General features: G+C 50.8%; 103 protein-coding genes (2 of these 103 running past the window's edge). 79 read left to right on the top strand and 24 right to left on the bottom strand.

Annotated elements, in window-relative coordinates; all coding sequences use genetic code 11:
- A protein-coding gene (locus QQK89_RS02640; RefSeq protein WP_284236864.1) for an NAD(P)/FAD-dependent oxidoreductase crosses the window boundary here: on the bottom strand, nucleotides 1-981 show its 5' portion. Its footprint begins 300 nt before the window's first position; only the first 981 of its 1,281 coding nucleotides appear in the window; it begins with the start codon at nucleotides 979-981; its stop codon lies beyond the left edge, outside the window.
- 180 nt (nucleotides 982-1,161) lie between these two features.
- On the opposite strand from QQK89_RS02640, the gene QQK89_RS02635 reads away from it, so the two are divergent.
- The 7 genes from QQK89_RS02635 (at nucleotide 1,162) to acpS (ending at nucleotide 6,100) form a co-directional block, all read left to right on the top strand.
- Nucleotides 1,162-1,998, top strand: a complete 837-nt coding sequence (locus tag QQK89_RS02635) for an alpha/beta hydrolase (RefSeq protein WP_284236863.1) — start codon at nucleotides 1,162-1,164, stop codon at nucleotides 1,996-1,998.
- Nucleotides 1,999-2,084: 86 nt separating this feature from the next.
- Nucleotides 2,085-3,734, top strand: a complete 1,650-nt coding sequence (locus QQK89_RS02630; protein ID WP_284236862.1) for an ATP-binding protein — start codon at nucleotides 2,085-2,087, stop codon at nucleotides 3,732-3,734.
- A 74-nt stretch (nucleotides 3,735-3,808) separates the two neighbouring features.
- Nucleotides 3,809-3,940: a hypothetical protein gene (locus tag QQK89_RS02625; RefSeq protein ID WP_284236861.1), complete on the top strand. Its 132-nt coding sequence runs from the start codon at nucleotides 3,809-3,811 to the stop codon at nucleotides 3,938-3,940.
- An 11-nt stretch (nucleotides 3,941-3,951) separates the two neighbouring features.
- On the top strand, nucleotides 3,952-4,329 hold the full coding sequence (locus QQK89_RS02620) for a DUF3905 domain-containing protein (RefSeq protein WP_284236859.1): 378 nt from the start codon (nucleotides 3,952-3,954) through the stop codon (nucleotides 4,327-4,329).
- An 82-nt stretch (nucleotides 4,330-4,411) separates the two neighbouring features.
- Nucleotides 4,412-4,846, top strand: coding sequence for a BrxA/BrxB family bacilliredoxin (locus QQK89_RS02615; protein WP_284236858.1), 435 nt, complete (start codon nucleotides 4,412-4,414; stop codon nucleotides 4,844-4,846).
- Between the two features lie 40 nt (nucleotides 4,847-4,886).
- Nucleotides 4,887-5,696 (top strand): ammonia-dependent NAD(+) synthetase, encoded by an 810-nt coding sequence (nadE, locus tag QQK89_RS02610; RefSeq protein WP_284236857.1) that lies wholly within the window; start codon nucleotides 4,887-4,889, stop codon nucleotides 5,694-5,696.
- An 8-nt stretch (nucleotides 5,697-5,704) separates the two neighbouring features.
- Nucleotides 5,705-6,100, top strand: coding sequence for a holo-ACP synthase (gene acpS / locus QQK89_RS02605; RefSeq protein ID WP_284236856.1), 396 nt, complete (start codon nucleotides 5,705-5,707; stop codon nucleotides 6,098-6,100).
- A 68-nt stretch (nucleotides 6,101-6,168) separates the two neighbouring features.
- Here the strand turns inward: acpS and QQK89_RS02600 are convergent, their stop codons facing one another.
- Nucleotides 6,169-6,507 carry a c-type cytochrome gene (locus QQK89_RS02600; RefSeq protein ID WP_284236855.1) on the bottom strand — a complete coding sequence of 113 codons (339 nt, stop codon included), beginning with the start codon at nucleotides 6,505-6,507 and terminating at the stop codon, nucleotides 6,169-6,171.
- Between the two features lie 190 nt (nucleotides 6,508-6,697).
- Here QQK89_RS02600 and QQK89_RS02595 point away from each other — a divergent pair, with 190 nt between their 5' ends.
- Genes QQK89_RS02595 through QQK89_RS02585 form a run of 3 tightly spaced genes read left to right on the top strand, consistent with a single transcriptional unit; the run spans nucleotide 6,698 to nucleotide 9,366 of the window.
- Nucleotides 6,698-7,525, top strand: coding sequence for an AraC family transcriptional regulator (locus QQK89_RS02595; protein WP_284236854.1), 828 nt, complete (start codon nucleotides 6,698-6,700; stop codon nucleotides 7,523-7,525).
- On the top strand, nucleotides 7,525-8,718 hold the full coding sequence (gene mutY, locus QQK89_RS02590) for an A/G-specific adenine glycosylase (RefSeq protein WP_284236853.1): 1,194 nt from the start codon (nucleotides 7,525-7,527) through the stop codon (nucleotides 8,716-8,718). The genes QQK89_RS02595 and mutY overlap by 1 nt, the downstream gene beginning before the upstream one ends.
- A 15-nt stretch (nucleotides 8,719-8,733) precedes the next feature.
- Complete coding sequence (locus QQK89_RS02585; RefSeq protein WP_284236852.1) at nucleotides 8,734-9,366, top strand: bifunctional 4-hydroxy-2-oxoglutarate aldolase/2-dehydro-3-deoxy-phosphogluconate aldolase; 633 nt, start codon at nucleotides 8,734-8,736, stop codon at nucleotides 9,364-9,366.
- 9 nt (nucleotides 9,367-9,375) lie between these two features.
- Here QQK89_RS02585 and QQK89_RS02580 read toward each other — a convergent pair whose 3' ends face one another.
- The gene (locus QQK89_RS02580) at nucleotides 9,376-10,104 is read right to left on the bottom strand and encodes an alpha/beta hydrolase family protein (RefSeq protein WP_284236851.1); all 729 of its coding nucleotides are present in this window, start codon (nucleotides 10,102-10,104) and stop codon (nucleotides 9,376-9,378) included.
- A 345-nt stretch (nucleotides 10,105-10,449) separates the two neighbouring features.
- On the opposite strand from QQK89_RS02580, the gene QQK89_RS02575 reads away from it, so the two are divergent.
- The 8 genes from QQK89_RS02575 to QQK89_RS02540 all read left to right on the top strand — a co-directional run bounded on the left by QQK89_RS02575 (nucleotide 10,450) and on the right by QQK89_RS02540 (nucleotide 24,803).
- On the top strand, nucleotides 10,450-12,279 hold the full coding sequence (locus QQK89_RS02575) for a sensor histidine kinase (protein ID WP_284236850.1): 1,830 nt from the start codon (nucleotides 10,450-10,452) through the stop codon (nucleotides 12,277-12,279).
- Nucleotides 12,272-13,810 (top strand): response regulator transcription factor, encoded by a 1,539-nt coding sequence (locus QQK89_RS02570; protein ID WP_284236849.1) that lies wholly within the window; start codon nucleotides 12,272-12,274, stop codon nucleotides 13,808-13,810. Before QQK89_RS02575 ends, QQK89_RS02570 begins: the two co-directional genes overlap by 8 nt.
- 150 nt (nucleotides 13,811-13,960) lie before the next feature.
- A complete protein-coding gene (locus tag QQK89_RS02565) occupies nucleotides 13,961-15,451 on the top strand; it encodes an ABC transporter substrate-binding protein (protein WP_284236848.1) in 1,491 nt (496 codons plus the stop codon).
- Nucleotides 15,452-15,577: 126 nt separating this feature from the next.
- Nucleotides 15,578-16,513, top strand: coding sequence for an ABC transporter permease (locus QQK89_RS02560; RefSeq protein WP_284236847.1), 936 nt, complete (start codon nucleotides 15,578-15,580; stop codon nucleotides 16,511-16,513).
- A gap of 35 nt (nucleotides 16,514-16,548) precedes the next feature.
- Nucleotides 16,549-17,463 (top strand): carbohydrate ABC transporter permease, encoded by a 915-nt coding sequence (locus QQK89_RS02555; RefSeq protein ID WP_284236846.1) that lies wholly within the window; start codon nucleotides 16,549-16,551, stop codon nucleotides 17,461-17,463.
- Nucleotides 17,464-17,586: 123 nt separating this feature from the next.
- Complete coding sequence (locus QQK89_RS02550; RefSeq protein WP_284236845.1) at nucleotides 17,587-18,912, top strand: glycoside hydrolase family 125 protein; 1,326 nt, start codon at nucleotides 17,587-17,589, stop codon at nucleotides 18,910-18,912.
- Entirely contained in the window at nucleotides 18,905-22,015 is a 3,111-nt protein-coding gene (locus tag QQK89_RS02545; RefSeq protein ID WP_284236844.1) for a beta-galactosidase, read from the top strand. Before QQK89_RS02550 ends, QQK89_RS02545 begins: the two co-directional genes overlap by 8 nt.
- A 28-nt stretch (nucleotides 22,016-22,043) precedes the next feature.
- Nucleotides 22,044-24,803 (top strand): alpha-mannosidase, encoded by a 2,760-nt coding sequence (locus QQK89_RS02540; protein WP_284236843.1) that lies wholly within the window; start codon nucleotides 22,044-22,046, stop codon nucleotides 24,801-24,803.
- Between the two features lie 99 nt (nucleotides 24,804-24,902).
- Here the strand turns inward: QQK89_RS02540 and QQK89_RS02535 are convergent, their stop codons facing one another.
- Complete coding sequence (locus tag QQK89_RS02535; protein WP_284236842.1) at nucleotides 24,903-25,502, bottom strand: TetR/AcrR family transcriptional regulator; 600 nt, start codon at nucleotides 25,500-25,502, stop codon at nucleotides 24,903-24,905.
- A 129-nt stretch (nucleotides 25,503-25,631) separates the two neighbouring features.
- Here QQK89_RS02535 and QQK89_RS02530 point away from each other — a divergent pair, with 129 nt between their 5' ends.
- Entirely contained in the window at nucleotides 25,632-26,324 is a 693-nt protein-coding gene (locus tag QQK89_RS02530; RefSeq protein WP_284236841.1) for an SDR family oxidoreductase, read from the top strand.
- 236 nt (nucleotides 26,325-26,560) lie between these two features.
- On the opposite strand, the gene QQK89_RS02525 is transcribed toward QQK89_RS02530, so the two are convergent.
- Complete coding sequence (locus tag QQK89_RS02525) at nucleotides 26,561-27,487, bottom strand: helix-turn-helix transcriptional regulator (protein ID WP_284236840.1); 927 nt, start codon at nucleotides 27,485-27,487, stop codon at nucleotides 26,561-26,563.
- Nucleotides 27,488-27,666: 179 nt separating this feature from the next.
- Between QQK89_RS02525 and QQK89_RS02520 the strand changes: the two genes are divergently transcribed.
- The 5 genes from QQK89_RS02520 to QQK89_RS02500 all read left to right on the top strand — a co-directional run bounded on the left by QQK89_RS02520 (nucleotide 27,667) and on the right by QQK89_RS02500 (nucleotide 33,729).
- On the top strand, nucleotides 27,667-29,787 hold the full coding sequence (locus tag QQK89_RS02520) for an S-layer homology domain-containing protein (protein ID WP_284236839.1): 2,121 nt from the start codon (nucleotides 27,667-27,669) through the stop codon (nucleotides 29,785-29,787).
- 452 nt (nucleotides 29,788-30,239) lie between these two features.
- Nucleotides 30,240-31,469, top strand: a complete 1,230-nt coding sequence (locus tag QQK89_RS02515) for an ABC transporter ATP-binding protein (protein ID WP_284236838.1) — start codon at nucleotides 30,240-30,242, stop codon at nucleotides 31,467-31,469.
- Nucleotides 31,466-32,140 carry an ABC transporter permease gene (locus tag QQK89_RS02510; protein ID WP_284236837.1) on the top strand — a complete coding sequence of 225 codons (675 nt, stop codon included), beginning with the start codon at nucleotides 31,466-31,468 and terminating at the stop codon, nucleotides 32,138-32,140. Before QQK89_RS02515 ends, QQK89_RS02510 begins: the two co-directional genes overlap by 4 nt.
- A 26-nt stretch (nucleotides 32,141-32,166) precedes the next feature.
- Nucleotides 32,167-33,081 carry a glycine betaine ABC transporter substrate-binding protein gene (locus QQK89_RS02505; protein ID WP_284236949.1) on the top strand — a complete coding sequence of 305 codons (915 nt, stop codon included), beginning with the start codon at nucleotides 32,167-32,169 and terminating at the stop codon, nucleotides 33,079-33,081.
- A gap of 15 nt (nucleotides 33,082-33,096) precedes the next feature.
- Entirely contained in the window at nucleotides 33,097-33,729 is a 633-nt protein-coding gene (locus QQK89_RS02500) for an ABC transporter permease (RefSeq protein ID WP_284236836.1), read from the top strand.
- A gap of 72 nt (nucleotides 33,730-33,801) precedes the next feature.
- Here the strand turns inward: QQK89_RS02500 and QQK89_RS02495 are convergent, their stop codons facing one another.
- Both QQK89_RS02495 and QQK89_RS02490 read right to left on the bottom strand, forming a co-directional pair.
- Nucleotides 33,802-34,884 carry a Gfo/Idh/MocA family protein gene (locus QQK89_RS02495; protein WP_284236835.1) on the bottom strand — a complete coding sequence of 361 codons (1,083 nt, stop codon included), beginning with the start codon at nucleotides 34,882-34,884 and terminating at the stop codon, nucleotides 33,802-33,804.
- 17 nt (nucleotides 34,885-34,901) lie between these two features.
- Nucleotides 34,902-36,665 carry a glycoside hydrolase family 2 protein gene (locus tag QQK89_RS02490; protein ID WP_284236834.1) on the bottom strand — a complete coding sequence of 588 codons (1,764 nt, stop codon included), beginning with the start codon at nucleotides 36,663-36,665 and terminating at the stop codon, nucleotides 34,902-34,904.
- A gap of 182 nt (nucleotides 36,666-36,847) precedes the next feature.
- Between QQK89_RS02490 and QQK89_RS02485 the strand changes: the two genes are divergently transcribed.
- From QQK89_RS02485 to QQK89_RS02475, 3 genes are all read left to right on the top strand, one after another.
- Nucleotides 36,848-37,426, top strand: a complete 579-nt coding sequence (locus tag QQK89_RS02485; RefSeq protein ID WP_284236833.1) for an AAA family ATPase — start codon at nucleotides 36,848-36,850, stop codon at nucleotides 37,424-37,426.
- A 109-nt stretch (nucleotides 37,427-37,535) separates the two neighbouring features.
- On the top strand, nucleotides 37,536-38,399 hold the full coding sequence (locus tag QQK89_RS02480) for a sugar phosphate isomerase/epimerase family protein (RefSeq protein WP_349816706.1): 864 nt from the start codon (nucleotides 37,536-37,538) through the stop codon (nucleotides 38,397-38,399).
- Between the two features lie 27 nt (nucleotides 38,400-38,426).
- Entirely contained in the window at nucleotides 38,427-38,711 is a 285-nt protein-coding gene (locus QQK89_RS02475; RefSeq protein ID WP_284236832.1) for a hypothetical protein, read from the top strand.
- A 36-nt stretch (nucleotides 38,712-38,747) separates the two neighbouring features.
- Here the strand turns inward: QQK89_RS02475 and QQK89_RS02470 are convergent, their stop codons facing one another.
- A complete protein-coding gene (locus tag QQK89_RS02470; protein WP_284236831.1) occupies nucleotides 38,748-39,506 on the bottom strand; it encodes a DeoR/GlpR family DNA-binding transcription regulator in 759 nt (252 codons plus the stop codon).
- Nucleotides 39,507-39,698: 192 nt separating this feature from the next.
- Here QQK89_RS02470 and QQK89_RS02465 point away from each other — a divergent pair, with 192 nt between their 5' ends.
- Both QQK89_RS02465 and QQK89_RS02460 read left to right on the top strand, forming a co-directional pair.
- Nucleotides 39,699-40,742, top strand: a complete 1,044-nt coding sequence (locus QQK89_RS02465) for an oxidoreductase (RefSeq protein ID WP_284236830.1) — start codon at nucleotides 39,699-39,701, stop codon at nucleotides 40,740-40,742.
- A gap of 190 nt (nucleotides 40,743-40,932) precedes the next feature.
- Nucleotides 40,933-41,379, top strand: a complete 447-nt coding sequence (locus QQK89_RS02460) for an Lrp/AsnC family transcriptional regulator (RefSeq protein WP_284236829.1) — start codon at nucleotides 40,933-40,935, stop codon at nucleotides 41,377-41,379.
- 73 nt (nucleotides 41,380-41,452) lie between these two features.
- Here QQK89_RS02460 and QQK89_RS02455 read toward each other — a convergent pair whose 3' ends face one another.
- On the bottom strand, nucleotides 41,453-42,988 hold the full coding sequence (locus QQK89_RS02455) for an acetamidase/formamidase family protein (protein WP_284236828.1): 1,536 nt from the start codon (nucleotides 42,986-42,988) through the stop codon (nucleotides 41,453-41,455).
- A gap of 379 nt (nucleotides 42,989-43,367) precedes the next feature.
- Between QQK89_RS02455 and QQK89_RS02450 the strand changes: the two genes are divergently transcribed.
- The 14 genes from QQK89_RS02450 to QQK89_RS02385 all read left to right on the top strand — a co-directional run bounded on the left by QQK89_RS02450 (nucleotide 43,368) and on the right by QQK89_RS02385 (nucleotide 60,085).
- A complete protein-coding gene (locus tag QQK89_RS02450) occupies nucleotides 43,368-44,312 on the top strand; it encodes a glycoside hydrolase family 43 protein (RefSeq protein WP_284236827.1) in 945 nt (314 codons plus the stop codon).
- A gap of 404 nt (nucleotides 44,313-44,716) precedes the next feature.
- Nucleotides 44,717-45,319, top strand: coding sequence for a hypothetical protein (locus QQK89_RS02445; RefSeq protein WP_284236826.1), 603 nt, complete (start codon nucleotides 44,717-44,719; stop codon nucleotides 45,317-45,319).
- A 16-nt stretch (nucleotides 45,320-45,335) separates the two neighbouring features.
- On the top strand, nucleotides 45,336-45,656 hold the full coding sequence (locus QQK89_RS02440) for a hypothetical protein (RefSeq protein ID WP_284236825.1): 321 nt from the start codon (nucleotides 45,336-45,338) through the stop codon (nucleotides 45,654-45,656).
- Nucleotides 45,657-45,683: 27 nt separating this feature from the next.
- The gene (locus QQK89_RS02435; RefSeq protein WP_284236824.1) at nucleotides 45,684-46,394 is read left to right on the top strand and encodes a hypothetical protein; all 711 of its coding nucleotides are present in this window, start codon (nucleotides 45,684-45,686) and stop codon (nucleotides 46,392-46,394) included.
- A 122-nt stretch (nucleotides 46,395-46,516) separates the two neighbouring features.
- Nucleotides 46,517-47,116 carry a TetR/AcrR family transcriptional regulator gene (locus QQK89_RS02430; RefSeq protein ID WP_284236823.1) on the top strand — a complete coding sequence of 200 codons (600 nt, stop codon included), beginning with the start codon at nucleotides 46,517-46,519 and terminating at the stop codon, nucleotides 47,114-47,116.
- Between the two features lie 72 nt (nucleotides 47,117-47,188).
- Nucleotides 47,189-48,394 (top strand): MFS transporter, encoded by a 1,206-nt coding sequence (locus QQK89_RS02425; RefSeq protein WP_284236822.1) that lies wholly within the window; start codon nucleotides 47,189-47,191, stop codon nucleotides 48,392-48,394.
- Nucleotides 48,395-48,595: 201 nt separating this feature from the next.
- Nucleotides 48,596-53,113, top strand: a complete 4,518-nt coding sequence (locus QQK89_RS02420; protein WP_284236821.1) for a glycoside hydrolase family 3 C-terminal domain-containing protein — start codon at nucleotides 48,596-48,598, stop codon at nucleotides 53,111-53,113.
- Nucleotides 53,114-53,178: 65 nt separating this feature from the next.
- Nucleotides 53,179-54,237, top strand: a complete 1,059-nt coding sequence (locus tag QQK89_RS02415) for an S-layer homology domain-containing protein (RefSeq protein WP_284236820.1) — start codon at nucleotides 53,179-53,181, stop codon at nucleotides 54,235-54,237.
- A 169-nt stretch (nucleotides 54,238-54,406) separates the two neighbouring features.
- A complete protein-coding gene (locus QQK89_RS02410) occupies nucleotides 54,407-55,084 on the top strand; it encodes a hypothetical protein (RefSeq protein ID WP_284236819.1) in 678 nt (225 codons plus the stop codon).
- Nucleotides 55,085-55,222: 138 nt separating this feature from the next.
- On the top strand, nucleotides 55,223-56,089 hold the full coding sequence (locus QQK89_RS02405; protein WP_284236818.1) for an aldo/keto reductase: 867 nt from the start codon (nucleotides 55,223-55,225) through the stop codon (nucleotides 56,087-56,089).
- Nucleotides 56,090-56,244: 155 nt separating this feature from the next.
- Entirely contained in the window at nucleotides 56,245-57,243 is a 999-nt protein-coding gene (locus QQK89_RS02400) for a glycerophosphodiester phosphodiesterase family protein (RefSeq protein ID WP_284236817.1), read from the top strand.
- A gap of 89 nt (nucleotides 57,244-57,332) precedes the next feature.
- On the top strand, nucleotides 57,333-57,974 hold the full coding sequence (locus tag QQK89_RS02395) for a class I SAM-dependent DNA methyltransferase (RefSeq protein ID WP_284236816.1): 642 nt from the start codon (nucleotides 57,333-57,335) through the stop codon (nucleotides 57,972-57,974).
- A 43-nt stretch (nucleotides 57,975-58,017) separates the two neighbouring features.
- Entirely contained in the window at nucleotides 58,018-58,935 is a 918-nt protein-coding gene (locus tag QQK89_RS02390; RefSeq protein WP_284236815.1) for a PLP-dependent cysteine synthase family protein, read from the top strand.
- Nucleotides 58,936-58,951: 16 nt separating this feature from the next.
- Nucleotides 58,952-60,085: a bifunctional cystathionine gamma-lyase/homocysteine desulfhydrase gene (locus QQK89_RS02385; protein WP_284236814.1), complete on the top strand. Its 1,134-nt coding sequence runs from the start codon at nucleotides 58,952-58,954 to the stop codon at nucleotides 60,083-60,085.
- Nucleotides 60,086-60,160: 75 nt separating this feature from the next.
- On the opposite strand, the gene QQK89_RS02380 is transcribed toward QQK89_RS02385, so the two are convergent.
- The gene (locus QQK89_RS02380; RefSeq protein WP_284236812.1) at nucleotides 60,161-61,045 is read right to left on the bottom strand and encodes a DMT family transporter; all 885 of its coding nucleotides are present in this window, start codon (nucleotides 61,043-61,045) and stop codon (nucleotides 60,161-60,163) included.
- 100 nt (nucleotides 61,046-61,145) lie between these two features.
- Here QQK89_RS02380 and QQK89_RS02375 point away from each other — a divergent pair, with 100 nt between their 5' ends.
- The 4 genes from QQK89_RS02375 (at nucleotide 61,146) to QQK89_RS02360 (ending at nucleotide 66,994) form a co-directional block, all read left to right on the top strand.
- Nucleotides 61,146-62,027, top strand: coding sequence for a LysR family transcriptional regulator (locus tag QQK89_RS02375; protein WP_284236811.1), 882 nt, complete (start codon nucleotides 61,146-61,148; stop codon nucleotides 62,025-62,027).
- A 365-nt stretch (nucleotides 62,028-62,392) separates the two neighbouring features.
- On the top strand, nucleotides 62,393-64,159 hold the full coding sequence (locus QQK89_RS02370) for a sensor histidine kinase (RefSeq protein WP_284236810.1): 1,767 nt from the start codon (nucleotides 62,393-62,395) through the stop codon (nucleotides 64,157-64,159).
- A gap of 5 nt (nucleotides 64,160-64,164) precedes the next feature.
- Nucleotides 64,165-65,694, top strand: coding sequence for a response regulator transcription factor (locus QQK89_RS02365; RefSeq protein WP_284236809.1), 1,530 nt, complete (start codon nucleotides 64,165-64,167; stop codon nucleotides 65,692-65,694).
- A complete protein-coding gene (locus QQK89_RS02360) occupies nucleotides 65,684-66,994 on the top strand; it encodes an ABC transporter substrate-binding protein (RefSeq protein ID WP_284236808.1) in 1,311 nt (436 codons plus the stop codon). Before QQK89_RS02365 ends, QQK89_RS02360 begins: the two co-directional genes overlap by 11 nt.
- A 66-nt stretch (nucleotides 66,995-67,060) precedes the next feature.
- Here QQK89_RS02360 and QQK89_RS02355 read toward each other — a convergent pair whose 3' ends face one another.
- From QQK89_RS02355 to QQK89_RS02345, 3 genes are all read right to left on the bottom strand, one after another.
- Nucleotides 67,061-67,891: a carbohydrate ABC transporter permease gene (locus QQK89_RS02355; protein WP_284236807.1), complete on the bottom strand. Its 831-nt coding sequence runs from the start codon at nucleotides 67,889-67,891 to the stop codon at nucleotides 67,061-67,063.
- On the bottom strand, nucleotides 67,891-68,772 hold the full coding sequence (locus QQK89_RS02350; protein WP_284236806.1) for a carbohydrate ABC transporter permease: 882 nt from the start codon (nucleotides 68,770-68,772) through the stop codon (nucleotides 67,891-67,893). The genes QQK89_RS02355 and QQK89_RS02350 overlap by 1 nt, the downstream gene beginning before the upstream one ends.
- Nucleotides 68,773-68,878: 106 nt before the next feature.
- Entirely contained in the window at nucleotides 68,879-70,270 is a 1,392-nt protein-coding gene (locus tag QQK89_RS02345) for an ABC transporter substrate-binding protein (protein WP_284236805.1), read from the bottom strand.
- 372 nt (nucleotides 70,271-70,642) lie between these two features.
- On the opposite strand from QQK89_RS02345, the gene QQK89_RS02340 reads away from it, so the two are divergent.
- Both QQK89_RS02340 and QQK89_RS02335 read left to right on the top strand, forming a co-directional pair.
- On the top strand, nucleotides 70,643-72,178 hold the full coding sequence (locus QQK89_RS02340) for a sugar hydrolase (RefSeq protein ID WP_284236946.1): 1,536 nt from the start codon (nucleotides 70,643-70,645) through the stop codon (nucleotides 72,176-72,178).
- 72 nt (nucleotides 72,179-72,250) lie between these two features.
- A complete protein-coding gene (locus QQK89_RS02335) occupies nucleotides 72,251-72,511 on the top strand; it encodes a hypothetical protein (protein WP_284236804.1) in 261 nt (86 codons plus the stop codon).
- A 66-nt stretch (nucleotides 72,512-72,577) separates the two neighbouring features.
- On the opposite strand, the gene QQK89_RS02330 is transcribed toward QQK89_RS02335, so the two are convergent.
- The 6 genes from QQK89_RS02330 to QQK89_RS02305 form a co-directional block, all read right to left on the bottom strand.
- A complete protein-coding gene (locus QQK89_RS02330; RefSeq protein ID WP_284236803.1) occupies nucleotides 72,578-73,357 on the bottom strand; it encodes an ABC transporter permease in 780 nt (259 codons plus the stop codon).
- The gene (locus QQK89_RS02325; protein WP_284236802.1) at nucleotides 73,354-74,166 is read right to left on the bottom strand and encodes an ABC transporter ATP-binding protein; all 813 of its coding nucleotides are present in this window, start codon (nucleotides 74,164-74,166) and stop codon (nucleotides 73,354-73,356) included. The genes QQK89_RS02330 and QQK89_RS02325 overlap by 4 nt, the downstream gene beginning before the upstream one ends.
- 14 nt (nucleotides 74,167-74,180) lie before the next feature.
- Entirely contained in the window at nucleotides 74,181-75,218 is a 1,038-nt protein-coding gene (locus QQK89_RS02320; protein WP_284236801.1) for an ABC transporter substrate-binding protein, read from the bottom strand.
- A gap of 13 nt (nucleotides 75,219-75,231) precedes the next feature.
- On the bottom strand, nucleotides 75,232-76,686 hold the full coding sequence (locus QQK89_RS02315; protein WP_284236800.1) for an aryl-sulfate sulfotransferase: 1,455 nt from the start codon (nucleotides 76,684-76,686) through the stop codon (nucleotides 75,232-75,234).
- A 39-nt stretch (nucleotides 76,687-76,725) separates the two neighbouring features.
- Complete coding sequence (locus QQK89_RS02310) at nucleotides 76,726-77,271, bottom strand: MarR family transcriptional regulator (protein ID WP_284236799.1); 546 nt, start codon at nucleotides 77,269-77,271, stop codon at nucleotides 76,726-76,728.
- A 223-nt stretch (nucleotides 77,272-77,494) separates the two neighbouring features.
- Nucleotides 77,495-78,340 (bottom strand): helix-turn-helix domain-containing protein, encoded by an 846-nt coding sequence (locus tag QQK89_RS02305; protein WP_284236798.1) that lies wholly within the window; start codon nucleotides 78,338-78,340, stop codon nucleotides 77,495-77,497.
- A gap of 180 nt (nucleotides 78,341-78,520) precedes the next feature.
- Here QQK89_RS02305 and QQK89_RS02300 point away from each other — a divergent pair, with 180 nt between their 5' ends.
- From QQK89_RS02300 to QQK89_RS02255, 10 genes are all read left to right on the top strand, one after another.
- The gene (locus QQK89_RS02300) at nucleotides 78,521-80,566 is read left to right on the top strand and encodes a beta-galactosidase (RefSeq protein WP_284236797.1); all 2,046 of its coding nucleotides are present in this window, start codon (nucleotides 78,521-78,523) and stop codon (nucleotides 80,564-80,566) included.
- Nucleotides 80,567-80,831: 265 nt separating this feature from the next.
- Complete coding sequence (locus QQK89_RS02295) at nucleotides 80,832-81,836, top strand: polysaccharide deacetylase family protein (protein WP_284236795.1); 1,005 nt, start codon at nucleotides 80,832-80,834, stop codon at nucleotides 81,834-81,836.
- A gap of 172 nt (nucleotides 81,837-82,008) precedes the next feature.
- A complete protein-coding gene (locus QQK89_RS02290) occupies nucleotides 82,009-83,040 on the top strand; it encodes an NADH:flavin oxidoreductase/NADH oxidase (protein WP_284236794.1) in 1,032 nt (343 codons plus the stop codon).
- 29 nt (nucleotides 83,041-83,069) lie between these two features.
- Nucleotides 83,070-83,279, top strand: coding sequence for a hypothetical protein (locus tag QQK89_RS02285; RefSeq protein WP_284236793.1), 210 nt, complete (start codon nucleotides 83,070-83,072; stop codon nucleotides 83,277-83,279).
- Nucleotides 83,280-83,582: 303 nt separating this feature from the next.
- Nucleotides 83,583-84,494: an ABC transporter permease gene (locus tag QQK89_RS02280; RefSeq protein WP_284236792.1), complete on the top strand. Its 912-nt coding sequence runs from the start codon at nucleotides 83,583-83,585 to the stop codon at nucleotides 84,492-84,494.
- Between the two features lie 12 nt (nucleotides 84,495-84,506).
- On the top strand, nucleotides 84,507-85,379 hold the full coding sequence (locus QQK89_RS02275) for a carbohydrate ABC transporter permease (RefSeq protein ID WP_284236791.1): 873 nt from the start codon (nucleotides 84,507-84,509) through the stop codon (nucleotides 85,377-85,379).
- A gap of 99 nt (nucleotides 85,380-85,478) precedes the next feature.
- Nucleotides 85,479-87,029, top strand: coding sequence for an extracellular solute-binding protein (locus QQK89_RS02270; RefSeq protein WP_284236790.1), 1,551 nt, complete (start codon nucleotides 85,479-85,481; stop codon nucleotides 87,027-87,029).
- 66 nt (nucleotides 87,030-87,095) lie between these two features.
- The gene (locus QQK89_RS02265) at nucleotides 87,096-88,343 is read left to right on the top strand and encodes an FAD-dependent oxidoreductase (protein WP_284236789.1); all 1,248 of its coding nucleotides are present in this window, start codon (nucleotides 87,096-87,098) and stop codon (nucleotides 88,341-88,343) included.
- A gap of 32 nt (nucleotides 88,344-88,375) precedes the next feature.
- Entirely contained in the window at nucleotides 88,376-90,013 is a 1,638-nt protein-coding gene (locus QQK89_RS02260; RefSeq protein ID WP_284236788.1) for a response regulator, read from the top strand.
- Nucleotides 90,006-91,889: a cache domain-containing sensor histidine kinase gene (locus QQK89_RS02255; RefSeq protein ID WP_284236787.1), complete on the top strand. Its 1,884-nt coding sequence runs from the start codon at nucleotides 90,006-90,008 to the stop codon at nucleotides 91,887-91,889. The genes QQK89_RS02260 and QQK89_RS02255 overlap by 8 nt, the downstream gene beginning before the upstream one ends.
- 54 nt (nucleotides 91,890-91,943) lie before the next feature.
- Here QQK89_RS02255 and QQK89_RS02250 read toward each other — a convergent pair whose 3' ends face one another.
- On the bottom strand, nucleotides 91,944-92,261 hold the full coding sequence (locus QQK89_RS02250) for an antibiotic biosynthesis monooxygenase family protein (RefSeq protein WP_284236786.1): 318 nt from the start codon (nucleotides 92,259-92,261) through the stop codon (nucleotides 91,944-91,946).
- 127 nt (nucleotides 92,262-92,388) lie between these two features.
- On the opposite strand from QQK89_RS02250, the gene QQK89_RS02245 reads away from it, so the two are divergent.
- From QQK89_RS02245 to QQK89_RS02215, 7 genes are all read left to right on the top strand, one after another.
- Nucleotides 92,389-93,270 (top strand): LysR family transcriptional regulator, encoded by an 882-nt coding sequence (locus QQK89_RS02245; RefSeq protein WP_284236785.1) that lies wholly within the window; start codon nucleotides 92,389-92,391, stop codon nucleotides 93,268-93,270.
- 114 nt (nucleotides 93,271-93,384) lie between these two features.
- Nucleotides 93,385-93,807 (top strand): hypothetical protein, encoded by a 423-nt coding sequence (locus QQK89_RS02240; RefSeq protein WP_284236784.1) that lies wholly within the window; start codon nucleotides 93,385-93,387, stop codon nucleotides 93,805-93,807.
- Between the two features lie 18 nt (nucleotides 93,808-93,825).
- On the top strand, nucleotides 93,826-94,254 hold the full coding sequence (locus QQK89_RS02235; protein WP_284236783.1) for an ester cyclase: 429 nt from the start codon (nucleotides 93,826-93,828) through the stop codon (nucleotides 94,252-94,254).
- Between the two features lie 163 nt (nucleotides 94,255-94,417).
- Nucleotides 94,418-95,737: a spore germination protein gene (locus tag QQK89_RS02230; protein ID WP_284236945.1), complete on the top strand. Its 1,320-nt coding sequence runs from the start codon at nucleotides 94,418-94,420 to the stop codon at nucleotides 95,735-95,737.
- The gene (locus QQK89_RS02225) at nucleotides 95,734-96,837 is read left to right on the top strand and encodes a GerAB/ArcD/ProY family transporter (RefSeq protein WP_284236782.1); all 1,104 of its coding nucleotides are present in this window, start codon (nucleotides 95,734-95,736) and stop codon (nucleotides 96,835-96,837) included. Before QQK89_RS02230 ends, QQK89_RS02225 begins: the two co-directional genes overlap by 4 nt.
- On the top strand, nucleotides 96,834-97,931 hold the full coding sequence (locus QQK89_RS02220) for a Ger(x)C family spore germination protein (protein ID WP_284236781.1): 1,098 nt from the start codon (nucleotides 96,834-96,836) through the stop codon (nucleotides 97,929-97,931). The genes QQK89_RS02225 and QQK89_RS02220 overlap by 4 nt, the downstream gene beginning before the upstream one ends.
- Before the next feature lie 118 nt (nucleotides 97,932-98,049).
- On the top strand, nucleotides 98,050-98,697 hold the full coding sequence (locus QQK89_RS02215; RefSeq protein WP_284236780.1) for a hypothetical protein: 648 nt from the start codon (nucleotides 98,050-98,052) through the stop codon (nucleotides 98,695-98,697).
- 70 nt (nucleotides 98,698-98,767) lie between these two features.
- Here the strand turns inward: QQK89_RS02215 and QQK89_RS02210 are convergent, their stop codons facing one another.
- On the bottom strand, nucleotides 98,768-99,220 hold the full coding sequence (locus QQK89_RS02210) for a Dps family protein (protein ID WP_284236779.1): 453 nt from the start codon (nucleotides 99,218-99,220) through the stop codon (nucleotides 98,768-98,770).
- Between the two features lie 145 nt (nucleotides 99,221-99,365).
- Between QQK89_RS02210 and QQK89_RS02205 the strand changes: the two genes are divergently transcribed.
- The 5 genes from QQK89_RS02205 to QQK89_RS02185 all read left to right on the top strand — a co-directional run bounded on the left by QQK89_RS02205 (nucleotide 99,366) and on the right by QQK89_RS02185 (nucleotide 103,691).
- Nucleotides 99,366-100,112 carry a YwaF family protein gene (locus tag QQK89_RS02205; protein WP_284236778.1) on the top strand — a complete coding sequence of 249 codons (747 nt, stop codon included), beginning with the start codon at nucleotides 99,366-99,368 and terminating at the stop codon, nucleotides 100,110-100,112.
- Between the two features lie 106 nt (nucleotides 100,113-100,218).
- Nucleotides 100,219-101,880: an ATP-binding protein gene (locus QQK89_RS02200; protein WP_284236777.1), complete on the top strand. Its 1,662-nt coding sequence runs from the start codon at nucleotides 100,219-100,221 to the stop codon at nucleotides 101,878-101,880.
- 38 nt (nucleotides 101,881-101,918) lie between these two features.
- Nucleotides 101,919-102,212: a hypothetical protein gene (locus tag QQK89_RS02195; protein ID WP_284236776.1), complete on the top strand. Its 294-nt coding sequence runs from the start codon at nucleotides 101,919-101,921 to the stop codon at nucleotides 102,210-102,212.
- A 6-nt stretch (nucleotides 102,213-102,218) separates the two neighbouring features.
- Nucleotides 102,219-103,169 carry a LacI family DNA-binding transcriptional regulator gene (locus QQK89_RS02190; RefSeq protein WP_284236775.1) on the top strand — a complete coding sequence of 317 codons (951 nt, stop codon included), beginning with the start codon at nucleotides 102,219-102,221 and terminating at the stop codon, nucleotides 103,167-103,169.
- Between the two features lie 78 nt (nucleotides 103,170-103,247).
- Nucleotides 103,248-103,691 (top strand): HAD family hydrolase, encoded by a 444-nt coding sequence (locus tag QQK89_RS02185; protein WP_284236774.1) that lies wholly within the window; start codon nucleotides 103,248-103,250, stop codon nucleotides 103,689-103,691.
- Nucleotides 103,692-103,706: 15 nt separating this feature from the next.
- Here QQK89_RS02185 and QQK89_RS02180 read toward each other — a convergent pair whose 3' ends face one another.
- Nucleotides 103,707-104,600, bottom strand: coding sequence for a YihY/virulence factor BrkB family protein (locus tag QQK89_RS02180; RefSeq protein ID WP_284236773.1), 894 nt, complete (start codon nucleotides 104,598-104,600; stop codon nucleotides 103,707-103,709).
- A gap of 101 nt (nucleotides 104,601-104,701) precedes the next feature.
- Between QQK89_RS02180 and QQK89_RS02175 the strand changes: the two genes are divergently transcribed.
- The 4 genes from QQK89_RS02175 (at nucleotide 104,702) to QQK89_RS02160 (ending at nucleotide 108,442) form a co-directional block, all read left to right on the top strand.
- Nucleotides 104,702-105,745, top strand: coding sequence for a phosphotransferase (locus tag QQK89_RS02175; RefSeq protein ID WP_284236772.1), 1,044 nt, complete (start codon nucleotides 104,702-104,704; stop codon nucleotides 105,743-105,745).
- Between the two features lie 11 nt (nucleotides 105,746-105,756).
- Nucleotides 105,757-106,533, top strand: coding sequence for an RDD family protein (locus QQK89_RS02170; RefSeq protein ID WP_284236771.1), 777 nt, complete (start codon nucleotides 105,757-105,759; stop codon nucleotides 106,531-106,533).
- A gap of 130 nt (nucleotides 106,534-106,663) precedes the next feature.
- Complete coding sequence (thyX, locus tag QQK89_RS02165) at nucleotides 106,664-107,377, top strand: FAD-dependent thymidylate synthase (RefSeq protein ID WP_284236770.1); 714 nt, start codon at nucleotides 106,664-106,666, stop codon at nucleotides 107,375-107,377.
- 612 nt (nucleotides 107,378-107,989) lie between these two features.
- Nucleotides 107,990-108,442 (top strand): hypothetical protein, encoded by a 453-nt coding sequence (locus tag QQK89_RS02160; RefSeq protein WP_284236769.1) that lies wholly within the window; start codon nucleotides 107,990-107,992, stop codon nucleotides 108,440-108,442.
- 49 nt (nucleotides 108,443-108,491) lie between these two features.
- On the opposite strand, the gene dhaK is transcribed toward QQK89_RS02160, so the two are convergent.
- Both dhaK and QQK89_RS02150 read right to left on the bottom strand, forming a co-directional pair.
- Nucleotides 108,492-110,252 (bottom strand): dihydroxyacetone kinase subunit DhaK, encoded by a 1,761-nt coding sequence (dhaK, locus tag QQK89_RS02155; RefSeq protein ID WP_284236768.1) that lies wholly within the window; start codon nucleotides 110,250-110,252, stop codon nucleotides 108,492-108,494.
- 1 nt (nucleotide 110,253) lies between these two features.
- Entirely contained in the window at nucleotides 110,254-111,390 is a 1,137-nt protein-coding gene (locus tag QQK89_RS02150; protein ID WP_284236767.1) for a glycerol dehydrogenase, read from the bottom strand.
- Nucleotides 111,391-111,655: 265 nt separating this feature from the next.
- On the opposite strand from QQK89_RS02150, the gene QQK89_RS02145 reads away from it, so the two are divergent.
- From QQK89_RS02145 to QQK89_RS02130, 4 genes are all read left to right on the top strand, one after another.
- A complete protein-coding gene (locus tag QQK89_RS02145) occupies nucleotides 111,656-112,642 on the top strand; it encodes a PocR ligand-binding domain-containing protein (protein ID WP_284236766.1) in 987 nt (328 codons plus the stop codon).
- Between the two features lie 131 nt (nucleotides 112,643-112,773).
- Nucleotides 112,774-113,781: a LacI family DNA-binding transcriptional regulator gene (locus tag QQK89_RS02140; RefSeq protein WP_284236765.1), complete on the top strand. Its 1,008-nt coding sequence runs from the start codon at nucleotides 112,774-112,776 to the stop codon at nucleotides 113,779-113,781.
- Between the two features lie 108 nt (nucleotides 113,782-113,889).
- Nucleotides 113,890-114,585 carry an SDR family oxidoreductase gene (locus QQK89_RS02135; RefSeq protein WP_284236764.1) on the top strand — a complete coding sequence of 232 codons (696 nt, stop codon included), beginning with the start codon at nucleotides 113,890-113,892 and terminating at the stop codon, nucleotides 114,583-114,585.
- Between the two features lie 119 nt (nucleotides 114,586-114,704).
- A protein-coding gene (locus tag QQK89_RS02130) for a GntR family transcriptional regulator (protein WP_284236763.1) crosses the window boundary here: on the top strand, nucleotides 114,705-115,343 show its 5' portion. The gene runs 516 nt beyond the window's last position; 639 of the gene's 1,155 nt are visible here — the first part of the coding sequence; it begins with the start codon at nucleotides 114,705-114,707; the stop codon falls past the right edge of the window.

The raw sequence follows: 115,343 nt of genomic DNA, 5'->3' as shown, positions 1-115,343 counted from the left end.
GCCGTTGATCTCGCATTGGCGCAGCAGAAGATCAAGCAATCTTTCCTGCACATAACCGCGCAGTACGTTTTTAACCGCTTTTTTCGGATCCTGTTTGGCAAGCTTTAGCGTCTCGTCGAAGATCTCGGCTTCGGATCGGTCCGGCAGCAGATCAATAGTGACGAGGACGGTTGGTTTATCATTCTCGCCCCCGGCTGTTTTCTTGAGTTCCTTCACGACAAACTGGCTGCAGCGCAAAGCCGCAGGGCCCGATAAGCCAAAATGGGTGAAGATCATATCGCCTTCATGGGAAACGAGCTTTTTGCCCTTCGCATTCCAGACGCTAAGGGTAACGTCGCGCAAGGATAGTCCTTGCAGCTCTTTGCTACGGATCCATGGCTCAGCCGAGGTGAGCGGTACTTCCGTCGGGTATAGATCGGTAATCGTGTGCCCGGCTTTTTTGGCCCAAGGATAACCGTCGCCCGTTGAGCCCGTATGCGGAACGGATTTGCCGCCCGTAGCGACGATTACGGCTTTCGCGGGGATGATTGTGCCCGAAGCAATCCGGATTCCTTGCACGGCTCCGTTCTCGTACATAATTTCCTTCACCGGCATGTTCGTGCGAATCTCGACGCCTTGTTCCTTCACTTTGCGAATCAGCGCCTCTACAACCGTCTTCGCTTTGTCGGATACCGGGAACATCCGTCCGCGGTCTTCTTCCTTCAAGGCAATGCCCATTCCTTCAAAAAAGGCGATGATCTCGCGGTTGCCGAATTGGTTCAAGGCGCTGAATAAAAATCGGCCGTTGCCGGGTATATTGCGGATCAATTCGTCCATTTCATTCGCGTTGGTGACATTGCACCGGCCTCCGCCGGAGATGCCGAGCTTGCGTCCAAGCTTGTCCCCTTTATCTATGAGCAGGGTAGACGCGCCTGCTTCGCTGGCTGCAACGGCAGCCATCAATCCGGATGGTCCGCCGCCGATAATAATAACGTCATACATCTTGTGCGATTCTCCTGACTTGAAGTGTATTTCTGTTTGCTGTACATTGTAACATTTTTTTTCAAATTCTAAGAATTTATTTGCATCGTGCCTCGCCGCCAAAAGACGGCAAAGCGGTTTCAACTTGCTAATATTGAAATATAATGATGACAGATTCGAATTTAGAGGAGCGGAGCGCATATGAAAAGGACGGACTGGCGGTTCAGCGGGGCAGGCGGCATCGAGATTTACGCAAGACAATGGCTGCCTGAAGCGAAAGAGCCAAGAGGCGCTGTATGTATCGTGCATGGGATGGGCGAGCATGGAGAGCGATATTCGGCGGTTGCGGAGAGGCTGACAAGCGAAGGTTATGCGGTTCTAGCCCATGATCAGGAAGGACACGGTAAATCCGGCGGCAAGCGGGGACATCTTACTTCTATTGAAGCGGCGGTTCACAATACGGGGCTGCTGTTGGAGGAGGCTGGAACACGTTATCCGCAGCTCCCTGTTTTTCTATACGGACATAGCATGGGAGGGAATGTAGCTTTGAATAGCGCGCTTCTCCTAAAGCCTCGGATTAACGGTCTGATTCTGAGCAGTCCGTGGCTTCGCCTTGCCAAAGGCCCTAATGCAGCTATGAAAGCATTGGCCCGTCTGCTTGTACGCGTGATGCCCAAGCTGACTTTATCGACCGGTATCAGTCCTGACGACTTGTACCGTCCCGGTTATGACCATGCCGTAACCTTCCTCGGGGATCCGTTATGCCATAGCGCCATCACGATCCGAACCTTTCATATTATGACGGACTCCGGAGAATGGGCGATTGCCCATAGCGGGGAACTTGAAATGCCGGTCTTGCTGGTTCATGGAACGGGGGATCGCGTAACTTCCTATGAGGCTAGCAAGGAGGTAGAGGAACGTCTGCAGGAGCGTTGTAAATTTGTTACGTATGAAGGCGGTTACCATGAGCTGCATAATGACATTTATGCCACTCATTTATTGAATATTGTTACGAACTGGATAGCTAAGCGATTGTAAAATATTGAGAGTTATGTTTTAATCGGACTAGCAAGAGAATGGGTAAAGACAGTACATGACGTGTTTCGTTAGGAGACTGATCGTCCGTGTTGAAAGAATTGCTGTTACAATTCTTTATTACGCTTGTACCTGCCTTTGCCTTTCAGTTATGGCATAATTCGAGCCGCTTATGGCGGAGAATTCCCGTTATTGTGGGTTTGTCCAGCTGCATCGCCATGGCATTGTGCATGTTTTTCACAAAAGAATATTACGGTTATGAAATGAACTTTCGGCTGTTGCCTTTATTAATAGGTTCTTTATATGGCGGGCCTTATTTTCTTCTATTATTAAGCGGCGTCTATTCGGCATTTCGTATTCCTTCACTTGATAGTCCGTCGGAAACGGTTGTTTTTATTACCTTTATCGTCTTGTATGTATTGGTCATGCTTGCTTCAATTGGGCCATTCCAGCGAACTAACCGCCGCAACAAGATGAGAATCGTGATGAAGCTTGTTGCGGGCATAAGCGCGTTTGTTATTATCTCTTTTGCGGTTGCGGTTTTTACGACGGATATGCCGGTGACGCTGGAGTTTGTGCTACTTACTCTTCTCACGATCGCGATGTCGGCATTGTCGGCATGGATATCGGTGTATGCCGTAGAGACCTACAAAGAAAATGCCCAGTTGCATTATGATGTGAAGCGGGTATCGCTTAGCTACCGGCAGGAAGTCGAGAAGCTCGAACAGTTCATTGACCAAACGCAGATTGCGGTTGTACTGGTGAACCAGTATGGGAAAATCACGCATCTAAACGAGATGGGCGTCCGAATGCTCGCCGGCGGACAAAATATAGTCGGCCAATACTTCCATGAGTTTTTTGGCGAAGGAAATCAAGCAACTAGCGTACGGCTCCTGCGCGAAGCTCTGCAAGGGAATAGTCCCGTGCAAGAGATTCCGCAGGCGGAGAATGGCCGGACTTTGCTGAAGACTGCCTTTTGCATACGCAATTTGCAGACGGATACGGTGACGGGCGCTGTTCTAACCGCGCATGACATTACGGAATTGTCCTTGCTGCGCAGCGAGGTCGGACGTATGGAACGCTTAAGCTTAATCGGCCAGATGGCAGCGAGCATTACCCATGAGATTCGTAATCCGATGGCCGTCATCCGGGGTTTCGTACAGCTTATGCGGGAGCGGAGTCCGGATAACCAGCAGGCTTATTACGGGATCGTCATGGACGAGCTGGACCGCGCAAACACAATCATCAGCGATTTCTTGTCTCTCGCCCAGAACCGCGCATTAACGATGGAGGAAACTTCCCTTCACGAGATTATTCGTGAAATGGTACCGCTTCTGAACGCGGATGCTAATCTAAGGGGCCAGACGATCGAAGTTGAGCTTTGTGATTATATCCCAACTCTTCAACTTAATGAGAAAGAGATTAAGCAGTTGCTTCTGAATTTGGCGCGCAACGGCATGGAAGCAATGGATGAGAAGGGCTGTTTGTCCATTCATACGTCTTACATAGTAGACAATGATGAGATTATATTACGCATACAGGATCAGGGTGTTGGCATTTCGGAAGAGCAGAAGCAGCGGATTTTTGATCCGTTTTTCTCCACCAAGACCAAAGGAACCGGATTGGGACTGCCGCTGTGCGTTAGCATTGCGGAACGCCATAACGGCCGGATTGAAGTGGAATCCGAACAAGGAATCGGAACAACGTTTATCGTCTCGTTCATCCGCCAATCCGCGTAAGCCGGAACATAAAGCATGTGCCCGGCGCGCATACTATCGTAGAAAGTTCAGATCTACAGAGGAGGACGTCTACGATGGCAAAGAACAAAAGAGGCAACTCAGTGGAGCAAACGGAGCAGGCAAGCAAAAACAAAGCGGGATCGGCAGCTCCCGGCGAAGCGGGCTACGATAAAAAGCTGGACGGGCCAAACCGCCCTTCCATCTAAGGCTGGCGATAATGGGCAAGGGCAAAGAAGACGATCCGTCGCTTGATCCGTTCGAAATATCTTTTCTTCCCGAGTTCAAGGAAGGAAGAGGCTCGCGCGAACCGTTCGTTAACGAGTATGGCGTTGTAATCGGGGATCATGAATATGATTCACCCGATTCTCCGCTTAATCAATGGAGCGCCGAGACCGATCCGGCTATAATGGCCGGTGACCAGTGGGTTCATCCCTTCAAGGATGTCGGATTCCAAACCGCAGAGAACCGGGACTATTTCGAACGGGGAATAACGCCCCAAGCGGGGATCTTTATGCATCCCGATAAAAACAGCGCTTACCATGCCGGGGATCCGATTCCGGGCTCGGATGAAACGCCGCAAAAGCAACCGGAGTGAGTGCGCTCCGGTTGCTTTATTTTCATGGCGAGCGGTATAATAGTAACTAAATTTAGGTTATTACAAAGGAGTGTGTTTTCAAATGTCGATGTCATTTGAAAGATATATGCTGGATATGGTTCAACCAATGCGTGACGACTTGACCCGGATCGGAATTCAAGAGCTTCGCACGCCAGAAGAAGTAGAAACGTCGCTGCCTGATGCAAAAGGAACAACGCTTGTTGTCGTTAACTCCGTATGCGGTTGTGCCGCAGGCCAATGCCGTCCTGGCGTAGCGGAAGCGCTGCAACACGATATTACGCCGGATCATCTGTTCACGGTGTTTGCCGGACAAGACAAAGAAGCAACGGCTAAAGCGCGCGAATATTTTGCGCCGTACCCGCCTTCTTCCCCGTCAATCGCTCTGATGAAAGACGGCGAACTTGTTCATTTCATTGAACGCCATCAAATCGAGAACCGTTCCGCTGCCGAAATCGCGGAAGATCTGACAAACGCATTTGACCGCTACTGCCGTTAATCGGCAGTTCGATCGTTGGGAGTAGGGGGAGACGGGCACGATGAGTTTACAACAGGAAATAATCGAGCGCTTTGGCGTACAGCCGGAGATTGATCCCGCTGCGGAGATCCGAAAGCGCGTTGACTTCTTGAAGGATTACGTGAAGAAGTCGGGCACTACCGGCCTTCTGATTGCGATTAGCGGCGGTATTGACAGCGCGGTTACTACGGGGCTGTGCAAGATGGCGACCGATGAATTGTCAGCCGAGACCGGGAAGGAATATATCACGCTTGGCGTGTTCCAACCCTATGGGGAACAAGTGGATATCGCGGATAGCTATGCCACGGCGGAAGCGTTCCAGCTGAAGTATAAGACGGAGACCAATATCGGTGAAGCAGTCGATGAGATTGCCATCGAGACGGAACATGCGTTGAAGTCGATCGGAATGCCAAGGCATCTTAGCCGCGGCGGCAAAGGCAACGTGAAGGCTAGAACGAGGATGGTAGTTCAATACGCGCTTGCTTTTGACTTGAATTTGCTTGTCGTAGGTACGGATCATGCGTCCGAGGCCATTACGGGCTTCTTCACCAAATGGGGCGACGGCGCGGTTGACGTTACGCCGCTCAGCTCGCTGAACAAACGGCAAGTTCGGCAGCTCGCTGGCGTGCTTGGCGTACCGCAGAGCATTCTGGACAAAGCGCCAACCGCCGGACTTTGGGAAGGGCAAACCGACGAGTCGGAGCTGGGCATCCTGTATGACGAGAACAGCGCGTACCTCGAAGGCAAAGAGATCGGGGAAGAAGCACAAGCAAAGCTTGAGAAGCAATATTTGCGTACCGAGCATAAACGTTCCCCGATTCCGGGCATCTAACCAAGACGATGATAGCAGGGATCGGACATGATGTAACGGATATGGACCGGGTCGAAGCTTTGCTTGCCGGCAAGGCGGGAGACCGGTTTCTGAGCCGGATATTGACGAGTCGGGAGCGGGAAATTGCCGATGGTTACGAGGGCAAACGCCTGGTGCAATTTACGGCAGGAAGATTTGCGGCGAAGGAAGCCGTCGTGAAGGCTTTGGGTTGCGGAATCGGAGCTCTAGTTGGCTTTGCCGATATCGATATTTTGCGCGGTCCAGAGGGCAAGCCGGAATGCACGTTGTCCGGCCAAGCTTGGGAGCGGCTCGAACGAATGGCTGAGAACCACCGCATCCATATTACCATTACGCATGATCGCTCGATCGCATCCGCGGTGGCGATTGTCGAACAGACGGAATAGCCGGAATAGATAAAGGCTGATCGTTAAGCTGCTGCTGGAGCTGCTTGACGATCAGCCTTTTCGTATATTTATTGCTTGCTGGCGAGCCAAGCTGCCAGGCTTGCGATTTGCTCATCCGTCAACCGGTCTTCGAACGGAGGCATGGAGCTGCCGCCATGCTTGATTTGCTCCGCGATCTCCGGTTCGGTCATACGCGCGCCAACCTTTTGCAGATTGGTCTGATCCCCCATGCGTCCTTGCAGATCAGAGCCATGGCAGCTGACGCAATTGGCCTTGTAGACGGCACCTGTCTTCTCGGGCGCATCCATATGACTGGTGGAGATTTGGGAGCCGGAGCTTCCATTGTTTCCGCAGGCAGCAAGAAGCAAGGCAATCAGCATTGCGGCAAACAAGTTTTTTGCAAACATTTCCATTTCCTTCTTTCTTTAGTGCTAGATTAAAATAAATCTAAAAAGATGATAGAACTTCCATATGAATTTAGCAGTAATACTTATATAATAGAGTAAATTATTTACGAAAACCACAACAGGGGTAGTCATGGACACGAACGAGCGAATTTTACAACGGCAATTTACTCAATTTGATTTTGAGGTCACAATGGCTGCCTATTCGGAGAAAGACGTCGGCTGGAACGCCGGCCAGGAAAGCAGTGAGTTTTACCGATTTATGTATGTATTAGAAGGGAATGCCGTTGTTACGTTGGATGGACAGGTCCATCATATTGAGCCCAACAGACTTTATTTGATACGTCCTAAGACGGCTGTATTATACGAAGCAACCGTGCATCAGAAGCTTAAGGCTTACTGGTGTAATTTTAGTGTGGAGACGGGCAATTTCAAGTTTATTAAGATGTTGAAGCAGCCTGTATCCTTCTCCATTCCGATTGAGGAGACACATCAGGTTATTGCGATGTACCAACAAATGATTGAAGCCAAAGCGAATGAATGCATTACTACGAATTTGAAGTTAAAGGCGGCTATTCTTCAGCTCTTCTGCTTCTATATGGACAGAAGCGTTATTATGCTGTCCAGAGATCCGTATTTCGAGACGCTTGAAGGCGGGGAGAAATGGACGGACGTCATCGATTATATTGAGAACAACCTTCATCATAATATTCAGATTGAGGATTTGGCTAAAGTAGCGTACCTTCATCCCAATTATTTGATTACTTCCTTCAAAACCGTAATGGGATGCTCGCCGATTCAATATGTAACGGAGCGTCGCCTGGAGCGGGCCAAAAAACTGCTGAGGGAAACGAACTTGCCGATCTCGGAGATTGCGGGCAAGGTCGGGATGCTTAGTCATTATTTGCCTAGGCTGCTTAAACGGCAAACAGGCGTTACGCCCAAGGATTACCGCCGCATCATGAAAATATATATTCCGAAAATGCAGGAAGGTATGGCGGATAAAGAGGTGAAATACTAATGGAAGCGATTCACAACGAGGAGGCCAAGTCTTATTTCAGCCGCGAGCTGCTTACTTGGTATCGAAGGATTAAGCGTGATTTGCCATGGCGGATGAATCAGGATCCGTACCGCGTATGGGTATCCGAAATTATGCTGCAGCAAACGCGGGTAGATACGGTGATTCCTTATTACGAGCGGTTTATGAATAAGTTCCCGACGGTGCGGGCGCTTGCCGAAGCTCCGGAGGAAGAAGTGCTGAAGTGCTGGGAAGGACTTGGCTATTATTCGCGCGCCCGGAATTTGCAGGCTGGAGCCCGCGAGGTCGTCCAGCGTTACGGGGGTATTGTGCCGGATGATAAAGCTGCGGTTGCAGGGTTGAAAGGCGTTGGTCCTTACACGACCGGTGCGATTATGAGCATCGCCTTCAACCGCCCGGAGCCGGCCGTTGACGGCAACGTGATGCGCGTATTGTCCCGTTATTTCTGTCTCGAGGATGATATTGCGAAACCCGCAACCCGCGTTGGCATCGAAAAGCTTGCGCAATCGCTTATTCCGAAAGGCGCGGCGGGCGACTTCAACCAAGCTTTGATGGAGCTTGGGGCGCTTGTCTGTACGCCAAAGTCGCCAAGTTGCCTGCCATGCCCGGTGATGGAGCACTGCTCGGCGCGGTGGGCTGGCCGGGAGACGGAGCTGCCGATTAAGACGAAGGCGAAACCTCCGCGTCCGGAGAAACGGGTGGCGGTTATTATTACCGGCACCGGTGCATACGAAGGCAAAATCCTGGTCCGCCAACGTCCGGATACCGGGCTGCTCGCCCAAATGTGGGAGCTGCCGCATCTTCTTGTACCGAAGGATCAAGAACCGTTAATTGACGCCGCAGATCAATCCGAATCAAACGCAAGCACGGCGGAAGCAGGGGAATGGCTGACCCGTTCCATGGAAGCGGAGACGGGGCTTCTTATTCGTCCGGACCGCTGGCTGATGGACGCGGATCATGTATTTAGCCATATTCATTGGAAAATGCGCATTTACCTGGCCGACTTGGGGTTAGATGCAATTGGCGCTACCGGTGCGAGTCTGGCTGCTGAGACGGCAGCCGCTTACGAAACGGGCAGCCTGCGGAGCGAATACCGCTGGATTGGTCCCGAGGATATGGAAACGCTGGCTTTCCCGAATGTATTCATCCGCATCTTGCGAGAATATTGGACTTAAGAGGAGGCTTATCACATGAGTACAATGCTGGAGCTTTTGCTTGAACATAAGATTGTGGCGATTCTAAGAGGAATTGAAGACAGTCAAGCGGACGCAGCCGGACAAGCTTTAATGGACGGCGGCATTCGCCTGATGGAGATTACGATGAATACGCCGGGCGCTGCCGTAATGATCGAGCGCTGGCGTAGTCGCTTTGACGGCCAAGCTGCGGTTGGCGCCGGCACGGTGCTGGACGTAGAGATGGCTAAGACGGCAGTCGCTGCCGGAGCGCAGTTTCTTATCTCGCCTAACCTGGACGAAGAAGTTATCGCTTATGGGAACGAGCAAGGGGTTTCGGTATGGCCGGGAGTGATGACGCCGACGGAAATCGTCAAGGCGTGGAAAGCCGGTGCCGAAGCGGTAAAGCTGTTCCCGATGGGGACGCTTGGCACCAAGTACTTAACGGAAATTCGCGGACCGCTGGACTCCATTCCAATAATGGCGACAGGCGGCGTGGATCTGCATAATATCAAGGATTATTTCGCCGCAGGCGCCAACGCGGTCGGTATGGGCGGCAAGCTGCTGAACCTGGAATGGGTTCGCGAAGGCAAGTTTGATCTCGTTACCGAGCGCGCGCGCCAGTTCGTTGACGCCGTAAGCAAGATCTAGCTTTTTATGCTAATTTAGGTGGCTGTCCAGCCACAATTTGGCCTGCTCCAGCATTTTGAGCGTAATCTGATGGTTGACACCGCTATACTCAACCATTCGGAGATGTTCAGGTGCGGCGTGGGCCATTTTTTCCATAAAATAACGCTGGCTGTGAATCGGTACCGTCGTATCCTCTTTGCCGTGCAGCAGCAATAAACCTCTCTCGTCCTCCAAGGATAATAAAGAGATCGGATCATGCTTCGCAAGAGCGTTCCGTTCTTCCTCGCCAAGTGCCGGCTTTCCGGCGTATCTCAAATAAGATTCATAGAATTCGGTCCAGGCGCAGGACCCGTTGATGACGACGGCTGCAGCAATATTGGCGTTCTTCGCAAAAGCTCCGGCTGCGACAAATCCTCCCGCCGAATGGCCGATAATGGCGATTTTGCCGGTTGGTTCATTAAGCTCTTCGGCCATGCCGACGGCTTCTTTCGAGCCCTGCAGAACAATCTCAAGGAACGTCTGCTCAAGCACGGCAGGATCGGCATAGTCCAACGTGCCGCGATAACCGTGATGGAGAAGCTCCGGTACGATAACCCTATAGCCCCAGCTAGCTACCGTAGTTGCGAAAAATAAATAGCTCTCCTGAGTAGAACCCCAGCCATGATATAAAATGACCGTTCCCGTCTTGTCCCGGGTCGGATCCACCTGCAAACAATTGACGCCTGCCAGGCTAATAATTGTATGATTAGTGCCGCTCATATGGCTGCCCTCCGTCCTTATAAAAAACTCACCTATTTAGACTACCACGCTACCCTGGCAAAAACAAAGAGCCTGCGGCACGGGGCCGCAGGCTGCAAGAGAGAAATATAATAAAGGGGGGTCATGTCCTTTATTATAGATTGCGTAAATGAAAGGAATCTGAGTACAGTGTTACAGCTGTATTACAATGTCGTTTCGGGATGAGCATTTACTCAGATAGAGTCGGATAAATAATAGATTTCTTTCATTTGGAAATGAAGTTTTCTAATGAAAAAAGGCGCGGCTTCGTCCTTAGTGTTATAATGGTCGGCAAATCCCAACATCGAAGAGAGAGGGCACGGGCGTTTGAAATTCCGGAAAATCTACAACAACTATATACAAAACAACCTGTTCGTCAAAGTCATCCTCGTCTTCGCGATTATCGTGCATTTGACCATTATCACGCTTTCGTATCTTCTCTTTGGACTCATGTCGGATTCCATCGTGAACAGCGAGCTGAACAACCAAAAGCAAGCGATGGAGCGGGTGAACCGTTATATGGAGCAGAAGTATGACTGGGTGCAGAACACGGTGCAGGACATCTATCGCAACAGCCTGCTTGCGAGCAACACGTCTTATTTCCTACGGCATTCCTACAGCGATTATGCGCAGTACATGCTTGACCAGAACTACGCGGGCGGCAACGAGAGCGCGGTTGATATTCTGAGCTACCTCGCGGACCGGATGGATGCCGACCCCGATGTTCAGAACATTCTGCTGTACAGCACGGACATGCAGCAGCTGTACGCCTTCAACCGCAACGGGCCGCGACGGCTGTACAAGACTAATCCGACCCGCTCGTACATTCCCGAGATTATGGCATCGGAGGGTGCCGTAGCTGCAACGCCGAATGTTTGGATTCGCGGATTGATCGGCCAGTGGAATTCGCAGCTGTATTCCATGCGTGCCCAAGTGAACGATAAGAATACGCTCAAGAACATCGGACAGCTGCTCGTATACTTCGATTCCGGAATGGTGAACCGGTCGCTTGATGAGCAGCGGACCCCGCTTAAGGGCGAGATTCTGGTGCTGTCGCAGGATGGGCAAGTATTGTCCGATTCCGCGAACCGATACTATGGGAAGATCTTCCCTTACATGCAGCAGGTCGGCTCTCTGAAACAAACCGAGCTGCTCGACGAGCAGTCGTACATCTCCACGCTGACGCAGAACACGGCCGGGTATCTCGTTGTTGGCATTATGCCGAAGAGCGCGATGGCGGAAGCATACGCGGGCCTTAAGCGGACGATCATTCTGATTAGTTCGATCTGCATTATCGTCGCGGTGATTATTCCGTCCATTCTGATCGTTAATATCTCGAGGCGGACAAACCGGATCGTGCACTTCATGCGGAAGGTCGAAGGAGGCAATCTTACCGCCCGCCTGCAGGATGCCCGCGAGGACGAGCTGGGGCAGATCTCCCAAAGCTTCAACGAGATGCTCGACGAGCTGGGCCGGCATATCGACCGGGAATACAAGGCGGAGCTAAGACATAAGCAAACGGAACTGGCCGCCTTGCAAGCTAGGGTAAACCCGCATTTTCTCTACAATACGCTGGAGGTCATCCGAATGCGGGCGATGTCCCAAGGCGCGGTTGACGTAGGCGAGATGATCTACAGCCTCGCTGTGCTGTTCCGCAACTCGGTAAGCGCGAAGACGGAGAACACGCTAGGCGAAGAACTCGAGATGTGCAGGCTGTACCTGGAGCTGTTCCGGATTCGCTACAAGGACAAATTCGCCTACGAGGTCGAATGCGACGAGGAGCTGCTGCGGGTTCCAATCGCGAAGCTGCTCCTGCAGCCCATCGTGGAGAACTATATCGTGCACGGGATGGATTCCCGGCGCAAGAACAACCGCCTGTTTATCGAAGCCGTGCAAGAGCATGGCCTGATTCAGGTCCGGATACGCGACAACGGCAAAGGCATAGAGCCGGAGCAGCTTGCGCTCATTATGCGCCGGCTGAAGATGCCTGAAACCGAGGAGCAACAGTCCTTCGGGCTGCGCAGCGTTCACGAGCGGATCGAACTGGTGCACGGGCCCGGCTACGGGTTAAGCATAGAAAGCATGCCGGGGCAGGGGGCATCGGTGACGGTGACCTGGCCCGCGGAAGTAGAAAGAGAGGAAGCTGGCGATGTATAAAGTATTGCTCGTGGACGACGAGCCGTTTATTACGGAAGGCTTGAGCGACGCCATCGATTGGTCCGCCTTCGGCCTGGAGGTCGTTGGCAGCGCCGAAGACGGAGAGGAAGCGCTCGAGCGGCTGCGCGAGCTCAAGGTCGATCTGCTGATCACGGATATTTCCATGCCGATTATGACGGGACTGGAGCTCATCCGCAAAGCGCGGGAGCTCCAGCCGCAATTAAAGGCGATCATCCTGAGCGGCTACAACGAATTCGATTTTCTGAAGGAAGGCATGCGCCTTGGCATTGAGAATTACCTGTTAAAGCCCATTAACTTCGCGGAGCTGGAGGCGACCCTGGCAGATACGGTGCGGAAGCTGGAGGCGGACAAGCCGGCACAGCCGTTCGGGGAAGACGAGATCGGAATCCTGCGGGACAACGTGATGACCCGCTGGGTAAATGGCCGGATCGCGTTGCCTGAGCTGCAAGAACGGACAGCGCTCCTCGACATCGATCTGTCGATGCCGCTTGCGGCATTGGCGATTATCCGTTTTCGCCCGGAACAGAATACTCCCGGCCTTGATCTAGACGGCTGCATCGCGGATCTCCAGGCCGAGGGGACCGACGGCTTGTCGTTTGTTCCTTTTCGCAACGAGGATGGCGAGCTAGCTGCTCTATGCTGCATAAACGGGGACAAGCGGAATCAAGCTAAGGTAAAGGAAGCTTTGGAAAGAGTGGCGGACAAATGGGACAAGAGGCAGCTCGGCCCGCGGATTGCGCTAGGCGGGATTGTGGAGACGGCTGATGCCGCCGCAAGTTACGTAGAGGCGCGTAAAACGCAGCAGTTCTTCCTGGTGCGGCATGACACGCATTTGCTCGATTATGCGGATATTTCCGCGGAAGCGGAGGCTCTTCCTTCTGGATTATTCGAATGGGAGGCTTATGCCAAGTCTATTCTCGCCAAGGACAAGGCTGAGCTGGAGGGAGTGATCAACCGCGATTTCGCCGCTCTACGGATGGCGGAAAGCCTGCATCCCGTCCGGGCGAGAGGCGCGGCGATCGAGCTGATGATTATGATGAAGATCGAAGTCGACAAGCTCGGGCGCGCGGATGCGGCGGAGGCGTTTCAAGCCGCGCTTGACCAAGCGGTGACTGCGGCAACGCTCGAAGGAGTGGAGCAAGCCGTACGGACCGCGGCATTCTTCGCCGCCGATTCGTTCTCGGGGGAAGACATGAGTCCCGTCATCAAGCAGGCGCTTCGCTACATCCACGAGCATTATGCGGAGGCGCTGACGCTCAAGTCGCTTGGACTGCAATTCCACATTCACCCCAATTATCTCGGACAGCTCTTTCACAAGCAGACGGGGGATACGTTCACGGATTATCTGAACAAACATCGTATTGATAAAGCGAAAGAACTGCTGGCGGACAGCAGGCTCAAGGTAAACGAGATTGCAAGACAGGTCGGGTACTGGGAGACAGGCTACTTCTACAAGCAGTTTAAGAAGCATGTCGGGATGGTGCCGGGCGATTTTAAGGAGCTGCTGTGACGCCGAGGCGTCATTCGCAGTTCCTTTCTTTATTTTGTACACTTATTCTTTGTTTTCTATTATTTTTGAAAATGTTTTCATCTTCTAAGATGAAGTAGCAAGAAGTCGCGACTATTGAATTGCTACACAGACATAAGGGAGGCAACACCAATGGGAATCCGTAAAAAAGCAGCGGTCGGTCTGACGTCCGCGATGGCCGTTATGCTCTTGCTGAGCGCCTGCGGAAGCAACGGCAACACGGCAGCAAACAACAACGCTTCGTCTGGCAGCGGCAACAACGCCAAGCCGGTCGAGTTGAACTGGTACACAATCGGCACGCCGCAGAAAGACGTTGACAAAGTTATGGAAGCGGTTAGCGAATACACGAAAGAAAAAATCGGCGCAACAGTCAAAATGACGATGATCGACTGGGGCGATTACAACCAGAAGATGCAAGTACTGACGGCTTCGGGCGCGGACATGGACATCATGTTCACTGCGGCTTGGGCGTTTGACTACGTGCAAAACGCTCGCAAAGGAGCTTTCGCTCCGATCGACGATCTGCTGGCCCAATACGGCAAAGGCATTACCGACACGCTGAACCCTGCCTTCCTGAGCGGTTCCAAAGTCGACGGCAAAAACTACGGCGTACCGGCGAATAAAGAACTTCCAACGTCTGAAGTTTGGCGCTTCAACAAGAACATACTTGACGAGAACAAACTGAGCATCACCGACGTGCGCTCCTTGGAAAGCCTGGAACCGCTGCTCAAAACCGTTAAAGAAAACAACCCGGACGTGACGCCGCTGCAAGTGGACAAGACCTTCACGCCGTACATTCCATATGACTACCTGATCGAGAAATTCCCGCTGGCGGTAAAGCTTGACGATTCCAGCTACAAAATTGTCAACGTTTTCGAAACGCCTGAAATGAAGCAAGCACTCGCAACGATGCATAAATACTACCTGGCCGGTTACATCCCGACGGAAGCCGCAACGCTGGAATCGTCCTCGGACGTGCAGGCGACGGGCAAATGGTTCGCAGACAAGGCGACAACGCAGCCGTTTGCGGACAATGTATGGTCGACTAGCTACGGCTACCCGATCGTATCGACGCCAATGAGCGACGAGTTGATCTACAACCAATCGGTAATGGGTTCCATGCAAGCGATTTCCGCGAACTCGAAACATAAAGAAAAAGCGATGGAATTCCTGAACTTGCTGAACACCGATCCGGTTCTTCGCAATATGGTTGACTCCGGCATCGAAGGCACGCATTACAAAGTAACCGACGGCGACTACATGGAGAACCTGCCAGAGTCCAAGAACTACGATATGCCAACGTTCGCGCTTGGCAACATCATGATCACGCATCTGAACCCGGGCGATCCTGCCGACAAATGGGAACAGTTCAAGAAATACAACGATGCCGGCAAACCTGCGGCACTACTCGGCTTCAACTTCGATCCGACGAATGTGTCGAGCGAGATCGCAGCCGTGCAAAACGCGAAGGAATCCTTCTGGGCGCCGCTCATGACGGGTACCGTCGATCCGGACAAATACTTGCCGCAAGCAATCAAGAAGCTGAACGACGCGGGTCTTGGCAAGATCTTGGCCGAAGCGCAAAAGCAGCTCGACGCTTGGAAAGCAACGCAAGGCAAGTAAATTTCTTATAGTACCGAAGGGCGAATGTTCGGCATTCGCCCTTTTTTTAAGTCGATTCATCTGTAGAACGAATTGCCGCAGGCCCTTGGCGCTGCAAACCTACTTCGCTTAGAAAGGGTGAACCCCATGAAGGCCTTTGGGCGTTTCTTCAAAGACATTAACCGCAATAAAGCCCTGCTGCTGATGGCGCTTCCGGCTACCGTCTGGTTTATATTGTTCTCGTACCTGCCAATGCTCGGAACGATAATTTCCTTCAAGGAATACCGCGTACATGGCGGATTTCTCTCCAGCATCATCCACAGCCGCTGGGTCGGCTTCGATAACTTCAAGTTCCTGTTTAGCACCAACGACGCGTACATCATCACCCGCAATACTTTGCTCTACAACATCGTGTTCATCATTATTGGTCTAGTTCTTGCAGTGGCCATGGCCATCATTCTTTCCGAAATCGCAAACAAGCGGCTGGCGAAATGGTTCCAAACAGGGATGTTCCTGCCTTACTTCCTGTCCTGGGTTATCGTCGGTTATTTCGTATATAGCTTCCTCAGCTACGACCGCGGCGTGATGAACAAAATCGTTCTCGCCTTTGGCATGGATCCGCAGCAATGGTATTCTGAGCCGAAATATTGGCCCTTCATCATCGTCATCGTGTTCCTATGGAAGTCGCTCGGCTATAACAGCGTCGTCTATCTGGCCGCAATCATGGGCATAGACAGATCGCTGTACGAAGCGGCAATGATTGACGGCGCGAACAAGTGGCAGCAGATCCGCAACGTTACGCTGCCGATGCTGGCACCGCTAATGACTATTTTGACTTTGCTGGCCATCGGCCGCATTTTCTACGCGGACTTCGGCTTGTTCTATCAAGTTACCCGAGATTCCGGGACGCTCTACAATGTCACGAACGTTATCGACACTTACGTCTACCGCGGCTTGAAGACGACAGGGGAGATCGGCATGAGCACCGCAGCCGGCCTGTATCAGTCGTTCGTTGGCTTCGTACTCGTTATTACGTCCAACTGGATCGTTCGCCGCTTCAATAAAGACAACGCCTTATTTTAAGAGGAAAGAGCAATTAGGAAGAAAGGAGCATCATCATGGCATCCCTTACGAAATCCAAAGACTTTCAGCGGCTGACGCCAGTCTGGAACATCATCTTCAACGTCATTGCCGGGCTATTCGCGCTGGCTTGCGTGTTTCCCTTTCTGCTCGTCATGATCATCTCGTTCACCGACGAGAAGACGCTCGCGCAAGACGGTTACTCGTTATTCCCGAACAAATGGAGCACCGACGCCTACAGCTACCTGTTCAAGGCGGGCGACCAGCTATTGCGCTCCTATGGCGTGACCATTCTCGTCACGGTCGTCGGTACGGTGATCAGCTTGATCATGATCTCGCTCTTCGCGTATGCGATCTCTCGCAAAGGGTTCAAATACCGTAAATTTTTCTCGTTCCTTGCTTTCTTCACGATGCTGTTCAACGGCGGACTCGTGCCGTCCTACATCGTGACGACAAAGCTGCTTGGCCTAGGAAATTCCCTGTGGGCACTCATTCTGCCGCTTGCGGTTAATGCCTTCTACATCATGATCATGCGTACGTTCTTCGCAACGATGATCCCGGACGCGATCATCGAATCCGGCAAGATCGACGGCGCCGGCGAGTTCGGGATCTTCTTCCGGCTTATCGTTCCGCTTGCGCTGCCGGGTCTGGCGACAATCGCGCTGTTCAGCGTGCTTGGTTACTGGAACGACTGGTTCAACGCTTTGCTGTACATCGAGAACCCGGACCTGGTTCCGCTGCAATCGATGCTGATGCGGATCGAGAACAGCATGCAGTTCATTCTCGCCAACAGCAACAACGCTTCCTTGGGGACCTCCGTGCTGCAGTCGATGCCGCAGGATACGTCGCGGATGGCGATGGTCGTGCTGGCGACCGGGCCGATCGTGCTCGCGTATCCGTTCTTCCAGCGTTATTTCGTACAAGGCTTGACGGTTGGCGCTGTCAAAGAGTAGTCTTTTAATCGATTCCAATATTTTACTCCGCAAGCGGCCCGCGGGCGGATAACCGTCCACGGGCCGCTTGCGGTAAGCATAAGCAACGAAACTTTTATAGCAACAACAAGGGGGAAAACCACCATGGAACAATTCAGATTGCCTAAAATCGACATGCCGCACCTGCCTCTTCCGCAATCCGTGCAAGCGGTGCTTGCCGAGGCGGAGACGCGCCTCGCGCACCGTCCGAAGCTGCTGCAGCTGTTCAAGAACTGTTTTCCGAATACATTGGAAACGACAACCAAACTTCTGAATGACGGCACGACGTTTGTTATTACCGGGGATATTCCCGCGATGTGGCTGCGCGATTCCGTCGAGCAGGTTATGCATTACGTACCGTTCTCCAAGGACGACGCCGACCTGCAGCGGATTATTGGCGGCTTGATCAAGCTGCACATGCGCAATATCGTCATCGACCCTTACGCAAACGCGTTTAATGAGATGGCTAATGACTGGCACTGGAACACCGACGACAAGACGGACATGTCCCCTTGGGTATGGGAGCGCAAATTCGAACTTGATTCCATCTGCTTCTCGATGCGCCTTGCCTTCGCGTACTGGAAAGAAACCGGCCGCGCCGATATCTTTGACGCGGACTTCAAGGTGGCCATGCGCGCCGCAGTCGACCTGTGGAAACGCGAGCAGCACCATTTCGACCGTTCGCCGTACCGCTTCGAGCGGGACAACGGGATCATGACCGATTCGCTCATGAACGACGGTCTCGGCATGCCGGTCAACTATACGGGTATGGTCTGGTCCGGCTTCCGTCCGAGCGACGACGCCTGCGATTTCCATTACAACATTCCAGACAATATGTTCGCGGTTGTCACGCTGCGCCAGATGCGCGAGATTGCCGAATTCGTCTTCCGCGACCTGTCGTTTGAGAAGGAAATGGCGAAGCTCGAGCGCGAGATCAACCATGGTATCCAGTTATACGGTATCTACCGGCATCCGGAGTTCGGACCGATCTATGCTTACGAGACAGACGGCTTTGGCAACTACTGCCTGATGGACGACGCGGGCACGCCGGGCTTGATTTCGATTCCATACCTTGGATACGTGGACGGGGACGATCCGATCTACCAGAATACGCGCCGCTTCGCACTGAGCAAGGAAAACCCGTTCTATTACGAAGGCACGGCCGCAAAAGGCATCGGCAGTCCGCATACGCCGCCGGGGTATATCTGGCATATGGCCTTGTCCATGCAAGGACTCACGGCCAAGACGGATGAGGAGATTCTCGAAATGATCGCGGTATTGGAAGCGACGGACGCCGACACCGGCTACATGCACGAAGGTTTCCATTCGGACGATCCTTCCGTATTCACGCGCAAATGGTTCGCTTGGTCCAACAGCTTGTTCTCGCAGCTGGTCCATAAAGCGATGAAAGCGGGACTCCTCGATGCCTAATTCGACGATTATTTTCTATGATGGCGCCTTTCCGGGCGCCTCTGCCATTGGCGGAGCGGAATTGGAACAGCTGCGGGGCGTGGGCGAAGTATACGGCGCCGATGCGTTAGCGGCAAGACTTGAAAATGCGGACGGCGGCGTATTCGTGTCGCTGCATGCGCCTTATTTCCCCGTCGCCGCATGGGAAGCGTTGCTCGGGTTCTTGAAACGCGGCGGCGGCTTGATCAGCTTGGGCGGCGCGCCATTCCGCGTGCCGGTTCGCCAAGAAGCCGGCGAATGGCTCGCGGAGCCGGAACAGACAGCGTACCACCGTCAGCTGCGTATTCACGAGATGCTGCCGGTGAAGGCGGAGCCGATCCTGAAGCTTTCCGCTAACGAGGAAATCCCTCTATTCAAGGGCATAGAGGCTCTGCTTGACGTTGCGGATACCTGGAACCTCGTGCCGCATGTGACCAAATCAAGCGACCTGCCGCTGCAGATGGGCTCGGCCGGTCCAATGGATGCGCATATTTATCCTGTGCTGAAGGGCATCTCCGCCGAAGGGCGGGAAGTTGCCGCGCCGGCCGTATTATGGGAGAACACAAAAGGTGATTTTGCAGGCGGACGTTGGCTGTTCATCAACTTGCCGCTTGGCGCGGAATTTTTCGCGCGCGGCGGAGCAGAAGCGCTGCTAGCTTGGACGACGTTCTGCGCGGCAGGCGTGACCGAGCTGTGGCTGAAGCCGAGCTATGCTTCTTACGAGCTGCATGAGCGGCCGATGCTGACGCTTCAGGCGCAAAAGCTGGGACGCGGCGCGGAGGGCAAGTCCAGCTGGACGTTTGATATTGCTGTCCGCCATGGCGAAGGTTCGGACGTGTTCACTTACCGCCACGAGGCGGAAATTGGTCCTGAGCTTGAGCTGAAGCGGATTCCGCTGCCCGGCGACATCCAAGCGGGTTATTATCATGTGGATTGCATCGCCAAGTCCTCGGACGGCGAGACCCGCCTGCTTCGCCAAGGTTTCTGGGGCTTGGATGCAGGCTTGCTGAACGCTGGCGGCCTGCTGTCGCGAGGACGGGATTATTTCGAGAAAGACGGCCGGCCGATGCCGGTTGTCGGCATGACGTACATGACCTCGGACGTCGCGCGCAAGTTCCTGTTCCTGCCGAACGTATCGGTATGGGATCGCGATATGGCGCAAATGCGCAAGGCGGGCATTAACTGGATCCGCACGGGCATTTGGACGGCGTACCGCAACATCATGCAGGTGGACGGACATGCTTCCGAAGAAGTACTGCGCTCAATCGACGCATTCTTCATGACCGCGAAGCGGCATGGTCTGCAGGTGACGTTTACGTTCTTTTCCTTTACGCCGGAGACTTGGGAGGGAACAAACCCTTATCTCGATCCTCGCAGCGTGGAAGCGCAGAAGCGATTCATCCGCTCCATCGTCAGCCGTCACCGCGAGACGACTAACGTCGATTGGGATCTGATCAATGAGCCGTCGATGTTTGATCCGCCGCGGATCTTCTCCGACGGTCCTCGCTCGAGCCGCGACCGGTTCGAGAAGGCGGCTTACGCGGAATGGCTGGCGGAGCGTCACGGCGCGATCGAGAAGCTGCGCGAACGCTGGGGCATGACCCCGGGCGAGTTGCCGGATTTCGCATCCGCTGTTATACCGGAGCCGGAAGACATCAACTTTGACGTGCAGGACATGCACCAAGGCAAACGGGGTACGCGTTGGCTGGATTACGCGCTGTTCTCGATGGACATGCACAACCGCTGGGCGAAGCAGCTTGTCGATGCGATCAAAGAAAGCAATCCGTCGCAGCTCGTGACGGTCGGCCAGGACGAAGCGCTAGGCGCGCAGCGGCCTTCGCCGTTCTTCTACGGGGAAGAAGTCGACTACACGACTGTGCATTCCTGGTGGTTGAACGACCATTTGCTGTGGGACGGTATCTTTGCGAAGACGGCTGACAAGCCAAACGTCGTGCAGGAGACGGGGATCATGTACGTGGAAACGCCGGCCGGATTCGCAAAGCGTTCCGAAGAAGAGCTGCGGGCGATGCTGGAGCGCAAATACGCGTATGCCTTCGCGGCAGGCGGCGCCGGCGCCGTGCAGTGGATCTGGAACACCAACTTCTATATGGACAACGCGAACGAATCCCATATCGGCGCGCTGCGGGCAGACGGAACGGAGAAGCCGGAGGCGGACGTTTCCTACCGGTTCGGGAGCTTTATGGAGCAGATCCGCGATCTGTTCCGTGAGCGGGAATTGGAAGATGTCGCCGCCGTATTCCCGTACTCCAACGATTTCTCCAACCGCAAGCTGGCGTTCGACGCCACGACGCGCCTGACGCGCGTGCTTGGCTACGAGCTGAAGACGCCGTTCCGCGGCGTGTCGGAATACCATCTGGACGCGCTGGAGGCGGCGCCGGCCAAGCTGATTATCGTGCCGTCCGCGCATAACTTCGAGGACGAAGCGTTTGCGCGGCTGCTGGACATTGTGGACCGGACGGAAGCGACGCTCTTGTTCACGGGCCCGCTTGGGCTCGACGCCTACTGGCGGGAAGCGGACCGGCTCTCGGATACGTTTGGTCAGCGAAAGCCGGCCAACGTCGTTCGGGAAGAAAGGCTCGCGATCGGGGACAAGGCGTATCCGGTATCGTACGGCCACCGGAGAATCGCCGAAGTGTTCAAAGAAGCCGGTTACGGCGCCCCTGCGGGAGCGGACCAAGTCATGGAGGCTGCTTACGGTCAAGGACGCATCATCTGGTGCCCGCTGCCCGTGGAGCTGAACGAACGCGCCGAACCGGTTGCGGCGCTGTATGCGCACGCGCTGGAGGTTTCGGGCGCGCGCGGCGAATTGGAATGGCTAAGAGGCGGCGACCTGGCGGGCGTATACGGCCGGAGTCTTCGCTTCAAGGACGGCGAGCTCTTCGTGTTCGTATCCGAATATGCGCATGACGCGCAGATCGAAGTGAAGTCCGCCGCGACGGGAACGGCGTATTCGTTCGTGCTGGAGCGGGAGCGCGCGGTATTGTTTGCCGTCGACCGGGCCGGCAATGTGACGTCGGTCTATCGCCCGGATGAAGTAGAAGTGCTGGCTCTGCCGGCCGAATAAAGCTTGAAATCGAAAGGAGACGATCGCCATGGCGAACGCTGATCATAGACAAACGGCGCATATCATCTCGCACACGCATTGGGACCGCGAATGGTATTTGCCTTACGAGAAACATCACGTGCGGTTAATCGCGCTTATGGATACGTTGCTGGACACGCTGGAGAACGACGAGGAATACCGCAGCTTCTATCTTGACGGACAGACGATTATCATCGAGGACTATTTGCAAGTACGCCCGGACCAGCGGGAACGCCTGGAGAAATGGATTCGCGAGGGACGTATTCATATCGGCCCATGGTACGTGCTGCAGGATGCGTTCCTGACGAGCAGCGAAGCGAACGTCCGCAATCTGCAGATCGGGCATCAAGATGCCGCGCATTACGGCACGATCGCGAAGGTCGGGTACTTCCCCGATACCTTCGGCAACATCGGCCAAGCGCCGCAGCTCATGAAGCAGGCGGGCATCGACAACGCGGTGTTCGGCCGCGGCGTCAAGCCTACCGGCTTCAATAACATGGTCTCGGACTCCGCGTACGAGTCATCCTTCTCGGAGCTCGTATGGGAAGGACCCGACGGCTCGCAGGTGCTTGGCATTCTGTTCGCCAACTGGTACAGCAACGGCAACGAGGTGCCCGTGGACGAGGCGGAAGCCAAGGAATATTGGGACCGCAAGCTGGCAGATGCCGGCAAATACGCATCTACGGGTCAGTTGCTGTTCATGAACGGCTGCGATCACCAACCGATCCAGACGGATCTGGCCGAAGCGATCCGCGTCGCACGCAAGCTGTACCCGGATACGGATTTCGTCCATTCGAATTTCCCGGATTACCTGGCGTCGTTGAAGTCGTCGCTTGAAGACAAGCAGTTGTCGGTCGTACGCGGCGAACTGCGCAGCCAGCGGACGGACGGCTGGTCGACGCTAGTGAACACGGCGTCAGCCCGCGTCTACCTGAAGCAGATGAATCAAACCGGTCAGATGATTCTGGAGAAGGTCGCCGAGCCGCTCGCCGCGTTCGCGCATGTGACGGGCCAAGCCAAGTACCCGCATCATCTGCTGAAATACGCTTGGAAGACGCTCATGCAGAACCATCCGCATGACAGCATCTGCGGTTGCAGCGTTGACGAGGTGCACCGCGAAATGGTCACCCGGTTCGATAAGAGCCGCCATGTGGCGGAGACGATTGTCGACGACAGTAAACAAGCGGTCGCGGGCGCCGTCGATACGAGCGTGTTCGCGAGCTATGGTCAGGATGCGCTGCCGCTTGTTGCGTTTAATACGACGGGATGGACGCGTAGCGGCGTCTTGGAAGTCGAGCTGGACGTTGCGCGCGTGTATTTCCGCGAAGGCATCGCTCCAAATGACATGATCCGCATGATGAAGGAAATTTCTCTCGAGGGCCGCACGCTTGTGGATGCGGATGGAAACGCCATCCAGCATACGTTCGAGGACCTGGGCTTGCAGTTCGGCTACGATCTTCCGGATGACAAGTTCCGTCAGCCGTATTGGACGCGCCGCGTGAAGCTGACGTTCGAAGCGGCGGCCGTGCCGGCGCTTGGTTTGAAAACTTACGCTTGGGTGCTTGGCGCTGCGAGCGGTGCTTCGTCGCCGTCGCTTGTATCCGGTCCCCGCACGCTTGCGAACGATAGCCTCAGCATAGAGATCGCCGAGGACGGAACCTTGGCGGTAACGGATATGGCCAGCGGACGCACGTACCGCGATCTGCTCATCTATGAGAATGTCGGGGATATCGGCAACGAGTATATGTTCAAGCAGCCGGACGGCGAGACTGCGCTTACGACCAAAGGTCTCGCGGCCGAAATCCGCGTCATCGAAGACAACGCGTACCGCGCGGCGTTCGAGATTGTGCATCATTGGTCGATCCCGGCATCCGCCGATGAGCTGTTCGAACAGGAGAAGCAGGAAGCGGTCTATTATCCGGAGCGCAAATCCGGCCGCTCAACAACGTTTGTGCCGTTCACGATCCGTACGGTTGTAAGCCTGGAGCGTTCGGGCCGCGGCGTGGGCATTCGCACGACGTTTAATAACCAAGCGAAAGACCATCGCGTGCGCGCCTTGTTCCCGACCGACTTGATCGCTTCCGTCCATCGCGCCGACGCGATCTTCGAAGTGGCGGTTCGAGACAACGAGCCGGCTGCGGAATGGGAGAACCCGAGCAACGCGCAGCATCAGCAAGCTTTTGCCGATGTCAGCGACGGCATGCAAGGCCTCACCATCGCGAACTTTGGCTTAAACGAATACGAAGTGCTTCGCGACGGCCGCAATACGATTGCCGTCACGCTGCTTCGCTCGGTCTCCGAGCTAGGCGACTGGGGCGTCTTCCCAACGCCGGAAGCGCAATGCCTCGGCGAGCATACGGTTGATCTATTGATTCTTCCGCATGGCGGCGACGGCGCGGTGTCCGGCGCGTATGCGTCCGCTTATCAGTTCCAAGCGCCTTGGACAAGCGCGCAGACCGGCGTGCACGGCGGAACTTTATCGCCTGTTCATTCGTTCCTGGCTTGGGAAGGCGAAGGTATTGCGTTCTCCTCTGCCAAGATCGCGGAAGCGACGGGCGATCTCATGCTGCGCTGGTTCAACATGCGTCCGGAAGCAGCCAAGCTGCAGGCATTGCCGAACGTGAGCGGGTCCTCGGCGGCTTATGCGAGCGACGTGCTGGAACAAGAAGGCGAACGCCTGAAGCCAAGCGACGAAAGCGCGAGCGGCTCGTTCGCGGCGGAGCTTGGGCCGTGCGAGATCTATACGGTAGGCATCGCGGCAGCGAAATAAGGCCATTGGCATTTATCGATTAGTTTTATCCTATTGAAACAAAAGAAAGTGCCCAACTTTGCATGAATGCAAGGTTGGGCACTTTTTACATACCGCATTTTACTTCATCTTCCTGCCCATAATAAGATATCGCATCGTTGTAGCGGCTCTCTCGGCGAATTCCGCCTGGGTAACCTTCCGATCAGAGTATATGCTCTGGTTATATAGATTGGCATACCCCGTGCTGACGGCAAGAAGAGCCTCCATCAACTCAACGACTTTCTCCCAGCTGGCATTCGGATCGGCTTCCTGAACGATGGCAAGCAGCATATCCATCATCTTGCGGCTTTGTTCATGAAATTCCGTATAGGAAGAACCTCTTAATGAGCTGAACAGTTCAAACCCGACATTATGGTCAATCATATAACTTGCAATAGCCGCCGCTACCGCAGCCAGACGATCGACGGGATTGCCGGTTGCCTGAACAGCTGCGTTTATTCTCGAAGTCAGCCCAGTTAGGAATACAATTCCGGTTGCGGAGAGCAGGCTTTCCTTGTCGGGAAAATGGCGATAAGGCGCTCCCGAAGATACTCCCGCATGTTTGGCAACCTTGGCAACGGAAAAACCGTTCAGCCCAACTTTCGCGATTAATTCCATGGCCGTGCGGATCAGCGTATCCCTCAGATCGCCGTGATGGTAGGGCCTATCCGTGGTGGACATCAGTTCACTTCCTTCTGATAGTTGTACGGTTTAGTAAATATATCATGCCCCAATGTAATAGACAACTTACATTCAGTATGTTAGTATGTAAGTGTTCTCTTACATCGAGCAAAAAGGAGATTGATCCCCATGACGATTACTTTAATAACAGGCGGTAATAAAGGACTTGGATACGAGGCTGCAAGACGTTTGATTGCGCTTGGCCAAACTGTTTATATCGGTGCCCGCAATATAGAGCTCGGCACTAAGGCTGCCGAAGAACTGGGCGCACGGTTTGTTCAACTGGATGTGACGGATGATGATTCCGTCAATGCCGCAGCAGCTGAAATCATAAATAAAGAAGGACGCCTCGACGTCCTTATCAACAATGCGGGCATTGCCGGTGGGCATTTGAAGCCGGACGAGATTACGGCTGAAGAAACGCGCCGCGTATATGAGACGAATGTGTTTGGCCTCGTGCGCGTGACGCATGCTTTTGTCCCGTTGCTCCGCAAGTCGGAAGCGCCTGTCATTGTGAATGTCGGCAGCGGGCTAGGATCCTTCGGAATGGTGAGGAATCCGGAGAAGATCGAATCGACGGTAAACGCGCTTGCTTATTGTTCTTCCAAAGCAGCGGTAAGCATGCTCACCGTGCAATACGCAAAAGGGATGCCGGACATTAAAGTGAATGCCGTTGATCCGGGACCAACAAAAACCGATCTGACCGGACATGGCATGCAGACAGTCGAGGAAGGCACGGACGCCATCGTCAAGATGGCGACCATCGGCAAGGACGGTCCAACGGGAATCTTTATCGACCGAAAAGGCGAAATCCCTTGGTAAATATCGAGAACAGCAAAAGTCGCCGCAACCCCGGCGGCTTTTGTTTGTTAGGAGAGAACTCCGTCCACTTCCACGCGTGTTTATCGACTTTTTTGAGCTCCCAATTGTTATGCTTCATCTGTTCTTCAAAGAAAAAAGGATGATTCAACAACGCATTCACTTCCCTTTGCAATAGATTGATCGAACAGTCCGAACGAATGTTTCCATTATAAAAAAAGAAGTATGACAGCATAGTGTCATACTTCTTCGTATCGCTTTAACATTTTTCCAATTTTTTCTTTGATGAGCTGCTTGAGTGAAGCAGGTTCCAGTACAACGGCATCCTCGCCGAAGCTGAGAAGCTTCTCGATTAGCCAATCCGTATCGATGGCTTGAACAATGGTGAGCGTAAGGGAGCCATCGTCATTGAACTGCTTGTCGTCCAGATAAAATTCATCCAAAACCTTGGCGAGCGAACCCGCCGTAAAATGAATGACCGCATGTTCGATCTGCTCGAACTGATGATTACCGCAGGCATTGTACGAGAAGATGTCTTTTTCCCGGAAACGATGATGCCGGTCGAAACGTTCCTGCAGGGCAACCAGCTCCGATATTCTCGTCAGCTTGAATACCCGGTAGTCGCTCCGCGAACGGCAATAGCCGTATAAATACCAAGAGTCGTATTTCAACACCAGGCTGACGGGCTCAACGATCCGTTCCTGACGTTCGTCCTTTGCATTTACATAATGGAATGAAATGAGCTGCTTCGCCTGAATGGCCGCGTGCAGGATACGGAGATCGGACGTATACGATCGCCAGCTGCCCAAATCCATCGTGAGGCTAGGCGCTCTATCGCTGCTCTGCTGAACGGTCTTTAGACGTTGAATCGTCTCTTGCGCGCGATCATCCTGAAAGACGGTTGTTGTGCTGCTTAGAAAGGTGATCAAGGATTCAATATCGTCCGGGCTGAGCAGGCTTTTGTCCATCTTGTATTCCTTAATAATCCCATACCCGCCGTTTACCCCTTGATAGGAAATCACCGGAATGCCCGCCGCGCAGATGGCCTCAATGTCCCTGTAGATCGTTCTTTGCGAAACGCCGTATTTGTACGAAAGTTCCGACGCGGACACGACTTCATGATTCAGCAGCATATAGGTTATGGATATCAATCTTTCCAGCTTCACAAGTCATCACCGCCTCTTCGATTAACGCTGTACTGATAATAGTGCAGAACGTAACGATCATCAAGTTTCTTTAGCTCTTATTTTCCAATTTATTTCTAGAGTATTAAGCAGACTTGAACTATCATTATGTAGAAGCTTTATACCAAATGAACTAGATTTTAGAAAAAGGAGAAGGCTTGATGGCTAAAAAAGTTTGGCATCGATACATAATCTCATTATGCTTGTTATTGCTGGTAGTGCCCGGCATGCCTGTGCATGCTTCGGCCCCGGCGGTTTCCGCACCCGCGGAAACGGATAGTTTAACTGATCTCGAGGGTCACTGGGCGAAGGAGACCATTACAAGGTGGATCCATAAAGGCTGGGTTCACGGCTATTCCAATGGAACCTTTAAACCAAATGCGCCCATCACGCGGGCTGAGTTCGTAACGCTCGTTAACCATGCTTTCGGATTTACGTCTGCCGAAAGCTCGCTCCCGTTCACGGATTTGCCCGTAACGAGCTGGGCGTATCCGGAAGTGGCCATAGCTTATAAAGCCGGTTATTTCCACGGGGCAAGCGGCAAAGCGAATCCCAATCAACAAACGGTCCGCCAAGAGGGCGTCGTAATGTTGGCCAACGTGCTTCGGATCAATCCGGCTGCAAACGGGGATCTGTCTCCGTTCAAGGACGGCAATCTTGTTGCGTCTTGGGCAAAAGGCGCGGTTGCCGAGCTGTCCGCCAGGAAGATCTTGAAAGGCGACGGCGGCAAGTTTCGTCCGACGGACACTTTAACCCGGGCGGAAGCGGTGACGGTAATCGACGCGGCATTGGCCTCATCGCAATCGGGAGGTTCAGGCTCAGGCACATCGGATCAAACAACCGCTTATCTTAGCGATATGAACTTGGGCGGGGAGTTGACGCTTGTTCAAAAAGGCGATCAAGGCGTTCCCGCGGGTATCGGGTTCGATAAGAATACGAACGGTTATACCGTCACCTTGGAGCGCGATATGGAGGCGGTGTCGATACCGGTTACCGTCACGCCGGAGTCTGATTCTGCCAAAGTCGAATATTTTGTTAATTACATGGATCAAGCCGGCGAGCAATACCGGAAGCTTGGAACGAATCATGCGTTTACAATCGATTTAAAGCCAATGGAAGATTTGCATGTCTACATTACGGTAACGAGCGGCGACGGTAAAGCTAAAAAAGGCTATAACATTGATTTTCTGTATAAACGCAATTTGCAGGAAACCTTCCAGGTCATCTCCTATCCCAATTTTAATTTAGGCGATGGCCCGCACGCCTCGTACAGCTTGTATTCAACTAATCTTCTGGAGCAAGGCGATGTCGTAAAGCTGTACGATTCTTCAAGCAGAAATAAGCTGCTGGATACCACAACGGTGGAAAGTTACGGCAACTATATGGTATCTCTCTCGCTTATGTCCTATAGCGCCAAATACGAATTGCGGACAAGCGGTAACTTTTATATTCAGGTCTCACGCCAAGGCAATATTTTTCTAGAAGGGGATTACGGCTATAATCTGAATGAATTGAACCGTCTAACGGATCGTACAGGCATAACGGTGCAACAGCTGACAAAGCAGGAGCTTCAAGATCAGATTAAGCGCGGCGGTTTGTGGAAAGGGGTAGCGGGCGCCGTGCGGCTAACGCTTGATCCTTCGCAATGGTCGGGGGTTATGGCGGAGGCCAAATATTATCGGGTAGAGCTGCTGGATACGAATCAGCTGTATCAGTCGTCGGTTGCTCCATTGCAGACCGTAGACCGGGGAGATTTTGACCCTACGGGCTTTAATGTTATTCCGGTAGCAAGCAAGGGCGGCATTTACGCGAGGTCTACCGATGGGAATTGGAACGTATCCGATGCTTATTTCCAGATTATCTTCTTTAATGGAGAGCGGGAGCCGGTCGGTTATTACGAAACGACCCTCTTGCCGGATAAAGAGCATTTAGCCGATGGCTATACCGCCAAACATATGCTCGATCCAACTTTGAATACCGGGGACGATATCCCTCCGGTCATTACGGACATGACGACAATTACCGTAATGGTTATCGGGAATTCGTTAGGCGCCAAACTTAGCGAGAAGGCCAATCTTTATCTAGTGCCAGCCGATACCGAGCTGAATGGACGCACTATGCATGATCTTGTGATGAGCGGCAAAGGACGCGGAACGGTCGGGGACACAACTAGCAGCTTCAATATAATCAGCACTTCCGGGCTTCCCGCGGGGGATTACAAGCTTGTGGCCGTTGATTATTCCGGCAACGTATCCGCACCGGTAACGATCAGACTCGTATAATAATAGGATGAACCATAAAGAGGCCGCCCCAAAAGGTGATCGCTCACTGTGAAGGCAGCTCGCATTAGCAATTAAAGAGTGTTTTTTATGAAAATATCGCTGCAGAGGGGTTACCCTTACAGCGATATTTTTGTTCTTGCTGCTTTCTTCAGCAATTTCATGAACAGGTGAAGGGCAGACGGAGCATTAAATGATTCTGGAGAAAAGCTCATGCTTACGAAGTAGCTTTCTTTCAGAAAGCTTTGAAGCGTTCGCTTTTGCTCAGGGATTCCTACCTCTGAAATATTAATTCAAGGAATCCCTGAGCAATGGCGATCGGAAGAACATTTAATGCGCAGACTGCAGTTTAACCTAGATCGCGAGTCGTATTTCGGCAAGATTTTCTTATTTGGCATTATTTGTACAAGAGTCGGACAGTCTAACCTTATGAATATCCGGAGGTTGAACAGCAGATGATCCGATTCGAGAACGTCAAAAAAACATACGACGACGGCTTTGAAGCATTAAAATCAATAAATCTCGAAATTAGAGAAGGCGAATTGACCGTATTGATTGGTCCAAGCGGTTGCGGAAAGTCCACGCTTATGAAGCATATTAACCGTTTGAACAATCCAACGAGCGGCAAAATCTACATCCGGGATAAGGATATCTCCACGATTGATCCGGTTGAGCTTCGCAGAAGCATTGGTTATGTCATTCAGAATGTCGGCCTGTTCCCGCATATGAATATTGGGAAAAACGTTGCCGTTGTACCGAAACTGCTGAAATGGGACAAAGAGGTCACCGCCGGCAAGGTTGATGAGCTTCTCAGCATGGTGAATCTTGATCCCGAGGTGTACCGGAATCGTTATCCTGCCGAGCTAAGCGGAGGACAGCAGCAACGGATTGGGGTGATCCGGGCGCTTGCTGCCGACCCTGACGTCATTTTGCTCGACGAGCCGTTTAGCGCGCTTGATCCGATCAGCCGGGAACAGCTGCAGGATGAGCTGATTCGCCTTCAGCAGGAGCTGAAGAAGACGATTGTGTTCGTGACGCATGATATGGACGAAGCGATCAAAATTGCCGATACGATTGTTCTGATGAAGGATGGACAGGTTGTTCAGACCGGCTCGCCCGAGCATATTTTGCGCCATCCCGCTAATGAATTCGTAACGAGCTTCATAGGCAAGAAGCATCTGACAAGCGATACTCCCGACCCTAGCTTAACGGTTGACGAGGTGATGTCGGTCAATCCGGTTACGGCTTCTCCCGAACGGGGAATGGCGGCTGCGATTCAATTCATGGAGAAGCACCGGGTTGATTCTTTGATTGTCGTCGGCAAAAAAAGAGAGCTGCTTGGTTACGTCACGATTTTCAACGTACTGAAAGGGTATAGGCATGAAGACAGCCGGCTTGCCGACATCATGAAGCCTTTTGTTCATGTTGTGGAATCGGGCTCCTCGGTTGCGCTTGCTTTGACGCTGATGAATGAGCATGGCTTGCCTTACGTTCCCGTTGTCCGTGAAGGACATCTCGCTGGATTGGTTACGCGGGGGAGCGTAGTGCGCCATATGGCAGAGATCTATAATCCGGATGAAATGAGTCTCGAGGAGCTTGCCGCGGAAGCTGAGAAGCTGAAGGATGAGGCTCCGATTGAGCCGGCTGAGACAGGTCAAGACACGGAACAAGGAGGGCACGCATGATGGACTGGCTATCTGACTACGGAGCTTTCCTATCGAGCAGGCAAGGGGATATTCTGATTGCTCTTCGCGATCATATCTATATCTCTGCCCTCTCTATTATTCTTGGAGCGATTGTTGCGATTCCGGCAGGGGTATGGCTCGCGGGAAGCCGGATTGGCTGGCTCAACAGCACTGTATTTACGATTGCCAACGTGCTGCAGACGATTCCGAGTCTAGCGCTGCTCGCCATTCTGATTCCGCTTCTTGGAATCGGCCGTACGCCGGCTGTCTTTGCGTTATTTCTCTATTCGATCATGCCGATCATGCGCAACACGTATTCCGGCTTCAAGGCCGTTGATCCCAATATAATGGAAGCCGCTCGAGGGATGGGCTACAGCCGCATGCAACGATTGCTCCGCATCCAGCTGCCGCTGTCATTTCCCTACATTATGTCGGGGCTTCGCGTAACGACGGTCTATATTATTAGCTGGGCAACGCTGGCGACTTTAATTGGAGCAGGTGGTCTGGGGCAGCTCATTTTCGCCGGTATGGGCGTCAATAAGAGAGAACTGATTGTGACGGGAGCCCTGCTAGCCGTTCTTCTGGCGCTGGCCGCAGATTACCTGCTTGGACTTGCGGAGAAATGGGTAACGGCCAAGACGAGAAGCGCGCCGGCTTCCGGCACGGTCTGACGGCAGGAGGAATGGAAATGAGACTTATGGAAACTCAAATGCGAAAGTTTTTGCAGGAAAAGCTTGTGCTGCTGGCCGCCCTGTTGATTGCAGTCTCTGCCTTGCTAGCCGGTTGCGGAAATGGAAACAGGATTATTATTGGGACGCAGACCTTCTCGGAACCTAAGATTCTCGCTAACATGTACAAGCTCCTCATCGAAGACCGGACGGATATGAAGGTGAAGGTAATGCCCGATCTGGCGACAAGCACCGTCGTGCTTGATGCCTTGACCAGGGATGACATTCAGATGGCATCGCTGTATTCGGGAATTATTCTGGATAATTATTTCCCCTTTGAGCGCACGAATGACCGGGCCAGTATTCTGAAGCAGGCGCAAGAAGGCTTCGATAAGCATTATGGGCTCAAATGGTTCGACTCCTACGGGTTCGAGAATACGTATGCATTTACGGTTCGCAAGGAGTTGGCGGAGAAGGAGAAGCTTCAGCAAATATCCGATGTGGCGGGCAAAGCGCAATCGATGAGGCTTGGCGTCGATACGACGTGGCTGGAGCGCGAAGGCGACGGTTATGCGGATTTTCAGAAAGTGTACGGCATATCGTTCGGCAAGGTATTTCCGATGGAGGTTGCGCTTGTCTACAATGCGGTTGCAACGAATAAGATGGACATCGTAGTCGCTTACTCCACCGACGCGCGGCTCAAGCAATACGAGCTAGTTACGCTCAAAGATGATAAGCATTTCTTCCCGCCTTACGATGCATCTCCCGTTATTCGCAAGGAAGTATTAGAGGCGCATCCGGAATTGCAGGAGGTTATCGACCTGCTTATCGGCAAGCTGGATGCCAAGACGATGATTGATCTGAACTACGAGGTTGACGTGAATAAACGGAATGAGAAAAAGGTAGCCGAAGATTATTTGAAACAAATCGGCTTGCTCAAGTAGGGAGGTGAAGCGAGGATGGAATTGTTTTTTCGCTATGTGAAGGAGAACTGGCCGGATCTGCTAGTCTTTACCGGCCAGCATATTATGATGGTGCTGATCGGCTTGCTGCTTGCGCTGGTGGTTGGCATTCCCTTCGGGATCCTGGCATCCCGGAATCGAGTGAATGCGCGCATTATTCTAACGGTGGCGAATATCATTCAAGTATTCCCCAGCCTTGCGCTGCTGGTGCTCTTGATGGTTGTCTTCGGCTTAGGCACGACAACCGTTGTTGTCGGGTTATTCTTGTATTCCCTGCTGCCTGTCATTCGAAATACGTATGTCGGGCTGACCCAGGTGGATAAGTCCATTATGGAAGCTGGGAAAGGGGTCGGAATGAGTCCGCTGCAAATCATGCTTCAAGTCCAGCTTCCGCTGGCTTTACCGTTTATGCTGACGGGAATACGGATTGCGGCCGTCATTGCCATTGGCGTTGCCACGATCGCGCCGCTTGTCGGGGGAGACGGTTTGGGGCGGGAAATTTATTCAGGCATCAATATGAATAACTCCGCTAGGCTGTATGCAGGAGCTATTCCTGCGGCCATTCTCGCTTTGCTTGCCGATTTGGCGTTGGAGCGGGTGCAGAATGCAACGAAGGTTGCCGGAAGATAACAAATGGCCTAACAAAACAAAGCCTCCCTTCTGCTGCGTACAGCTTCAGGGAGGCTTTGTTGATTTACCTTATTAGAACGGCAGCTCAATCGCTACTTCGCGTTTGGCAGCGGAGGAACGAAGCACGCCGTCAATAATCGCTTGCTGAATGACGATCTGCGAGCCCGGAATAGGAGCAGGACGTCCGTCTCTTACCGCTTCGGAGAAATCGCGTACTTTCTCGAAGAAGAGATTCATGTCGGTGTTCGTAACCGGAATTGGCGTTTCGGTCTGTTTGCCCATGAAATCATGGAACAGCTTCATCTCGCCGACACGGCCATCCCAAACGCCGGACCAGTTGCCAGTGCCGTACGGGTTAACTTTCAATCCGCCTTCGGTACCGAGGAACATGGTGGAGCCCAGCGTATCCATATGCATAGCCCACGAAATCTTGAACTGAAGCACCACATCGTTCTCGAAGCGAACAAGCGCTACGCCAAAATCTTCGACTTCGAACTTATTGGCTTCCGGATGATGGATCGGATTAGTGCCGAAATAATTGGATGTATAAGCAGACACCGTAAGCGGCTTCGGATATCCAAGCGCGTTAAGTGCCATATCCAGCGAATAACAGCCGATGTCGGCCATAGCGCCTGCTCCGGCGAGCTGCTTGCTGATAAACGTGCCGCCAGGCATACCGCGTCTGCGGCCGCCGCCGGTCTCCACGTAATAGACCTTGCCGAGTTTGCCCGACTGAACAATGTCGTTAACGACTTTCATGTTAGGGTCGTAACGCGGCTGGAAGCCAATTGTCAGCATGTTGCCTGTTTCGTCGGCGACTTGGGCCATGTCGATCGCTTCTTCCAAAGTAACGGACATTGGCTTCTCGAGCAGGACGTTTTTGCCTGCGCGGAGCGCGTCAACGGTTGTTACATGATGGGAGGCGTTTGGCGTACAAATGCTAACCCCATCCAAATCCAGTTCGAGAAGCTTACGGTGATCATCATAACCGATCGCTTCCTGCAATTCCTGGTTAGTGACGAATTGCGCCGCTTTGCCGGGAATAACATCGGCAACGGCCACAATCTCAACATCGGGAAGTTGCTTATAAGCTCTTACGTGTGCAGCAGCGATGCCGCCGCTGCCAATAATTCCAATACGCTGCACTTTTGCCATCAATAAATCCCTGCTTTCTACTGCAAATTGATTTTCTTGATTTTCTCCATTGCAATCTTTGGTTCACGTTTGATCGTAAGCAACCCGTTTACTTCCTGTTGAACGTCGGTCAACTGCGTATAACAGAATCCGCTTACATAATCGAGATTCTTGATCGCTTGCGTAATTCCTTCATAACGGGCCAAAAATTCTTCTTCATTTTTTACTTGATTGCCATAACCCCATCCGGCTTCGCTCTTGAACGCAATGCCGCCGTACTCGCTAATGATGACCGGCTGGCCTTGATAGCTGTAGCCTTTAGCGAACGGATAACGGTGTTTGTCATGGGCAAAATCATTGCTGAGCAGGGCGTCTTTATCCTTATAACGGGCTTCCAGCACGGAGCCGAGTTCTTCGTAATCATGCAGCGTAATAATATCGGAGATGGTGTGCTCCCAGCCGTCGTTCACGACAACGGGTCTCATCTGGTCATACGATTTGGTCAAATGATAGATCGATTCGGTGAACTGCTGCTGCTTCCGGTCCGTAAGGATTTGTGCGATTCCCCACGATTCGTTAAACGGTACCCAAGTGATGATACAAGGGTGGTTGTAATGCTGGCGGACAACTTCCATCCACTCTTTCGTGAACCGGTCTACCGCGTCGTCACCGAATTCATAAGTAGCCGCAATTTCCGACCAGACGAGGAGGCCTTTGCGGTCTGCCCAGTAGAGGTATCTAGGATCCTCGAGTTTCTGGTGTTTGCGCACGCCGTTGAAGCCAAGCGCCAATGTTTTCTCGATATCTTCAATGATCGCTTCCTCGGACGGAGGCGTCAGATGCGTATCTTCCCAATAGCCTTGATCCAGCAGAAGGCGCTGGTAAAGCGGTTGTTTGTTGAGCAGGATTTTTTCGCCTTTAATCTGGATGCTGCGCATGCCGAAGTACGAATAGACGGTGTCGACCGGCTGGCCGTCTTTTTTCAGAACGACTTCAACGTCGTACAGGTTCGGGTGATGCGGATGCCAGGAATGAATTTTCCATTCGTTCACGTCGTTCATCAAGCTTAAGTCCATCTTCAGGAACGTGCGGTCAACATTCGTTTCCGAAGAGCGGATCAGCTTTCCGTCATAACGAACGACGGTTTGCAAAGTCAAACCTTCGAAGGAACGAACGGTGCTGCCCAGCTCGTATTCGAACGTAACGGCCGAGTCTTCGAGGCGTGGCGTGATTTTCGCCCGGTTCACATGGCAAGTATCTACGTATTCCATCCATACCGATTGCCAGATCCCGGTCGTTTGCACGTACCAGCAGCCGTAGTTATGATCAACCCAGCGCTGCTTGCCGCGCGGCTGCATCGTGCTGTTGCCGTCCTCAACCCGAACGGTAATGCGGTTCTCTCCGCCAAGCTGCACCGCATCCGAAATATCGAGGGAGAATGCCGCGTAACCGCCTTCATGAGAGCCGATATAAGTGCCGTTCACCCACACCTTAGCCGAGTAGTCGACAGCTTGGAAATGGAGCATGACATGCTTGTCTCCCGTTTCTTGCGGAATAACAACATTCCGTTCATACCAGACGCAAGGATGGAATTTCTCTTCGCCGATGCCGCTAGCTTTCGTTTCGTAGGTGAATGGGACTTGAATCGTCAGGTTTGCATCAAGCTGGTTGTACCACTTGTTACGTTCTCCTTCAAACGAATCATCAAAGCGGAAGTTCCATGCTCCGTTCAATAATTGCCATTCGTCACGTACCCATTGCGGACGCGGATAATCCTTTACATACTTGTGCGAGCTGCTCATGCCGTTCATTCTCTCCTTTTAGTTAACATTAAGGTTAATTTAATGATTAAGTAGTTATCATATCAGTTCATATTATGATAAAGTTCCGCCACTATGTCAATCAAAAGGTTGTTTTATTAACTAATTAATTAACAAATTGTTCACTTGAGCATAAGTGGTAAAATAAGGGTGAGGTGATGGTTATGGATAAACCTGTCGTCATTATCATTAACGGATTTCCAGGTGCGGGGAAAACGACATTAGCCAAGCGCCTGGCTGATGATTTACGGCTGCCCGTGTTATCGCGGGATGGTATTTATGAGACATTGTTTGACGCCTTGGATTGCCGTGCGAATGGCGTGCCGCCGATGCTGGCGCCGGCTGCATTTACGGTTATGTATTCTACCGCGGCTACCTTGCTGGCTGCACGGCAGCCGATCATTATCGAAGCTTTCTTCGGGCGGCCGGACTTAAGAAGCGCGGAGTTTCTGAAGCTGAAGCAGCAATATGATTTCAAGCCGCTTCAAGTAATGTGCAGGGCGGATGGCGAAGTATTGCTGGAACGCTATCATGCGCGTATGGGGTCGGAAGGGCGGCATGGCGGACATAACGATCGGGAATGGATTGAGCAGGAAGGCAACAAAGAAAGGCTGTTGCATGAGAAGCTAGCGCCGCTTTCCATCGGCGGGACGGTAGTGGAGGCGGATACAACAAACCAAATGTTTTACGCGAAGTTGCTGGAGCATGTGCGTTCTGAGCTATTAATAGCAGGATCAAGGTAGTCAATAGCAGAATCGTTACTGCCTCTCTCTCGACCCCTTCCCTATACTAGACTATATGTTTATTTGGCCTAGGAGAGGCCAATTGCGTATGCTTAGGAGGAGAACCAGAGTGACAGTAAATATATTAGCTCCGAAACTTGATGTGCAAATGTCCTGGTGGGGAATGGGCGGATTAGCCGCGAACGGCCAAACGCGCAGTATAGAAGAGCAAGTGGCGATTATTGCGGAAGCGGGTTTTGACGGTATTAACGGCTTTATCCCGGCGCCCGGGGACGCGGAACATTGGAGACGGCTGCTCGAACATTACGATTTGTCTTTTAGCGTTAATGCGTACCCGAAGACGGCTGATGATCTGAAGCGGTTTCTTGAACAAGCCAAAGAGTACGGAAACATTCAACATATCAATGTACAGGTGTTAACGCCTTTTGTCATCGGGGAACAGGCTGTACAGCTTCTAGATTCGATGAATTCCTTCTCGCAGCAAGCGGGCATTCCGACATTTATCGAGACGCACCGGGGCACCATTACCCAGGATTTGTTGCGGACGATTGATTACATCAATGCGCTGGAATCGCTTCGGTTGACCATCGATTTGTCCCATTACGTGGTGGCCGGAGAGCTGCATACTGTTTCGGATGAAGCGGAGCAGTTGATCCAGACCGTCCTGACCCGCAGCTCGGCATTCCATGCCAGAGTATCAAATGGCGAGCAGGTGCAGATTGATGTAGGGAAACACGGGGAGCATCCCATGATGCAGCATTTCCAGCGCTGGTGGAGTTCGGGGATGCAGAACTGGCGGGCACAAGCGGGAATAGGGGATGTGCTGCCTTTTGTCGTGGAACTTGGACCGCCGTCCTATGCCATCACGACCGATGAATATGCCGGACGAACCCATGAAATCAGCGACCGCTGGGAGCAGTCGCTCCTCTTTATGAGAACGTCGAGAAGACTATGGTCGGAGACGAGAGAATAACGAAATTGCACCCGCGGAGGAGTAGTCGTGAACAATAAGAAGTATTTGGTTACCATAATCATCGCGGCTATTATTCCAACGCTCCATTGGCTTCTGCTTGAAATATGGAGTAGGGATCATGACAAACCTGCTCTTTTTAATGGGCTAGAATTAGATGTAGACGGTACCGGCGAAGCTACAATAGTCTGGTACGATTTTGGATGGGATAACTTTTTTTTAGAGTTTGTCACTTGTTTTCTTTGCTTCATTGCTCTACTAAAAGTTGCACATAAATTAAAAAAGCAGAATGAAAAAAAGCTCAGCTTGAATTGAGAAATTCATGCTGAGCTTTTTTTCATTCTGCTAAGTTCAACCGCCGGAGACAATCACCTGTATACCATGGTCATGGCATATTTGATCGAATGGAGCGGGAGGCGCGGCATCCGTAATGAGCAGATCAATCGCCTCAAACGGGCAGACGCGGTGAAACAGATTTTTGTTGAACTTGGTGGAATCGGCCAGCAGAATAACCTGACTAGCTCGCTTAATCATTTCCCTCTTCATGTAAGCTTCTTCTTCCGTAGGCGCAAACAAACCTTCGTCCGTTAAGCCGCAAGTTCCTAGAAACAACTTGTCTACCCGAATATCGCTCAGCATTTCGACCGTACGGGGACCAAAGGCGTAACGATGCCACGTGTTTAACATACCGCCCAGCAGATGCGTAGCCGTATTTGGCTTATCGCATAGGACGGCTGCGATATCAATGGAATTGGTAACAACAACGTTGTCCGCGGCCGACATCAATTCAGCTACATACAGCGTGGTTGTTCCGGTATCCAGCATAATAATATCCCGGTCTTTAATCTGGCTTGCAGCCGCCATCGCGATGGCGCGCTTGCCTCCAGCATCGGCTAATCTTTCTTTGTAGCTGGTAATGGACTTCGTCATGGACGGCAGAATCGCTCCGCCCCGCACGCGGACGATAAGGCCGTCCGATTCCATTTTGACCAAATCGCGTCTGGCCGTATCATAAGATACCTCATACAAGGTACATATATCTTCCATGCTGATATTGCGGTTCAGCTTTAAATAATCGACGATTGATTTAATCCGGTCCTCTTGCGTCATCCTGTGCCCACCTTATATACGCATTCTGTTACCCATTATAAGCACGCTTTGCACGAGTGACAAGTGAAACGCGGATAATGCAATTATTATAATTATATAATTAAGTTTAATGCTTAAAATAACATTGAAAAGCTGCATAACTTCTCTTATACTGGTGTAGAAATAGATCGTCCGGAAAAAGGAGTGCAAACGATGAACAAAATAAACGTAGGGATCGTTGGATTTGGTCTGTCAGGTCAAGTGTTTCATGCCCCAATCATACAAGCCGTTGAAGGAATGGAGATCGCCAAGGTGGTCTCAAGCAACCCGGAAAAAGTAAAACAGCATCTGCCGAAGGTCGAAGTCGCTTCATCGCTGGAAGAGTTATTGTCCGACGAGAGCATTGACCTTGTTGTTATAACATCGCCTAACCAAACGCATTATGACTATGCGAAACAAGCTTTGCTTGCCGGCAAGCATGTTGTGGTGGAGAAGCCTTTCGTGAACACTTCGGAGGAGGCAAGGGATCTGATCGAGACGGCGCGTCAGCAGGGCAAGCTGCTTAGCGTCTACCAGAACCGGAGATGGGATAATGATTTTCTCACCGTGAAAAGCTTGATCGAAGCTGGTGAGCTCGGCGAAATTGCATCTTACGAAGCGCATTACGACCGTTACCGCCCGCAAGTATCGGAAAGATGGAGAGAACAGGCCGGTCCCGGTTCCGGCATGTTGTATGATCTTGGAGCTCATCTGATCGATCAAGCGCTCCATCTGTTCGGCAAGCCGGATTCGGTATATGCGGATCTCATGCCGCAACGGGCCGGCTCCGAGGTTACGGATTATTTCCACCTCATCCTGACGTACGGAACGAAACGCGTCATTCTTCATAGCGGCTCTATTGTCATGCAGCATGGTCCCAAATTCCAGGTGCATGGAAGCCAGGGTAGCTTTGTTAAATACGGCCTTGATTCGCAGGAAGATATGCTTCGCAAAGGCGGTTTGCCAGGACAGCCGGAATGGGGACAGGATCTGGAACAGCATTACGGCGAGCTTACGGTTATGGTTGACGGCAAGTCGGAAACCCGCAAAGTGAAGACGCTGCAAGGAAGTTATGAACGGTTCTATGAGAGGATGGCCGAGGCCATAATCAACCATAAACCTGTGCCGGTTGAGGCGGAGGATGCATGGAATACGATTAGAATTATTGAGCTAGCGATGCAAAGCAGCGAAGAGAAGAGAGTTGTGCCTTTTCGATAAAAGCAGCAGGAAAGCCGCTATTACCACGTTGAAGGTCTAATTGAACTGAAGCCGGGGAAGACGCTTGCGGAAGCCAGGCTGGCGTATAAACAATGGAAGGTGCTGTCCTAGGGGCAGCGCCTTTTTCTATCGCTTCTCTCTGGAGATAGGTAACTTCAATCTGTTACAATAACGTGAAAGAGGTGAAGGCATGCTGGATTCCATAGATAATCATATTTTGCAGCGGCTGTCGCAGAACAGCCGGATTTCATATACCGATCTGGCCAAAGAGGTAGGTTTGTCTGGCGTTGCGGTGAAGGAGCGGATCGACAGGCTCGTAAATCAGGGTATTATCGAGCAGTTCTCCATTGTCATCAACGCGGAGAGATTGGGCAAAAAGATATCCGCCTACCTGGAGCTTGAGGTCGAGCCTGCGCATCTGGACGAGATTCTGGAATCGCTGAAGGCCAACGAGCGCGTTGTTGTTCTCTACGAGATGACCGGTCCTTGCCTGCTTCACGTTCATTATCTGGTGGAGGATTTGGACGAAGTGGACAGGTTCATGCACGAATCGATCTATTCGCTAAAAGGGATACTGCGCGCCCAGAATCAGATCCTGCTCAAACGCCATAAGAATCAAGACGGCCTTAATATATAGGCTGCCGTGACAGAAAGAAACGCCGGGTGGCTGCCCGGCGTTTCTTTTTGGCTTATTAGGAAAGGATGATAGCTTAATTGGTTTTGGAAAGCACGGATTGATAGAAGCTTGCGGAATAATCGCTGATGACTGCTTTCCCGCCTGCAAGCCGCACGGGAGCGGTCAGCTTAATTTTTTCACCGTTATAGGTTGCGGTAGTTTGGCCGATTGTCATTGCCAGAGTATTGCCGTTATAGCTGATCGTTACGGTTTGCTTAGGCGTATTCCAGACGACCTTGGCTCCAAAGCTGTCAAAGGCGTTTCGCAGCCCTACGGTCTTCTGTTCCGCTTCGCCGAACTGGCCTTTTGTAATGACGGCGTGAACGCCCCAGTTGCCGTCAACGACCTGCGTGATCCCAAAGTCGGTGGATACGGACATCAGGGAGTATGCTTCATCCTCCGTCAGATCCATTCCTTTCATCAGAAAATCCTTTGTTTTATGGGCGGCGTCCTTCATGGCCTTGTCGATCGAGGAATTGTTGTAAATATCCTTTTGGGCATTTTCTCCGAGCTCTGCCAAGTAGTTCGCGTAGCTGAAGCCGTGCACGACCCATTCATTCTCGTTCTCAAGGAGAGGGTAGCTGAGATTGTTCAGCTTTTTGTCCAAATCCGCTTTCTTGTGCAAAATCACTTGAATATCGCCGGTTACGGATGTCTCGATGGCCGTTCCGTTAATTTCCGCATCTCCTTGGCCGGCATGCGGATCGCCAACCTGCAGCAGCGCGCCGGGTACGGATACCGGGTAATACATCGTAGCCCCTTCCGTTACGCGCCAGTCATCCACATTGCCGCCGAAGTAGGAGGGAGGGACGGAGTCAACAACGTCCGCTTCTTTTGGCGCAACGCCCATCGTGCCGAAATGGAGCCTGACCGGAACTTTAACGCCTTTCAATACGTTGAAGTTTTCTTCGACGGTATCGTGGTCGACGATAACGCCCGGATAATCGATGGTTGGATGCACCTTGCCGTCCGGATCGGTCTGCGGCGTCCATTTGAAGCTGTACAGCGCCGTTGCATAGTCGGTGACGCCGTCTGAGTTCATCTCATAGATCGTAACCACTTCCCGTTTCTTTGGTTCTTCCGCCATATCTCCGTACAAGTAGCCCCAGTTGGCGGCAGCGTTGACGCCAAAGGTTTTGCCTGCGTATTTCTCGTTTCCGTTCGGGCGGAGCTTCATATCCAATATTTTTACTTCCAGCACGTCGCCCGGTTCTGCTCCTTCAACCGCGATTGGTCCGGTCATAATATGTACGCCGGGTCCGCGCAGCGCTTCGTTCTTCTCGACGTGATCCCAGTGGAAAATATCCTCTACGCCCGCGTCGCCTTCAATCATTCTCTCGTAATCATCGCCGGAATGATGGGTGATAGCCTCAACTGTTACGATATCTCCGGAGTTCACGGTAAGGACCGGATCCCCTTTCCCGATATTGCCCCAGCGTACATTTTCAGAATTTGCCGCAAGGTAATGCGTCCTTGGTTTCGTGTCAGCATTTGCTACATAAAGCGGCGATCCAAACACCATCAAAGCAGATAAAGCTGTACAAACCTTCCATGAAAAACGGTTTTTCATTTGCAATTCTCCCTTTTGTGTTCTTTTGTGTAAGTTTTTCTAACATGTTAGTGAGACTGAGTATAGCAGAAGAATATGGTATTAACAATATAAAGTTTTAATCTATTTTAAGTTTAATAATTTAAGTTAATTGTATTTTGTCTTTAAAAAGTTAATAGCAGGTGTCTGTTGAGGAGGGAATTCCCGATCGTTATGGAGGTCCGAAATAAAGCACAATAGGTTAGTTCATAGCATAATAAGGGCTTATCAAGCCGCCTCTTGTACCGGATAATTGGAGCAAGAGCATTCAAAAAGCATGCTGCAATTCTTTAGGTTTATGCTTACGAAGTAAGAATTGCAGCAAATAGCATGCTGCAATTCTTTTAAGGAGGACTAGCCCATGTTAATAGAACAAGGAAGAAATCAATCCTACGAGGCTTATTTGTTCGTGCATTTCACCGGGGAACATGAGGACGGGGAGCAGGTTTATTTTTCGGTCAGCCGCGACGGACTGCACTATACGGACCTTAACGGCGGACAACCTGTCTTAGTATCCGGTATCGGGGAACAAGGGGTGAGAGATCCCTTTATCATCCGTTGTCCTATTGAACAGAAGTTTTATATCATAGCAACGGATCTGCGGATTGCGAGCGGCAAAGGTTGGGATGTGGCGCAACACCGCGGCAGTCGGTCGATTATCGTCTGGGAGTCTTCGGATTTGGTCAATTGGTCGAAGGAACGAAGCGTTGAGATTGATCTGCCCGAAGCAGGTTGTGTCTGGGCGCCGGAGTCGATCTTCGATGAAGGAACCGGCGAGCAGCTGATGTTCTGGGCTTCCATGACGACGGAGGCAGACCGCGAGCCTAAGCAGATTATTTATTGCTCCCGAACCAAAGATTTTATCTCCTTCACGAAGCCTGAAAAATATATCGAGCGCGGCAATCACGTGATTGATACGACGATTATCCGTGCAGGTGATACCTATTTCCGCTATTCGAAAGACGAAACGACGAAATGCATTACGGTAGAGCGCAGCCATTCGTTGGCACAAGAATCTTTCCAGGAGCTACAGTCGCCGGTGCTCGATGATCTGTTTGGCGTAGAAGGTCCGGAAATATTCAAATTCAACGACCGGGACGAATGGTGCCTAATGGTTGACCAATACGCATCCGGGAAAGGTTATCTGCCGATTATTGCCGAGGATCTCGCTAGCGGGCGGTTTCGAATTCTGAATGCGGATGAGTATGATCTAGGGGTAAGGAAAAAGAGACACGGGTCTTTCCTGAACATAACGGTAGCCGAATATAAAGCGTTGTTGGAAGTTTGGGGAAAGCCGTTGGAATAACGCAAAAGCCTGGCATGGAGCCTGAAGTGCACCCCTTAAAATAGACATTGGAGAAATTAATTCAATTCAAAGAGAGCTGTTCCCGACATCTTGGAAGTCGGGAATAGCTCTTTTTTTACATATCTATTAAACATCTAAAATCCGCTATTGAATCCCCTCTATTCGTACAATCCATAAATGCTATTTCTGTATATTTTAAGAATAGACGATAGATATGCCATCTGCTAGCGGTTACCAGATGCCATTCCATGACATTTGCCGCTGCGGTGGATCGATCGTTTAAACGAAAAGCGCTAACAGGAGTGTGACATTAGAGGATGTCCGTGAAGGTATGCTGCAAAAAGTGTTTCAAACCTAAAAAGAACTGTTGCTGCAAAGTAGTAAAACATAAGGCCAAAGCATGTTTGCCTGCTACAAATCAGCTCGTGAACGTACTCAATACGATTAATGAGCAACTAGTTGGCTTGAACACGAACCTGAATAACAATATTAATAATTTGAGCACCGTTATTAGAAACGACAACAGCAACTTAAACAACAACGTAACGAATGCCATTAATGCCCATAACGCCAATATATCAAACACGATTGCGACAAATACGAATACGATCATCAGCAACATGAATACGATTAACGCGCAGACCTGCGAGGTTAGAAGAATCGATCGCTGGACGGACTTTACCGTATTTTGCGGTTCCTTCCAGACGTACTTCGAGAATTTATCCGCGGCAACTCCGGAAAAAGTCATTGTGCGCGCGGGAAGTTTTATGCCATACGGCAGTCCGTGCACGGCTGTTCTCGTTATTATTCAGATGGACGGCACAACGATCGAACAACCGTTGCCTCCCGAGAGCGCCGAAACCAATCTGACGATCGATAACTATGCAAGTATTTCGATTCGCTGCGAGTCGGGAGCCGAGGTGCCGGAAGGCGCTGTTTGTGCCGGCTTTATCGAAGTGAGAGAGTTTTTCTGCATTTGCTGCACTCCTAATGTAGCGGCGTCTTAGTAGAAGCGGAGGAGCCATGATGAACGATTTTCAGAGATTAAGCCTGTTGAATCGATTGTCCCGTATTGATTTGCCGCAATTGAAGGTTCTTGTGCAAAACAATGCCGATCAAGCGTTATTGCTGCAAACCTTCGAGTCGTTAATGCTGGAAAAAAGCGAGTCGTACCGCCGTTTCATAGAGAAAGTTCATTCTCCCAATGCCCCAACGCTCGATCAGGTAAGGGAAAGGTTTATTCGGGATGAGATTAACAAGAATCCGCATTATCGATTTATTTATTCGATGCTACAAGATTCTGATCAACATATAGACTGCGGCTGCGGATCACAAAAACGATAGGAGCGTGGCAACAAGGTGTCAGGGAGTATGAAAGTTACGGGCAACGGCTGTCATAAAAAGCGGATTAAGCCTATTAAGTGCGTTAAACCGATTATATGCAAAAAAAAGAGAGTGAAGCGTTCGAACGTCAATCAAGTTGTAAACTTGCTCAATACAATCAACAGCCAGCTTATCGGAATCAATAGCAACTTAAACAATGATTTGAATAACTTATCCAGCGTAGTAGATACGACTACCAGCAATTTGAATAATAACCTGACCAATTCGATCAACCAATTAAATTCGAACCTTCATAATTCGTTAACCACCAGCACGAATACGATTATCAGCAATATGACAACGATTAATCAACCTAATTGCAGTGTTGAGAGGATCGTAAGTTACGAGAATTTCTGGATTCCTTGCGGTAACAACGATGTTATATTCAACAACCAGTCTTCCTCATCGTCCGAGAGAGTGGTCATCACGGCCGCAAGCAATCAAACATGGGGCTCTCCTTGCCAAGCCGTTTTGGTTGTAGTCACGATGGATGGCACCGTTATCGAACGGCCATTGCCGCCTCAACTGCCGCCAACGTTTACGAACCAGGAGATTCATCTCATCGTCGATAATTACGCCAGCATCTGGGTGAGATGCGAATCCTCGGTGGATCCCCTTCCGGAGGGCGGATTCTGCTCGGGTTACGTACAGGTAACCGATTTTGTTTGTATTTGCTGTACACCCGAGAATGCGGTGTAATCATTCATTTAGCCTGGCATGGAGCAATCCGTGCCAGGCTTTTTTTTGTTGATGGAGTTGCCTTTGCGATTATTATTGATTACAATACTGAATAAACGTTCAGTAACCGAGGTGAGTCAGGCATGAACAAGAAACAGCTTCAAACCGAGCAGACGAAGAGAAAAATAGCGGATGCTGCGCGGGCTTTGTTTGTGCAGAAGGGCTATAAGGCGACTTCGATTGACGATATCGTGAAGGGGACCGGATGCAGCGCCGGCAACATCTATTATCACTTCAAGAGCAAGGAAGGGCTGTTCCTGCATCTGATTGAGGACTGGAATACGGAATGGGAAGAGACTTGGCTGACCAAAGAGCCACTGTACGCAACAACGATTGATAAGCTGTACGGCATGGCGGAACATCTGGCCGATGATCAGCTTAACCATCCGCTTACGAAAGCCGTCGACGAGTTCTTTAACAACGCCGAGAAAAATTCGGATGTCGAAGAGCGCATTAATGAGATGGTAAAAGGTTATATTGACTTTAACCGGAATTTGCTGCAGCGGGGCATCGACAGCGGTGAATTCGAAGCAAGGGATGTCACCGGGCTCGCGATTATTTTGGACAGTCTGATGTATGGCCTGAATCAGCATACGAGAAGAATGGAACGAGATGATGCTCTGGCGGCTTACCGGCTGGCAATGGACGTGTTTTTGCATGGCATTGCCGCGCCGGCCCGCTAGGCCTTTTTTTCTGAAATAATCTAGAATGAATATTCAGTATTGTAACAGCATGGGAATCGGGGGAATCATGTCATGAATTTATTGCTCAAGAACAGGGGAGCATTGCTCATCCTGATGTTTAATTTGCTGCTAGTGTTCACGGGGATTGGGCTCGTTATCCCGATCATGCCGAAATTTATGGACACTCTTGGCATTACCGGAGGAATTGTCGGGCTGCTTGTGGCAGCGTTCTCGCTGACGCAGCTTTTGTGTTCGCCGCTCGCCGGAAGGCTATCGGATAAGTTCGGCCGGAAAAAGATGATCGTAATCGGCATGGTCGTATTTGCCGTGTCCGAAGCTTTGTTTGGATTCGCGGAATCATCCGTTTTATTATTTGTATCGAGATTGCTTGGAGGAATCAGCGCCGCGATGATCATGCCGGCCGTTATGGCTTATGCGGCGGATATAACGACCAAACGGGAACGGGCCAAAGGAATGGGCCTTATTAATGCGGCTATTACAACCGGCTTTGTCATTGGTCCCGGCATCGGCGGTTACATCGCCGAATTTGGCATCCGGGTGCCGTTTTATGCCGCAGGCGTAGCGGGACTGATTGCAGCGCTTATTAATTTGTTCATTCTTCCCGAGTCTACGCCAGCGCAGGAGGAAGGGCCGGCTGCCGCTCCGGCGGCCGTTCAAGAGAAGAGAGGGCTGCTGTCCCAGCTGCGTTACGCATACCGGGAGCCGTACTTTCTCAGCTTGATCATCGTGTTCGTCATGTCCTTCGGACTGGCGAATTTCGAAACGGTATTCGGCTTGTTCGTGGATTACAAGTTTGGCTATGAGCCGAAGGACATCGCTTTTATTATTACGTTTGGCTCCATTGCGGGAGCGGTCGTTCAGCTTACGATCTTCAGCTGGATTCTCAAAACGTTCGGCGAGCGGAACGTCATTGCGGCCTGTCTGCTATTCGCGGGACTCTTTATCGTGCTCACGTTATTAGTCCATAAATTCTGGATGGTATTCGCCGTGACGTTTATCATCTTCCTCGCGATTGATATTTTGCGTCCGGCAATTAGCACGCAAATGTCGATGGTCGCAAAGGATCAGCAAGGTTATGTCGCGGGTCTGAACTCGGCCTTCACCAGTCTGGGCAACATCGCCGGCCCGATTATCGCCGGTTTCTTGTTTGACGTCGATATTAATTATCCCTACGCGCTGGCCTGCCTGGTATTGCTTCTCTGCTTCGCTTTGACGTTAAGCGACAGGAAGCGAAGCCTGCAGGGCGCTCGAACATAGTCGTAACCATAAAGCTGATGTCGGTTTTTTTTAACCGGCGTCGGCTTTTTTAATTTAATGACATTATCAAAAAAAATAGGAACTTATCCTAAAAAAAGCGGCGCTTATCCCTTTTTAAGTAAGCGTTTACACTGAAGGTGTCGACAAATCACCCCGGTCAGTCACAATCAGTTAATTTGGGATGAATAGGATGGTGTCAGCATGACCGGTACAAGGTCGAAGGGGTTAAAAAGAAGAAAAGCGGCTTCGTTGCTGCTAACCGGTACACTGGTGTTTAGCGGCGTTTTACAGGCGGTTCCGGGCAAAGTCTCGGCAGACGCGATTACGTTCAATACGCAAGCGGGCGGTATTTTTGACGGGATGCCTTTGTTTGACGGAGTGCCTTCCCACTTGAATGCTTACGTGGACACGTATTTCAACTATGTCGGACTGGAAGGGGCCGCTTTGTATGCAACGGGCATCCGGGACAACTACACGTTTGTGATGGATGATAATCCGATTAAAGGCAAAACGGTGCCGGGGGGGATTTCGGCGGCGGATAACGTTTATGGCGTATCAACCGATTTTCCGGCTCTCGTAGGTCTCGGACAGACCTGGAACAAAGAGCTCTTAACGCAAGTCGGGCAAGTAATGGGAAGCGAGAAAATCAGCCAAAACAACGTCAAGCAAGGGACGGCCAACATTCATAACGGTTCCAATACTTCCAGGTTGATCGCCTTCACCGCCTTGTCGGATATGCGGATCAACCCGCTGAACGGACGTTTCCCCGAAGGTTACGGGGAAGACCCTTACCTGTCGGCAACGATGATCGACAATATGGCAGCCGGGCTGTCCGGCACGGATCAAAGTGAGAGCGATGACGGCTTCTGGATCCGGGCGATTGTCGGAACGAAACATTTCTCGATGTATAACGCGGAGTGGTTCCGCCAGTCCTCCAGCACGTCGGCAGGGGCTAGGGCCATCTACGAATACCAGACGCCATCCGCCTTCAAAGGGCTGGAATCGGGGTCGGTATCCGGCATCATGACTTCCTTCGGCCGTACGAACGGCATTCCGAACATTATTTCTCCTTATATGATCTTAGGCGACAACATGGCGCGTTACGGCATGTACTCTTCGCCGGATTTCAACGGGGAGCAGCATTTGTATAACGCAAGCTTCAGCAACGGGTATGATGCGCGCTATACCTTGGACCGGAAACATGCGCTTGCCCTTATGGTGCTTGGCCATTCCGAATCGGTTCGCGCATCCGGCACGGATAAGACCGACGTCGTCACTCTCGCTAACGCGGTCAAAGAAGGCCTTTACGGCATTACGCTGAAAGACGTTCAAGATGCGGGAAGACCGCTTGTGAACCAGCTTGTCCGCGCGGGTATCTTCAACGAAGCGGATAGTAACGGCATTCCGAAATATTATCCGTTCGCGAGCCAAGCGAAGGATGTATCCGCGAATCTTACGAGCTTCAGCACAACGGCTCACCAAGAGGTAGCTCAGCAAGCTGCAAGAGAAACGGTTGTTCTGCTGAAAAATACGGACGGCGCGCTTCCGCTCGACAAGTCGAAAAAAGCAGCCGTTATCGGGGCTTATGCGGATATGCGCATGAAAGCCCAATATTCGGCAAGCACGCCAAGCCTTCCGGCTGCCGGCAAAACGCCATTATTTACGATCCTGAATACGATTGGCGCGTCCAAAGTGCAGTTTGCTACAGGCGGCGAAGTGATTGCGCTGAAGTCGAAGGCTAACGGCAAATATTTGACTGCCGGAACGGCGGCAGGGGCTCAATTAACAGCCGATTATACGACTGCGGACAATACGTTTGGCAACGCTCAACAGTTCGAAGTGTACGATTGGGGCCAACAGGCGACAAGCCTTCTGTCGAAGGAAAACAGCCGCTGGGTAACGGCACCAACTACAAATAGCGCAGCGGTAGGCAATACGGCAACGGCAAGCCTCCTGCTGACGGGATCGGATTGGTCGAACCTGACGTCGACCGGCAATAACAGCACGATTCCGGCCAAACTCCGTATCGAGAGCAATTCCGACAATACCGTCTCGATGATTTCCGGCGGATTAACGTTCCAGACCGGCGCTTACAGCGGCAGATACGTTACGACTGCGGCTGACGGCAAGGTGGCAACGGCAGCTTCCGCGATTGGCACGCTCTCGAATTTCAATACGCGCGGCGATGAGGCCAAATACGAGAAAACGACGGTGAAAGAAGCGGGCGCGGATGCAGCGGCTATGGCAGGAACGCAGGATTACGCCCTTGTCTTTATCGGCGCGCATCCAAGCAACAGCGCGGCAGAGGGCAATGACCGCGCGGACCTGTATCTTGGCGCAAACGACTACAAGCTGGTGAAAAACGTTGCCGCGGCTTTCGCGGCGAAAAACAAAAAAACAATCGTTGTTCTGCTCGCCAGCTCTCCTGTCATTATGGAAGCAATCCAGAACGATCCTAACGTTTCGGCTATCGTCGAACAGCCTTACTCCGGCGAATTTGACGCGCAAGGCCTTACTGACGTGCTGTATGGCGACTACGCTCCAACCGGACGACTGACTTCCACCTGGTATGCGGATATGTCCGCGTTGCCTGCGATCGACAAATACGCGATTCCGGAAGGCAGTACAACAACCTTCAGCCAGATTGACCCGCGTTATACGGTGGATATGACCAATGCGGATCCGGTGGAGACGAAATTGACTTATATGTACACATCGGCGCCCGTTACTTATCCGTTTGGATACGGACTTGGCTATGCCGACTTTACTTACAAGGATTTTGTAACGCCATCTTCGTCAAGCAGCACATCGCCGTTCCAAGTATCGGTTGAGGTTACGAACGAAGGCAGCCTTACAACTTCCGAAATCGTACAGCTGTACGCTAGGAAGAACGGTTCCGCATATGGCACCGAGACGCCGGAGAAGAAGCTTGTCGGTTACGAGAAAGTATCGCTTACCGCAGGCGAGCATAAGGTTGTTTCCTTGACCGTTGATCCAAAAGATCTCGCGATCTGGGATGTGAACAAAGGCGATTATATCGTAGAAGACGGCTCGTATTCCTTGATGGTCGGCCACTCGTCGGACGATATCCGCTTTACGGCCAATATGACGATCGGAGGAAGTCAACTCGCTTCCCTATCGGCCGTAAACAAGTTTAACGTGTTTGATCACGCTTATGCTTCCAGCAATGTCGTGTATTCGGAAGCTTCCAAAGCGCGGACGGTAGAAAGCTTGAGAGAAGACAAAGTCGCCGGCGAATATTACACGGTGAATTCGAAAAAACAAGGCGCCTGGGTTGCTCTGCCTAAAGCGGACTTTACCGGCGCGAAAAAGCTTGTCGCAAACGTGGCAAGTAACGGAATCGGCGGACATATTACGCTTCATGCCGATTCGCCGGGCAATGCTCCTTTTGCATCCATCGAGGTTCCGGTAACTTCCGTCTCGACCTATACGATGCCAACGGCGGCAGACCAGACGGTCCAAGAGCTTGGCTTCACGGAAGTGGAGGCGGATATCGCCAAAGCTCCAGCCGGTTTGCACACGGTGTATGTAACGTTTGATTCTCCGGATATCCGAATCGACAGCATACAAGTAACCGAGAATGAACTGACGATCAGTACTCCGGCTTTGGGCGCGGTACTTCAGGGAGCGGAGGTAGGAACCGCGTATGATCAACAGCTGAGTCTAAGCGCAATTGGCGGAACCGAACCGTATGCCTGGAGCGTAACCGGTCTTCCGGACGGCCTGACCTTTGACCCGGCTACGGGCAGAATTACCGGTACGCCTGCTGAAGGGACAAATACGGGTTCTCCGTACACGGTTACGATTACGGTAACCGATGCGAACGATACGGTTGTATCGGTAACGAACACCTTGGCCGTTCATAATGCGGGTGTCCTCACGGCAACGATTACGGGCGCAAGTCAGGTGTATTCCAATGCTCCGTTCAGTCTTACCGTAGGTTTAAGCCATGTATCCGTGCCATTGCTTGCACAGGATATTGAGATTAGCTATGATGCGGGCAGCGTGGAATTCCTGGATGCGGAATCACTCGTTGAAGGAGTCAGCGTTGTGGGTACCGATACGGATGAACCGGGTAAAGTTCGAATATTGCTCGTCAGCGAAGGAGCTGATCACGCCGTCTCGGCAGACGGCAACGTGATCAAGCTGAACATGAAGGCGAAGCAGGTAACGGGTAACAGGACGGCTTCAATTGCTGTCTCCAGCGCGGTATTCTCCGATGCCGAGACCGAGATTACGGCTGAAGCGGGCGATGCGTTAAGCGTTCAAATTCTGTACGTGAATACGCAAGCTCTGCTTGATATCATCACGGAAGCGCAAGCGTTCCACGATGCGGCCGTTGAAGGTTCGGCTGTTGGCCAATATCCTGCGGGCTCGAAAGCCGCTCTGCAACAAGCCATTGATACTGCAGCTGCAATTGCTGCCGGAACTCCTACCGAGCAGCAGGTACAAGATGCCGTGGCAGCGCTTGGTTCGGCGCTTCAAGCGTTCAAGCAGCTTGCGATTACGCAAGTTGTTGGAGACGTGAACGGCGACAACCGAATCAGCGTCCTTGACCTTGCTCAAGTATCCGTGAATTACGGCAAAACTTCGCAATCGGCAGATTGGAACTCTGTCAAACGGATGGACCTTAACAATGACGGCGTTATTGATATTTCCGATCTCGTCGTTATCGCTCAAAAAATTCTGCAAGCTTAATAACCAAATTTAGAGGAAGCAGGAGGAGGGGAGTCCCTTCTCCTGCTTTTATGGGGGGAACAGCGATGCTGCGACAATGGTTGCTTGGGGCGATGGTCTTTACTATATTACTCGCCGGCTTGCCGGCAGGGCTGGTATCTGCTGCTGCGGCTTCTTTTGAAATAAGCGCCGGTCAGACAAGCGTTAACGTGAATAAGGCGTATACCGTAACGGTTAAGGGCAAGGAATTGTCGGATGTGTACGGGTACGAGATTGTATTGTCTTACGATGCGGGCAAGCTGTCTTTTCAATCTGCGGCCAATCTGCTTCCTAAGGGGAATAGCACGGAACAAAACGGCTTTGCGATTTCCCCGATTAAATCCGGCAACAAAGTGACGTTTGCCTACACGAAGGTTGGCTCCGCAAAAGGATCGGGAGGGGCGGCATCGCTGGCCAGCTTTACGTTTAGCGGCTTGGCGGCAGGCAAAGCTTCCGTCACCATCGAGTCGGTCAAGCTTGTTCGCTCGGACTTGAATTCAGAGAAGGTAGCGCCAAATAAATCGCTGCAGGTCAGCGTTCTGAATGAAAACAAAGCGTTTACGGATGTCGCGGCAAGCTTCTGGGCAAAAGACGCGATAACAAGAGCTGCGCAATTGGGCTTTGTGACCGGCTATCCGGATGGAACGTTTAAACCTCTGAAACAGGTTACGCGGGCAGAATTCGTTACGATGCTTGCGCGTGCTTTGGATGTACCTGCCGCGGCGGCAAGCTCGGATACGGGCTTCAAAGATAACGATAAGATCGGCAGCTGGGCGAAGCCTTCTATTGCAAGCGGGGTTGCCGCGGGCTGGGTCAAAGGTTTTGCGGACGGTACTTTCCGTCCGGATCTCCCGATTACGCGGGCAGAGATGACCGTCATAATCGTACGCGCGCTAAAGCTCGATACAACGCAGGCGAGCCAGCTCACGTTCACGGATGCAAACAGCATTCCGTCCTGGGCGAAGGACGCCGTAGCCGCAGCCGTCAAATCCGGTCTAGTAAACGGCCGCGGAGGCAATCAATTCGTTCCTTCCGATTCGGCTAACCGGGCGGAAGCGGTAACGATTATTTTGCGGATGGTGGACTACAAGAACGAGCATAGTTGATATACAAACCTTATATTTGCGACTGAGCCGATGCCGGTTAATACCGGTGTTGGCTTATTTGTTATTAAGGCAGATGGCAGTTTTGGCGCAACATACTCCGAAATTACACGTCTATATTTTGTAAGTATTAGGAAACTAGATGTTGGTTTTATTTATAAGGGGGGAGCTTATGAATCGTTACGCGTTATCAATCGCAACGTTAGTTGTTTCCTTGTCTTTAGCAGGTTGCAGCTGGCAAAAAACGAACTCTCTCGAGGATACTATCGACTCTATTCAAAATAACGAAATGACGTTAAATTGCTCTGATGCAATTAATAAAGGGAAGAATAATGTGGATGGCATTGGTTATTTATGTGACGTTAGAATAGATTCGAATACGGTGCTGAAGGACGAACAAGGCGCCACTCTTCAATTGAAGGATTTCTCGAACGGCAACGAAGTTAGAGTTAGGCCTGTGAAGCCAATCAATCTGAAGAAAAATAGGGCTTTTACCGCTAAGGAAGTCGTGTTGTTATCCCGAGAAGCGGTTTCTTCCGTAGATGAGATTATTAGCGCGCTAGAAAAACAAGGTCTTACTGTAACCAAAAGAGAAGGCGAGACACTAGAGCTGATTAGAGGCATTAAGCCGCAGGTATATGCCGTCAATGGCGAAGAGTTAGTCATTTATCAATTTGCTTCGGAAGAAGAGCAACAAAAAGGATGGGCTGAATTCCAAATGGAAGACGGGATGAGATATAAAAATTACAACATGGATTCATTCTTGCTGTTATTCATGTACGGAAAGGATCTGAATACGAAGATTCCCGCAAAAATTCAGGATGCTGTTAAGGAACTATTAGAGTATTAAGAGGCTCCGGGCGAACCTACTAACATCAAAGTAAGTAGATGAACTTTTTTTCAGTACTATTGGCGAAAAAGGTGAACTGGTATACTAACACTGATTATTTCGTTCCTGTTATTGGAAGATTCATAAGGAGGTTGTATTATGACAATGGCACAACGCAAGCTAGGTTCGACGGGAATCATCGTGGGAGAAATCGGAATGGGCGGCATGCCGCTGTCCGTTAATGGACGACCTTCGGAGGAAGATGGCATCAGAACGGTGCATGCCGCATTGGAGCAAGGCATTACCCTGTTCGATACGGCCGATTCCTATTGCCTGGATTCGACGGAAAAAGGCCATAACGAACGTCTGCTGGCCAAAGCTTTACATAATCGTCCCGAAGTGCTCATCGCGACAAAAGGCGGTTCCATTCGTCCGGATGGACGTTGGGAAAACGATGGCCGTCCCGAACACTTGCGTCAAGCGTGCGAGGACAGCTTGCTTGCGCTAGGCGTAGAAGCCATCACGCTCTATCAACACCACCGTCCGGATCCTAAGGTGCCGTTTGCGGAATCCGTGGGAGCAATCGCGGAATTGCAGCGGGAAGGAAAGATCGTTCACGTCGGGCTGTCCAACGTTTCCCTTGCGCAGCTAGAAGAAGCCTGCGAGATTGTAACGGTCGCTTCCGTTCAAAACCGCATGAATTTGTTTGACCATTCGTCCATGGCCGTGCTGAAGCGCTGCGAAGAGCTTGGCATTGCTTTCCTCCCGTATAGCCCTCTCAACGGCATGGGTAACGCGCAGGGCATCGGCAGCAACGAGAACCTTTCGCGGATCGCCAAAAATTATGACGCGTCGCCGCAACAGATTGCGCTTGCATGGCTGCTTCAATTGTCGCCAGTCATTCTTCCGATTCCAGGCGCCAGCAAAGCGGTGAACATCATTAACTGCGCCGGTGCATCCAACTTGAAGCTATCTGACGAAGACGTAGCCGAATTAAACGGCATCGCTGCTCAAATTACGGCATAATAGCTATATAATCCTGAGAACGAAACCGCCCCATAATGGAGCGGTTTTTCTATTTTATAAAGTCTAAGTCATTCAAATATAACCGGGCCATCATTGTAATGGAGTTGCCGAATTGGCACAATGGCTACAACTACGTGTGGAAGAAGGCGGGTCTGGTGAATCGCATAAGAAAGATTATAAAGAGCAAAGCATTCATAGGGATAACGCTCATCATTGTCCTTCTTTTTTTGAACAATACCTCTTATTTCGCAAAACCGCTTGGAGAAGAGCCAACCCTGCTGGCCCATCGCGGACTGGCGCAGACCTTTTCGATGGCGGGCATTCAGAATGATACTTGTACGGCGGAGCGGATTTATGAGCCGGAGCATTCGTATTTAGAAAATACGATAGCTTCCATGGAAGCGGCATTCGAGTCGGGAGCGGATATCGTCGAATTTGACGTACATCTAACGAAGGACGACCAGTTTGCCGTATTTCACGACTGGACACTGGACTGCCGCACAAACGGCAAAGGGGTTACCCGGGATTATACAATGGAACAATTGAAGCAGCTCGATATTGGCTACGGCTATACGGCTGACGGGGGGAACAGCTATCCGTTCCGAGGAAAGGGCGTTGGACTCATGCCGTCTTTGACGGAGGTGCTCGATTATTTCCCGGATCACTCTCTGCTTATTGACGTAAAAAGCAATGATCCCGAGGAAGGTAAGCTGCTCGCGAGTTTCTTGTCCCAGTTACCGGAGGAACGCAGAAATAAGCTCGCCGTTTATGGCGGGGATGAACCGATTGCGGCCTTAAAGGAAGCCCTGCCGGACATGAGGGTCATGTCGAAGGCAACCATGAAAAAATGCCTCATTCCTTATATAGCGGCCGGATGGTCGGGTTATATGCCGGCAGCATGCAAACATACGGAAATTCATATTCCCGAGAAGATTGCTCCGTTCTTGTGGGGCTGGCCGGACAAATTTATGGAGCGCATGGAGCAAGCCGATAACCTGGTCGTTCTTGTTGGCGGAGACGGCAGCGAGTTTTCCAGCGGGTTTGATTCGAAGGAAGATCTGGAACGTTTGCCTAAAGGTTATTCCGGCGTTATTTGGACGAATCGAATTGACCGGATTGCACCCTTGTATAACCGGCAGAACAATTCCGATTAACAAGCTTGGAAATAAGAACAAGTTGAGCCCGGCTACATATGCTGATAGAAGCAACACATTGTGGCAGCATGGGAGGAGCATACGTACAGATGGGCAGAGAGTTTACGGCGCTGTTTGACGAATGGTCGGAATCTTATGATCGTACGGTTGCCGGGGATGATGTGGAATATCGGGAAGCATTTGCGGGGTACGACCGCATCCTTGAAGCGGTAGCGGAGAGGGTTAGCGGCACGGTTGTTGAGTTTGGAGTAGGCACGGGCAATCTGACGGAGAAGCTGCTGAAACGAAGCAATAAAGTGTACGGAATTGAGCCGTCGGAGGGCATGCGCCGCGAAGTATTGAAACGGGGGTTGGCGGTTGAGGTGCTGGACGGCGACTTTTTGGAATTTCCGGAGCTGCAAGGGCCAATTGATGCGATCGTCAGCACGTATGCTTTTCACCATTTGACCGATGAGGAGAAAACAAAAGCGGCTGCTCTGTACAGCGGGCTGCTTGCTCCCGGCGGCCGCGTCGTGTTTGCGGATACCTCCTTTGCAAGCGCGGAGGAACGGCAAGAGATTGAACAATCCGCGTTGGACGCAGGATATTTAAATCTTTATCGGGATTTGCGCACGGAGTATTATACGTCTCTCGAGATTTTGAATAAGCTGTTTACGGAGCAAGGTTTTTCGGTCGGCTTCACTCGTCTCAACCGTTATGTCTGGCTGCTGGAGGCAGTCAAGCTGGCCTAGATCATTGCACTTTAGACGGGAACAGCAGAGGAGAGAGATTAGCATGGCTGTTTATCGTAATGTACGCGAGCTGATCGGGAATACGCCGATCGTTGAATTAACGCGCTTTTCGTTGCCTGACGGTGTCCGGTTATTCGCCAAGCTGGAGCTAATGAATCCCGGGGGAAGCGTGAAGGATCGCCTTGGCATGGCGCTTCTGCGCGACGCGGCGGAGCGGGGCGAACTGAAACCCGGCGGAACCATTATCGAACCAACGGCAGGCAATACGGGAATTGGTCTCGCTCTTGCCGCGGTTGGCACGGGATATAAAGTTATATTTGTTGTACCGGAAAAGTTCAGCATCGAGAAGCAGACGCTCATGCGCGCGCTTGGAGCGGAAGTCGTCAATACGCCAACGGAAGAAGGGATGACCGGCGCGATTCGGAAAGCCGAGGAGCTGGTCATGTCTATTCCGGGAGCGTATTCGCCGGCGCAGTTCTCCAATCCGGCCAACCCGCTTACCTATTATGATACGCTTGGTCCGGAGCTGTGGCAGGAGATGGGCGGCAAAGTGGATATTTTTGTTGCGGGTGCAGGCACGGGCGGTACGTTTATGGGGACTGCGCGGTATTTGAAGGAGCGGAACCCCGCTGTAAAAACCGCTATCGTTGAGCCGGAGGGCTCGACTCTGGCAGGCGGCAAGTCCGGGCCGCACCGGACGGAGGGGATTGGCGTGGAAAAGCTCGCTCCGTTTATGGATCCTTCTTATTTCGATGCCATTCATACGATTACCGATGATATCGCGTTTGCCCGCGTGAATGAGCTGGCAAGGCTGGAGGGGCTGCTGGTCGGCAGTTCTTCCGGCGCTGCCCTTGAAGCTTCGCTTAGGGAAGCGGAGCACGCCCCGTACGGTAGCCATATCGTGACGATATTCCCGGACGGAAGCGAACGTTATCTTAGCAAACGGATTTACGGGAACTAGGGAGGCGGCTATGTCGATGAAGCGATTAACGAAGCTGATACACGGCGGTATGCCGGTTGATCCGCACACCGGCGCGGTCAGCGTTCCGATCTATCAGACCAGCACGTATAAGCAAGACGATGTTGGCGTGCACCGCGGCTATGAATATTCCCGCACGGGCAACCCTACTAGGCATGCTCTTGAGGAGCTCATCAAAGAGCTGGAAGGAGGCGCGCGCGGCCTTGCGTTCAGCTCCGGAATGGCGGCTATTCATACGGTGTTGTCCCGGCTGGATAGCGGCGACCACCTGCTTGTTACCGACGATGTTTATGGCGGAACGTTCCGGATTGTAACCAGGGTGCTTGCGCGGCTTGGCATTGAGGCGGACTTTGTGGATACGGCAGACTTGGAAGCGCTTGGCCGGGCCGTGCGGCCGAATACCAAAGCGTTACTCGTCGAGACGCCAACGAATCCGTTGCTCAAGTTGACGGATATTGCCGCAGTGTCGGCTTGGACGAAAAAGCATGGATTGTTGTTTATTGTAGACAACACCTTTGGCACGCCGTATTGGCAGACGCCTCTGGCGCTTGGCGCAGATGTCGTTGTCCATTCGGCAACGAAATACTTGGGCGGACACAGTGACGTAGTGGCGGGGCTGGTCGTTACGGCGGACGAGAAGCTGGGCGAAGAGCTGCATTATATTCAGAATGCCGTTGGCGGCGTGCTTGGTCCGCATGATTCATGGCTGCTGATTCGCGGCATGAAAACATTGGGACTTCGTATGGAAGCGCATGAAGCCAATGCCCGCGAGATTGCGGGATTTCTTGCCGGACACCCGGCAGTCGGGAAAGTCTATTATCCCGGCCTATCGGACCATCCGCAGCATGAGCTTGCGAAGCGGCAGGCGTTAGGTTTCGGCGGGATGATTTCCTTCGATGTCGGCAGCGCGGAGCGGGCGGCCGAGGTGCTGCGCAAGGTGAAGTATTTCACCCTTGCGGAAAGCCTTGGCGCCGTCGAGAGCCTCATCTCCGTCCCGGCCCGGATGACGCATGCGTCCATCCCGAAGGAACGAAGGGAGCTGCTTGGCATAACGGACGGCCTCATCCGCATCTCGGTAGGCATCGAGGACCGCGAAGATCTCATCGCCGACCTAGCTCAAAGCTTGGAATAATAATGAAGCTGCCGGGACAATTTCCGGCAGCTTTTTTTTCTGGCTCGACAGATCGACTTTTGCGATTAAATCCTGTTAGACATGTCTTCGCCTTGCGTTTACAAGCAATATGCTGGCAACGATAAGCGCCATGCCCGCCGTAAGGTTTATCGTCAAATGTTCATTCAGGAACAAAATGCTGCAAATGATGGAGACAACCGGGATGAGAAACGTGTACGAGCCGACCTTCGATGCCTCGCCGGAACCGATCAGCTTGAAATAGACGAGCCAACCAAACGCAATGACGAACACGGAGATGAACAGCGTGTCGTACAAGAAAGCCGCCGTCCAGTGCACTGTTGACCAGCTCTCGACAGTCGAGCCGTAAGCCGTCATGATGATCCCTCCAATCATGATCTGCATGGCGGTCATCCATAGCGAATCGACCTTGGCAGCCTGCCGTTTAATATAGACCGTGCCAAAGGCCCAGCTTAGCGCAGATCCCAAGGCAAGCAGAATGCCGAGTACCGAGATGCCTCCCTCCAATCCGCCGAGGCTCATCACGGCTACTCCGGCGAAGCCGAGCAGCAGGCCGACCATTTTGCGCGTATACATTCTCTCTCCCAGCCACATCCAAGCGAACAGTCCAAGAAGGACGGGCTGTAGGAATACGATCGCAGAGAATAGGCCTGCTGGCATGTATTGGAGCCCAACGGTTTGGAAGCCGTAGTAGAATACAATGCTTAAGAATGCGGACAGCACATAATACAGCCAAGTTTCCCGTAGCCGAAGCTGCTTCCATCGCGGCAGCGCGATCATAATAAGCAGCGCTCCTCCGATTAAGGTGCGAAGTCCGGCAAACAGAAGCGGCGGCGTAAACTTGAGCGCGTACTTGGATAAAGGCCAGTTAATTCCCCACATCAAGATGAGGAAGGCCAAATAGAATATGGTTTGCTTACGCGATAACGATCTCTCTGTCATGTAACGAATCTCTCCTTGTGTGAAGCTTAATCCGAATGATACACTAAATTTAAACATGATGAAAATGAATCTTTATCATAGGAGGCATATCATTAACGTTATGACACATACACAGATTAAGTTGTTCGCGAAGATAGCCGAGACGGGGAGTTTTACAAAAGCCGGCCTTGAACTGAATATGACGCAGCCTGCGGTAAGCAGGGCAATCTCCTCGCTAGAATCGGAGCTGGACATCCCGTTGCTGTTGCGCGACCGCCGGGGCGTGCAATTGACTGAAGCCGGCAAGCGAATCGTTGTGTTGTTCCGCGAGATTCTCGGCACCTTCGCTAAGGTCGATCAAGTCATTGCTGACGAGAAAGGACTTCAAGTGGGCACAATCCGCGTGGGAGCCTTTCCTGTGGCTGCTGCTCATTTCCTGCCCCGTATTATTAGCGCAATTGCCAAGCAGCATCCGAGCATCGAATTCGAGCTGCATGAAGGAAGCATCGACGAACTGAGAACTTGGCTGGAGACAAGAGTGATCGACGTTGCATTGCTCATTCCGCCAGACGGTGACTGGGAGACGATTCCGCTTTATCGGGAAAAAATGTTTGCCGTATTGCGGGAGGACCACCCGCTAAGCAGCCTGTCTATTGTTCCTGTCAAACAGCTCTCGACGGAACCGTTCATTACATGTAAAGCCGGTTATGAGCCGCCGATTACGGACCTATTCGAACGGGCGAGAGCCCATTTGAATTCAAAGTATATCGTTCAGAGCGTCAGCATGGCTCTCCATATGGCAGAGGAAGGACTCGGTTTTCCCATTCTGTCCGAGCTTGCGTTGAAGTCGCTCCCATCAGGGCTTGTGAAGCGAGAGCTTGAGCCAAATGCCTACCGCGATATTCGGCTTGCGGTTCCATCTATCGACGAGGCGTCTCACGCGGTCAAATTGTTTATTCGGACTGCTCTCGATTTGTTTCCCCCTTCTCTTGACCTCACATAAAGAGGTTGTGCAGAAGTTAACCTGCACAACCTCTTTATTCAAACGGCTCACTCCCAAAAGGATCTTTTGTTTTGATTTTTTTTGACAGGTTAAAGGCAAACGGAGTGTTTGTATGATTCTGTAGAAGCGGAGCGTTCGCTTTTGCTCGGGGATTCCTACTATATAACTCTGATTCAGAGGAATCCCCGAGCAATGGCGATCGGAAGAACATACAAACACGCAGTTTGCGCCTTAACCTAATCCCCAAAAAATTCAATCCAAAAAATCCTGACACCCCACCTAAAAAAATGCGCCGTGATAAAGCTCCATTATTTCGTTTACAATGTAGAAAACGGGCCGGAACGGCGGCCAAGGAGCCAAAGCGGATGCGATCTTTTTCCTTATCCTCGCTGCTTAGGCAGTACCGTCCCCGCAGGCTTCGTACCCGAATTCTGCTGGCTGTAGTGTTATTGTCGGTGCCGCCGCTTATCATATTAGGATACATTTCCTTTAATATCTCGAAAAATACGATCGTGCACAACCATTTGGACAACAACAAGAACAATCTGCAAACCGCCAGCGAAGTGGCGGATCTCCTCTTTCGGAACGTCATTAACATGCACCGACTTATTCTGGCGAACGATCAGCTTCGCGATGAATTAAAGGCGAGCGCGGCGGACGAAAGCCATGTGCTGGATGTCCGGACCGCCAACCGCCTGCAAAATCTCGTCGTGCGCAATTTGATCGATACCCGCCATATTGACTCGATCTGTTTATTTGACCGGGGCTTCCACTCGGTCTGTTACGGCAGCATGGAAGCGAATGCGGGCATTTATGACGACGAGACAAGCCGTTCAATGATCGGCCAGACGGATTGGTACAAGCGGGCGGAAGCGGCCAGCGGCAAAGAGGTTTTTTTCAGCTATAACGTTCTGCAATCCCTAAACGCCGGCGGTACGGGCACGTCCTTCTCCAGCGTGAAGCTGCTTCGCGATCCGGCAAGCTTCCGCGTCATCGGGCTGCTTATTATTAATTTGAAAAAAACGATATTCGAGCAAGCGATGGGCGATGACGGGGATTTTATCGTGCTGGATACAACCGGCGAGCAAACCCGCAGCGTGTATGCCCAGAATGATTCCATTACCCAAATGATCGACCGCGAGGTAGGCGAAGAAGGGGTGCTGCGCGAGCTGCATCAGCATGGCTATCTGACGGTGGGTTACCGCAACGCCACGACCAATTGGACTTTCCTCCATATCGTCAAAGCGAAAGTGCTGCTGCAAGATTCCAACCGGATCGGAACGGTGACTACCTTAATTGCTGGATTTATTGCGCTTATTGCGATTATCTTGTCTCTATTTGTATCGGGAAGCATTACCCGGCCGCTCTTGCAGCTGAAAAAAATGATGGTGGACTGGTCCAAAGGCTCAGGCGCTTCGGTCCAGGTAATCTCCTTCGAAGAAGATGAGGTCGGGGCGATTGGCGAGACGTTCCGCAAGATCTCTTCCGAGAACAAGCAATTAAACGAGAGGCTAATACACTCGCAATTAAAGGAGAGGGAAGCCGAGCTTAGAACGCTGCAGGCGCAGATTAAGCCTCATTTTCTATATAACACGCTCGATTCGATCTATTGGATGGCTATCTTGCAAAATAACGCGGATATCGCCAAGATGACGGTCGCGTTATCCGAAAGCTTCAAGATCAGCCTGAACAAAGGGAAAGAGACGATCCCGGTGTTCAAGGAGCTGCAGCATATCGAGCATTACATGACGATCCAGAACCTTCGGTATAAATCGCGCTTCCGATACATCGTAGACGTTGAGCAGGGGCTGATGAGCATAGAGATTCTGAAGCTGATCCTGCAGCCGCTGGTCGAGAACGCGATCTATCATGGTCTCGAGCCGAAGCTTGGCGAAGGGTCGATCCGCCTGACCGGCAGAATGGAAGAAGGCACGGCGATCTTTACGGTAGAGGATGACGGGGTTGGAATGGAGGATGTGCAAGTCACGGAGAACGGATACGGGCTGGTGAATGTCCGGGAACGCATCTTGCTCTATTACGGACATAGAAGTTCGCTAACGGTGAAGAGCGAACCGGGAGAAGGAACGGTCGTCGAGATCCGGTTCCGGCCAAATGAAATCAGAGAGGGTTGAGAGTCATGTTAAAAGCCGTTCTTTTTGACGATGAATATATCGTAACGCAAGGACTTCAAATGATGGTGGACTGGTCCCGTTACGGCATTGAGCTCGTTGGTACAGCCGCTGACGGACTCTCGGCGCTTGCGATGGTCCGGGAGCTTCAGCCCGATATTGTGATGACCGATATCCGAATGCCGGGGTTAACCGGACTCCAGCTTATTGAAGTGATTGCGATGGAGAAACCCGATACCGCTTGCATTATTTTTAGCGGATTTAACGAATTTGAATATATCCGCAAAGCTTTGAAGCTTGGCGTAATCGATTATTTGGACAAACCGATCACGCTCGAAAAAATCGACGAAGCCATCGGGCGGACCATAACCCGAATTGGCCATCAGCAGGAGCATACGCAGCTGAAGACGCAGGTTGCAGCGAACAAAGAAACTTTGCTCGAGAAAGCGGCGCTTGATCTGCTGCTGCAGGGCAAAGAAGCCGTTCCTGCTTGGAGAACGGCCTTTGGACTGGTCGAAGCCGATAGAGTCGTTGGCGTCACGGTCCTTGCCGCAACGGGCAAAGGAGAGTGGATGGAGGAGCATCCATCGTACAGGCCGGTTTCTTTTCCGTATGAGAAAGAGTGGGTCACCGTCATCTTTCATTACGAGCTGCCGGCCGATCAGCTGTGGGAGCAGCTAACGCTTCGTTCTCCCCATATGCAGGAGACGATTGGCTCGGGGCAGACTTACGGGGATCTCGGAGAAGCGGGAGCAAGTCTTAAGGAAGCGGTTCGCGCGCTGCGGTATGGCGTATTTCTGGAGGAGAAAGGATGGAACCGGTTCGAGCATGCGGAAGACAGCTTTCCTCACGGATTAACGGAATGCGAAGAAGAAATCGTATTTTGCATGCGAACGGGCAACAAAGAGGGATTGCTGCGCACGCTCGATGAGTATAAGCATTGCATGGAGGCTGAGCGGTTAAGTCCGGAGTCCGTCGAACAAGAGGTACTGAAGCTGGCTTATATCGGGTATCAGGTAGCGAAGGAGTCCGGCGGGGAGATGAAGCAGCAGACGAATGTAGCCTACCGGGAGCTTGGCGGGATGACATCCAGGGACAAGATGTTTGAATGGCTGCAGGAGCAGATGGAAATGTTCCTTAACTTTATGAAGGAAGACAAGCATGCAACCAAGCATAATGCCGTAGAGAAGGCGCTTGTCTATATCGAGCAGAATTACTTGCATTCCTTCACCTTGCAGGAAGTAGCGGATCATGTCGGCATGAACGCAACCTACCTCAGTCTGTTGTTCAAAGAAAAGGTAGGCACTTCTTATATCAAATACGTAACCAAGCTGCGGATGGAACAGGCGAAGATGCTGCTGCTAAAGGGCATGCTGGTCAACGATGTAAGCAAAAAGGTAGGGTATTACAACTACCGGCATTTCACCGAACTGTTCAAGAAGTATACCGGTCTGACGCCAGGACAGTTCCGCGAAGGACATGGCACGGGCAGCAGGCTGAGCGAACCGGCTCAGGAAGGCGGCGAGCATGAGCAATAGGCATTATGCAACGTTGGGGCTTTTTGCAGCCTTTTGTCTGCTTCTTGTATCGTGCTCAAACAGCAGCAAGTATAGCTCTGACGAACAAATTTCCGATCCGACGAGGGTCGTTCATTATGTCTCTTCCGATCTGGAGGATCAGCAGCCCCGGATCATTAGCGAACAGGCCCGCGATTACGAGAAGGCCCACCCGAGCATCAAATATGAATTCGAGAACGTAAGCACGTCGGATCTTGTGCAGAAAATCCAACTGCTTGCCGCTAGCAACGATTTGCCTGAGATATTCTCCTATGAGTCCGGAAGACCGCTCGAGCAGCTGGCCGATAACGGATTTATTTTGGACATTGAGAAGACGTTCCGCGAGCTGGGTTTGCAAGACGAATTAAACCCGGCGGCCGTCAAACTTCTGAAGTCGATGGTCCGCAACAAAGGGCTGTACGCGCTTCCGCTTGAGATTAATATCGAGGGGTTCTGGTACAACAAAGATCTGTTCGCGGAGTATGGATTAGCCGTACCGGAGACATGGGATGATCTTCTTCACGCGGCAGAGGTATTCAAGTCCCATGGCATCCAGCCGTTTGCGCTTGCGGGAGCGAATAAGTGGCCGATTACCCGACTAATTAACGGATATGTTATTCGCAAATACGGGTATGACGCCATGCAGCGCGTGGAACGCAAAGAGCTGAAGGTGACGGAGCCGGGATTTGTGGAAGCGGCCGCCGTCGTGCAGCAAATGGCGCAGCAAGGTTACTTCGGCAAGTATGTGAATACGACGGAGACAGACGAAGCATCCGCGTTGTTTCTGGACGGAAAAGTCGCGATGTTCTATACCGGAAGCTGGAGCTTGAGGGATTTCAACAGTCCGATCAAAAATAAAATCGGCACGGATGCCATCGGTTTGTTCAACATCCCGTTAGTAGACGGTGGTGCGGGGACCAAGGATGACTGGCTGATGAATGCCGGGCTGACTACGTCATTGTCGGCGGCTTCCTATGATGACACGATGAAGGATTGGCTCAAGGCGGTATTCACCGGTTATGGCGATAAAGCGATGGAGGAAAACGGTGTTATTACCGGCTTTAACGTGCAGAACATGCCGCCTAATGTGCCGAAGCTTACGCAAATGGCGCAGCAGACGATCGACAACGTAAAAAACGGCACTTTGTGGTTTGAGGCTTTATTTGATCCCGATACGCAGACGATTGCCTGGAACAATGCCCAGCTGCTGATTGCGAGCAAGGACTATACGCCCGAGATGTATATGCAGGATTTGCAGGCGGCACTGGATAAGCAGCAATAAGCAGCAATAAAGTCGAAACGGAAAATCCCGCAGACCTGACCCGGTTTGCGGGATTTGTTGCTTTTGTCAGCCTTTAACCGCGCCGGCCGTCATGCCGGCAACGATTCGTTTGTTGAAGAAGATAAACAGAATTAGCGGCGGAAGCGAGATCAGAATAATGTCCGCGAACAGCAGGTTCCAGGATGTATTGTACATGCTGGTGAAGTTGTACAAGGTCAGCTGAATCGTGGCGTTCTTCGCTCCCGGGAAGAAGTACAGCGGATTAACAAAGTCGTTGTAGATCCCGACGGATGACAACACGATTACCGTTGAGGTTACCGGCATCAGAAGCGGGAAGACCATCTGGAAGAACATTCGCGTGCTGCCGCAGCCGTCCACGATCGCCGCTTCGTCAATCTCCCGGGGGATTGTCGCCATAAAGCTGCGGTACAGCATCACGGCGAAGGATATTCCAAGCGCAACCTCGACCAGCACGATGCCGGTCATCGTCTTGAACAGATGGATCGAATCCAGCACCCAAATCGTAGGCACAACAGAAGGCGGGATCATGAGGCCGGCCATCACCAGGAATTGAATGATGCCGGACCAACGGTCGTTGCGGCGCTGCAGCACGTAACCGGTCATGGCGCTGACGACTATGAGGACCGCGATCGACAGCAGCGTAATAAGCGTACTGTTTACGAAGGAACGGACAACCATATGGTCTTGGGCGATGAGAACATCCTTGTAATTCGACCACTGGAGGGACGCCGGCCAGCTTAGATCAAGCAGACTGGCTTCGGTTTTGTTTTTGAGCGAGTTGATAATGACAAACAGGAACGGGATCCAGAAGATCACAACGGACAACAGAATCGCAATGGCTTCGAAAATAAGCCGTTTGGTGCCTTTCAGCTTCATTACAGGTCCACCTCCCGTTTCGACAACAGCTTAAGCAGCGGGAAGGCCAGCAGAGATACGCCGATAAACAATATAACGTTGCCCGCCGTCGAGAGGCCGTAGAAGCCGCCTTGATATTGTTTATAAATAATAGAAGCGATCAGGTCCGTGCTGAAGCCAGGGCCGCCTTTGGTCATCGCCCACACAAGGTCGAAGGAACGCAGTCCTCCGATAAAGGCGAGAATAATGACGGAGTTCATAGCCGGAGCAACGAGCGGATTCGTAATGTGCCGGAACCGGTCCCAAGCATTGCCGCCGTCGATCTGAAGCGCTTCGTAATAGTCTTCGGGAATGGACATAATGCCCGCGATAAAAATAACGGTAGCCATGCCGACGCCTTTCCATACGTCAACGAAAGCGACGGAGAGCAGGGCGATACTGGTATCGCCAAGCCAGTCGGGGCCAACAATGCCCGCAAGCGAGAGGCTTTTGTTAATGAGACCTTGCGTCGGGTGCATCATGCTGCTGAACGCGATGCCGACGGCAATCGTCGAGAGCAGAGTAGGGAAGAACACAACGGAACGAAGGTAGCCTTTGATCCGAAGACCGGATGTCAGCGCAACCCCCAGCAATAATCCAAACACGACCTTGAGGCCGCAAGTGACAACCGCATAAATCAAGGTGTTGCGGAAGCCGATATTAAGCGATGACTCCGAGAAAAAGGTTTTGTAGTTGTCGAAGCCGATATAATCCCAATCCACCAAATCCCATCTCGTCATGCTGAAGAAGAAGGACATAATGGTCGGCAAGAGGAACAATACGAAATAGATAATGCCTGCGGGCAACAAAAACTTGTACGTATACACTCGTTTATAAGTCTTTGTTAGGGATGCCTTCTGCATGGTGAATCTCTCCCATCTAACTATCTTTGCAAATAGCCCCGACCTGCCTTGAGGAGCAGGGCAGGGCTCTTCTACTGTGATTTCCACATCAGATAAATGCTTTTATTTACCAGCCGGAAATGCCCAGCTGCTTCGCTTGTTTCTCCACGTCTTTGTCATAAGCCTTGGCGTTGTCCTCAGGCGACTTCATGCCCGCGCCAACTTCAACGGTCAGCTGCGGCAAGCTTGGTCCTTTAAGCGGGGAGAGGAACTCGAGCGCCGGCGCGTTTTTGCTGTTGTCGAAGTAAGGCATCATTTCTTTTACGCCAGCATAAGCGTCATCCGGCAGCGTTGCGCCTTTGATGACATAAGGACCTTCGGGTTTCGCTTTGGTTGCCAGAATAGCCATGCCGTCCGGCGAAGCGAAGAAGTTGATCCATTTTTTCGCGGCTTCCACGTTCTTGCCGTCTTTGTAGATGGCGATACCGGCTGGCATCCATACGGTCAGAGCGGTTTTGTCCGCGCTGTCGGCAGGTTGGGCGAATACGCCGATGTCGTCGATCTTATCCGGGTATGTCGCGAAAATATTCGAGAGCGCAAATGTCAGCATCGGATACTGCACGCCCGTACCGTCCACGAGCATCTTAAGCGCTTGGTCATACGTCGTTGCCAGGTAGTCCTTATTCATGTAATCCTTCATCTCGGCAAGCTTCTGGAAGCTGCGGAGCGCTGCCGGCGTATCGGCGAATTTCGCTTTGTTATTGGTGAAATCGTCCGCAAACGTTGGAGCGTCCCCTTGCACGTTAGCGTAGTCGGCGAGCACGATCAGCTGAGAAGTCCAGCTGTCTTTGTAGGAGCCGATGACGGCTGTTTTGCCAGCGGCTTTAATTTTGTCGCTGTTCGCTTTCAGCTCATCCCATGTAGTCGGAACGGACAAGCCAAGCTCGGCGTACGCTTTTTTGTTATAGAGCCAAGCGCCTGCTTGCGATGCGCCGCTAGGTGCCGCATACGTTTTGCCGTCTACGCTGACCGTTGGCAGGAAGGAATCCATCACGTTTTGCATAAACGGTTCGCTGGTCAGATCAAGGAAATACTTCTCCGGCTGCAGCGCCTTGAACAGGGAACCGGAGTTGTAGAAGCTCAGGTCATCCATTTCGCCGGTTGCCAGTCTCGTCTTCACCAGGTTGTCGCCTTCGTCTCCGCCCGGGCGGAGGTCGAATTCGGTCTTGATGTTGTAGCGTTTCTCGATTTCGTCGGCTACCGCTTTAATGCCTTCGGTCGAAGTTTGGTTGTCGATCATCAGCTTCAGCGTAACCGGCTTCTCATAGCGTTCGGAAGAGGCGTCATTCGAAGCTGCCGGAGATTCGGCCGCCGCGGTCTGGCTTGCTTCAGGGGATTTGCTTGCGTTAGCGTTTGCCGCGTTGCCGTTATTGTTGTTGCTGCCGCATGCCGTCAAAGCTGATGTGAGGAGCACGGCTCCCGTCAGAGCGAGAATTGTTTTTTTTCTAGTGTGTGCCATTCAGATATACCCTCCTTGTTATGTTCGAGCGTCATCTCAATCTGCCTTATATGTGGTTGCGATTGTGGTTGTAGCGGGGTTCCGGAGCCCTGTGGACCTAAGTGTAAAGGCTTACATAATGGTTTGGTAAGCGCCGCTTTTTTTGGCTCCTGTCGGATTTTTTTTGACGGTGGCGCAGCGGCGCGGGGTTTCGCGGGATGACCCAAATTAATCGTACATGGGACCTAAAAATCGCTGACGCGCATGGATGTGGCATCCTGAAAAAAACGGATACCTATCCAAAAAGGCCGGCTATTGTTGAAAGCGAGGGGAGCGCATACGATGTAGGTAGAAGACAAGGCAATGGAAACCGGGAGGGAAATATTCGTGCTAATGAATCAAATGATGGTCGATAAAGCGGAAGCCTTAATACCTGAATTAAAGACTTGCGAAGTTGAACCGGAAGCCGTTGTGGATATCGTGGCCGATGAGGCGGCTTTTCAGAGCTGGCGGGTAGATCGGGCGGAAGATCAGGCTTGGAAGGAGCGCGTGCTAGGAAAAGGAGATAGCTTGATCCTGGACTTTGGCGATCATCTCGTCGGATATATCAGCTTAAAGGTGAAGCCCGTAGGCAGTCCGCCGGATGCGCCGCTGAAGATTAAGCTGACGATTGGAGAGATGCCATGCGAGATTGCGGAGCCGTTTGAATCGTATGACGGGTGGCTGAGCAGCTCCTGGCTGCAGGAGGAGACGATCTTTGTGGATGTGCTTCCTGCGGAAATCAAGCTCCCTAGAAGGTATACGTTCCGTTATGTGAAGGTGGATGTGCTGGATACTTCGAAAAAATATAACGTATCGTTCGAAAACGTTAGTTGCACCGCAGTAACGTCCGGCGATGTTTCCGGCGTGGCATCGCTGCCTGATAGTTTGCCTGCTGAGCTGGCCGAGATGGACCGGATTGCGATCAAGACGCTGCAGGATTGCATGCAGACCGTCTTTGAGGATGGACCAAAGCGGGACAGGCGGCTGTGGATCGGAGACCTGCGGCTGCAGGCGCAAGCGAATTATTTGACGTTTGACAAACATGATCTGGTAAAGCGATGCCTGTATTTGTTTGCCGGCATGCGGCTTGAGGACGGAGCGGTTGGCGCATGCGTGTTCGAGAAGCCGCATGCGCACGCGGACGATACGCGGCTATACGATTATGCGCTGTTTTTTGTAGCTTGCCTGTACGATTATTATGAGGCTTCCAAAGATCGGGAGACGCTTGAAGAACTGTGGCCGATTGCGATGAAGCAGCTGGAGATTGGCGCTCAGAGGCTGGATGAGCGGGGAATCGTGCGCGATGACGAGACCTGGTGGAGCTTTATCGACTGGCATCCGGAGCTGAACAAGCAGGCGCCATCGCAAGGCGTATTTATTTATTGTCTGAAGCGGGGACTGGAATTAGCTCGATTGGTCGGACAGCCGGATCGGGAGAAGGACATCGAAGAGCTTATTAAGCGGGTGGCTGACGCGGCTGTTGCCCATCTGTGGGATGAGGAAGCAGGCTTTTTCGTAAGCGGAGTTGACCGGCAAGTCTCTTGGGCATCCCAAATTTGGCTCGTGCTGGCTGAAGTGTTGCCGGTTGAGGAGAATACCGCTTTATTGAGCCGGTTATTGGAAGAGCGGCCGGCAATCGGGATGACTACGCCGTATATGTACCATCATCTGATCGAAGCTTTATTCTCGGTTGGCGATTCCGAGAAAGCGGTCAAGCAAATGCAGGCCTATTGGGGCGAAATGATGAGGGACGGCGCGGACACGTTCTGGGAGCTGTACAATCCCGAGGACAAAAAGCAGTCGCCTTACGGCAGCAACCTGATCAACAGCTACTGCCACGCTTGGAGCTGCACGCCGACTTATTTTATCCGCAAGTATTTGGTGTAGTAGCAGGCTTTTTGCCTGCTACAGACCTGTCGGTCCGCTTGACTGGCGCCGAATGGTCCTGTAGCAGGCTTATTGCCTGCTACAGACCTGACGGGCGGCACATCTGGCGCCGAATGGCTCTGCAGCAGGCTTTTTGCCTGCTACAGACCTGGCGGGCCCGCACATCTGGCGCCGAATGGCCCTGTAGCAGGCATTTTGCCTGCTACAGACCTGTCGGTCCGCTTGACTGGCGCCGAATGGTCCTGCAGCAGGCATTTTGCCTGCTACAGACCTGTCGGGCCCGCTCGGGGACAAGCCGTATTTTCCCAAGCTGCGGCGCAAAGGCATAGATAGAGAGCAAATAGAGCTGTCCCCAAGATTGCCCATAACGAGCGGTGATCTGGAGACAGCTCTATTCAATTAACGGCGGCGAAACGCCGTCGTATTAATAACGCCGTACCTGAACAGCAGCTTGCTGCCGAGCCAGCCGACGATCCGGTCGGTGACAAAGCCCATCAGACCAAGGCTGATCAAGCCTACAAAGATCCAATCCGTACGGAAGTACAAGCGGGAGTTCCAGATGAGGAATCCCACCCCTTCGTTCGCCGCAATCATCTCTGCGCCAATGATCGCCATGTACGAGGTTCCCATAGCAAGACGGATGCCGGTGAAAATATAAGGGGTAGTAGCCGGGATAACAACATGGAGCAATATCTGCCATTCGGACGCCCCCATGCTGCGGGCCGAACGTATGCGGTCCTCTTCGATAGCGAGCACGCCGGTCAACGTATTAATGATGACGATAAACAAAGTTGCGTACATGATTAGGGCGATTTTCGACTGCTCTCCAATCCCGAACCACACCAGGAACAAAGTGATGAACGCAATTGGAGGGATGAAGCGGACGAAGTTCAGGAACGGCTCCGCAAACACGCGGATAGCCGTTACTTTGCCGATGGTCAGCCCAATCGGAATCGCGAGGAGACTGCCCAAAGCCCAGCCCGCAAATACCCGGTAAAAGCTAATGCCGATGTAGCGCATAAGCGAACCGTCGCTAAGTAGCTCCCGCGCCCCTTGCCAGGTAGCGGCTGGACCCGGAATAATCTCGGGGCCATAAATCCAGGCGCCGATCTGCCAGACGATGAAGGTGATGATCCAGAGGAGGGGAATGGTTACCCATTTCTTGTGCAAAAGTTTCATGGATACATGCCTCCTTCCAGCTCGGCGTCAAAGTGGGACTGGATATGGCGCTGCAGCTCGTTCAGCGAAGGGGAAGCCGGGTCGCGCGGATAACCAATCGGCACTTGATAGATGCTGGAGATTCGGGCGTTAGGTCCAGTAGACATCACGGCGATGCGTTGTCCAAGCAGCAGAGCTTCCTGGATATCGTGGGTAACGAAAATAACCGTCTTGCCGGTTTCCCGCCAAATCTGGCTTAGCTCCTTCTGCATGATCCGTCTTGTCATGGCATCCAAAGCGCCAAACGGTTCATCCATCAGTAGGATGGCCGGATCATTGGCTAACACGCGGGCAAGCTGAACGCGTTGCTTCATGCCGCCGGACAATTCGCGCGGGAATTTGCTCTCGTGGCCGAACAATCCGACGAGCCGGATATACCGGTCCGATATTTCCTGGCGCTGGTCCTTTGGCATCTTTTTCATCTTCAATCCGAATTCAACATTTTGCCTTACCGTTAACCATGGGAACAAGGAAGAGTCCGCCTGCTGGAAGACTACCGCTCTTTCCTTGCCCGGCTTGTCGACCTCGTCGTTCCCGACGCGCAAGCTGCCCCCGGTCTTGGAGACGAACCCCGCGATCATGTTAAGCAATGTTGATTTGCCGCAGCCGCTTGGGCCAAGAAGGACGAAGAACTCTCCGCCTTTCACAACAAGATCAATGTCTTTGATGATGTAGTGCAGGGAGCCGCTGCTGCCCGGCTTAACATCGGAGTAGCTTTTATTCAACCGTTCAATGGTAATCGTATTTGGAGATGGACTTGTATTTAACATCTGTCATCTCTCCTTTATTTCGAGTAGGTGAACTGGTCCGGTACCGCTTGCTGCACGGCGTCCAGGCTCAACTTATCGGCAAGATTGAAGTCGTTTTGGATAATGCCGGCGCCTACCATATAGTTCTTCTGATTGGTCAAGCTGTCGAACGATTGCTGGGTGAAGCCGATCTTCCAATTGTTTGTCGCCAAGTCCCGGATCGTCGCTTCCTTCGGCTGCTTCGTTTCTTTGAACAAAATGTCGGCCGTTTCGTCCGGGTTAGCCGCGATAAACTTCGAGGTTTCGTCCAAGGCCTTCAGGAAATTGGCAATCGCCTGCGGATGATCCTCAATCAAGGAGTTTGGGGCGATGATGGTGCCGCCGATACGCACGGAGGTTTTGGACATGTCGGTCAATTCATGAACGCCTTCAATGGCTTTGAATTTGTCGATAAGCGTTGCGCCTACGACCCAGCTGGCGTCGATTTCGCCTTTTTTCAGAGCCACGTAAGCTTCGTCGAACCCGCCTTGGCCAATCTCCTTCGTGTCTGCGGCAGCTATCCCGTTATCCTTCAAATAGACATCCCACAAATAGGGGAGGAAGGTACCGCGCAACGTACTTAGTTTCTTGCCCTTCAGGTCGGCAGCCGACTGAATGTCATCCCGCACAAAAAGCTTCCATTGCGCGGCCGACGCTTCCGTATCCGTGCCAGTTGCTCCTATAATGGAGAATTCGCCTTTGCTCACGGCATTCAGCGACGGAAAGTCCGCGCCCCAACCGATATCAGCCTGCTTGATGAACAACGAGTTAATGCCTTCCGCAGGCGTAGCAAACGTAATGATCTCGGCATCAATGCCGTATTTCTCGAGAAAGCCTTTGTTCTTAGCGACGCGGAATACCGGATTGGTTGAGGTGTCGGCGATCTTGATCTTAATCGGATCGGCTGCCGCTTCCGACTGCTTGTTGCTTGCGGTGTTGGCATTAGCGGCTGCCGGCTTATTGTCCTTGCCGCCGCATGCGGCAAGGGTGAAGGCGAGAATGGCTATTGTTGCAAGAATACCGAACTTTTTCATCGCTTTTCCCCCCTTAGCTTTCCTCTTGAGATTGACCTGGTTTTTCAACCGTTGTCGCTACGCAAAACGCGCCTTCGCCGTAAGCTTCCGTTCCGGCAACCTCAACATAGGAGTGGACTCCTCGGGGAGCAGCACCCGGCACGCGGTAATCCGCAACGTCGAGGGGAAGGATGGCTTCTTCGGACGGCTTCTCCAGTTGAGGCACCCACTCGTAAGGGACCCGGTAAGCGCGGTAAACCATGTTGGCGTTGATTTTGTTTTTATAGGGAGAGATGTATTCCCACACTAATTCATGCTCGCTCGTTACTTCGAAAATCCGGCCGTCCGCGCCCTCGGTAATGAGCGTATTGCCGTTAGGGAGACGTTGCGCCGAGCTGATATAAGGGCTGTAGAACCGATAAGAATCAAGCGGAGCCATAAATCCGGCTTCCGTTGGCGTGTATTGCCATTCAATCTCAAGCGTGACCGGATTGATCTCGAGAATACGGGAATGGTCCCGAACCGCGTTCTTAATTCCGTAAGGAGAAGCGGGGTTAGGCAGACCGTAACCGCCCCAGCCGCCGTTATCGAATACAAGCAGATTGCCTTCGCCCGGCAAGCCTTGCGGGATGATATGGGCATGATGCTGACCGATAATCCAGCCTAGATGCTTCACTTCCGGCTTCGAGTAATCCGGACCTAGCTGCCATACGATCCGGCCGGTCTGGCGGTCCGTAATCGCGATAATATTGGATTCCCGGGCATCCCAAATGATATTGTCCGGATGGAACCGCTCGTCGCCGGCGTCATAGAACTTGTTGGGACCTACCCAAGAAGCCGAGTTGATATGCATCCAGTCGCCGCCGGTATTGCCGCCGAAGTGACGGCCGTTTGGATCGCGGAACAGGACGTTTTTGGCTGCTTCGTCAAAACCAAGCTCTTCGAAATGGTCGCTTACCGCCCATTGCCAGAGGATATTGCCTTCCCAGTCTACTTCGATAATAACGTCATCAAGCAGCACTTTATCGGAGATCTCGGGTTTCGTAACATTGCGGTGAGCAAGAATGAGGGTACGCCCGCCATTGGTTTGCGGCTCCTGGCCCGGAGCATAATAGCCGACCGGATTGCCTTCGCGCTGGTAATCATGATGCGCGCGAGCCATCCACTCCGGCTCATATCCGGGATCCTCTATGTATTCGAGGCGGTTGAATTTCCATACGATATTGCCGTCCCAGTCCACCTGCACAAGATCGGCCTCGTCCTGGAAGCCGTATTTCGGATCGCGTTCCTTCGTGCTGCCTACCACATGACCGCCAGGCAGAATTTTGTTAGGGAAGCCGCGCAGCCCTTTCCACAGATGAACTTCTTTGCCGTTCATATCAATAAGTAATGCGCCGACATTGGCCGCTTGGAATATGGTATAGCCGCTCCATGCTTTCTCTGGCAAATAAACGGTAGCTCCGGTTGGATAAATAGTGGGATGTCCCATGTTCAACACTCCTAAAAAAGTATTTTTGGATTAAATAGATTAATAATTCAGAAAATAATTGTTTTTAGCCGGTGGCGACGGCACGGTTTTGGACTCCGGCACCTGTTTTAATTGTTGCTCGTACTCTTGAACCATCGCCATGTAACGTTCCGAGAACCCTTCGAGATTGGCATAGATTCTCTGGAACATTTCTTTCTGGGCTGCGAGATCTTCCTCGTTAAAATTGCCAAAAATAAGGCCCACTCCGCGTTTTCCGAGTTCTGGATAACGATTCAGCAGCTGTCTGCCTTCCTCTGTAATGTCGAGCCATACGTTTCTCCGGTCACCTTCTAGCCGCCGCCGCTGCGCGAAGCCCTTAGCTTCAAGCTTGTCGCATAGCGCCGTGATCGCGCCGGAGGTCAAATCCAGCTGCTCCGCGAGTTCTCCAAGCTTTTGCATGCCACCGAGCTGAATGCTGCGAAGGATTAGCAAGCCGGGCAGGGCGATGTCCTCAACGGAAATTTTGTCGCGCTCCTTCACGAATCTGCGTACCATTCGCCTAAATAGCCAATCATTCTCTTCCATTTGAGCTGTCAAATCTGCCATGTTTGCTTGTGGTTACCTCCTAAAGGGCTTGATATAGAGCCACTCGTGATGAAAACAAAAAAGGCCGCAACAGACGTCCCGTGATCAGGTACGTGAGTTGGGCCTTTGGTTATCCAATCGGCTTTATTCAATTCGTTGAACGTTAAAAGAATGAACGTTAAAGGATGATGGATTGATATTAACCCGATAATTCCGACAAGTCAAGTGGTATTTAAAAAATAATTCAAGTTTTATGCATGTCCCTGAATTGAAGCGGGGTCATACCCTCCTGATCGCGGAAGCATTTGCCGAAGTAGCTGGTCTGGGAGAAGCCCGTCTCCAAAGCGATGAGTTTAATGGACAAGCCGGTGGAAGCAAGCAGCCGTTTCGCTTGCAAGATGCGGGATTCTACAAGGAAATCGGAAAAAGACTTGCCCATGGTCTGATTAAATTTGCGGCTGAAATAATGCGGGCTATACCCGGCGATAGCCGCGGCCTGCTCGAGCGTGAAAGGTTGGTTGCAGTTGGCTCTAACGTAATTGGCTGCTGCGCGGATCTTGTCCGCCGCGTGTTGAACCGACACGTTAAGCTGGCTGGCGGTCGTTTGAATCCGGGTTAGCAACTCGTATAGCGTAGAAGCAGCCGCGTATTCATCGTCTACCTCGTACGTTCGCCCAAGATCCAGCAGACGATCTATTAAACCTTCGATAGGAGCGAGATCGGTTAATTGGAAGAGCCATGGCTCATCTAATCCTTTGCCATCCAGCAGCTCTTCCAGGCGCATGCCAAAAAAATGCACCCACCTGATATCCCAAGGATCGCGAACATCCGAATGGTATTGTTGTCTAAGGCCGGGGCCGTATAAAAAACCTTGGCCTTGCGTCAGCTCGTAAGTGATGCCGTCCGTGTACAGATAGCCTTTTCCGCTAAGCACGATATGCAAATTGTAGTAGCGGTCCAGGTTGTTCTCGGTTGTGGCAAATTCCCGGTTGACGGCATGTTCGGGGAAATCACCGTATCCGCCGATGAAGTCGGGAAAGCAGCTATGCCGCTGAAAAATCGGCTTCGGTAGGAAGATATGTTCTTTCATTGCGCACCTCTCGGAAAACAATATTTTTATACACTATTTATTTGAGGGAGATTATGCTGAGGATCGTCATCCTATAGATGACAATATTTTAATACACATCGCATCTTTTTGTCATATTCATCCGCCTGGGACGCTACTAGAATGAAGGTAGATGCAAGATAGGCGAAGGAGGATGTCATAATGGCAAGATCAATCCAAATGAACGAGTTAACTTTAGGCGTATGTTATTATCCGGAGCATTGGCCGGAGGGGTTGTGGGAAGACGACTTCCGGCGCATGAGGGAGGTGAACATTTCCGTCATCCGGATGGCGGAGTTCTCTTGGGCTATGCTGGAGCCGGAGGAAGGCGTGTTTGATTTCAGCTTTTTCACAAGAGTTATGGACCTCGCGCAAGGTTACGGTTTGAAGGTTATTCTCGGAACGCCAACGGCAACGCCGCCCGCGTGGCTGACGCATAAATACCCGGAAGTGTTAAACGCGACGAAAGAAGGCGTGCCGATCAAGCACGGCATGCGGCGCCATTACAATTATTCGAGCACGAAATACCGCGAGTTATGCGAGCGTATCGTGCGCAATATGGTGAACGCTTACAAGGATCATCCCGCCGTAATTGGTTGGCAGATCGACAATGAATTTAATTGCGAGAAAAACGTGTTTTACGCCGAAGCCGACCATGCCGCGTTCCGCGCGTGGCTGAAGGAGAAGTATGGAACGCTGGACCATTTGAATAAAGCGTGGGGGACGGTATTCTGGAGTCAGACTTACTCGGACTGGGAGCAGTTGCATCTGTCGCAGACCGAATCGCCGAACCCGCATCTGGCACTCGACGAGAAACGGTTTATTTCCGACAATGTGATCTCGTTTGCCAAGCTGCAGGCCGATATTATTCGCGAGCTGGATCCGCAGCATTGGGTGACGACAAACGGACTGTTTGGCCATCTGAACAATCATGAAATGACGGATGAGCTGCTCGACTTTTTCTCGTATGATTCCTACCCGCAGTTCAGCACCATCTTCTACAATGATGACGAGATCAAGCCGCTCCGCGATCGTCAATCGAGCATTAACCTTACCAATGTCAGATCGATATCGCCTAACTTTTGCGTGATGGAGCAGCAGTCCGGTCCCGGAGGATGGGTCGACCGAATTGAGATGGGAACGCCTAGACCGGGTCAAATCCGTTTATGGTCCTATCAATCCGTCCTGCACGGGACCGATTTGCTCGTCTATTTCCGCTGGCGTACGGCGACGTTTGGCACCGAAATTTATTGGCATGGCATCAACGACTACCACAATCAGCCGAACCGGAGAGTCCGGGAAGTGGCGCAGGTTGGCGGCGAATTCGCGAAGATTGGTGCTCTAATCGCTGGCACGGCTTATAAGGCGGAGGTCGCTTTTATCCAAGATTACAACAATATATGGGATGGGGAGATGGACGTCTGGCATGGTCCGTTGCAGTGGCAAAGCATGCGCTCCTGGTTCAAGCAGCTGCAATACCGGCATATCCCCGCGGATACGATATTCTTGCAACCCCAGACAAGTCTCGAAGACCTGGCCAAATACAAAGTAGTCGTATATCCGCATCCGGCCATTATGACCGATGAGACAGCCGCGCTTCTGGCGCAGTATGTCGAGCAGGGCGGCAAGCTGTTCTTTGGTGCCCGCACGGGGTACAAGGATTTGAACGGACAATGCTATATGCGGCCATTCCCAGGTCCGGTAGCCGAATTATGCGGCATTACGGTCGAAGATTTCACCCTTGTAAAAGGCAGAATCAAGGCAGCGGAGCTTCATTGGGAAGGCCGATTGTCCGAGGGGACCAAGACGGTTGGGTTCAACGAGGTGCTGAGCGTTCAGAATCCGGAAGCTGAAGTTGTAGCCCGGTATTCCTCCGAGTATTACGAAGGGGAACCCGCATTAACCCGCCGCGGATATGGCCAAGGTCAAGTCTGGTACTACGGAGCCGCTTATAGCGAACCGGTAGTAGATGCCATTCTCGATGAGCTGCATCTCATATCTCCGCTGGCCGACCGGATTCATGCTCCGGAAGAAGTCGAGATCGGAATACGGGCTTCCGATGAAGCCGCATATGCGTTTCTGCTGAACTATTCGGATCAGGCGGTAACGATTCAAGTGAAGCAGGCAACGAAAGACCTGCTGACCGGCGATACGTTGCACAATGAAGCGGTAATGCCGGCATACGGCGTGTTGATCTTGGAGCTATAAATAGCTATTGGCCCCCGCGGGGTGATTCCGCGGGGGCTTTTGTTATGCAAACAAAAAGCCTGCGGCAACGGGCCGCAGGCTATCAAGAGAATATATTAAAGGGGGGTCTTGTCCCTTATTATAGAAGCCATTAATGAAAGGAACCTGAGCGGAATATTACAGGAAGGTTACAATTGGCTTTAAATTGAAGTTTCAGGTTCTTTTAATGTTTCCGTGATATTTTGGAAATTGAACTTATAGAACTTGAAAGTGGGATGAGTAGCTTATGCTCAGAACGACTTACAAATCGAGAGCTGTCTTATTCTTAGCGTTCATCTCGCTGATTATTGTTGGCTTTACCCCTCATATCCTTCGAATGCACTTGTTTCGTCCTTCTGCTACTGTCCGATCCGTCACGGCTGGAGAGAAATCTCGGGTGACTCGGCACGGCAATACTGATTATTCCGTTTATTACCATGACAAAGTAGCTGTCTTAATGTTCCACGATATTGATCCGGTGTCCAAAGGAGGGGATATTATTACTCCTCGGAAATTCTCGCAAGAACTGGACGACCTGCTGGAGCAAGGCATGCATTTCATCTCGCTGGAGCAATTTCGTCAATATATGGCGGGGGGCAGCGTGCCGGATAATGCCGCTTTAGTAACGTTTGACGACGGCTACGAAAGCTTTTACAAATATGCATACCCAATTATGAAACAGCGTTCAGTCGGCGGCGTTTGTTTCGTCATTACGGGCGATTTCAGCAAAAATGCGCATGTGTATATCCCGCATATGACTGCTAAAGAAATCACCGATATGGTGGCAGCGGATCCCGACATTGAGGTGCAGGTGCATACCGATTCGCTTCACTATAAGACTGACCTGAGTCACGACGGCTTGACAGCCTACCTGATGCATAATGGCGTTAAAGAAACGAAGGCCCAGTATTTGAAACGAATCAATGACGATACAAAGATAAGCATCGCCAAGTTAAAAACGCTTAATAGCCGTCCGATCGATACGTTCGCTTATCCTTACGGTCTATATACACCTACCGCTATTAAAGTTTTAAGAAACAACGGCATCCGTTACGCGTTTACGGTCCAAACGGGGCTCGCAACACGGCAGACGGACCCCATGTTGCTGCCTCGCATTAACGGTGGTTCGCCTAGCTTGACATCGGCATCGGTATTCAATTCCATTATGAAAAGCCTGCAGCCGATTCAGCCCAATCATCTGAAGCCAAAGCCGAATCACATTCACGATACTTCGCATGTCTCGGCAGCATGATAATCGGGCATGCGGATCGATAGGCTCCCCCAATAGCAGACAGGTCAAATAATCAAACCTGCTGTTAGGAGGGGAGTTTTTTTTTCATGGCGCAAACGATTTGTAATTGGGTACAATATTGTAGGAGTTTGTTTGGTAAGCAAGAAATCATACATATAGAGGAGAGAAGCCTTTGAATCACTTATTTACTCCATTTGAGATAAAAAGCTTGTCTTTGAAAAATCGCGTCGTCATGCCTCCGATGTGCCAATATTCCGTTTCGGCCAAGGACGGGATTCCGAATGACTGGCATTATACGCATTACGTCAGCCGCGCGGTTGGCGGATCCGGATTGATTATTATAGAGATGACCGACGTTGAGCCGGACGGCCGGATTACGGATTACGATCTTGGCATATGGTCGGATGATCATATTCCGGCGTTTGCGCGCATCATTGATGCTTGTCATCAGCATGGCGCTAAAGTGGGCATTCAAATCGCCCATGCCGGCCGTAAAGCAGAAGATGCGGAAGTTCCGGTCGCGCCGTCGGCTATTCCTTTTGACGAGAAGTCCAAAACGCCACGCGCTTTGACCACGGAAGAAGTCGAGCAAATGGTAGAGAAATACCGATTAGCGGTGCGACGAGCGGTCCAAGCCGGCGTAGATACGATTGAGCTTCATGGCGCGCACGGTTATCTAATTCACCAATTTGTGTCGCCGCTGACGAACAAGAGAACGGATAAATACGGGCAGGACATGGCGCTGTTTGGCAAGGAAGCGATCCAAGCGGCAAAGAGCGAAATGCCATCCGACATGCCTTTAATTATGCGGATTTCCGCGCGCGAATATGTAGAAGGCGGTTATGGCATTAACGAAAGTATCGCCTTTGCGAAGGAATTCCAAGCCGCTGGCGTGGATATGTTCCACATCAGCGCAGGCGGGGAAGGCCCAATTGCCGCAGCGGGCAGACCGGGAACGCATGCCGCATATCAAGTTCCGCTCGCGAGAGCTATCCGCGAAGCGCTTAACGTACCGGTGATCGCCGTTGGCCGACTCGACGAGCCGTCTCTCGCCAACTCCGTCATCGGCAACGAAGACGCCGACCTTGTGGCGGTAGGCAGAGGCATGCTCCGCAATCCTTACTGGGCTCTCGAAGCAGCAACCGTTCTCCACAAAAAAGTCGATCTCCCAAGACAATACGAACGCGGCTTCCCGCAAGTATAATCCCGGTTTACCTCTCTAAAAATCAAGCGGTGCAGATTTCTCTGCACCGCTTTTTTGTGTTTTCCCCTGTTTCCGTTGTAGCTGTTGCTATTGCTGTTGCTATTGTTGTTGCTGTTGCTGTTGCTATTGCTGTTGCTATTGTTGTTGCTGTTGCTGTTGCTGTTGCTGTTGCTATTACTGTTGCTGTTGCTGTTGTTGTTGTTCTTTCCCCTTCAAATAAGTTCTGCTATATCCAATAGCAGAACGAAAGCGGCCTCCCCCCAAGTTCGTTTGAATTTAACCTTTAGGTTAATCTCAAACGGAGCATTTGATGATTCTGTAGAAGCGAAGCGTTCGCTTTTGCTCGGGGATTCCTTCCTTATTCACCGTTCAGGGGAATCCCCGAGCAATGGCGATCGGAAGAACATCAAATGCGCAGTTTGCTAATTAACCTAGTATCTTCTATAAAATTCAACCAGAAATCAAAGGATCAACTTCTACGAAACGACCGCTCTCTCTTCTACAATACAGATATAACATTACAGAAAAGCAGGTGAGGGAAGTTGAATAGAAACAGCCGCTGGAAGCTGGCGCGCAGCAATTGGGACATGTACCTGCTGCTCGTTCCGGGATTAATCTTCTTACTATTGTTCAAATATACGCCGATGTACGGGGTTGTTATCGCCTTTCAGGATTTCAATATTTTCAGCGGCATCGGAGGCAGCGAGTGGGTTGGACTTGAGCAGTTCCAAAAGCTTGTCCACTCGGATGATTTCTCCCGGGTACTGACGAATACGCTGCTCATCAGCATGTACAAAATCGTCATCCTGTTCCCGATTCCGATCGTTGTCGCTTTGTTCCTGAACGAAGTTCGCAAAATGTTCTTCAAGCGCACGATTCAAACGATCATCTACCTGCCGCATTTCCTGTCGTGGGTGATCATCTCCGGTTTGTTCGTTACCTTGCTTTCTCCGACGGACGGTCTGGTGAATCAGATTATCAAAGTTTTTGGCGGGGACCCGGTCTCTTTCCTTCAAGATAATTCGTTCTTCCGCAGCGTGGTCGTCTTTACGGCAGGCTGGAAGGAAATCGGCTGGAACGCCATCGTCTTTATCGCCGCGATTGCCGGTATCGATCAAGAGCAATACGAAGCAGCTTCAATCGATGGGGCAGGACGTATACGCAAAATGATTTCGATCACGCTTCCGGGCATCATGCCTACCATTGTTCTCATGTTTATCCTTCGGATCGGCAGCTTGCTTGAAGCCGGCACGGAACAGATTCTGACCATGTACAATCCGATTGTGTACGATACCGGGGATGTCATCGGCACCTTCGTATACCGGATGGGCCTTGGCCAGCAGGACTACAGCTTCAGCACCGCGGTTGGCCTGTTCAACTCCGTCGTTGGTTTCATTCTTGTCATCAGCGGCAACATGCTCAGCAAGAAATTTCTCAAGAGAAGCATCTGGTAAGGGGGGACAGCCATGCATAGCAAAAAAATAAACGATTATGTACTTGATGCCTTCATCTATGTCGTCTTGATTGCGATGGGCGTGTCCACGCTTGTTCCTTTCATAACGGTATTATCGAAGTCGGTCAGCGAAGAATGGGCCATCACGTCGGGCAAGGTCAACCTGCTTCCGATCGGCTTCCAATTGGATACGCTTAAATATGTAGTAACGAATAACCAATTTCTCCATGCGCTGCTTATTTCGGTTCTGGTAGCCTTAATTGGTACCTTGGCTTCGCTCATAGTCACCGCCATGACGGCGTATCCGCTGTCCAAACGCGAGCTGCCCGGCGTTGGCGTTATCATTGTGCTGTTTGTCTTCACCATGATGTTTAACGGCGGCATTATCCCGAGCTATCTGCTGATCCGTCAGCTAGATCTGATTGATAACCTTGCTTCTCTTATCCTTCCGGGATTAATCAGCGTATTTAATATGCTCGTCATCAAAAGCTATTTCGAAAGTCTTCCGCAAAGTCTCGAGGAGTCGGCCAAGATTGACGGCGCGCGCAACTATACGATTTTGTTCCGGATTATATTGCCGCTCAGCGGTCCCGTTCTTGCTACAATCGGATTGTTCTATGCCGTCTATTATTGGAATGACTACTTCAATCCGATGCTTTATATTAACAGCACGTCTCTTAAACCGTTGCAGCTGTATTTGCAGGATATTGTCATGAACGCGGATTCTTCGAGCTTCAAGATGAGCGCGGAAGACATGATGAATGTCCCTGCCGAAGGGGTAAGGGCGGCGACCGTTATTGCTTCTACGATTCCGATTCTGCTGGTATATCCGTTCCTGCAGAAGTATTTTATCAAAGGTGTGCTGATTGGTTCCGTTAAAGGATAAACCGCTAGGTCTAGGCTTCGCCTTCACTCTTGCGGTTAACCAAACAACGTTTAACGGCAAGGTTGATGATAAATAATATACTTTCAGGAGGGTCATGCAATGAAACAAATGACAAAAAAGCTTTCACTTGCAGCAACAACGGTTATTCTCGCAAGCTCTTTGGCGGCATGTTCGTCGAATAACAACGGCAATGGCAATGACACGGCAGCATCCAATGCGCCAGCGGCATCGAACAATACGTCTACGGAAACAAACGCCAATCTTCCAACGCTGAAACGTCTCGACGTCTTCCAAGGCGAAGATTATGCCGCGTACCCGGTAGCCAAGCTGCTGGAAGAGAAAACGGGCTACAAGATGCAATATGATATGCTCCCGCAAGATAATCCGGCTCAAAAGCTGAACCTGCTTATGGCTTCCGGGGAGCCATACGACATCGTAACCTCGTACATCGACATGGCGCTTTATTCCGATTATGCCAAGAAAGGCGCGCTTATTGATCTGACGCCGCTTATCGACCAATTTGGTCCCAACATCAAAAACGCCATTTCGCAGCAATCGATGGATGCGCTGAAGGTTGACGGCAAGCTGTACGGCATTCCAAATATCATTACTTATCCGGTAGGCTTTGGCATTCTTATTCGTACAGACTGGCTCGATAAGGTCGGCATGAAGATGCCAACAACAACCGCTGAATTTGAAGCGGTGCTGCAAGCATTCAAAGACAAGGATCCAGGCGCGGCGGGAGCGCAAAACGTTCCGTTCACGATCAAAGGCGACTTGCCAATGATCGACGATCTTGTAGGCGCTTTCGGCATGCCGAACCCTTGGAATGATGTAGACGGCAAGCTTGTTCCGCGCGTTCTCGACCCGGCCTTCCCGGATTATGTGAACTATGTTTCCGGGCTGTATGCAAAAGGCTTGATCGACAAAGAGTTTGTAGTTAACAAAGACGCAACGGCCAAAGAGAAATTCTCGAGCGGCAAAGCCGGCGCCATTGCGGTTCACTGGGCTGATATTCCGGGCATCGCGGATGCGCTTGCCAAAGCCGCGCCTGATGCGAAGTTTACTTATGTACCTGCACTGAAAGGTCCAAACGGCAAGTCCGGCTTTGGGGCGAACCAAGGTTTCGACCGCGTGAGCTTTATTCCGAAATCCGCCAAAAATCCGGAAGACGCTGTCAAATGGATTAACGCAACGCTTGAACCAACAACGTTCAAAGAGCTTGCGGTTGGCGTAGAAGGCACGCATTATACGGTAGACAACGGTTCGTACACGCCGATTCTTCCGATCTTCAACGACGAGCGCAACCTGGCGAACAACTACATGGTCGGAACGGACGAAGCGAACTACCCGCAATATTGGCAAGCGCGCGTTCGTAAGAATCCGATTATGTTCGAAGCCTTTGACACGCTTAACAACAAGACGGCCGATTCGGATAAAATCCTTAACAAGCTTAGCGTAGCTCCTTATCTGGAGAACTACTCGAAAAACAACATGAAGCTCGAAACGATGGCCGGCGATTATACGGTCAAATTGATTGCAGGCAGCGAGAAGCTGGACGGCCTTGGCGACTTCCAGAAGAAGTTTAATGCCGAAGGCGGAGAAGCAAGCGCCAAAGAAGTAAACGACTGGTACGCAACAGCCAAATAATAAATCAGGCAGGGAGGGCTTCCTAACAAGAGCCCTCTGCTGCGTTCCTTTGGAGAGGGGAAATGGATGATGACTGCTTATTCTTTTTCGCGAGAGGTAGAGACTTACAAGCATGCCGACGTTGTTATTATTGGCGGGGGACCGGCAGGCACGGCGGCTGCGATTAGCGCATCGCGTTCCGGTAAGAAGGTTGTATTGCTCGAAAAAACCGCGCAGCTTGGCGGCATGGGCACCATAGCCAACGTCAGCGTATTTATGCCGATTGGCAACGTAACGGGCATTTACCGCGAGCTGATTGCAGAGATGCTTGCGGAATCGCTCCCAGCCGGCCATGACGAATCGATTGCGCCGCAATATTCGCCTTTTATGCTGCGTTATTATCTCAACGAGAAGATGAAGAAAGAGAACGTGGATGTCTACTTCCATACCGAGTTTGTAGGCACGATCCAAGAAGGTAGCAAGATCAAGGCGGTTATCGTATCGACCCGCGAAGGGCTGAAAGCGTTCGAAGGCGAGATCTTTATCGATTGCACGGGGGATGCCCGCGTGGCGATTGATGCGGGCGTTCCGTATACGACTGGCCGGGACAGCGACGGGCTGACGCAGCCGATGACTCTTATGTTTACGATGCAGAACACCGGCAAGCCGGTAACCCCGCTGCTGCCTGAAGGCTGCTATGAGTACAAAGAAGTGTCCGATCTGCCGCAAGGCAGAAGATTGTATTGGGAGCATAACAACGACGGCTCTCTGCTCGTCAACATGTCCCGCGTCAAGGCAAACGGCGCGAAGATCGAAGACGTCAATTATGCGGAGACGGAAGCGCTTCGGCAAGTATTTTCGATTGCGTATTACCTTCAGAAGACCGGCTTTGAGAACTATGCCCTTACCCATATCGCGCCGCAGACCGGAACTCGCGAGACGAACCAGATCGTTGGCCTCTATACGCTGAACGAACAGGATTTGACTAGCGGAGCGAGATTCCCGGACGTTGTGGCGCAGACGAATTACGAGATCGATATCCATAGCCCCGACGCGCAGAAAACAACCGACGAACGCAGAATCGACGGCTACGATATCCCTTACCGCTGTATGGTGCCGGAGGCGATTGACAATCTGCTCATAGCAGGCCGATCCATTTCCGCGACGCATGTCGCCATGTCTTCGATGCGCGTGCAGGCAACCTGTTACGCCCTTGGTCAAGCTGCTGGCATTGCGGCGTCCTTATCCATTGACCATTCTTCCAACTTGCAAAATATATCCATAGACAAACTGCATCAATTATTGGAAGATCAAGGTGTAAAGTTTAAGAAGTAATCTTAAAACCATTAAATGAGGAGGACAAATCCATGTACAAGCTGCTTGTGGTTGATGACGAGATTACCGTCAGAACAGGCCTGCAATCCTACTTCAACTGGTCCTCCTTCGGTATTGAGATTATGGGGGAAGCCGATGACGGGGATGTGGCCTTCGAGATGATTCAGCAGGAGACCCCCGACCTGGTCCTGACCGATGTCCGCATGCCGAATATGGACGGAATAACGTTGGCCCGCCTGATCAATGAGCGTTATCCGCAGGTGAAGATTATTTTTGTCAGCGGTTACGATGACGCCGATTATTTGAAATCCGCGATGAAGCTAAGCGCGGTTGATTATATTTTCAAGCCCGTTAACCTGGAAGAGTTAAGTTCGGTATTAAGACATGTCGTAAGCAATCTAGATGAACAACGCGCCGAGCAGCGGAGGAAGGAAGAACTGCAGGTTAGGCTGAAGGAAGGCATGCCCGTGCTTCGGGAAAAGTTCCTGTTATCGCTGATGGGCAGCAACATTCAGAATCGGGACATTCGGGAGAGAGTGGAGTTCCTAGAGCTTTGCTTGCCGGAGGAAGCTTCTTATTGGGTCATCGTCATCTCGGTCGACGATCTGCCGGGTGTCATGAGTGTCCGCAGTGAGCGGGACCGGCAATTGTTATGGTATTCGATCCATAATATTTGCCAGGAATTGATCGACAGCCATATGGGCGGTTATGTGTTTGAGCATCAGACAGGGGAGTTCGCCGGGATTTTGCGTAAAAGCGACGAAGGCGAGGAAGCCGGAGATGCAGCCGAGGTGTTGCTGGAGCTTGCGGGCCAAATCCGCGATAATCTTGAGCGCTGGCTGAAGATCAGCGTAACGATTGGAATCAGCGACCGCGTAACGGGTCTGAGCAATTTGAGCAGCTGTTACAGGCAAGCCCGCGAAGCGGTCAATCATAAATGGTATTTAGGCAAAAACCGCGTTATCACGATGAACAGCCTGGAAACGCCGGAACAAGAGAATGGAAGCGCAAGCCGGCATGAGTTCGCGTATGACGAGGAGCTGATCTCCGCGCTTAAAGCGGCGAATGCGGAGAAGCTGAAGGAAGTGCTTGATACGATCTTTGCGGATTTGAACCGTAACCGTCCCGATGGCCTGAAGTACGGCCGCAACGTCTGCATGCAAATATTTCTCGCCGCCGGCCAGCTGCTGCTGGAATTGAATATGCAGTCCGAGGAGCTGGAGTCCGCCGAATCTGCCGTATGGGAATCGCTGCTGGACCGCGAGACGCTAGGCGAAATGCGCGATATTCTTGAAGCTTACCTGCTTGCCGCCTGCGAGCGGATCGGAGAGAAACGCACGGGGAAGGTAGCCAATCTAGTGGAGCGCGTACGGGCGATTATCGACCGCGATTATGCGGACGGAAGCTTAACCGTTACGGATATCGGGAGGGAAGTATTCCTCACTCCAACCTATGTCAGTTTGTTGTTCAAGCAAGAGACCGGTCAGACGGTTGGCGAATATATGACTCAGGTACGGATGGAGCGGGCAAAGGAAATGCTGCGCGATCCGCAATACAAATTTTACGATATCTGTTATGCGATCGGTTATACGGACCCGAGTTATTTTACGAAACTGTTCAAGAAGACGACCGGCGTAACGCCGAGCGGTTACAGGGAGAAATATGTTTAAGTTCGGAGGGGCGGCGCACCCGGCAAAGCGCCCATATAGGGAAGAAGGTGGCGGATGGTTCCGTCGCCTTCTTCGCCGTATAGCTATCCCTCGCCAATGGCTGATCGCTTATGTCGTCCTTATTGTTATTCCGGCAGCCGTGATCTTGTACGGTTATTATGAACGCTCTTCTACCATTCTGAAAAATGAAGTTATGAGAACGATGCAGCTGACGCTTGAACAGGCCGGCAGCAATTTGTCCTACCGGCTTGAGCATATCGAGGAGATCAGCGATGCCGCCTTCATGAACAATAAGCTGCACGAATACTTATCCGTCAGCGACACGGATCAACTGATCGCTACCCAGCTGGAAGTCATCGAAGATTTACGGAATTTAGTGGAGTCGGTACAATCCAACTCCGACGTCTTCCGGGTGCGGCTGTTCGTCGACAAGTCGAAGATCTACGCGGGGGAGAAGGTGAATTTTTTCTCCTTGGACAGTTTGATGAACGATCCTTGGTATAACGATATTATCGCGGGGAACGGGGGCATTGTCTGGAGCGGCATATACGAGCAGTCGTATTTGGAGGCAGGGAATGTCGATGTATTGTCGGCGGCCCGGATGCTGCGCGATCCCAACCATTATGATCAAATCTCGGGCGTAATGATGATAGACGTGAAGGAGAAAATGGTCTCCGACCTGCTATCCACTCTGGAATTTTCTTCGGGTACCCAAGTTTACCTGGTCGATTCGGAAGGAACCATTATTGACCATCCTGACCGGGCACGAGTAGGAACCCGGATTGACGAAGAAATGGTCAAACGGCTGAATGCAAGCAAGGATAGCGGCGGACATGCCTTCCGTCTAAGCAATAATTCGGACGAGGTTATGTTCACCACGGTGTCGCCAACGAATTGGAAGCTGGTCGCGCAAAGCAACGGAGGCCAACTGTCTCCTCAGGCGGTGAAGATGACGCAGCGCTCGAGCATTACTTCCCTGCTCGAATATTTCGCGTTGTTTACGCTGCTGCCGTTTGTTCTGCTGGCTATTATCGTAAGAGGAATGAGCCAACGGGTAAGGAAAGTGATTAACGTTATCCGCAGAGAAGGCACGGCGGACAGCTTGGACGAATTGACCGTTCTATCGAACAGCGACTTCCTTGCTTTGGAGAGAAGCGTGGACCATCTGATCTTGCGCGTGCGCACGCTTGTTGAAGAGAAATATCTGGCTGAGATTCATGAGCGGGAAGCCCAGCTTCAGGCGCTTCAGGCGCAGATCAATCCTCATTTCCTGTACAACACGCTGGATATGATCAACTGGAATGCCATCGGCAAAGGCGCAAAGGATATTAGCCAAATGATCGACAGTCTGGCGAAATACTTCCGTCTAAGTCTGAATAAGGGAAAAAGCATTGTCAGCGTAGAAGACGAGGTCAAGCTTGCGGAAGTGTACCTGAACATCCAGCAGAACCGGTTCCCGAACACCTTCGACTTCCGAATTGAGGTGGAACCGCCTATTGCAAACTGTCAGATTCCGAAGTTGATATTGCAACCGATCGTCGAGAATGCCCTGCTCCATGGTATTCGCAAAATGAGAAATAAACGCGGCCTCATCACCATCCTTGTGATGGAGGAAGACGGTGATCTGATCATCGCGATATCCGATAACGGTATCGGGATGGAGGAGGAGCGTGCCCGTCAGCTGTTACGGGCGGCGCCATTGCCCGAAGAGAAAACCGACAGCAGCGGCAGCTCGTACGGTTTGTTTAACGTAAACGAGCGGATTAAGCTGTATGCGGGCGATATGTACGGTTTGGCTATTGACTCGCAGCCCGGAATGGGCACGACGGTAACGATCCGTCTACGCTCCGAGTATCCGCCGGACTTGTCCCAATAGAAAAGGAGACCTTGCTGATCCGTTCACGGAACGGCAAGGTCTCCTTTATTTCGGTTATTCGAAGGCGTACTCTCTCTCTACCATGCATACTTTTACTTTGTAATCGCGATACCACGCTTGCCGGCCTTTTTCCTGGGCTGCCTTGTGCGCCTGATTCTGTTTCCAGTTGTGAATCGCCTCTAGACTCTCCCAATAAGAGATCGTTATGCCAGCTCCCTCGGCATTCCGAACGCCTTCTACCCCTAAGAAACCGGGCTGCTCCGAAGCCAGCTTCTCCATCGCCTCGGACATCCGGTCATATCCGTTATCCCCATCCGTTCGCTGGCTTGAGAATATGACGGCATAATACGGCTCATTTGGTTTGGATGTCATCTTGATCCTACTCCCGTTCTTTAGTGGCTGTTGTATAAGTTAACTATACTACCGGCATTTAAATAAATAAAATGAATGATTATAATGTAAAGCATGAAGAACTCTAATGTAACGGGAGATTAAATCGATGAGTTTGGACAAGTATCGGATATTCAGCACAGTCGTTGAGGTTGGAGGTCTGACCAAAGCCGGAGACTTGCTTAATCTGACGCAATCGGCGGTTAGTCATGCGATCGCAAGTTTGGAGCATGAGCTTGGCCTAAGTCTTCTTATAAGAAACAGGTCAGGCGTTCGTCTCACTAATAGCGGAGAACGATTGATTCCTCATATAAGAGAAATGCTTCAGGTGAATGAAACCTTAAACCAAGAGATTGCGGCGATAAAAGGCATTGAGATCGGAACCGTTAAGATTGGTACTTTTTCTAGCGTGTCGATTCAATGGCTGCCGCAAATGATGAAGAAATTTCAGAGTCAATATCCACATATTGAATTGAAACTGCTCGATGGCAACTACCATGAGATCGAAGCGTGGATCGCCAGTGGTGCAGCTGATTTCGGGTTTGTAAATTTGCCAACGGTTGACGGATTTGATGTAATTCCGCTGCATCAGGACAAGATGATGTGCGTGATGAGCACGGAAAATCCCCTCAGCGGTTATGCGACGATCCGATTAGAACAGGTCCTCGCCGAACCTTTTATTATGCCGGTTGCAGGCTGTGACACGGACGTGCAGCGTATATTTGCGCAGAACAAACTGAAACCAAACATCAAATACGAGCTGGAAGACGATCATGCCATCCTGGCTATGGTACGCAGCAATTTGGGAATTAGTATTTTGCCGGAAATGATCTTGTCGCAGCTTCCCGATCATCTCGTATTTCGTCCATTGGAAGGTGACTATTACCGCTCAATCGGCCTTGCGGCCCCCTCGCTCAGAAATGTCTCCCCGGCGGCGAAGAAAATGATTCAATTCATTGAAAGTTGGATTCGTCGCCAAGATTCAATCTGAAATGGAACTTTTTAGGGGTTCATGCGTTAAATCGTTAGGCAGTAAAAAAGGAGTGGTCATCTGAGATATTTCATTTCAATTGTATTCGTTGCACTATTTGTCGCGCTTGTGTTTGTGTTTGATCCCATAAAGGGCATTGATACGGACAAACCCGCTTTTATTTATGGCGATACCCTTAATGAACAAACGAGCCTCCAGCTTAAAGGGGACTACGATAAGAAAAACCATGGCTTCTCAGGTTGGTTAATGATCGGGGACCATATCAAGCTTGAGCATGTTCTTATTACGAGCGGATTTTCTCTAATTTCCTATGTAGGCAAAGAAAGAACTGAAGTAGGCCAAGTTTTTTTCGATTATAAAACCGCAAGAATATCTTTCGAAGTAACCGATCCCGAGCTGTATAAACGCATAACCTCGAAAAGTTATGACGGCGTATCGAAGCTTATCATCAGTTCTCCTGCCAGCAACGCGGAAGAAGCGAAGAGGGTTAAGGACGAGCTTGTACGGATAGACAGCGAGGAATTATTATCACATTGAATGGAGAGGTGTGTAGTTATGAATGCTGCTGACATAGTAGAACAATTTTTTAAGCGGGTGCGTTCTGGAATAGAGCCGGATGCGGCACATGAATATATGGCGGCTCGTGTCGCTGCGCATCAGGTGACAGCGGAGAATGAAACGACCGTCGAGCGTTCGCCGGATAATTATGCGGAGCATGTCCGGGAAATGACCCGAGCTTATGGAGCATTCCTGCTCCAGATCGAAGAGCTGCTCTCTTCCGAAGATCGTGTATATGTACGGTGGAAGCAGACGGGGACGCATGTAGGTGAAGTCGATGGGTTTGCTCCGACTGGTAAACCGGTTATCGAGATTGCCAGTGCGGTATATCGTATAGAAGACGGCAAAATCGTCGAATATTGGATTCAAATTGATCGTGAAGGCATTCGCAGGCAACTGGAAAACAACCAACGAAGCATGGATTAATGCCTCGCATACAAATTAGCGTTATTTGCTGACTAGTGCCGGGATAATACGGGAAGAGGCCGATGATCAACGATCATCGGTCTTTTTTTTGCGTGAATATGCACATAATTTCCAATTTATCTGGGCAATATTTCATGGAAAGGAGAGATGTTCCGTGAGACCGATGATGCTAGAGCAAATCCAGGCGAAACTATTCTACACGGAAGATTTGATCGTGCGGGAATTTGACTTGTACGGGAGAGAGGCCATTGTAGTCTATATAGAGACTCTAGTTGATCCGGATAAATTGGAAAAAAGTTTGTTTAAGCAATGGTTTGAAGCCCAATTGGATCATGATCATCATCTCGCATTAGGCGAACTGATTACGTCGGCAGTCGTATTTCCCTGTACCAATCCGGATGATGCCGTCAAAGAGCTATTAGACGGGAAGGCATTGGTTTATAGCGAAGATGCTTGGTATTCCTTAAGCGCCGAACAGTCCAATGTCCGTTCTATCCAAGAACCCCAGAACGAAGGCTCGATCATTGGAGAACGAACGGGCTTTATTGAGCAATTAAATATAAACATTAATCTCATTCGCAATCGGGCATCCTCTCCTCATTTAAAGGTCCGTTATTTGACCCTTGGCAAATATTCCTCTCACAAGGTAGCTGTGTTATGGCAGGATGGTTCGGCTGATCCGGATATTGTCGACATGGTAACGAAACGCCTGAAAGGGCTAAATACCGGAATGGAAGTACATCCCGGACGGCTGCAGAAGGAATTGCTGAAAGAGGAGAAAAAAACATTATTCCCACAGGTGTTTGGTACAGAGCGGATTGATACGGCGACCAATCTCATTATGCAAGGGCGAATTGCCGTATTATGCGAGCAGAGCTCCACATGCTTAATCGTGCCCGTATCGTTTTATACTTTTTTGCGCACGATCGACTCCATGTTGATGGAGGATCGGGGCGCGCTTGTCCTGCAAACGTTGAGGGGAATTGGGCTTATGCTCAGTTTGTACATCTGCAGCTTGTATATTGCCGTTGTCAGCTTCCATCACGAGGTGCTTCCTTCGCAGATGGCTATAAGCATTAAAGGATCGCTCGAAAATGTTCCTTACTCGCCTATTGTGGAGGCCGTTCTTATGATTATCATTTTCCAGCTGATCGCGGAGGCAACCATTCGCCTGCCTTCTCAAATCGCGCAGATGGTTGGGGTCGCCGGTGGGATTATCATTAGCGAGGCGCTTGTAAAAATCGGTTTTGTTTCTAATGTCTACATCGTTATTGTAGCCTTATCGGTTATTGGATCTTTTCTTATTCCCACGTATCAAATGCGGATTTTGACGCTCATTTTGCAGCTGTTATTTGTATTTGCCGCATGGATTGTCGGCTTTTATGGCATTACCTTGCTTACGGCTGCCTTCATGGTGCATTTCTTCTCCCTGGAACCGTTTGGCGTTCCTTATTACTCGCCGATAAGGAATCATTCCAAATGAAGTCCAAGCTCGGGTTGTTTCAGCTTTATTGTATTGTCCTCCAATCCCAATTCGGCTCGGCTATTATCTCCATCGCCCATGCGGTAAGCGAAAAGTCCGGCACAAGCGGTTGGGTATCCTGCTTGCTCGGCGGAGTCGCCAACAGTCTTTATGTCTATATGGTATGGAAACTTGTGGCGTCAGCCGGTGAGCATAATGTGTTTCAGTACATCATGCAGCGATTGGGGGGCTTTGGCGGCCGAATAGTTCTGACGCTGACCGTTTTGCTTAATGCGCTGATCTTGTACATCATATTATCCAATTGGTTGAATACGACGGAATTATGGGCTTATCCGCGGACGCCGGAATGGTTCTTAATGCTGACGTTATTTGGCGTATGCATGTACCTGGCTCTGCAGCCGATCCGGGTATACGCCAGGTTTGCCGTGTTTTGCACGTTGTTTATACCTTCGTTTATTGTGATGTCCGGGTATATGCTGAAGGATTGGCATCCGTATCATCTGCTGCCGGTATTTGAAATGGGGCCTTTAGCCGTTCTGGATGGCGCATTTGTTGCGTTATGGGGGTTAACCGGAGCGGAGATCATCCTATTGCTGCCTGGTTATATTAATCATGCGGATAAGGCCAAGGTGCTTCGAACTGCGATGTATGCGAGCTGGACCACGACTGTCATTTACGCATTTTGCGTATTTTCTTCCATGGCGTTGTTTGGGAAGGAAATGATTCACTTGATCCGGGAGCCGTTGCTGTACCAGATGAAGGCTATCTCCTTAAATGTGATTGAGCGGTTTGATTTGATCATTATTACAATATGGATCTTGTTTATTCTCACCTCGTTTTATTCCTATTTCATGCTGATTGTTTCGTCGATATCGGCCATGCTGAGGAAACGGCAGGAGGTTTCGAAAGCGGCCACTTACGTCTGTGGTACGATTCTATTCGCCATTTGCCTCTATCAGCTGACAGCCGATCAAATGGACCAATTGCAGGCAATCACCAACCGGTTTGCGCCGCTTATTTCGTTTGGTCTCATTGCGAGCATGCTGTTCTTGCTCTGGTTGGCAGGTCTCCGAAATAAGGGAGGGAGGAAATCGTCATGAGAATAAGAGAATCGATTGTTCTTCTCCTGGCGGTCCTGCTTCTAGGCGGTTGCTGGGATCAAAGACAACTGAAAAATATCCGAATGGCGCAAACGGTTGGGGTCGATCTATTAGGCGAGAACAAGGTGCGTTTATCCGTGTCGATTCCAACAATCAAGACAGCGATTGAGAACCAGGGGAACGTCGTAACGCCAAAAGTGAGCGGAGAAGGCCATTCCGTGCAGGAAGCTGGCATACAATTGCAGAAAATGGTCTCCCAGCATATGGACCTAAGAGAAACAAGGGTTCTGCTCGTAAATAAAGCTTTTGCGGAAAAAAGCTTATATGAAACATTGGATTTTTTCTATCGCGAAGCTCAGTTCCCTATTAGCATTTTTGTGGCCATTACGGAAAGCTCTGCTCAGGATATCGTGGAAATGGAGGTAGAGGACCGTTCACTCATCAGTGAATATTTGTATGATTTGCTTGAGAGCAACGAGGAAGAAGGGCTTATCCCGAGAGAATCGCCTTTTCTGATCTTATCGATCATGAGCACCCCCGGCTTTGATAACGTATTGCCCATCATTGATGCCATGCGCCAGAATGAGCGGGCAAAACTCATTGGTTTGGCCTTATTTCATGGAAAGCAGATGACGGGGAGGCTGGATTCCAAGCAATCGCGCGCCTTTGTTATGCTGACCAAACACCAGTCGTACGGGACGATGACCGAACAGGTTGGCCCCGAACAAAGCTATTTAACGTTTATCTATAAACGGGCAAAACATAGAGTGGACATTACGGTAAACGATCAGATATCGGCAGACTTGTACATAACGTTAAATTGCTTCCTGGTTGATAATCCTACGGGTAAGGAGATAAATAAAACCGTATTGTCAGATATTGGCCGCAATCTGGAGAAAACGATGACCAATCATGCGGAGGCCATGATCCGCAAGCTTCAGGAAGCAAACTGCGACGGACTTGGAATCGGTCTTCAAATGAAAGCTCTGCATAACAAGACGTGGAGAACATTGGATTGGGAAAAGGAATATCCGACAATCAAGATCAAGCCCCATGTACAAGTAAAGATCAAAAATCACGGGCTAATGAATTGATTCCCGGTTAGCCTTATTGTTGTCGCAACATTTATGTTAGGTTAGGCGTATAATGATGTGTGGGAAAAGTTGGATATCTCGCTTGCGGTCAGAAGGTTAACCGACAGGAGGTTATTCTATGCGGAAATACGGCGTAACCCTAATGCTTATTACGTTACTGGCTTTTCTACTTTCTGCTTGCAGCCACCAGCCCTCTTACGGAACGCCTCCGCCTATCAACAAGCTGAAATGGGGCATGAACGTGAAGGAGGCCTTTCATGTTCTGGGAATCGCGGAAAAGGACACCACTCAAACAACTCTTGGCACAACCCGCACTTTTATTGCGAAAGAGCAAATAAAGATCAATAATCGGCTTGCTGAAGTAAGTTTTACGTTTGATGATTACTTTGCCGAGCCTGTATTAATTGGGATTACGGCACTGTTTAATCCGGAAGACGTTGAATATGTAGAGAAGGAAATAACGAAACAACGCGGCCAAGGGGAATATCAATATACCGCAACAAGCGAAGCTTTAAGAGCGACCTGGAATGACGACAAGCTTGAGACTAATGAAAGATGGAAAGCTGCGGTGGAGGAGATTTATCGCAATAACGGAGTGAAGATAACGGACGATCCGCTTAAGGATGGAGTATCAGTGGACTACAAACCGATTACAAGTTGTAATCTAACGCTCGATAAATCCAGTCCCTTGTACGGAAGAGTCTCCTATAGCGGTGAAGTTGCAGCGATGTTAAATTATCCGGAAAAGTTTGCTCCGAAACCATAAAGCCGCAAAAAAACAACGGTGCGTTAAGCGCCGTTGTTTTTTTGCCCGCGTCTTCTTGAAGCCGGCAGTCTTATTTGCCGTTAAATGCGCTTAGCATCCAGACATGTTTCTCAAGCGATTTGTGAATGGCAAGCAGCATGTCAGAGGTCGTTTCGTCGCCGGCTTCATCGGCATCCTCCATGCCTTCCTTGAGCTCTTCAATCACCATGGAGAAGTCGCTGATCAGCTGCTCGACCATCTGTTCGGCCGTTTCTTTGCCGTGTGCTTCTCTGATCGTGGATTCTTTCAGATAGTCGCTCATTCTGGCTAGCGGCTGGCCGTTGACGGCGAGCAGGCGTTCCGCGATGTCATCGAGGTGAAGCGCAGCTTCCTCGTAGAACTCTTGGAACTTGACGTGCAGCGTATAGAATTGCGGACCTTTGACATACCAGTGATAATTGTGAAGTTTCACATACAGGACATTCCAGTTGGCGACCTGATGGTTTAAGTGTTGTTGGACGGTTTTGGCTGTTTTTGTAGGCATTGTTCTTTCATCCTTTCCAAAGTAGAATTAGAAGTAAATTCTAGAAGCGCAATCGATATGATTAATGATACTTAACCCCTGCAACGCCATTTGAAACGGAAATTCACGAATTGGCAAAAATTAACCTTCCAGAGGGGGCTATCGTTTGTCTTCGTTTTTTGACCGGAATTCTGCAGAAAACTTCATTCCTTATTCCGCATCCCACACCGTTATGCTGGCTGCTATGATTGTGCTGGCCTTGCTACTCTATAGCTTTCGACTCCAAGTGCGGAGCATTCCTCTCCTTCACAATATGATCCGGTTCGGCATCATCCTGGGCTTGCTTGTGCCCCAGATTGTTCTCTATTATTGGTATGCGGACCAAGATCTCTGGGACGTTCAATATACGCTGCCTCTCGAGCTGTGCAGCATCTCGCAATTGCTTGCCATTATCATGCTGCTTACGCGCAGCCGCCTTCTCTATCAGATTGTGTTTTTTGCCGGCATTGGCGGTGCGATGCAAGCGATGTTAACGCCAGATTTAGCGTATCCGTATCCGCATTTCCGCTTTTTCCATTTCTTTATTGTGCATATTGCGATTATTCTTGCTCCGCTCTATATGACTTGGATCGATAACTATCGTCCGACCTGGAAATCAATCGGGATTACGATGATATCTCTAAATATTCTTCTGGTTGTCGTTGGAGGCACGGATTACTGGCTTGACGCTAACTACATGTTCCTTAAGTCCAAGCCGGAGGGGGCTTCGCTGCTTGATCTATTGGGGCCATATCCTTATTATCTCTTGGCGGAGGAAGGGATTGCGCTTGTCATCTTCACGATCATGTACCTGCCTTTTATCCGGTGGAGAAGAGGACAGGAGGAGCACAACAAAATTTTAAGATCCAAATAACAAGGATTTCTAGATTTAGCAACGTATACATTTACGATGTGGAAATAGTCGCAGCAGATTCCTAAGCAAGGCGTTGTGAAAGACTACGAGACGTAGGTGATTATACTTGTTTCTTTTTGATTATATGGTCAATCTCGCGATTTTCTCGCTGCTAGTCAGCACCCCTTTGGTGATTCGTTCTTTCATAAATTTAAAGCCTTTGAAATATCCGCAGTTTTGGGGCGGCCTCTATGCGGGCGCCGTTTCGATCGTTCTCGTTTTATTAGCCGTGAAGCAGCAAGGCTACGTGTATGATATCCGGTATTCTCCGGTTATTTTGATGTTTGCTTATTTAGGTCCCGTTGCGGGCGTAATTACAGGCATGTTTGCTTTGTCGATTCGTTTGCTGTCTAGCGGGAACTGGTTCCCGGCCATTGCCGGATGGGCTTTTATCATGGGGACCTTTACTATGTTGCACATCTACTTCTCCCGTCGTAAGCTGCCGCTATTCAAGCGTTGTCTGGCTTTGTCCGGCGCTTATGTCGTACTGTACGCGTGCGTTGTGTTTACATTCCGTATTTTGGTGGACGAGCCGGCCTTCCATCTGCAGTACGTATGTTTCGTCCTGTTAGGCGTGCTCGTCGGAGGATTTCTGATTGAATCGTATGAACGAATGCGCCGAACGACGGCCGAGCGTAACGAGATGGCCTTGTCTTTGAGCGCCAGCGAATACCAATATAGACTCATCGCGGAAAATACGTCCGATCTCATCGTTGTCATGGACCCTGATCATGCCATCCGGTATTTCTCTCCTTCGCATGAGTTTGTGCTCGGTTATTCAAGCCTGACGCTTAATCGCGCGGAGCTGGACCGAATTATTAATCCCGACGACGGGAAGATGTTTGACCAGACGGTAAGAAAGCTATTGGAGCAGAAGACCTCGATTTCCATGGAAATCCGGTTCCGCCATCGGGATGGGCGTCTCATTCCTTTTGATTCCTTGTGCAAGCCGGTCGAAGGGAAAGAAGGCCGGATCGAGCATATCGTCATCATTAGCCGGGACATCTCCGAACGCAAGAAGGCAGAGGAGTTTCTTCTGCAGTCCGAGAAGTTGTCGGTTGTCGGGGAGCTAGCAGCGGGCGTTGCCCATGAGATCCGAAATCCGCTCACGACCATCAAGGGGTTTCTGCAACTCTATCAGATCGAGAACCCGACGATGAAGTACGGCGAACTGCTTCAGGATGAGTTGGGACGGATCGAGATCATTACGAGCGAGCTGCTCTCGATGGCCAAACCGCAGGCAATCGCTTATTCCGTTACGAATGTCAAAGACGTGATCGAGCAGACGCTTGAATTTTTGACGCCGCAATCGTTAATGAACAATATTGAATTCAAACGCGAGTACGTTGGCGAGTATTTCCCGGTTGCATGCGTGAAGAACCAATTAAAGCAAGTATTTCTCAACATCTTAAAAAACGCGATAGAATCCATGCCTAAAGGCGGGGAGATTCTGATCGGATTGCGAATAGATCCAAGCGGGGAATGTCTGATTGCCATTCAAGACCAAGGCTGCGGCATTCCGGAGGAACATCTTCAACGTTTGGGACAACCTTTCTATAGCTTGAAAGAAAAGGGCACGGGGCTAGGGCTTATGATCAGCCATAAAATTATTAAACAATATCATGGACGGATTACGTATGAGAGCAAAGTGGGCGAAGGTACGAGAATTGAAATCAGGCTGCCGGTCCACCATGAAATTCCGAAGCAAGTTGAACATATAGATAAATAAAAGGTAAAATGTGGAATGCGTAATAAGGGAGGAAATTCATGATTACTGTATTTTTCGCTATAGCTGCAATTATTGTCATTTCCGGCATTGTGTCGAGTAATTCGAAATCGAGTCGTTCACGCGGCAGACGGAACCATTCAGCCGGACCGGGCATGAATCAATCGCAAATGTTTGTTGATAATACGGCAGATACCCACCGCCATCATCATAACCATCATCATAACAGCCATCATGATCATCACAACAATCACGATCACGGGGGCAGCCAATCTTTTGGCGGCGATTCCTCCTCAGGATCGGATTCGGGCAGTGGAGGCTCGGGGAGCGACTAGTCACTTATGGCCAATATTAATGAAATCGCAAAGCGTGCAGGGGTATCCGTATCGACGGTATCGAGGGTGCTCAATAACCATTCTTATGTATCCGAAGAGAAGAGAGTCGCCGTGCAGCGGGTCATAGACGAGCTGGATTATACGCCGAACCGGTTGGCCGTTGACCTGATCCGTCAGGAGACAAGGACGATTGGCGTCATTATGCCGTATAACAACAATCCGGCGTTTGATCAGATGCTGCACGGTGTTCTTAATCGATCGGTAGAACAAGATTATACCGTGATGGTATTGCCTACTAAATATGATTTATCCAAGGAACTTGACTGTTTCAATAGGTTGAAAAACAAACAGCTGGACGGGATCATTATTACTTCCCGTTCGAATAGCTGGGATATTCTTGTTCCGTATGCCAAATACGGGGCTATCGTCGCCTGCGAATATACGGACCATCCGGAGATCGGCTGCGCCTATATGGACCGGTACGCCTCTTATTTGGAAGCATTCCGGCTGTTAAGGGAGCGGGGCCATTCAAGGGTTGCTTTTACAACGGCAAGAGGGACTGAGAGCAATAGCACAAAGCTGACGATCAAAGCGTATAAGCAGATCTTCGGGGATTACCCGCCTGCTTATCACATTGGGGATTGCTATAGATTGGAGGACGGTCTAAGAGCGGGGGAGCAGCTGCTTCATGCGGCTCTTAGGCCTACCGCCGTTTATGCGAACGGCGACGAGGTGGCCGCCGGGATTTATCAGTATGCAAGAGGCATACAACTCGAGGTGCCGGAGGATCTGGCGATTATTGGACAAGAGAACCAGACGGTGGGGATAGGGTTAGGGCTTGCTTCGGTCGATCATCAGTTGGTGAAGGTTGGCGAACAAGCCTTTGATCTCATTATCCAGAAATCCAAGAATAAAATAGAGATCCCCTATAAGATCCATCTTCGGCAATCCATTTAACTATTGACCTGAAAAGGATTTCATACTTTAGCCTACAGCTAGGAGCTTATTACTTATGCTGCAGGAGGATGATGTCCAGTGTATAAGGCAGTTATTTTTGACATTGACGGCACTTTAATCGATACAAGACGGCATGCGATTGAGGTTTTTGAGGGGATCCGGGAAATGCTGCATGATTTGAGCGAACATCCCGTTCTTAGAGGGATCGTTACTTCAAGGACCAGCCAAGAGTATCTGGATGACTTTGTTCCGTTTGGTCTTGTTAGAGATTTGCCATTTGCGTTATGCGCGGACGACACGAAGCGGCATAAGCCGCATCCGGAGCCTTTGCTCAAGTTTCTGGAGATTTCAGGTGCTGAAGCCGCGGCAACCCTCTACATCGGCGACACCGTCTATGATTATGAATGTGCTAGAGACGCAGGCGTGGACTTTGGCTTAGCCATGTGGGGCTGCAAGCAGCCTGAAGCTATACCGGCCAAATACAAGTTTGAACATCCTCGGGACGTTTTGGCGCTTCTATAGCATGAAGAATCCTGGCTACAGCTTAATAGTGCGCGTATTTTGCTTGCTGCTTCCTGTCGGCAGAGCGGGTTTATTAACGGATGGTTTCGCCTGCTGACCCGCAAGCGTTGCATTAATCTCACCGCCCAGCATGATAATATTGGAGCTCATGTACAGCCAGATCAGCAGGATGATCATGCCGCCGATGCTTCCGTACGTTTTCGAATAGTTGCCAAAGTTGTTAATGTAGAACTGGAACAGCAGCGAGGAGGCAATCCAGCCAAAGGTTGCAAACAGAGCTCCCGGAACGGCTGTTTTGAAAGGGATTTTGCGGTTGGGCACAATCCAGTAGAGCAGCGAGAACACAACAATCATAAACAGGATAGAAACAACGTATTTCAATAGGCCCCAGATCAGTCCGAAGCCTATCGGCGAACCTAACCAATCAAACAGAAATTCGCCAATCACCTCTCCAAAAATAAGCAAAACAATCGCCAGCATAATAGCCAGAGCTAACACAACCGTCGCCGCAAGCGAGATCGCTCTTACCTTCCAGAAAGGGCGGTCTTCTTCGACGTCATAAGCTTTATTAACGCCTTTGATGACTGCATTTACGCCATTGGACGCCGACCAGAGCGTAGCGATCATCCCAATCGATAACAGCGTGCCTCTGCTGTTGTCCGTAACCTCTAACAGAATATCCCGAATCGCTTCACCGGTTTGTTCCGGCAGCAGACGAATAAGCTCGGCCACGGCGCTGTCTCCCGACAACTGGACGAAACTCATCAAGCTCACCATAAAAATTAGAAACGGAAAAAACGCCAAAATAAAATAATACGTAAGCTGGGCCCCCAGCGCAGGAACGTCATCATCGCGAAAGCGGCAGTACACATCTTTGAAAAACGGAATTATTTTCGAAGCTCGTTTCATGGCCCTCACTCCTCTTAGTTAGAAGGTAAACAGGAGAAGGCTGTTTTTAAACAGAAATAAATAACCTTCCGCCCAGATTGCCGTAACGAGGAGTGAAAAGATTGGAAGTTAAATATGGGATCGAAGACCGTGTACTTGCGATGAACCTTGATAAGGCATACGGGCTTCAAATAGAGAGCGTGTACTTCATTCCTATGGGGGATTCCGCTTATTCTTATTGGGTGAGTTGTATGAATGGTGAACGATATTATGTGAAATTGTTTGACCATCAGAATGATAGACAAAGAAAAAATACGGAGCGTCTTCAACAATACTTGCCTTTAACTTGGCAAATGTTTCATCAAGGACATTTTCGGAATATTGCCTATCCAATAAAAAGTCTGAATGGTGGCTTTGAAATAACGTTTGATGGGATCACGGTGGTCTTATTTAACTTTATTGAAGGGGACACATTGGCTGAAGCATATCCGTTCTCGGATGCAGTAGTAAGCGATATTGCTAGATCAGTCGCTAGATTTCAGCAGATCACTCCTCTAATAGACAAGACTACTCTCTTGGAGGAGACATTTGATATTTCGTTTGAGTCTGACCTAGAGAAGTGTATTTCGATGCTTAAGAACGCCGAGACCTCTAACCATCCTATTAAAGAGGCTTTGCGAGAGCATGTTTTGCCCAAGGAAGAGCGAATTCGCGAGCTATTGAACCTCGTGCGGAAACTCCGCGGCGTCGCTATAGCGGATCCGAAAGAGAAAGTATTAGGCCATGGCGATATTTGGGGAGGCAATTTGATCCGTCACGGAAACGAGTTGCATTTTATAGATTGGGAGTCAGCGATGATTGCGCCTCTGGAACTTGATTTTATAAATTATATTGGTGATGAGTTCGAAGTTTTCTATTCCGCATACGAAGAGCAAATAGGTCGCTCTGTCTCGGTAAATCTTGATCTCATTCGGTTCTATTCCTATCGCCATCATCTTCGGAATCTATCGAATTGGTTAATGAACATTCTCTTTCGCAACACGAACGAAACCCAGAATGACAATGATTTGGAAATGATTCTATATCATTGCATGAACCGATGGGAAAGTATTGAACAGAAGATTAGGGCTGCGGATGTTATATTGCAGAGACGATTGTACAGATAAGGTGATTCTAATTGGGGGAATTTAACATCGAAAACACAGAAATTGTGCAGACAGAAGGGAAATTAGTATTAACATGGGCAACATACAGACGGCGAGTTTTAGGTTTTATGATTGACCTAGGTCTGTTAATGGCCGTACTGATTATCGTCGTGTTTGCACTTAGCGCAATGGGCATAAATTTGAGTGAACTAATGTTTCTATTGCCGTTAGGGCTGTTATTACGGGACGTATTCACCAACCGGAGTTTAGGGAAACGAATTATGGGGCTCTATATTGTGAACTCAGAGGATGAAGTAGTTCCTTCTACAGGGGCACTTATACTTCGGAATGTGTTTTTAATCTTAATGCCTCTTGAACTTTTATGTTTAGTTCTGCAAAAAGAAGGTCGACGATTTGGGGATCTAGCAGCTAGAACTATAGTTGTTAGCTATGAAGATAAGCCTCGCAAAGCAAGGAAGACTAAAAAGCGGTTACTACTTCTCATCTCTGGTATCCTAGTATTTTTCATTGTTACGTGCGGCGGAGCGTTTCTCCTATTAAGTAGTTCAGGAGCTTTGGACACTGCTAAACAAGCATCCAAACAAGATACCCAAATACATGAACGAATTGGAGAAGTTACTGGATTTGGACTATTTCCGACAGGCGGTATTGAAATCTCGAATGGAGAAGGAAAAGCGAATTTTAGATTCAAGGTCAAGGGAACGAAGGGGACTGTGTATGTATATGCGAGCCTCCACAAAGACAGCAACAGTAGTTGGAAAGTAGATTTGCTCCGTATATGGGAATAAAGGCAGCCGACAATAACGGAAGCTTTGTTTAAATTAAAATGCACTTAACTTCCAGTATGTGCTAGTGTAGAGAAGAAATTCCACAGTAGATTTAAGAGAATTGCTAGTGACGTAAAAGGGAGAAGATACGATGTCATTCATAAAAGTGTTGGATGAAGGTTATGTACGGTTGGTTGACCACATGGGATCCGATCTGACCGTTGTTAATGCGGCTCGCGTTTCTTATGCTAAGGAATCCAGCGAGCTGAGCGATCGAGATATTAAGCTTATCAAGTTTCTGGCACGTGAGGGACATACTTCTCCTTTTAGGCATGCCATTGCCCAGTTTGAGGTGTATGCGCCACTAATGGTCTGCAGACAATGGTGGAAGTACGTAGTGGGGTCGGCTCATTATGAAGGAACTGGCGATAGTTTAGATGCTTGGAACGAATCAAGCCGCCGATACATAACGGAAGAACCGGTGTTTTATACCCCGAAAGCGAACGAGTGGAGATCGAAACCGGAGAACTCCAAACAAGGAAGCGGGGACATCATTTCTTGGGAAATGGGCGAAAAACATACGCGGGAATTATTGTCCTACATCGAAATAGGCATGCAAAAATACGAGCAAGCATTGGCAGACGGAATTTGTGCAGAACAAGCGCGGTTATTCCTGCCTGCATATGGAATGTACGTGCGTTGGTACTGGACGGCATCCGTTCAATCCGTTGCCCACTTCCTTATGCAACGATTAGAGCATGATGCGCAAAAAGAAATTCAGGACTACGCTAAGGCTATTTTGGAATTAATTAAATCCATTTATCCAGTTTCAATAGATGAATTAATAGTTAGAGAAAACGGGTAAAAGAACAAAGAACAAAGAACAAGAGTGTGAATCTTCCATGAGCAGTTTGCCCACGCGGCAGCTGCTTTTTTTTTATGTTTTTGGGCATATGGTTCTAAAAAAGTTAGAACTTCCAGACCTGTTAATAATGCCTTGTCTTGATTAAATATAGAATAAGATATGTTAAACTCTGATGTTGATTGAATCTTCTCACCCTACATTCGTTTTAGCTATGTTGCACGAAGTGCAGTATATTTCCCTTAATTAGGCTAAAGCGCAAATTTTACTGCACGGAATGCAGGATATGAGTTGTTTTGGAACCCTTTTGGGTATTATTCGACTTATATCCTGCATTTTGTGCAGGATATCTCTAGTTAGTGGGTTCATACGCCTAAATATGCTGCATTTCATGCAACGTAAGCGGGCGGCGGCGGGACTTTGGTGAGCGTCAAATATCAACATTTAGGTTTAACATAGCCATAGAATAAGTACAGACTATGCTTACGGAGCGAAAACTATCGCACAAAACGCAATAGTCCATGCTTACGAAGAAAAAATTATCGCAAAGAACGCAATAATTCTTTTCAGGAGGTGTTATGTCTGAAGCATTCTGCGCTAGTTATTCTAATCGCCATGCTCATTACAATGGTTGGATGCCAAAGCGAAAAAACGGAATCAGTACCAACGGCTAAAATGTTCCGAATTCAGGTAAGTACGCCTGAAAATGTACAAGCCGATGAGAGTTTTGATGTTCATAGTTCTGTAGTTAATAACTCAAATAGTACTTGGGAGATGGAGCACGGTGCAGGTATGTTCACTTATGAGGTTTATGACCAGAAGGGCCAACTTGTCCAACTAGATGACAAAGAGCGGTTCGTGGATGCCATCGGATATGTAGTTACCTTAGATCCCAAAGCTGCTTACAACTATGATGAAGGGGAGCATGTTTCTTCGAGTTATAACGAGCTTTCCTTAAAGGAAGGTAGCTATACGGTCATTTCAAAGGCGAAGTTCAATGTGAAAAAAGACGGCAAGGAATATGATATAGAGCTGAAGTCAAAGCCCTTCAAGATTAACGTTGATTAAGACAAACAGCAGCAGTCCCGAGACTGCTGCTGTTTCATTTATATATCGATTATTTCAACGCTGTTGCAAGACCCGTGAAAATAACGCCAAGGGCAAAAGCGCCCGCATCGGGATAACCGATGCTGCGTTCGCCAACCGTGCCGGCGCGGCCCATCCGGGCTACGATGGTTTCGGTATTCTTCGCGCCTTGAACAGCAGCTTCCGCAGCGGTAATACCGGCTGCTATCAGCCCGGTTCCGGCTTCCGCAGCCAGCTTCCAGCTGTCCGCGTAAGGGATCAAAGCGTCAATCAGCGTCTTGTCGCCTACAACGGCACCGCGGCCAAACGATCTTTCGCCGGTTGCCTGAATGCCTTTCACAACCGCATCGAGCAGTTCTGCCGTTTCGGTTACGGACAGCTCCGTTTTACCTTCGGCATATTTGCCGCCGGCACGGAATGCCGATCCCCAGATAGGGCCGGAAGCTCCGCCGCAATGCTCCATAATAATGAGGGAGCAGGCATGCAAGAAGCTGCCGATATCCTCGGAAGCAACCGTAATATCCGACCACTCCGCTTTGAGCTGTTTGAAGCCTTTGGCAACGCTCATCCCGAAATCTCCGTCACCGGCATGGGAATCCAGCTCGCAGAATGGAACTTCGTTCTCGATAATAATCTCGCTCATCTTGTCGACGAGATAAATCATGTTGCGCAGAGATAGTTTGTCTTCCCTGACAACCGCATATTCTTCGCTTGTTTCTACGCGGTAAGACACGTTATCGCCGCTTGTCGCCTGTTCCTCCAATGCCACATAAGAAACCGGCTCCGAAGCTCCGCCTTGCACGATAAAGGCAGGGGTGTTGCACTCCGCGTGAAGCAGCTGCGCCAGCTGCTCGTCCAGCTTCATAATCGACAGAGATGCTCCCGCCATATCGATGCTGGTCATGTAGTTGCCGACAAACACCTTGTTCACGGCAATGCCACGCTGATGCAGCTCTCTCATGACGGCATTGTTCAGCAGGTACAGCTCCTGAAGGGGAGTACCGCCAAAGCCGTTAACGAGTACGGCAATCTCTTCCGCAGCGCCATTGCTTATGTTCAGGCTGGCAAGCAGTTCCGTAACCATGCGCTCGGCAAGCTCATCCGCGGAGATCCGTTTCTCTCTGCGGATGCCCGGCTCGCCATGTATCCCAACGCCGTATTCCATCTCGTCTTCGCCTATAGCGAACGTTGGAGTGCCTTTTGCCGGTACCGTACAGGAGGTAAAAGCAAATCCGATGCTCCGCACGTTTGCAATCGCATGCTCCGCCGCTGCCTTTACTTCGGCGAGACTATAACCTGCTTCCGCGGCAGCGCCGGCGATCTTGTGAACAAGCACCGTACCCGCAACGCCGCGGCGTCCAACGGTATACAAGCTGTCTTCAACGGCAATGTCATCGTCTACCTTCACATAGTCGACCTGAATGCCGTCTTCTCCCGCAAGATGCGCGGCATTCTTGAAGTTCATCATATCGCCGCTGTAGTTCTTGATAATAAGCAGCGTACCCCGCTCGCTTGCCGTCGATTTAATCGCCTGATAGACCTGAATTTGAGAAGGGGAAGCAAATACGTCTCCGCAGACGGCCGCATCAAGCATCCCTTTGCCGATAAAGCCGGCATGAGCCGGTTCATGGCCGCTGCCGCCGCCGCTGATCAGGGTGACTTTGTTAGAATTTAACTCTTGTTTGGTCATGACTTTATATTTGGAATTGAAGGCAAGGCCGGGATGCGCCATGACGAGACCGTTACACATCTCGCGGACTAGCGACTCCGGCTGATTGATGATCTTTTTCATCTTACGACTTCCTTCCTTGTTTGAAAGCCTGGCCGAGTTGATCGGCAACCACAATCGCGGCGGCTACGGCTTCCTCAGTAATCGGGAACGGCATAGCGTGAATCGATTCTTCCGGGATGCAGGCGAGCGCGGCAACCTTGGCAAGCTCTTCGCCGGTCATGCTGTCTACGCCGATGTCGGCGAGACATACTGGCAGTCCAACGGATGCACAGAACGCCAACACTTCGTTTAATTCTTCCTTAGGCGCGTTTTCTAACACAAGCTGCGCAATCGTGCTGAAGGCTACCTTTTCGCCGTGGAAATAATGATGAGTGCCTTCGAGAACGGTTAATCCGTTGTGGATGGCGTGCGCAGCCGCAAGGCCGCCGCTTTCGAAGCCAAGACCGGATAACAAAATATTGGTCTCGATAATGTTCTCAAGCGCCGTTGTAACTTTGTTGCTGTCGGATGCGAGTTTCGCCTGTACGCCGTCCTCCAGAAGCGTCTCGTAACAGAGCTTGGCTAGGGCAAATGCCGCTTTTGTTCCGCGGGCAATAGGCGCCGCGCCGGCGTGTACGCCGTTTGGCAGGCCTGCGTTTACCTTAGAGAAGGAACGGGACGTCGCTCTTGCTTCGAAATAAGTCGAGAGCGCGTCGCCCATGCCGGATACGAGGAAGCGTGTTGGAGCATTGGCGATAACGGTCGTATCGATCATGACAACGCTAGGGCTGGATTTGAAATAGGCATAATCCTCAAAAGCCCCGTCATTCGTGTAAATAACGGCGGAGTGGCTAGTTGGCGCATCGGTGGCTGCAATCGTCGGGACAATAATAAGCGCTTCGCCTTCGGCAACGCATTTGGCCGTATCGATCGCTTTGCCGCCGCCAAGGCCAATCGTGCAGGAGCAGTTTTTCTCGCGGGCAAGCTCTTTCAGCCTTGCGATTTCGTCACGCGAGCACTCCCCGCGGAATCCGCTTTCAACCAGCGTAATATTGAATTTATTAGAAGTAAAGTCCAGCTTGTCCTTCACGCGCTTAACATCATCGGGATGAGCGATAAGAAGGGCGGAATCGCCGTAGGATTGTACGAAAAAACCAAGGTTAAGCAGTTCATTCTCGCCTTGAACATATTTGCTTGGACTAATAAATGCTTTTCTCATTATGAAAAACCTCCTAAAATGAATGGACTTACTAGGTTGATTAACAACCGTTTGTGGGCATTCATACCTCGTAAGCATGAACCTGAGATAAAGTTCTACTGCCATTATAAAATTAGGAGGCGCGAGAAGCATTGTACGATAAGTGCAAATACATGCAGTTTTCGATGGTGTTTCTATGCGCAATCTTCCCTAAAATTGTACTATTTTGTCCTGAATAGGCCATCGGGTATAATGAAGTTATATTAGCGGATTTGAGGCGATCACAATGAACGCGCGATATGATTTGAAACAAATTATGGATATCGACAAATGGCATAAGCTTCAGGATTCGATGTCTCTTGTAACAAAGATGGCGATCATTACGGTGGATTACAAAGGGGTCCCGGTCTCGAAGCATAGCCAGTGCCAGTCGTTCTGCAGCGAGGTAAGGAAGGATCCCGCCTTATCGTCTTATTGTCAGAAATGCGATGCGCGCGGCGGGCTTGAAGCCGTTCGTTCCAATAAACCTTATATTTATCAGTGCCATTTCGGAATTCTCGATATTGCCATTCCGATCGTGGTCGACAACCAATATATCGGTGCGGTAATGGCGGGGCAAGTTAAGCTAAGCGATCCCGACGTGCCCATCGAGCAGATCGTAACTAGGCCGCCTAATGCGGAGACGGACCGGAAGTTTGAGGTTTTGCAACCGGAATATCGGTCCCTGCCGCTCTTGTCTTATGAAGAGGTCGAGAAAATCGCCGATATGCTGTTCCATCTGTGCAACTATATCGTGGAGGAAGCGATCCGCAAAAGCGATATGCTCCAGCTCTATCGCAGCTCATTAACGTTGGAGTCTTCTTCCGTTCAAGCGCTGCAAAGCGAGTTGTCGAACACCTTAATCGAGAACAAGCTGAAGCGGGCTTCCTCCGTCTACGAGGCTGTCCACACTTTATTGCAGCCGGCTTTTGATTATATATACAGCCATAAGCATGACAATGCAGGTTTGAAGGAGATGGCTGCCTTGTGCCACGTGAGCCCGAGTTATTTCAGCCGCGTCTTTACGAAAGAGACGGGAGAGAACTTCTCGGTATTTGTCCCACACCTGAAGATCGAATGGGCGAAGGAGCTGCTGGAAACCACGGAGCTGTCGGTTAATCAGATTGGCGATGAGCTAGGTTTTGCGGACACGGGTTATTTTATTAAAACATTCAAGAAATTCGAAAGCCTGACGCCCGCCGCATACCGGAAAATATACCGAAAGAAACGCTGACGTCAATGGGAATTCAGTAAAATATTAACGAATATCCGGCGATTGACAGAAAGTTTTGCATCCACCTATACTTTGTGTAACCGGTTACTCCTAACAACGGGCAATACTTCACGGAATGAGATGGATGGTCTATGATACCGACAATCAGAGATGTAGCTAGAGAAGCTAATGTATCAATTGCGACTGTTTCTCGCGTTCTAAACGGACTCACGGGATACTCGGACAAGACGAAACAAAAAGTGATCAAAACGATCGAGGATATGGGTTACCATCCAAACGCAATTGCGCGTTTCCTCAATAACAGGCGCACCCAAACGATTGGGGTGATGTTCCCGGCTGTTACGAGTGAATTTGCCTCCGCTGTTCTGCAAGGCATTGAGGAATTTGCGCTGGAGCGGGGTTATAGCGTGCTTGTATGCAATACCGAAGTTGACGGGAATAGGACGATGAAGTATTTGCAGGTGCTTCGCGAAAGACAGATCGACGGCATTATTGTGGTAAGCGAAGTACTTAAGCACGAGTACAAGCATTTGCTGGAGACGATGAAGGTACCGATTGTGCTCGTTTCTTCCGAAAGCGATGATCCTGATATTCCTTATGTGCGCGTGGATGACAGACAAGCATCGTATGACGCCGTTTGTTATTTGATTAACAAGGGACACCGGGATATCGCCATGATCAGCGGTTCCCCTGATGATCCGGTTGCCGGAAGGCCGAGGCTGCAAGGTTATAAAGATGCGTTGTATGACAAAGGAATTCCTTACCGCAGCTCTCGTGTCGTATACGGGGATTTTCATTACGACAGCGGGGGAACGGCGATGGAAGCTCTTCTGAAGCAGGATAAGGGAGTGACGGCCGTATTTGCGGCAACGGACGAGATGGCCGTTGGGGCAATGAATGTTGCCCTTCAGCATGGGATTCGGGTGCCTGACGACCTATCGTTTATGGGATATGACAACATTCGGCTGTCGAGGATGATTTATCCGGCTTTGTCCACGGTCGGACAACCCTTGCTGGCATTGGGGCAGGAAGCCGCAAGCAAGCTGATTACGATGATTGAGACGGGAAAAGTTGTTCCTAGCCTAGTTGCTTCGCATAAGATTGTGGAGCGGCAGACGGTTATGGATTTGCGTACATAGGAAGCTGTTCTGGCAGGACATCCGCTTGCGGTGACCACGCCGGAGCAGCTTTTTTAATCCCTGCGGTGGTATAGTGATAGAGAAGACAAATGGCTGAGGAGGAGTAAGATGATTATCCTTATTACAGGCGCTAGCCGGGGACTTGGCGCAGAAATGGCGGCAGAAGCGCTGGAGCGCGGACATCGCGTTATTGCAGGCGTGCGGGATATTGAGGTAGAAGGCAAGCTGGCTGCGCTTGCCGCTCAATACGGCGAGCAACTGGAGTTGGCGCAGTTGGACGTTAGCGATGAGGCGGGCTTGGCCGATCTTGCGGCAGCTATGAAGCAGCAGGACCGGACGCTTGGAGCAATAATTAATAATGCGGCTATACTCGTAGAGCGCAATACGCCAATTGAACAATTGGATATAAGCGAAGTCGCTCGAACGTTTGATATTAATCTGTTTGGACCCATGCGCGTGGTGAAGCATTTCTTGCCGCTTATGGCTGGCGAGCAGGGAGCCATCATTAACATTTCCTCCGAAGCGGGCAGCATCTCGAATGCCTATCCGGGAGATTATCCTTACGGCATCTCGAAGACGGCGGTTAATATGTTTACGCAGCAGCTGCAGTCTGCCGTGAAAGACAGGGGAATTAAGGTGCTAAGCGTCCATCCGGGTTGGATGAAGACGGATATGGGCGGGGAGAACGCGCCTACGGACCCGCGCCAAAGCGCGAAGGGAATCCTCGACCTAACGGAAGGCCGTATCGTGCCGGAGTCCCGGTTCAACTTTGTTGATTATACCGGCAAGGAAATGCCGATTTAGTTCATTTTGTCGTCTTTCTGCAGTTGATATGTCAATCCATCTTGGCAAATGTGATATAACATGATATATTGTTATGTAAATATTGAACACTTGTCGGTGGAAGACGGGGGAAGAGCGGAATGAACGAATCATCGAAACCGATGTATGAACGGATATTTGAAGCGTTGCGCGTAGACATTGTGGAGAAGAAATACGAGCCTGGCGATCGTGTGCCTTCCGAGAAAGAGCTTGGCGACGAATACAACGTAAGCCGGATTACGAGCAAGAAAGCGCTGGAGCTGCTAGCCAGCGAAGGATATATTGTCCGGCAGCCGGGGCGCGGTTCGTTTGTGTCCGACCAGCCGGCGCCGCAAGCGAAGCAGGTTTCGCAAGCAACGGGAACACCTGCCCAGAAGACGCGGAAGGAAGACGGCAGGCTGCTGATCGGCCTTGTTATTACCGACTTCGCGGACAGTTACGGCACCGGTCTGATCTACGGCATGGAGGAAGCTTCGCGCCAGCATAACAGCTATCTGGTGCTTCGGCGTACATTTGGCATTCCGGCTCTCGAAGAGGAAGCGATCAAAGGGTTGCTGGAGCTTGGGGTGGACGGCCTCATTGTTTTCCCTGCGCAAGGCGAATACTTTAACGCCGAGATCTTGAAGCTGGTTATTAACCACTTCCCGTTTGTCCTTGTCGACCGCCATTTGAAGGGCATTTCCGCAAGCTCGATCGCAACGGATAACGTAGGCGCGGCGAAGGATGGGACAAACCATCTG

The sequence above is a fragment of the Paenibacillus glycanilyticus genome, from assembly GCF_030161375.1.
GTDB classification, from domain to species: domain Bacteria; phylum Bacillota; class Bacilli; order Paenibacillales; family Paenibacillaceae; genus Pristimantibacillus; species Pristimantibacillus glycanilyticus_B.
The sequence above is the reverse complement of the archived record's forward strand: the minus strand, read 5'-3'. Positions and strand labels throughout refer to the sequence as shown.

Bases quoted from the DNA above. Each gene is read 5' to 3' on its own strand.
- QQK89_RS02245 (WP_284236785.1), top strand. From the start codon at position 92,389: ATGAGTTTGGACAAGTATCGGATATTCAGCACAGTCGTTGAGGTTGGA.
- QQK89_RS02305 (WP_284236798.1), bottom strand. From the start codon at position 78,340: ATGAAAGAACATATCTTCCTACCGAAGCCGATTTTTCAGCGGCATAGC.
- QQK89_RS02490 (WP_284236834.1), bottom strand. From the start codon at position 36,665: ATGAGCAGCTCGCACAAGTATGTAAAGGATTATCCGCGTCCGCAATGG.
- QQK89_RS02140 (WP_284236765.1), top strand. From the start codon at position 112,774: ATGATACCGACAATCAGAGATGTAGCTAGAGAAGCTAATGTATCAATT.
- QQK89_RS02595 (WP_284236854.1), top strand. From the start codon at position 6,698: ATGGCTGCCTATTCGGAGAAAGACGTCGGCTGGAACGCCGGCCAGGAA.
- QQK89_RS02275 (WP_284236791.1), top strand. From the start codon at position 84,507: ATGCATAGCAAAAAAATAAACGATTATGTACTTGATGCCTTCATCTAT.
- QQK89_RS02420 (WP_284236821.1), top strand. From the start codon at position 48,596: ATGACCGGTACAAGGTCGAAGGGGTTAAAAAGAAGAAAAGCGGCTTCG.
- QQK89_RS02530 (WP_284236841.1), top strand. From the start codon at position 25,632: ATGACGATTACTTTAATAACAGGCGGTAATAAAGGACTTGGATACGAG.
- QQK89_RS02150 (WP_284236767.1), bottom strand. From the start codon at position 111,390: ATGAGAAAAGCATTTATTAGTCCAAGCAAATATGTTCAAGGCGAGAAT.
- QQK89_RS02250 (WP_284236786.1), bottom strand. From the start codon at position 92,261: ATGACATCCAAACCAAATGAGCCGTATTATGCCGTCATATTCTCAAGC.
- QQK89_RS02310 (WP_284236799.1), bottom strand. From the start codon at position 77,271: ATGGCAGATTTGACAGCTCAAATGGAAGAGAATGATTGGCTATTTAGG.
- dhaK (WP_284236768.1), bottom strand. From the start codon at position 110,252: ATGAAAAAGATCATCAATCAGCCGGAGTCGCTAGTCCGCGAGATGTGT.
- QQK89_RS02145 (WP_284236766.1), top strand. From the start codon at position 111,656: ATGAACGCGCGATATGATTTGAAACAAATTATGGATATCGACAAATGG.
- QQK89_RS02415 (WP_284236820.1), top strand. From the start codon at position 53,179: ATGCTGCGACAATGGTTGCTTGGGGCGATGGTCTTTACTATATTACTC.
- QQK89_RS02550 (WP_284236845.1), top strand. From the start codon at position 17,587: ATGGAACAATTCAGATTGCCTAAAATCGACATGCCGCACCTGCCTCTT.
- QQK89_RS02580 (WP_284236851.1), bottom strand. From the start codon at position 10,104: ATGAGCGGCACTAATCATACAATTATTAGCCTGGCAGGCGTCAATTGT.
- QQK89_RS02385 (WP_284236814.1), top strand. From the start codon at position 58,952: ATGAAGCGATTAACGAAGCTGATACACGGCGGTATGCCGGTTGATCCG.
- QQK89_RS02300 (WP_284236797.1), top strand. From the start codon at position 78,521: ATGGCAAGATCAATCCAAATGAACGAGTTAACTTTAGGCGTATGTTAT.
- acpS (WP_284236856.1), top strand. From the start codon at position 5,705: ATGATAGCAGGGATCGGACATGATGTAACGGATATGGACCGGGTCGAA.
- QQK89_RS02515 (WP_284236838.1), top strand. From the start codon at position 30,240: ATGATCCGATTCGAGAACGTCAAAAAAACATACGACGACGGCTTTGAA.
- QQK89_RS02455 (WP_284236828.1), bottom strand. From the start codon at position 42,988: ATGAAAAACCGTTTTTCATGGAAGGTTTGTACAGCTTTATCTGCTTTG.
- QQK89_RS02450 (WP_284236827.1), top strand. From the start codon at position 43,368: ATGTTAATAGAACAAGGAAGAAATCAATCCTACGAGGCTTATTTGTTC.
- QQK89_RS02315 (WP_284236800.1), bottom strand. From the start codon at position 76,686: ATGGGACATCCCACTATTTATCCAACCGGAGCTACCGTTTATTTGCCA.
- QQK89_RS02460 (WP_284236829.1), top strand. From the start codon at position 40,933: ATGCTGGATTCCATAGATAATCATATTTTGCAGCGGCTGTCGCAGAAC.
- QQK89_RS02510 (WP_284236837.1), top strand. From the start codon at position 31,466: ATGATGGACTGGCTATCTGACTACGGAGCTTTCCTATCGAGCAGGCAA.
- QQK89_RS02210 (WP_284236779.1), bottom strand. From the start codon at position 99,220: ATGCCTACAAAAACAGCCAAAACCGTCCAACAACACTTAAACCATCAG.
- QQK89_RS02270 (WP_284236790.1), top strand. From the start codon at position 85,479: ATGAAACAAATGACAAAAAAGCTTTCACTTGCAGCAACAACGGTTATT.
- QQK89_RS02350 (WP_284236806.1), bottom strand. From the start codon at position 68,772: ATGCAGAAGGCATCCCTAACAAAGACTTATAAACGAGTGTATACGTAC.
- QQK89_RS02180 (WP_284236773.1), bottom strand. From the start codon at position 104,600: ATGAAACGAGCTTCGAAAATAATTCCGTTTTTCAAAGATGTGTACTGC.
- QQK89_RS02435 (WP_284236824.1), top strand. From the start codon at position 45,684: ATGAAAGTTACGGGCAACGGCTGTCATAAAAAGCGGATTAAGCCTATT.
- QQK89_RS02425 (WP_284236822.1), top strand. From the start codon at position 47,189: ATGAATTTATTGCTCAAGAACAGGGGAGCATTGCTCATCCTGATGTTT.
- QQK89_RS02390 (WP_284236815.1), top strand. From the start codon at position 58,018: ATGGCTGTTTATCGTAATGTACGCGAGCTGATCGGGAATACGCCGATC.
- QQK89_RS02470 (WP_284236831.1), bottom strand. From the start codon at position 39,506: ATGACGCAAGAGGACCGGATTAAATCAATCGTCGATTATTTAAAGCTG.
- QQK89_RS02345 (WP_284236805.1), bottom strand. From the start codon at position 70,270: ATGGCACACACTAGAAAAAAAACAATTCTCGCTCTGACGGGAGCCGTG.
- QQK89_RS02570 (WP_284236849.1), top strand. From the start codon at position 12,272: ATGTATAAAGTATTGCTCGTGGACGACGAGCCGTTTATTACGGAAGGC.
- QQK89_RS02265 (WP_284236789.1), top strand. From the start codon at position 87,096: ATGATGACTGCTTATTCTTTTTCGCGAGAGGTAGAGACTTACAAGCAT.
- QQK89_RS02465 (WP_284236830.1), top strand. From the start codon at position 39,699: ATGAACAAAATAAACGTAGGGATCGTTGGATTTGGTCTGTCAGGTCAA.
- thyX (WP_284236770.1), top strand. From the start codon at position 106,664: ATGTCATTCATAAAAGTGTTGGATGAAGGTTATGTACGGTTGGTTGAC.
- QQK89_RS02545 (WP_284236844.1), top strand. From the start codon at position 18,905: ATGCCTAATTCGACGATTATTTTCTATGATGGCGCCTTTCCGGGCGCC.
- QQK89_RS02260 (WP_284236788.1), top strand. From the start codon at position 88,376: ATGTACAAGCTGCTTGTGGTTGATGACGAGATTACCGTCAGAACAGGC.
- QQK89_RS02135 (WP_284236764.1), top strand. From the start codon at position 113,890: ATGATTATCCTTATTACAGGCGCTAGCCGGGGACTTGGCGCAGAAATG.
- mutY (WP_284236853.1), top strand. From the start codon at position 7,525: ATGGAAGCGATTCACAACGAGGAGGCCAAGTCTTATTTCAGCCGCGAG.
- QQK89_RS02585 (WP_284236852.1), top strand. From the start codon at position 8,734: ATGAGTACAATGCTGGAGCTTTTGCTTGAACATAAGATTGTGGCGATT.
- QQK89_RS02195 (WP_284236776.1), top strand. From the start codon at position 101,919: ATGATTACTGTATTTTTCGCTATAGCTGCAATTATTGTCATTTCCGGC.
- QQK89_RS02635 (WP_284236863.1), top strand. From the start codon at position 1,162: ATGAAAAGGACGGACTGGCGGTTCAGCGGGGCAGGCGGCATCGAGATT.
- QQK89_RS02485 (WP_284236833.1), top strand. From the start codon at position 36,848: ATGGATAAACCTGTCGTCATTATCATTAACGGATTTCCAGGTGCGGGG.
- QQK89_RS02295 (WP_284236795.1), top strand. From the start codon at position 80,832: ATGCTCAGAACGACTTACAAATCGAGAGCTGTCTTATTCTTAGCGTTC.
- QQK89_RS02230 (WP_284236945.1), top strand. From the start codon at position 94,418: ATGATGCTAGAGCAAATCCAGGCGAAACTATTCTACACGGAAGATTTG.
- nadE (WP_284236857.1), top strand. From the start codon at position 4,887: ATGAGTTTACAACAGGAAATAATCGAGCGCTTTGGCGTACAGCCGGAG.
- QQK89_RS02215 (WP_284236780.1), top strand. From the start codon at position 98,050: ATGCGGAAATACGGCGTAACCCTAATGCTTATTACGTTACTGGCTTTT.
- QQK89_RS02380 (WP_284236812.1), bottom strand. From the start codon at position 61,045: ATGACAGAGAGATCGTTATCGCGTAAGCAAACCATATTCTATTTGGCC.
- QQK89_RS02540 (WP_284236843.1), top strand. From the start codon at position 22,044: ATGGCGAACGCTGATCATAGACAAACGGCGCATATCATCTCGCACACG.
- QQK89_RS02160 (WP_284236769.1), top strand. From the start codon at position 107,990: ATGCTCATTACAATGGTTGGATGCCAAAGCGAAAAAACGGAATCAGTA.
- QQK89_RS02500 (WP_284236836.1), top strand. From the start codon at position 33,097: ATGGAATTGTTTTTTCGCTATGTGAAGGAGAACTGGCCGGATCTGCTA.
- QQK89_RS02190 (WP_284236775.1), top strand. From the start codon at position 102,219: ATGGCCAATATTAATGAAATCGCAAAGCGTGCAGGGGTATCCGTATCG.
- QQK89_RS02395 (WP_284236816.1), top strand. From the start codon at position 57,333: ATGGGCAGAGAGTTTACGGCGCTGTTTGACGAATGGTCGGAATCTTAT.
- QQK89_RS02360 (WP_284236808.1), top strand. From the start codon at position 65,684: ATGAGCAATAGGCATTATGCAACGTTGGGGCTTTTTGCAGCCTTTTGT.
- QQK89_RS02255 (WP_284236787.1), top strand. From the start codon at position 90,006: ATGTTTAAGTTCGGAGGGGCGGCGCACCCGGCAAAGCGCCCATATAGG.
- QQK89_RS02620 (WP_284236859.1), top strand. From the start codon at position 3,952: ATGGGCAAGGGCAAAGAAGACGATCCGTCGCTTGATCCGTTCGAAATA.
- QQK89_RS02410 (WP_284236819.1), top strand. From the start codon at position 54,407: ATGAATCGTTACGCGTTATCAATCGCAACGTTAGTTGTTTCCTTGTCT.
- QQK89_RS02430 (WP_284236823.1), top strand. From the start codon at position 46,517: ATGAACAAGAAACAGCTTCAAACCGAGCAGACGAAGAGAAAAATAGCG.
- QQK89_RS02220 (WP_284236781.1), top strand. From the start codon at position 96,834: ATGAGAATAAGAGAATCGATTGTTCTTCTCCTGGCGGTCCTGCTTCTA.
- QQK89_RS02235 (WP_284236783.1), top strand. From the start codon at position 93,826: ATGAATGCTGCTGACATAGTAGAACAATTTTTTAAGCGGGTGCGTTCT.
- QQK89_RS02520 (WP_284236839.1), top strand. From the start codon at position 27,667: ATGGCTAAAAAAGTTTGGCATCGATACATAATCTCATTATGCTTGTTA.
- QQK89_RS02330 (WP_284236803.1), bottom strand. From the start codon at position 73,357: ATGAAACTTTTGCACAAGAAATGGGTAACCATTCCCCTCCTCTGGATC.
- QQK89_RS02375 (WP_284236811.1), top strand. From the start codon at position 61,146: ATGACACATACACAGATTAAGTTGTTCGCGAAGATAGCCGAGACGGGG.
- QQK89_RS02600 (WP_284236855.1), bottom strand. From the start codon at position 6,507: ATGTTTGCAAAAAACTTGTTTGCCGCAATGCTGATTGCCTTGCTTCTT.
- QQK89_RS02440 (WP_284236825.1), top strand. From the start codon at position 45,336: ATGATGAACGATTTTCAGAGATTAAGCCTGTTGAATCGATTGTCCCGT.
- QQK89_RS02495 (WP_284236835.1), bottom strand. From the start codon at position 34,884: ATGGCAAAAGTGCAGCGTATTGGAATTATTGGCAGCGGCGGCATCGCT.
- QQK89_RS02355 (WP_284236807.1), bottom strand. From the start codon at position 67,891: ATGAAGCTGAAAGGCACCAAACGGCTTATTTTCGAAGCCATTGCGATT.
- QQK89_RS02560 (WP_284236847.1), top strand. From the start codon at position 15,578: ATGAAGGCCTTTGGGCGTTTCTTCAAAGACATTAACCGCAATAAAGCC.
- QQK89_RS02325 (WP_284236802.1), bottom strand. From the start codon at position 74,166: ATGTTAAATACAAGTCCATCTCCAAATACGATTACCATTGAACGGTTG.
- QQK89_RS02365 (WP_284236809.1), top strand. From the start codon at position 64,165: ATGTTAAAAGCCGTTCTTTTTGACGATGAATATATCGTAACGCAAGGA.
- QQK89_RS02320 (WP_284236801.1), bottom strand. From the start codon at position 75,218: ATGAAAAAGTTCGGTATTCTTGCAACAATAGCCATTCTCGCCTTCACC.
- QQK89_RS02405 (WP_284236818.1), top strand. From the start codon at position 55,223: ATGACAATGGCACAACGCAAGCTAGGTTCGACGGGAATCATCGTGGGA.
- QQK89_RS02225 (WP_284236782.1), top strand. From the start codon at position 95,734: ATGAAGTCCAAGCTCGGGTTGTTTCAGCTTTATTGTATTGTCCTCCAA.
- QQK89_RS02505 (WP_284236949.1), top strand. From the start codon at position 32,167: ATGGAAACTCAAATGCGAAAGTTTTTGCAGGAAAAGCTTGTGCTGCTG.
- QQK89_RS02625 (WP_284236861.1), top strand. From the start codon at position 3,809: ATGGCAAAGAACAAAAGAGGCAACTCAGTGGAGCAAACGGAGCAGGCA.
- QQK89_RS02340 (WP_284236946.1), top strand. From the start codon at position 70,643: ATGAATCAAATGATGGTCGATAAAGCGGAAGCCTTAATACCTGAATTA.
- QQK89_RS02565 (WP_284236848.1), top strand. From the start codon at position 13,961: ATGGGAATCCGTAAAAAAGCAGCGGTCGGTCTGACGTCCGCGATGGCC.
- QQK89_RS02615 (WP_284236858.1), top strand. From the start codon at position 4,412: ATGTCGATGTCATTTGAAAGATATATGCTGGATATGGTTCAACCAATG.
- QQK89_RS02370 (WP_284236810.1), top strand. From the start codon at position 62,393: ATGCGATCTTTTTCCTTATCCTCGCTGCTTAGGCAGTACCGTCCCCGC.
- QQK89_RS02555 (WP_284236846.1), top strand. From the start codon at position 16,549: ATGGCATCCCTTACGAAATCCAAAGACTTTCAGCGGCTGACGCCAGTC.
- QQK89_RS02535 (WP_284236842.1), bottom strand. From the start codon at position 25,502: ATGTCCACCACGGATAGGCCCTACCATCACGGCGATCTGAGGGATACG.